This window comes from Nocardia sp. NPDC050378, from assembly GCF_040655675.1.
In the GTDB taxonomy this organism is placed as follows: domain Bacteria; phylum Actinomycetota; class Actinomycetes; order Mycobacteriales; family Mycobacteriaceae; genus Nocardia; species Nocardia coubleae.
In genome coordinates this window covers 55168-168618 of record NZ_JBFAKI010000008.1, presented here as the reverse complement: position 1 = coordinate 168618, position 113451 = coordinate 55168, and the positions used below count along the sequence as shown (strand labels likewise).

113 protein-coding genes and 2 tRNA genes (2 of these 115 cut by a window edge) are annotated in these 113451 nt (G+C 68.2%); 63 read left to right on the top strand and 52 right to left on the bottom strand.

The genetic code is table 11. From position 1 onward, the window contains the following. The 3 genes from AB0I35_RS19720 to AB0I35_RS19710 all read left to right on the top strand — a co-directional run. Positions 1-713, top strand: partial view of a phosphocholine-specific phospholipase C gene (locus AB0I35_RS19720; RefSeq protein WP_357397527.1) — the end only. Its footprint begins 1360 nt before the window's first position; 713 of the gene's 2073 nt are visible here — the last part of the coding sequence; the start codon falls outside the window, past its left edge; the stop codon is at positions 711-713. 95 nt (positions 714-808) lie between these two features. Next, positions 809-1207, top strand: coding sequence for an NUDIX domain-containing protein (locus AB0I35_RS19715; RefSeq protein WP_357397525.1), 399 nt, complete (start codon positions 809-811; stop codon positions 1205-1207). 69 nt (positions 1208-1276) lie between these two features. After that, entirely contained in the window at positions 1277-1468 is a 192-nt protein-coding gene (locus tag AB0I35_RS19710; RefSeq protein ID WP_357397524.1) for a hypothetical protein, read from the top strand. On the opposite strand, the gene AB0I35_RS19705 is transcribed toward AB0I35_RS19710, so the two are convergent. Both AB0I35_RS19705 and mca read right to left on the bottom strand, forming a co-directional pair. Next, complete coding sequence (locus AB0I35_RS19705; RefSeq protein ID WP_357397523.1) at positions 1465-1731, bottom strand: hypothetical protein; 267 nt, start codon at positions 1729-1731, stop codon at positions 1465-1467. The genes AB0I35_RS19710 and AB0I35_RS19705 overlap by 4 nt on opposite strands. Continuing rightward, positions 1728-2594, bottom strand: a complete 867-nt coding sequence (gene mca / locus AB0I35_RS19700) for a mycothiol conjugate amidase Mca (RefSeq protein ID WP_133733926.1) — start codon at positions 2592-2594, stop codon at positions 1728-1730. Before mca ends, AB0I35_RS19705 begins: the two co-directional genes overlap by 4 nt. 120 nt (positions 2595-2714) lie before the next feature. On the opposite strand from mca, the gene AB0I35_RS19695 reads away from it, so the two are divergent. After that, positions 2715-3173 carry a DUF4307 domain-containing protein gene (locus tag AB0I35_RS19695; protein ID WP_357397521.1) on the top strand — a complete coding sequence of 153 codons (459 nt, stop codon included), beginning with the start codon at positions 2715-2717 and terminating at the stop codon, positions 3171-3173. 240 nt (positions 3174-3413) lie between these two features. Continuing rightward, positions 3414-3905, top strand: coding sequence for a transcription elongation factor GreA (gene greA, locus AB0I35_RS19690; RefSeq protein WP_067485978.1), 492 nt, complete (start codon positions 3414-3416; stop codon positions 3903-3905). Positions 3906-4000: 95 nt separating this feature from the next. Here greA and AB0I35_RS19685 read toward each other — a convergent pair whose 3' ends face one another. Further along, positions 4001-5143, bottom strand: coding sequence for a cystathionine gamma-synthase (locus AB0I35_RS19685; protein WP_357397520.1), 1143 nt, complete (start codon positions 5141-5143; stop codon positions 4001-4003). Between the two features lie 99 nt (positions 5144-5242). Between AB0I35_RS19685 and AB0I35_RS19680 the strand changes: the two genes are divergently transcribed. Beyond that, entirely contained in the window at positions 5243-6424 is a 1182-nt protein-coding gene (locus tag AB0I35_RS19680; protein WP_357397518.1) for an acyl-CoA dehydrogenase family protein, read from the top strand. A 102-nt stretch (positions 6425-6526) separates the two neighbouring features. Here the strand turns inward: AB0I35_RS19680 and AB0I35_RS19675 are convergent, their stop codons facing one another. Further along, a complete protein-coding gene (locus AB0I35_RS19675) occupies positions 6527-6838 on the bottom strand; it encodes a hypothetical protein (protein ID WP_357397517.1) in 312 nt (103 codons plus the stop codon). Between the two features lie 161 nt (positions 6839-6999). Between AB0I35_RS19675 and AB0I35_RS19670 the strand changes: the two genes are divergently transcribed. Then, positions 7000-7347, top strand: coding sequence for a DUF6401 family natural product biosynthesis protein (locus tag AB0I35_RS19670; protein ID WP_357397516.1), 348 nt, complete (start codon positions 7000-7002; stop codon positions 7345-7347). A 58-nt stretch (positions 7348-7405) separates the two neighbouring features. Here AB0I35_RS19670 and AB0I35_RS19665 read toward each other — a convergent pair whose 3' ends face one another. Next, complete coding sequence (locus AB0I35_RS19665; RefSeq protein ID WP_357397515.1) at positions 7406-8275, bottom strand: hypothetical protein; 870 nt, start codon at positions 8273-8275, stop codon at positions 7406-7408. 200 nt (positions 8276-8475) lie between these two features. On the opposite strand from AB0I35_RS19665, the gene AB0I35_RS19660 reads away from it, so the two are divergent. The 3 genes from AB0I35_RS19660 (at position 8476) to erm (ending at position 11289) form a co-directional block, all read left to right on the top strand. Further along, positions 8476-9114, top strand: a complete 639-nt coding sequence (locus AB0I35_RS19660) for a helix-turn-helix domain-containing protein (RefSeq protein WP_357397514.1) — start codon at positions 8476-8478, stop codon at positions 9112-9114. Further along, positions 9111-10301, top strand: a complete 1191-nt coding sequence (locus AB0I35_RS19655) for an NAD(P)-binding protein (protein ID WP_357397513.1) — start codon at positions 9111-9113, stop codon at positions 10299-10301. The genes AB0I35_RS19660 and AB0I35_RS19655 overlap by 4 nt, the downstream gene beginning before the upstream one ends. 163 nt (positions 10302-10464) lie before the next feature. Further along, positions 10465-11289, top strand: coding sequence for a 23S ribosomal RNA methyltransferase Erm (gene erm, locus AB0I35_RS19650; protein ID WP_357397512.1), 825 nt, complete (start codon positions 10465-10467; stop codon positions 11287-11289). Positions 11290-11401: 112 nt separating this feature from the next. Here the strand turns inward: erm and AB0I35_RS19645 are convergent, their stop codons facing one another. Together AB0I35_RS19645 and AB0I35_RS19640 are read right to left on the bottom strand one after the other, a co-directional pair. Next, the gene (locus AB0I35_RS19645) at positions 11402-12784 is read right to left on the bottom strand and encodes a cystathionine beta-synthase (RefSeq protein WP_067485967.1); all 1383 of its coding nucleotides are present in this window, start codon (positions 12782-12784) and stop codon (positions 11402-11404) included. Between the two features lie 73 nt (positions 12785-12857). Next, positions 12858-14261, bottom strand: a complete 1404-nt coding sequence (locus AB0I35_RS19640) for an MFS transporter (protein ID WP_357397511.1) — start codon at positions 14259-14261, stop codon at positions 12858-12860. Between the two features lie 206 nt (positions 14262-14467). Here AB0I35_RS19640 and AB0I35_RS19635 point away from each other — a divergent pair, with 206 nt between their 5' ends. The 4 genes from AB0I35_RS19635 to AB0I35_RS19620 all read left to right on the top strand — a co-directional run bounded on the left by AB0I35_RS19635 (position 14468) and on the right by AB0I35_RS19620 (position 17389). Beyond that, a complete protein-coding gene (locus tag AB0I35_RS19635; RefSeq protein WP_357397510.1) occupies positions 14468-15349 on the top strand; it encodes an SGNH/GDSL hydrolase family protein in 882 nt (293 codons plus the stop codon). Between the two features lie 49 nt (positions 15350-15398). Continuing rightward, positions 15399-16619, top strand: a complete 1221-nt coding sequence (locus AB0I35_RS19630; protein ID WP_067485604.1) for an acetyl-CoA C-acetyltransferase — start codon at positions 15399-15401, stop codon at positions 16617-16619. A gap of 90 nt (positions 16620-16709) precedes the next feature. Further along, on the top strand, positions 16710-16967 hold the full coding sequence (locus AB0I35_RS19625) for a hypothetical protein (protein WP_357397509.1): 258 nt from the start codon (positions 16710-16712) through the stop codon (positions 16965-16967). Then, positions 16964-17389, top strand: a complete 426-nt coding sequence (locus AB0I35_RS19620; protein WP_357397508.1) for a TA system VapC family ribonuclease toxin — start codon at positions 16964-16966, stop codon at positions 17387-17389. Before AB0I35_RS19625 ends, AB0I35_RS19620 begins: the two co-directional genes overlap by 4 nt. Positions 17390-17458: 69 nt before the next feature. Here AB0I35_RS19620 and AB0I35_RS19615 read toward each other — a convergent pair whose 3' ends face one another. Both AB0I35_RS19615 and AB0I35_RS19610 read right to left on the bottom strand, forming a co-directional pair. Continuing rightward, positions 17459-18313 carry a Bax inhibitor-1/YccA family protein gene (locus tag AB0I35_RS19615; protein ID WP_181696633.1) on the bottom strand — a complete coding sequence of 285 codons (855 nt, stop codon included), beginning with the start codon at positions 18311-18313 and terminating at the stop codon, positions 17459-17461. 148 nt (positions 18314-18461) lie between these two features. Then, positions 18462-19610 (bottom strand): methyltransferase, encoded by a 1149-nt coding sequence (locus tag AB0I35_RS19610; protein ID WP_357397507.1) that lies wholly within the window; start codon positions 19608-19610, stop codon positions 18462-18464. Positions 19611-19841: 231 nt separating this feature from the next. On the opposite strand from AB0I35_RS19610, the gene AB0I35_RS19605 reads away from it, so the two are divergent. From AB0I35_RS19605 to AB0I35_RS19565, 9 genes are all read left to right on the top strand, one after another. After that, the gene (locus tag AB0I35_RS19605) at positions 19842-20420 is read left to right on the top strand and encodes a hypothetical protein (protein ID WP_357397506.1); all 579 of its coding nucleotides are present in this window, start codon (positions 19842-19844) and stop codon (positions 20418-20420) included. Positions 20421-20482: 62 nt separating this feature from the next. Beyond that, positions 20483-20869, top strand: a complete 387-nt coding sequence (locus AB0I35_RS19600) for a DUF6153 family protein (RefSeq protein ID WP_357397505.1) — start codon at positions 20483-20485, stop codon at positions 20867-20869. Positions 20870-20930: 61 nt separating this feature from the next. Next, entirely contained in the window at positions 20931-21527 is a 597-nt protein-coding gene (locus tag AB0I35_RS19595) for a DUF305 domain-containing protein (protein WP_357397504.1), read from the top strand. Positions 21528-21646: 119 nt separating this feature from the next. Next, positions 21647-22162 carry a hypothetical protein gene (locus AB0I35_RS19590; protein WP_357397503.1) on the top strand — a complete coding sequence of 172 codons (516 nt, stop codon included), beginning with the start codon at positions 21647-21649 and terminating at the stop codon, positions 22160-22162. A gap of 63 nt (positions 22163-22225) precedes the next feature. Further along, a complete protein-coding gene (locus AB0I35_RS19585; RefSeq protein WP_357397502.1) occupies positions 22226-23554 on the top strand; it encodes a serine hydrolase in 1329 nt (442 codons plus the stop codon). A gap of 71 nt (positions 23555-23625) precedes the next feature. Next, complete coding sequence (locus AB0I35_RS19580; RefSeq protein ID WP_357397501.1) at positions 23626-24351, top strand: GntR family transcriptional regulator; 726 nt, start codon at positions 23626-23628, stop codon at positions 24349-24351. Positions 24352-24412: 61 nt separating this feature from the next. Continuing rightward, positions 24413-24685: a hypothetical protein gene (locus tag AB0I35_RS19575; RefSeq protein WP_133733844.1), complete on the top strand. Its 273-nt coding sequence runs from the start codon at positions 24413-24415 to the stop codon at positions 24683-24685. Between the two features lie 175 nt (positions 24686-24860). Further along, the gene (locus AB0I35_RS19570) at positions 24861-25016 is read left to right on the top strand and encodes a DUF6131 family protein (protein ID WP_166655728.1); all 156 of its coding nucleotides are present in this window, start codon (positions 24861-24863) and stop codon (positions 25014-25016) included. 29 nt (positions 25017-25045) lie between these two features. Then, on the top strand, positions 25046-25255 hold the full coding sequence (locus AB0I35_RS19565) for a hypothetical protein (RefSeq protein ID WP_357397500.1): 210 nt from the start codon (positions 25046-25048) through the stop codon (positions 25253-25255). Between the two features lie 18 nt (positions 25256-25273). Here AB0I35_RS19565 and AB0I35_RS19560 read toward each other — a convergent pair whose 3' ends face one another. Then, positions 25274-25714, bottom strand: a complete 441-nt coding sequence (locus tag AB0I35_RS19560) for an SRPBCC family protein (protein WP_357397498.1) — start codon at positions 25712-25714, stop codon at positions 25274-25276. A 124-nt stretch (positions 25715-25838) separates the two neighbouring features. On the opposite strand from AB0I35_RS19560, the gene AB0I35_RS19555 reads away from it, so the two are divergent. The 8 genes from AB0I35_RS19555 (at position 25839) to AB0I35_RS19520 (ending at position 33204) form a co-directional block, all read left to right on the top strand. Continuing rightward, positions 25839-27326, top strand: a complete 1488-nt coding sequence (locus AB0I35_RS19555) for an oligopeptide:H+ symporter (RefSeq protein WP_357397497.1) — start codon at positions 25839-25841, stop codon at positions 27324-27326. 89 nt (positions 27327-27415) lie between these two features. Next, positions 27416-28873: an amino acid permease gene (locus AB0I35_RS19550; RefSeq protein ID WP_357148589.1), complete on the top strand. Its 1458-nt coding sequence runs from the start codon at positions 27416-27418 to the stop codon at positions 28871-28873. Positions 28874-28990: 117 nt separating this feature from the next. Continuing rightward, a tRNA-Leu gene (locus AB0I35_RS19545) sits at positions 28991-29064 on the top strand. A gap of 177 nt (positions 29065-29241) precedes the next feature. Beyond that, positions 29242-29790 (top strand): carboxymuconolactone decarboxylase family protein, encoded by a 549-nt coding sequence (locus tag AB0I35_RS19540; protein ID WP_357397637.1) that lies wholly within the window; start codon positions 29242-29244, stop codon positions 29788-29790. Positions 29791-30853: 1063 nt separating this feature from the next. Continuing rightward, positions 30854-31192, top strand: a complete 339-nt coding sequence (locus AB0I35_RS19535) for a WXG100 family type VII secretion target (RefSeq protein ID WP_357397496.1) — start codon at positions 30854-30856, stop codon at positions 31190-31192. After that, entirely contained in the window at positions 31192-31491 is a 300-nt protein-coding gene (locus tag AB0I35_RS19530) for a WXG100 family type VII secretion target (protein WP_357397494.1), read from the top strand. The genes AB0I35_RS19535 and AB0I35_RS19530 overlap by 1 nt, the downstream gene beginning before the upstream one ends. A gap of 3 nt (positions 31492-31494) precedes the next feature. After that, positions 31495-32787, top strand: coding sequence for a hypothetical protein (locus AB0I35_RS19525; RefSeq protein WP_357397493.1), 1293 nt, complete (start codon positions 31495-31497; stop codon positions 32785-32787). 6 nt (positions 32788-32793) lie between these two features. Continuing rightward, positions 32794-33204 carry a DUF6188 family protein gene (locus AB0I35_RS19520; protein WP_357397492.1) on the top strand — a complete coding sequence of 137 codons (411 nt, stop codon included), beginning with the start codon at positions 32794-32796 and terminating at the stop codon, positions 33202-33204. 213 nt (positions 33205-33417) lie between these two features. Here AB0I35_RS19520 and AB0I35_RS19515 read toward each other — a convergent pair whose 3' ends face one another. Then, positions 33418-34152, bottom strand: a complete 735-nt coding sequence (locus AB0I35_RS19515; RefSeq protein ID WP_357397490.1) for an alpha/beta hydrolase — start codon at positions 34150-34152, stop codon at positions 33418-33420. Between the two features lie 174 nt (positions 34153-34326). Beyond that, positions 34327-34977, bottom strand: a complete 651-nt coding sequence (locus tag AB0I35_RS19510) for a TetR family transcriptional regulator (protein WP_357397489.1) — start codon at positions 34975-34977, stop codon at positions 34327-34329. A 102-nt stretch (positions 34978-35079) separates the two neighbouring features. Between AB0I35_RS19510 and AB0I35_RS19505 the strand changes: the two genes are divergently transcribed. From AB0I35_RS19505 to AB0I35_RS19465, 9 genes are all read left to right on the top strand, one after another. Continuing rightward, positions 35080-35907 carry an SDR family NAD(P)-dependent oxidoreductase gene (locus AB0I35_RS19505; RefSeq protein WP_357397488.1) on the top strand — a complete coding sequence of 276 codons (828 nt, stop codon included), beginning with the start codon at positions 35080-35082 and terminating at the stop codon, positions 35905-35907. A gap of 22 nt (positions 35908-35929) precedes the next feature. Then, positions 35930-36853: a ferritin-like domain-containing protein gene (locus tag AB0I35_RS19500; protein WP_357397487.1), complete on the top strand. Its 924-nt coding sequence runs from the start codon at positions 35930-35932 to the stop codon at positions 36851-36853. Continuing rightward, positions 36850-37428 carry an NAD(P)/FAD-dependent oxidoreductase gene (locus tag AB0I35_RS19495; protein ID WP_357397486.1) on the top strand — a complete coding sequence of 193 codons (579 nt, stop codon included), beginning with the start codon at positions 36850-36852 and terminating at the stop codon, positions 37426-37428. The genes AB0I35_RS19500 and AB0I35_RS19495 overlap by 4 nt, the downstream gene beginning before the upstream one ends. 64 nt (positions 37429-37492) lie before the next feature. Beyond that, entirely contained in the window at positions 37493-38974 is a 1482-nt protein-coding gene (locus AB0I35_RS19490; protein ID WP_357397485.1) for an NAD(P)/FAD-dependent oxidoreductase, read from the top strand. A 34-nt stretch (positions 38975-39008) separates the two neighbouring features. Further along, a complete protein-coding gene (locus AB0I35_RS19485; RefSeq protein ID WP_357397484.1) occupies positions 39009-39275 on the top strand; it encodes a YdeI/OmpD-associated family protein in 267 nt (88 codons plus the stop codon). 110 nt (positions 39276-39385) lie between these two features. Continuing rightward, positions 39386-40000, top strand: a complete 615-nt coding sequence (locus AB0I35_RS19480; protein WP_357397483.1) for a fasciclin domain-containing protein — start codon at positions 39386-39388, stop codon at positions 39998-40000. Between the two features lie 116 nt (positions 40001-40116). Beyond that, positions 40117-40767 carry an ECF RNA polymerase sigma factor SigK gene (sigK, locus tag AB0I35_RS19475; RefSeq protein WP_357397481.1) on the top strand — a complete coding sequence of 217 codons (651 nt, stop codon included), beginning with the start codon at positions 40117-40119 and terminating at the stop codon, positions 40765-40767. Beyond that, positions 40764-41489, top strand: coding sequence for an anti-sigma factor (locus AB0I35_RS19470; protein ID WP_357397479.1), 726 nt, complete (start codon positions 40764-40766; stop codon positions 41487-41489). Before sigK ends, AB0I35_RS19470 begins: the two co-directional genes overlap by 4 nt. A 40-nt stretch (positions 41490-41529) precedes the next feature. Then, complete coding sequence (locus tag AB0I35_RS19465) at positions 41530-43071, top strand: molybdopterin-dependent oxidoreductase (RefSeq protein ID WP_357397478.1); 1542 nt, start codon at positions 41530-41532, stop codon at positions 43069-43071. A 53-nt stretch (positions 43072-43124) separates the two neighbouring features. Here AB0I35_RS19465 and AB0I35_RS19460 read toward each other — a convergent pair whose 3' ends face one another. The 9 genes from AB0I35_RS19460 to AB0I35_RS19420 form a co-directional block, all read right to left on the bottom strand. Continuing rightward, positions 43125-44081: a Ppx/GppA phosphatase family protein gene (locus AB0I35_RS19460; RefSeq protein WP_357397477.1), complete on the bottom strand. Its 957-nt coding sequence runs from the start codon at positions 44079-44081 to the stop codon at positions 43125-43127. A gap of 77 nt (positions 44082-44158) precedes the next feature. Continuing rightward, positions 44159-44680: a DUF501 domain-containing protein gene (locus AB0I35_RS19455; RefSeq protein WP_357397476.1), complete on the bottom strand. Its 522-nt coding sequence runs from the start codon at positions 44678-44680 to the stop codon at positions 44159-44161. Continuing rightward, positions 44681-45253, bottom strand: coding sequence for a septum formation initiator family protein (locus tag AB0I35_RS19450; RefSeq protein WP_067485556.1), 573 nt, complete (start codon positions 45251-45253; stop codon positions 44681-44683). A 44-nt stretch (positions 45254-45297) separates the two neighbouring features. Next, positions 45298-46584 (bottom strand): phosphopyruvate hydratase, encoded by a 1287-nt coding sequence (eno, locus tag AB0I35_RS19445; RefSeq protein ID WP_067485554.1) that lies wholly within the window; start codon positions 46582-46584, stop codon positions 45298-45300. Positions 46585-46699: 115 nt separating this feature from the next. Further along, a complete protein-coding gene (locus tag AB0I35_RS19440; RefSeq protein WP_225279217.1) occupies positions 46700-47392 on the bottom strand; it encodes a lytic murein transglycosylase in 693 nt (230 codons plus the stop codon). A gap of 85 nt (positions 47393-47477) precedes the next feature. After that, the gene (locus AB0I35_RS19435; protein ID WP_357397475.1) at positions 47478-48611 is read right to left on the bottom strand and encodes a hypothetical protein; all 1134 of its coding nucleotides are present in this window, start codon (positions 48609-48611) and stop codon (positions 47478-47480) included. Positions 48612-48677: 66 nt separating this feature from the next. Then, positions 48678-51278: an ATP-binding cassette domain-containing protein gene (locus AB0I35_RS19430; protein WP_357397474.1), complete on the bottom strand. Its 2601-nt coding sequence runs from the start codon at positions 51276-51278 to the stop codon at positions 48678-48680. Positions 51279-51501: 223 nt separating this feature from the next. Then, positions 51502-52440, bottom strand: a complete 939-nt coding sequence (locus AB0I35_RS19425) for an ABC transporter permease (protein WP_357397473.1) — start codon at positions 52438-52440, stop codon at positions 51502-51504. Then, positions 52437-53945 (bottom strand): ABC transporter substrate-binding protein, encoded by a 1509-nt coding sequence (locus AB0I35_RS19420; RefSeq protein ID WP_357397472.1) that lies wholly within the window; start codon positions 53943-53945, stop codon positions 52437-52439. The genes AB0I35_RS19425 and AB0I35_RS19420 overlap by 4 nt, the downstream gene beginning before the upstream one ends. Positions 53946-54247: 302 nt before the next feature. Between AB0I35_RS19420 and AB0I35_RS19415 the strand changes: the two genes are divergently transcribed. The 5 genes from AB0I35_RS19415 to AB0I35_RS19395 are packed head-to-tail and all read left to right on the top strand — an operon-like array spanning position 54248 to position 60209. Then, positions 54248-55363 carry a TauD/TfdA family dioxygenase gene (locus AB0I35_RS19415; RefSeq protein WP_357397471.1) on the top strand — a complete coding sequence of 372 codons (1116 nt, stop codon included), beginning with the start codon at positions 54248-54250 and terminating at the stop codon, positions 55361-55363. After that, complete coding sequence (locus tag AB0I35_RS19410; protein WP_181696663.1) at positions 55335-56345, top strand: ornithine cyclodeaminase family protein; 1011 nt, start codon at positions 55335-55337, stop codon at positions 56343-56345. The genes AB0I35_RS19415 and AB0I35_RS19410 overlap by 29 nt, the downstream gene beginning before the upstream one ends. Further along, entirely contained in the window at positions 56336-57721 is a 1386-nt protein-coding gene (locus AB0I35_RS19405) for an alanine racemase (RefSeq protein ID WP_357397470.1), read from the top strand. The genes AB0I35_RS19410 and AB0I35_RS19405 overlap by 10 nt, the downstream gene beginning before the upstream one ends. Before the next feature lie 24 nt (positions 57722-57745). Beyond that, complete coding sequence (locus AB0I35_RS19400; RefSeq protein WP_357397469.1) at positions 57746-58780, top strand: cysteine synthase family protein; 1035 nt, start codon at positions 57746-57748, stop codon at positions 58778-58780. Positions 58781-58817: 37 nt separating this feature from the next. Next, positions 58818-60209, top strand: coding sequence for an MATE family efflux transporter (locus AB0I35_RS19395; RefSeq protein WP_357397468.1), 1392 nt, complete (start codon positions 58818-58820; stop codon positions 60207-60209). A gap of 46 nt (positions 60210-60255) precedes the next feature. Here AB0I35_RS19395 and AB0I35_RS19390 read toward each other — a convergent pair whose 3' ends face one another. From AB0I35_RS19390 to mfd, 4 genes are all read right to left on the bottom strand, one after another. Continuing rightward, positions 60256-60831, bottom strand: coding sequence for a TerD family protein (locus AB0I35_RS19390; protein WP_067485544.1), 576 nt, complete (start codon positions 60829-60831; stop codon positions 60256-60258). A gap of 24 nt (positions 60832-60855) precedes the next feature. Next, a complete protein-coding gene (locus AB0I35_RS19385) occupies positions 60856-61335 on the bottom strand; it encodes a pyridoxamine 5'-phosphate oxidase family protein (RefSeq protein ID WP_225278688.1) in 480 nt (159 codons plus the stop codon). Between the two features lie 201 nt (positions 61336-61536). Then, complete coding sequence (locus AB0I35_RS19380; RefSeq protein WP_357397467.1) at positions 61537-62238, bottom strand: MazG family protein; 702 nt, start codon at positions 62236-62238, stop codon at positions 61537-61539. Beyond that, positions 62235-65843, bottom strand: coding sequence for a transcription-repair coupling factor (mfd, locus tag AB0I35_RS19375; RefSeq protein WP_357397466.1), 3609 nt, complete (start codon positions 65841-65843; stop codon positions 62235-62237). The genes AB0I35_RS19380 and mfd overlap by 4 nt, the downstream gene beginning before the upstream one ends. Positions 65844-65961: 118 nt before the next feature. Here mfd and AB0I35_RS19370 point away from each other — a divergent pair, with 118 nt between their 5' ends. Further along, positions 65962-66585 carry a TIGR03085 family metal-binding protein gene (locus tag AB0I35_RS19370; RefSeq protein ID WP_357397465.1) on the top strand — a complete coding sequence of 208 codons (624 nt, stop codon included), beginning with the start codon at positions 65962-65964 and terminating at the stop codon, positions 66583-66585. On the opposite strand, the gene AB0I35_RS19365 is transcribed toward AB0I35_RS19370, so the two are convergent. Both AB0I35_RS19365 and AB0I35_RS19360 read right to left on the bottom strand, forming a co-directional pair. Next, a complete protein-coding gene (locus AB0I35_RS19365; RefSeq protein ID WP_357397464.1) occupies positions 66582-67229 on the bottom strand; it encodes a TetR/AcrR family transcriptional regulator in 648 nt (215 codons plus the stop codon). The two genes, AB0I35_RS19370 and AB0I35_RS19365, sit on opposite strands and share 4 nt — an antisense overlap. A 169-nt stretch (positions 67230-67398) precedes the next feature. Beyond that, positions 67399-68025 carry a TetR/AcrR family transcriptional regulator gene (locus tag AB0I35_RS19360; protein WP_181696670.1) on the bottom strand — a complete coding sequence of 209 codons (627 nt, stop codon included), beginning with the start codon at positions 68023-68025 and terminating at the stop codon, positions 67399-67401. Positions 68026-68241: 216 nt separating this feature from the next. Between AB0I35_RS19360 and AB0I35_RS19355 the strand changes: the two genes are divergently transcribed. The 6 genes from AB0I35_RS19355 to AB0I35_RS19330 all read left to right on the top strand — a co-directional run bounded on the left by AB0I35_RS19355 (position 68242) and on the right by AB0I35_RS19330 (position 72435). Further along, a tRNA-Gln gene (locus AB0I35_RS19355) sits at positions 68242-68312 on the top strand. Positions 68313-68410: 98 nt separating this feature from the next. After that, positions 68411-69901, top strand: coding sequence for a bifunctional UDP-N-acetylglucosamine diphosphorylase/glucosamine-1-phosphate N-acetyltransferase GlmU (glmU, locus tag AB0I35_RS19350; RefSeq protein WP_357397463.1), 1491 nt, complete (start codon positions 68411-68413; stop codon positions 69899-69901). Next, entirely contained in the window at positions 69898-70878 is a 981-nt protein-coding gene (locus AB0I35_RS19345) for a ribose-phosphate diphosphokinase (RefSeq protein ID WP_181696672.1), read from the top strand. The genes glmU and AB0I35_RS19345 overlap by 4 nt, the downstream gene beginning before the upstream one ends. 125 nt (positions 70879-71003) lie before the next feature. Beyond that, positions 71004-71288 (top strand): hypothetical protein, encoded by a 285-nt coding sequence (locus tag AB0I35_RS19340; protein ID WP_357397462.1) that lies wholly within the window; start codon positions 71004-71006, stop codon positions 71286-71288. A 120-nt stretch (positions 71289-71408) separates the two neighbouring features. Continuing rightward, positions 71409-72050: a DUF2461 domain-containing protein gene (locus AB0I35_RS19335; RefSeq protein ID WP_357397461.1), complete on the top strand. Its 642-nt coding sequence runs from the start codon at positions 71409-71411 to the stop codon at positions 72048-72050. A gap of 55 nt (positions 72051-72105) precedes the next feature. Continuing rightward, complete coding sequence (locus AB0I35_RS19330; RefSeq protein ID WP_357397460.1) at positions 72106-72435, top strand: hypothetical protein; 330 nt, start codon at positions 72106-72108, stop codon at positions 72433-72435. Positions 72436-72504: 69 nt separating this feature from the next. On the opposite strand, the gene egtD is transcribed toward AB0I35_RS19330, so the two are convergent. The 4 genes from egtD to egtA form a co-directional block, all read right to left on the bottom strand. Then, the gene (egtD, locus tag AB0I35_RS19325) at positions 72505-73476 is read right to left on the bottom strand and encodes an L-histidine N(alpha)-methyltransferase (RefSeq protein ID WP_357397459.1); all 972 of its coding nucleotides are present in this window, start codon (positions 73474-73476) and stop codon (positions 72505-72507) included. After that, positions 73473-74306 (bottom strand): ergothioneine biosynthesis protein EgtC, encoded by an 834-nt coding sequence (egtC, locus tag AB0I35_RS19320; RefSeq protein ID WP_357397458.1) that lies wholly within the window; start codon positions 74304-74306, stop codon positions 73473-73475. Before egtC ends, egtD begins: the two co-directional genes overlap by 4 nt. After that, positions 74306-75640, bottom strand: a complete 1335-nt coding sequence (gene egtB / locus AB0I35_RS19315) for an ergothioneine biosynthesis protein EgtB (RefSeq protein WP_357397456.1) — start codon at positions 75638-75640, stop codon at positions 74306-74308. Before egtB ends, egtC begins: the two co-directional genes overlap by 1 nt. A gap of 82 nt (positions 75641-75722) precedes the next feature. Next, positions 75723-77000, bottom strand: a complete 1278-nt coding sequence (egtA, locus tag AB0I35_RS19310) for an ergothioneine biosynthesis glutamate--cysteine ligase EgtA (RefSeq protein ID WP_357397455.1) — start codon at positions 76998-77000, stop codon at positions 75723-75725. A 123-nt stretch (positions 77001-77123) separates the two neighbouring features. Between egtA and AB0I35_RS19305 the strand changes: the two genes are divergently transcribed. Together AB0I35_RS19305 and AB0I35_RS19300 are read left to right on the top strand one after the other, a co-directional pair. Beyond that, positions 77124-78305 (top strand): aminotransferase class V-fold PLP-dependent enzyme, encoded by a 1182-nt coding sequence (locus AB0I35_RS19305; protein ID WP_357397453.1) that lies wholly within the window; start codon positions 77124-77126, stop codon positions 78303-78305. Between the two features lie 192 nt (positions 78306-78497). After that, the gene (locus tag AB0I35_RS19300; protein ID WP_357397452.1) at positions 78498-80141 is read left to right on the top strand and encodes a fatty acyl-AMP ligase; all 1644 of its coding nucleotides are present in this window, start codon (positions 78498-78500) and stop codon (positions 80139-80141) included. 50 nt (positions 80142-80191) lie between these two features. Here AB0I35_RS19300 and pth read toward each other — a convergent pair whose 3' ends face one another. Together pth and AB0I35_RS19290 are read right to left on the bottom strand one after the other, a co-directional pair. Further along, entirely contained in the window at positions 80192-80770 is a 579-nt protein-coding gene (gene pth / locus AB0I35_RS19295; RefSeq protein WP_067485516.1) for an aminoacyl-tRNA hydrolase, read from the bottom strand. A 20-nt stretch (positions 80771-80790) separates the two neighbouring features. Then, positions 80791-81405 (bottom strand): 50S ribosomal protein L25/general stress protein Ctc, encoded by a 615-nt coding sequence (locus AB0I35_RS19290; RefSeq protein WP_357397450.1) that lies wholly within the window; start codon positions 81403-81405, stop codon positions 80791-80793. 321 nt (positions 81406-81726) lie between these two features. On the opposite strand from AB0I35_RS19290, the gene AB0I35_RS19285 reads away from it, so the two are divergent. Continuing rightward, positions 81727-83367 (top strand): peptide chain release factor 3, encoded by a 1641-nt coding sequence (locus tag AB0I35_RS19285; protein WP_357397449.1) that lies wholly within the window; start codon positions 81727-81729, stop codon positions 83365-83367. Between the two features lie 18 nt (positions 83368-83385). On the opposite strand, the gene AB0I35_RS19280 is transcribed toward AB0I35_RS19285, so the two are convergent. Both AB0I35_RS19280 and AB0I35_RS19275 read right to left on the bottom strand, forming a co-directional pair. Next, the gene (locus tag AB0I35_RS19280; RefSeq protein ID WP_357397636.1) at positions 83386-83946 is read right to left on the bottom strand and encodes a nuclear transport factor 2 family protein; all 561 of its coding nucleotides are present in this window, start codon (positions 83944-83946) and stop codon (positions 83386-83388) included. A gap of 233 nt (positions 83947-84179) precedes the next feature. Further along, on the bottom strand, positions 84180-85052 hold the full coding sequence (locus tag AB0I35_RS19275; RefSeq protein WP_084456787.1) for an Abi-alpha family protein: 873 nt from the start codon (positions 85050-85052) through the stop codon (positions 84180-84182). A gap of 338 nt (positions 85053-85390) precedes the next feature. On the opposite strand from AB0I35_RS19275, the gene AB0I35_RS19270 reads away from it, so the two are divergent. Together AB0I35_RS19270 and AB0I35_RS19265 are read left to right on the top strand one after the other, a co-directional pair. Next, a complete protein-coding gene (locus AB0I35_RS19270; RefSeq protein WP_357397447.1) occupies positions 85391-86713 on the top strand; it encodes a hypothetical protein in 1323 nt (440 codons plus the stop codon). Then, entirely contained in the window at positions 86704-87552 is an 849-nt protein-coding gene (locus AB0I35_RS19265; protein WP_357397446.1) for an Abi-alpha family protein, read from the top strand. The genes AB0I35_RS19270 and AB0I35_RS19265 overlap by 10 nt, the downstream gene beginning before the upstream one ends. Positions 87553-87623: 71 nt before the next feature. Here AB0I35_RS19265 and AB0I35_RS19260 read toward each other — a convergent pair whose 3' ends face one another. Together AB0I35_RS19260 and AB0I35_RS19255 are read right to left on the bottom strand one after the other, a co-directional pair. Continuing rightward, entirely contained in the window at positions 87624-89408 is a 1785-nt protein-coding gene (locus AB0I35_RS19260; RefSeq protein ID WP_357397444.1) for an ABC-F family ATP-binding cassette domain-containing protein, read from the bottom strand. 75 nt (positions 89409-89483) lie between these two features. Then, positions 89484-90410: a 4-(cytidine 5'-diphospho)-2-C-methyl-D-erythritol kinase gene (locus tag AB0I35_RS19255; RefSeq protein WP_357397443.1), complete on the bottom strand. Its 927-nt coding sequence runs from the start codon at positions 90408-90410 to the stop codon at positions 89484-89486. 173 nt (positions 90411-90583) lie between these two features. Between AB0I35_RS19255 and AB0I35_RS19250 the strand changes: the two genes are divergently transcribed. Then, the gene (locus AB0I35_RS19250; RefSeq protein ID WP_067485507.1) at positions 90584-90790 is read left to right on the top strand and encodes a cation transporter; all 207 of its coding nucleotides are present in this window, start codon (positions 90584-90586) and stop codon (positions 90788-90790) included. 42 nt (positions 90791-90832) lie between these two features. On the opposite strand, the gene rsmA is transcribed toward AB0I35_RS19250, so the two are convergent. The 5 genes from rsmA to AB0I35_RS19225 form a co-directional block, all read right to left on the bottom strand. Beyond that, complete coding sequence (gene rsmA, locus AB0I35_RS19245) at positions 90833-91714, bottom strand: 16S rRNA (adenine(1518)-N(6)/adenine(1519)-N(6))-dimethyltransferase RsmA (protein WP_357397442.1); 882 nt, start codon at positions 91712-91714, stop codon at positions 90833-90835. A 34-nt stretch (positions 91715-91748) separates the two neighbouring features. Next, positions 91749-92894, bottom strand: coding sequence for a lipase family protein (locus AB0I35_RS19240; RefSeq protein ID WP_357397440.1), 1146 nt, complete (start codon positions 92892-92894; stop codon positions 91749-91751). A 156-nt stretch (positions 92895-93050) separates the two neighbouring features. Then, entirely contained in the window at positions 93051-94184 is a 1134-nt protein-coding gene (locus tag AB0I35_RS19235; protein WP_357397635.1) for an alpha/beta fold hydrolase, read from the bottom strand. Positions 94185-94300: 116 nt separating this feature from the next. Further along, complete coding sequence (locus AB0I35_RS19230; RefSeq protein ID WP_357397439.1) at positions 94301-95428, bottom strand: transglycosylase family protein; 1128 nt, start codon at positions 95426-95428, stop codon at positions 94301-94303. A gap of 172 nt (positions 95429-95600) precedes the next feature. Then, positions 95601-96455 carry a TatD family hydrolase gene (locus AB0I35_RS19225; protein WP_357397437.1) on the bottom strand — a complete coding sequence of 285 codons (855 nt, stop codon included), beginning with the start codon at positions 96453-96455 and terminating at the stop codon, positions 95601-95603. A gap of 1 nt (position 96456) precedes the next feature. On the opposite strand from AB0I35_RS19225, the gene metG reads away from it, so the two are divergent. Then, the gene (gene metG, locus AB0I35_RS19220) at positions 96457-98022 is read left to right on the top strand and encodes a methionine--tRNA ligase (protein WP_357397436.1); all 1566 of its coding nucleotides are present in this window, start codon (positions 96457-96459) and stop codon (positions 98020-98022) included. A gap of 83 nt (positions 98023-98105) precedes the next feature. On the opposite strand, the gene AB0I35_RS19215 is transcribed toward metG, so the two are convergent. The 3 genes from AB0I35_RS19215 to soxR form a co-directional block, all read right to left on the bottom strand. Next, positions 98106-98414, bottom strand: a complete 309-nt coding sequence (locus tag AB0I35_RS19215) for a helix-turn-helix domain-containing protein (protein ID WP_357397634.1) — start codon at positions 98412-98414, stop codon at positions 98106-98108. Positions 98415-98485: 71 nt separating this feature from the next. Continuing rightward, positions 98486-99238 carry an isocitrate lyase/phosphoenolpyruvate mutase family protein gene (locus AB0I35_RS19210; RefSeq protein ID WP_357397435.1) on the bottom strand — a complete coding sequence of 251 codons (753 nt, stop codon included), beginning with the start codon at positions 99236-99238 and terminating at the stop codon, positions 98486-98488. A 32-nt stretch (positions 99239-99270) separates the two neighbouring features. Beyond that, entirely contained in the window at positions 99271-99756 is a 486-nt protein-coding gene (soxR, locus tag AB0I35_RS19205; RefSeq protein ID WP_067485487.1) for a redox-sensitive transcriptional activator SoxR, read from the bottom strand. A gap of 121 nt (positions 99757-99877) precedes the next feature. Between soxR and arcA the strand changes: the two genes are divergently transcribed. Both arcA and AB0I35_RS19195 read left to right on the top strand, forming a co-directional pair. Next, on the top strand, positions 99878-101113 hold the full coding sequence (gene arcA, locus AB0I35_RS19200; protein WP_357397434.1) for an arginine deiminase: 1236 nt from the start codon (positions 99878-99880) through the stop codon (positions 101111-101113). Then, positions 101113-101469 (top strand): GntR family transcriptional regulator, encoded by a 357-nt coding sequence (locus AB0I35_RS19195; RefSeq protein WP_357397432.1) that lies wholly within the window; start codon positions 101113-101115, stop codon positions 101467-101469. The genes arcA and AB0I35_RS19195 overlap by 1 nt, the downstream gene beginning before the upstream one ends. Before the next feature lie 4 nt (positions 101470-101473). Here AB0I35_RS19195 and AB0I35_RS19190 read toward each other — a convergent pair whose 3' ends face one another. Next, positions 101474-103069 (bottom strand): phospholipid carrier-dependent glycosyltransferase, encoded by a 1596-nt coding sequence (locus tag AB0I35_RS19190; RefSeq protein WP_357397431.1) that lies wholly within the window; start codon positions 103067-103069, stop codon positions 101474-101476. A gap of 150 nt (positions 103070-103219) precedes the next feature. Here AB0I35_RS19190 and rsmI point away from each other — a divergent pair, with 150 nt between their 5' ends. Beyond that, a complete protein-coding gene (gene rsmI, locus AB0I35_RS19185; RefSeq protein ID WP_357397429.1) occupies positions 103220-104047 on the top strand; it encodes a 16S rRNA (cytidine(1402)-2'-O)-methyltransferase in 828 nt (275 codons plus the stop codon). A 12-nt stretch (positions 104048-104059) separates the two neighbouring features. Here the strand turns inward: rsmI and AB0I35_RS19180 are convergent, their stop codons facing one another. The 6 genes from AB0I35_RS19180 to AB0I35_RS19155 all read right to left on the bottom strand — a co-directional run bounded on the left by AB0I35_RS19180 (position 104060) and on the right by AB0I35_RS19155 (position 111458). After that, complete coding sequence (locus AB0I35_RS19180) at positions 104060-105187, bottom strand: glycosyltransferase (protein ID WP_357397428.1); 1128 nt, start codon at positions 105185-105187, stop codon at positions 104060-104062. Between the two features lie 78 nt (positions 105188-105265). Next, a complete protein-coding gene (locus AB0I35_RS19175; RefSeq protein ID WP_357397426.1) occupies positions 105266-106234 on the bottom strand; it encodes a GAF domain-containing protein in 969 nt (322 codons plus the stop codon). Continuing rightward, positions 106235-108052 (bottom strand): EAL domain-containing protein, encoded by a 1818-nt coding sequence (locus AB0I35_RS19170; RefSeq protein WP_067485939.1) that lies wholly within the window; start codon positions 108050-108052, stop codon positions 106235-106237. Between the two features lie 68 nt (positions 108053-108120). Beyond that, entirely contained in the window at positions 108121-110268 is a 2148-nt protein-coding gene (locus tag AB0I35_RS19165) for an Rv1355c family protein (RefSeq protein ID WP_357397425.1), read from the bottom strand. Between the two features lie 309 nt (positions 110269-110577). Further along, positions 110578-111018: an AraC family transcriptional regulator gene (locus tag AB0I35_RS19160; RefSeq protein WP_357397424.1), complete on the bottom strand. Its 441-nt coding sequence runs from the start codon at positions 111016-111018 to the stop codon at positions 110578-110580. Beyond that, the gene (locus tag AB0I35_RS19155) at positions 111015-111458 is read right to left on the bottom strand and encodes a GyrI-like domain-containing protein (protein WP_067485472.1); all 444 of its coding nucleotides are present in this window, start codon (positions 111456-111458) and stop codon (positions 111015-111017) included. The genes AB0I35_RS19160 and AB0I35_RS19155 overlap by 4 nt, the downstream gene beginning before the upstream one ends. 182 nt (positions 111459-111640) lie before the next feature. Between AB0I35_RS19155 and AB0I35_RS19150 the strand changes: the two genes are divergently transcribed. Then, on the top strand, positions 111641-113451 hold the 5' portion of the coding sequence (locus tag AB0I35_RS19150) for a hypothetical protein (protein WP_357397423.1). Its footprint extends 367 nt past the window's final position; the window shows 1811 of its 2178 coding nt (coding positions 1-1811); it begins with the start codon at positions 111641-111643; its stop codon lies off the right edge, out of view.

The following is a 113451-nucleotide window of genomic DNA, read 5'->3' as shown; positions in this document are numbered from 1 at the left end:
CCGCCGCACTCGACACCACGACCGCCAACGCCTACCCGACGTTCGCGCGGCCCACCCCCACCGCCGGTAGCGGGCCGACGAAACCCGCACCACCGCAACCACAAGCGTTGCCCGCGCAGGAATCCGGCACCAAACCCGCACGGCCACTTCCCTATCAGGCCGATGCCGATGCCACCCAGCACAAAGACCTCGGCAAGGTCCGGTTCACGATGCGCAACGGCGGCACGAAGACTACGCACTACGCCGTGTTCGTCAACGCGAAGCGCACCGACGGGCCGTGGCACTTCGATGTCGCCCCTGGGCGGTCGGTGACCGACGACTTCGACGTGATCACCTACGGCGGCGGACAATACGACCTCACCTGCTACGGCCCCAACGGCTTCGCCCGCCGCGCTGCGGGCAACCTCGGCGGTCCCGCCGCCACCGTCGACGTGACCTCCCAGGTAGCGGCCGACGAGGACGGTGTCCTCTGGCTGACGTTCAGCAACAAGGGAACCACCGCGGTCACTTTCACCGTGAAAGCCAATCGCTACCGCACCGACGGTCCGTGGACGTACAAGGTCGACCCGGGCGCGCAGACCCGCGACATCTTCCATGCCGGTTGGTACGGGAAACGCTGGTACGACCTGACCGCCACGGTGAGCAGCGACCCCACCTTCGTGCGGGAATTCCGGGGCCACATCGAAACCGGGAAAGCCGGCGTCACCGGGTGACGGACGGCGTCGCACCCGCGGGCCGGGGCGGGTGCGACGCTCCTCACCGACGGTTCGCTGTGAATCGGACCCGATCGCTCCATAGAGTGAAACCTATGATCCGCACCGCCGCCCTCGCCCATGTTCGCGACCGCAGGCTGATCCAGACGCGCCCGGAAGGCAAGGACGTCTTCTACATGGCGGGCGGCAAGATCGATCCCGGCGAGACCCCTTTACAAGCTCTCCATCGCGAGATCGAGGAGGAGCTCGGCGTGGGTCTGGACGGGGTGTCCGAACTCGGCGTCTTCGAGGCCGAAGCGTTCGGTCACGGCCGCAACACCCCGCTGCACATGACGTGTTTCCTGGCCGATCTCACCGGCGAACCGCAGGCCACCGGGGAAATCGCCGAATTCCGGTACTTCACGGTCAGCGAATACGCAGGCATGACCCAGGTCGCGCCCGGTTCGATGATGGTGTTCCGCCGCCTGCACGAACTCGACCTCATCGACTGGTGATCGCCGCGGCAACGATTGCGTCTCAGGCGAAACGAACCCGCCACCTGCGGCGATCCCTTAGCTGTGACGATGACCCAGCCGACGACTTCCGACATGACACCGTCCGAGCGCCGGGCTGCTCTGCGGCAGCTGATCATCGCGTTCGGATTGATCAACAAGGCCATCGAGCTCAGTGCGAGCGGCGCGCCACGGCAGGTGGCCGAACACGCCGAGGCCGCCCGCGATCTGATCGGTGAACTGGTGGCCGATCTGGCCCGCTAGGGCGCCGGTTTCGGCGGCGCCGCGCCGTCGCCGGTCTCCGGGATCGCGCCCGGGTCGGTGCCGTCGTCGGCCTTCTGATCGGGCTCGGGATGTTCGGGTTCGAACGTCTCCGGCAGGCCCTTGAGGTGTTTGTTCATCGAACGAACCAGCAGGACGGTGCCCGCCAGCAGGATCAACACGATCAGCAGGCCGAGCGGGGAGGCCTTGCCGAACTCCGGGCCGGTCGGGGTGCCGGGGTCTTGTGCGAGGAGAGCCAGAATCACCGGTCGGCGTCCTCGATACCGGCGAACAGGTCGGTCTCCGGGATGGCGGTGGATACTCTGGTCTTGGCCAATTCGAACTCCTCGGTCGGCCACAGCCGCTGCTGCATCTCCAACGGGATCGCGAAGAACGCGCCGTTGGGATCGATCTGGGTCGCGTGCGCGCGCAGGGCGTCGTCACGCTGGGGGAAGTATTTCGAGCACTCGATCTGCGTGGTGACCCGGGCCATGATGTCGCCGCGCGCCGCCGCGTACTGACGCATCCGGTCCAGCCATTCCTGCAGCGGGAACGGCTTGCCCTCACGCTCGAACTCGGCGGCGAAGGTTTCCAGCCGCTTCTGGCTGAAGCCGTGGTCGTAGTACAGCTTCAGCGGGGTCCACGGTTCGCCCGCGTCGGGGAACGCCTCCGGGTCGCCCGCCGCGTCGAACGCGGCCACCGACACCTCGTGGCAGCGGATGTGGTCGGGGTGCGGGTAGCCACCGGTCTCGTCGTAGGTGGTGATCACGTGCGGTTTGAACTCGCGCACCACCTTCACCAATGCCTCGGTGGCCTCCTCGAGCGGGACCAGCGCGAAGCAACCCTCGGGCAGCGGCGGCAGCGGGTCGCCCTCGGGCAGACCGGAGTCGACGAAACCGAGCCACTGCTGGCGCACACCGAGCGCATGGGCGGCCGCGGCCATCTCCTCGCGCCGGATCTCCTCGATCCGGTCGAGGACACCCGGGGTGTCCATGGCCGGGTTCAGGATGCTGCCGCGTTCGCCACCGGTCAGGGTGACGACCAGGACGTCGACGCCCTCGGCCGCGTACCTGGCCGTGGTCGCGGCGCCCTTGCTCGATTCGTCGTCGGGGTGGGCGTGCACCGCCATGAGGCGAAGGCCACTCACGTCTCGTTCACCATCGCTCTCGCTCGCGGGTGTCAGAACTACAGTCCCTATAGTTCCATCCGACCCCACTTTTGTTCCGACCACCCCCGGGAGCGAGAACCGATGACCGAGCCCGCACCGCACTCCGCCGCGAGCTCGGCCGCCTCAGCAGCGCGACACGCCGAACGGTATGGCACAAAACCACCGGTGCGTCGCCCCTGGGTGCTCGCTTTGCTCGGTGTCGGCGTTGTGGTCGCCGGCTTCGTCGTCGCTTATCTCGGTTTCCAGAAGTACGGCCCGAAGCCGATCGAGACCGAGCAGCTCGGTTACGTGGTCGTCGACGACTCGACGCTGGAGATGCGGGTGAAGGTGACCCGCGACGAGCCGCGCAACGCCGTGGTGTGCTTCGTGCGGGCAATGGACCGTGACGGCGCCGAAGTGGGCAGGCGCGAGATCCTCGTGCCCGGCTCGGAGGCGACCAGCGTGCAGGTGAGCACCACGGTCAAGGCGTCCAGCCGCCCCTCGGCGGGCGACATCTACGGCTGCACCGAGGACGTGCCCAGCTATCTCCGGCTGCGCTGACACCGCGCGATCGGCCCTGACCTGCATCTTTGTGAGACATGCTAAAATAGCTGGATACACGGTTCCGGGGCTCGGAGCCGTGTTTGCTGCATTGGCGGCCAGCGATGCTGTTTCCGGGTTACGGGTTCACCCCCAGGATCGCTCCAGCCGTCGGGCTGGTGCATGTCCTCCTACCGGGGGCGTGGCGCCGGTTTCAGGGAATCCCGGTGCGCCGGGAACAACTACTAGGGAGTGATCGAGATGACCGAGAATGTGACCTGGCTTACCCAGGAGTCGCACGACAGGCTCAAGAGTGAGCTGGACTCGCTCATTGCCAATCGTCCGGTCATTGCCGCCGAGATCAACGAGCGTCGCGAAGAAGGCGACCTCAAGGAGAACGGTGGCTACCACGCCGCGCGTGAGGAGCAGGGTCAGCAGGAGGCGCGTATCCGCCAGCTGCAGGAACTGCTCAACAACGCCAAGGTCGGCGTGGCACCCACCAAGTCCGGTGTGGCACTGCCCGGTTCGGTCGTCACCGTCTACTACGACGGCGACGAGAGCGACACCGAGACCTTCCTGATCGCCACCCGCGAAGAGGGCCTCGGCGCCACCGATCTCGAGACCTACTCGCCGAACTCCCCGCTCGGCGGCGCGCTGATCGACGCCAAGGTGGGCGAGACCCGCGAATACACGCTGCCCAACGGCAACACCATGAAGGTGACCCTGGTCAGCGCGGAGCCCTACCACGGCTGAACACGGCCGCCTCGAGCCCCGTGAAATAGAACCCGAACGCAAGCGGCCGCACCCGGATACCGGATGCGGCCGCTTCGTCATTTCTGGTTCCCCGCTCAGCTCAACGCTTGTTCGATGTCGGCGAGCAGGTCGCTGATGTCCTCGATACCCACCGACAGCCGGACCAGGTCCGCGGGCACCTCCAGGGCCGAGCCCTCGGTGCTGGCGTGGGTCATGGCCCCCGGGTGCTCGATGAGCGACTCGATGCCACCCAGGGATTCGGCGAGGGTGAAGATCGTGGTGCGCGAGCAGAACTTCAGTGCCGCCTCCCGGCCACCGGCCAGGCGAACCGAGATCATGCCGCCGCTGCGGCGCATCTGCTTCTGCGCGACCTCGTAGCCGGGGTGCGTCGGCATGCCCGGGTAGATCACCTTGGAGATGGCCGGATGGTTCGACAGGAACTCCGCGATCACCTCGGCGTTGTCGCAGTGCTTCTCCATGCGGACGGCGAGGGTCTTGATGCCGCGCAGGGTGAGGAAGGCGTCGAACGGGCCGGGCACCGCGCCCGCGCCGTTCTGCAGGAACGCGAACGCCTTGTCGAGTTCCTCGTCGTTCGTAATGAGCGCGCCGCCGACCACATCGGAGTGACCGCCGAGGTACTTGGTGGTCGAGTGCACGACGATGTCGGCGCCGAGCAGCAGCGGCTGCTGCAGGTACGGGGTGGCGAAGGTGTTGTCGACGACGAGCTTGGCACCCGCCGCGTGCGCGATGTCGGCGAGGGCGGGAATGTCACCGATGCTGAGCAGCGGGTTGGTCGGCGTCTCGATCCACACCAGTTTGGTGTTCGGGCGGATGGCCGCGCGCACCTCGTCGAGGTTCGCGATGTGGGCGGGCGAGTGCTCGATCCCCCACTGGCTGAACACCTTGTCGATGAGCCGGAAGGTGCCGCCGTAGGCGTCGTCGGGGATGACGATGTGGTCACCGGGGCGCAGCACCGCGCGCAACGCGCAGTCGGTCGCGGCCATACCCGAGGCGAAGGCGCGACCGTAGCTGCCCGATTCGAGGGCGGCGAGGTTGGCTTCCAGTGCCGTGCGGGTCGGATTGCCGGTGCGCGCGTACTCGTAACCACCACGCATGCCGCCGACGCCGTCCTGGGCGAAGGTGGAGCTCGCGTAGATGGGGACGTTCACCGCACCGGTCTGAGGATCGGGTTCATATCCGGCGTGCACGGCCCTGGTCGAGAATCCCAGCTCACTCATGGGCTCAGACTAGTTGCCCGGATCCGGCTGGTCGCGCACGGGTATCACGCCTGCACGAAGTGCCCGATTCGGCGGCGGCGCCGCGGTTAAGCTGACGCCATGGTGACCGTGGAAGAGTTGTTCGCGATCGATGCGTTGCTGTCCCCGGAGGAGCGTGAGATCCGGGATACCGTCGTCCGATTCGGCGAGAAACGCCTGCGTCCGCACATCGCGGAGTGGTTCGAGGCTGGCACCTTCCCGGCGCGCGAGATCGCTCCCGAGCTCGGCAAGCTCGGGCTGCTCGGCATGCACCTCGAGGGGTACGGCTGTGCGGGTGCGTCGGCCACCGCCTACGGGCTGGCCTGTCAGGAACTCGAGGCGGTGGACTCCGGGGTGCGCAGCATGGTGTCGGTGCAGGGCTCGCTCGCCATGGCGGCCATCCACTTCTTCGGGTCCGAGGAGCAGAAGCAGCAGTACCTGCCCGCCATGGCGGCCGGTGAACTGATCGGTTGCTTCGGGCTCACCGAACCCGACTACGGCTCCAACCCCGGCGGCATGCGCACCCGCGCGCGCCGCGACGGTGACGACTGGGTGCTCAACGGGTCGAAGATGTGGATCACCAACGGCTCGGTCGCCGACATCGCCGTGGTGTGGGCCTATGCCGAGGAGCCCGGCGACGACAAGCCACGGGTGCGTGGGTTCCTCGTACCGGCAGGCACCCCCGGATTCACCGCCCGGGAGATCCACCGGAAATTGTCGCTGCGCGCATCCCTCACCGCCGCACTGGATTTCGATGACGTACGCCTGCCCGCCGACGCGGTACTTCCCGGGTCACGCGGGTTGAGTTCGCCGCTGGCGTGCTTGAGCGAGGCGCGGTTCGGCATCGTCTTCGGTGCGCTGGGCGCCGCCCGCGACTGCCTGGCCGCCGCCGTCGACTACGCCCGCACCCGCGAGGTGTTCGACAAGCCGCTGGCCGGCTACCAGCTCACCCAGGCCAAGCTGGCCGATATGGCGCTCGAGCTCGGCAAGGGCCAGCTGTTGGCCCTGCACCTGGGCCGGTTGAAGGACCGGCACGAGATCACGAGCGAACAGATCAGCGCGGGCAAGCTCAACAGCACGCGTGAGGCGATCCGCATCGCCCGCGAATGCCGCACGATTCTCGGCGCCAACGGGATCACCCTCGACTACCCGGTGCTGCGGCACGCGAACAACCTGGAGTCGGTGCTGACCTACGAGGGCACGGCCGAGGTGCATCAACTGGTGCTCGGCAAGGCGCTCACCGACGCGAACGCCTTCCGGTAGGTCGCGCGCGGGCGGTTTCGAGGTTCAGCGGCGGGGCCGGCGGCCGTCCGCTGCGAGGGCTGCGGGCCAGATCAGTCCATCGATCGACGGCCGCGAGCGGGATCAGTCCGTCGAATCGACGACAGCCGCGGGGCGAATCATCCCACCGGCGAAGACCAGGGTCAGGGTGAGGGCGACGACGGTGAGGACCGTGAGGGCGATCGGCAGGGTGACCTCGAGCGGGACGCCCAGGGCGGTGAGCGCGGCGACGCCACCGCTACCCCAGACGAAGGCCGCCACGAACCGGCCGAGCACCCGGGCGTAGGGGCGGTGACGCAGCAACCCCGTGACACCGGAGCGCGCCGAGTAACCCGCACCCGCCGCGACGACAGGGTTCGCCCACAGCAGCTGAACCGCCGAATCGGTGACGTGCACCGTAGATCCTTTCGCTCGCCGAGCTGGTTTGCCGAAAGTTCTCCCGAATCGGTTATACCCGCCCAGAATCCATCGGGGCGGTGCTTCCCGCAAGTCTGTGCACAGGATCGTAAAGTTGCGCCGCGTTCGCCGGTCGATGACGGGTTCGCTACCATCTGGTGGTGTTTTCGCTCGGCCCCGCACTGCTCGAAATTTCGGCACGGCGACATCTGCGACAGTTGAACATCGAATACGGCGTCCCCGCGGCCGCCGCCGCGGCGCGGCACCCAGGGGTGCTCGCGCAGCTGGACCAGCACGCCGCCGCCGTCCGCGACATTCTCGAGTACGGGGTCGAGGAGTCGGCGCGGCTCCCGCTCGCCATCCTGCTGGCCGGCTACGTGCGCGGCCTGCTCGATCAGGTCGTCGCCGAGCGGGCCGGCGTGTTCGCCGGGGTGGCACCGCAGACCTGGCACGACGCCGACTGGTTGCAGTACCGGCTGGCCGCCGTCTGCCACCACGCCGGCGCCTGAAACCGGAATCGGCGCCCCGCCACCGATGCGGTGACGGAACGCCGGCGCCGGTTGGTTCCTACCTCGCGGTTTCCCCGCCCCAGCCGGGCTGCTGGCCCGTCTGCGGGTAGCCACCGGCCTGCGGGCTGCCGCCCGCACCGGGAGTCGCCCATTCCTGCTGGGTCTGCTGGGTGTGCGAACCCGGCACCCGCTGACCCTCGCGCGACACGTCCTCACGACCGCGCTGGTAGGCCTGCGCCTCACCCTTGAGCGCGGGCATCTCCGATTCGATGTTGCCGAGCCAGCTGCTCCAGCGCTGCTCCATGGGACGAACCAGGCCACCGCCCACGCCGACGACGAGGATGCCGCCGATCGTGGCGAGCACGGCGATCAGGATCGGGGTGGTCACCGTGGTGGCGACACCGATCTGGTTCAGGGCGGCGATGATGCCGATCGCCCAGATGAACACCGAGGCGATCTTTCCGAGCAGCGAACCGTAGGACAGCCCGCCGAGCGCGTTGGTGACCAGTTCGCCGACCGCGTGCGCGACCGCACCCGCGATCACCACGATCACGATCGCCACCGCCGCCTTGGGCAGCCAGGCCACGATGCCGGTGAGCAGGTCACTGACCGGGTTGGGGCCGAACACACCGAAACCGATCTGCAGCGCGATCAGCAGGATCGCGTAGTAGGCCAGTTTGGCCAGCAGATCAGAGGCGTCGTACTTGCTCTTGGCCATCATCTTCTTGATCTGGCCGCGCTCGACCAGCCGGTCGAAACCGACCCGTTCGAGCACCGCGTTCACCACCTTCGCCACTACTTTCGCGATGATCCAGCCGATCAGCAGGATGGCGATGAAGGCAACCAATTTCGGCACGAATTGCGCTACCGAACTCCAAGCGTCATTGAAGCCTTGCTGGAAGTCGATCGCGACGACGGAGTTGTCCACAGCACTTCCTTTCGCTCTTCCCGCCCGATTTGCCGAGAGTGTCATCGGAGGCTTACCCCCCTTGATCGGTCCGAACCAGCCGGTTGCGAGAAAGTTGCCTACTTTCTCGCACGTGGGACGAGCCACACGATCCGCCTCTTGCGCGCGGCGCGATCGCCGCTCACTCTGTAAGTAAGTGGTTACTTACAGCAGGAGGTGCGGTGACGCCGTCGACGCGCGAGCGGATCATGACCGAGGCGCTGCGGTTGTTCGGTGAGCAGGGGTTCGCCAAGACCTCGGTAGCTCAGATCGAGCGGGCCGCGGGATTGTCCAGCGGGGCCGGCGGGCTGTACCGGCATTTCCGGTCCAAGGACGAACTGCTGGTCGAGGCGGTGTCGTCGCGGCTGTCCGAACGCGGTGCGTTGGAGCTGCTCATGGCGCCGGACTTCTCGATCACCGCCGCGCTCGCCCCCGCCGGTTCACTGGTCGACAAGCTGACGGCGCTGTGCCGGATCGGCCTGGACCGGATCGACCACGACCGCGATGTGAACCGGATTCTGATGCGCGACAACTCGGTTCCCGCCGACATGCTCGAGGTCTTCCGGCAGCAGGAGTACGGCGTCGTCATGCCGGTGGTCACCCGAGGACTCGCCGAGCTGGCCGGAACCCCTGAGCGCGACCAGGACTGGGAGGCCACCGCCGCCGTACTCGTCGGCGCTATCGCGCACTTCTGGCTGATCCGCGACATCTTCGACGGCGACCATCCGGCGAATGTCGAGGCCGAAGGCTATCTGAGAGCAACCGCGGAAATGATCGCCGCCCGGCTCGAATGGGTGGGCAACGAGGAGGAGCAACAATGAACACACCTGTCACGGTGATCGGCGGTGGCCTGGCCGGGCTCACGGCAGCCATCGCGGTCGCGGAAACCGGTGCGACCGTGCGGCTGTACGAGGCGCACAGCACGCTCGGTGGTCGTGGGCGCGCCACCGAGCCGCCGCATGTGGCCCACGAAGGCGCGCACGTGTTCTACGCCGACGGACCGCATTACACCTGGTTGAAGAAGCGTGGCTTCGTCGACGGCCTCGGCTGGCCCGCCCCCGTCGACGCGGCGAAGATCGCCTTTCGCGTGGGCGGGAAGCTGCGACGGGTGCCCCCACTCGGCATGCTGCGCGCGCAAGCGAGCGGGTGGTTGCACGCCCCGGTCGACCTCGACTTCCACAGCTGGGCAGCGCGACGCTGGGACGATCGCACGGCTATCCGGCTGGCCAACGCGATCAGCGTGGTCACCTACGACGCCGACACCGGCCGCCTCTCGGCTGCCTTCGTCTGGGACCTCTTCCAGCGCGCGCTCGGCGCGAAGATTCCGGCGGTGCGCTGGGTGCGCGGCGGCTGGCAGCGCACGATCGACCGGATGGTCACGCGCGCAACCGACCTCGGCGTGACGATCGAAACCGGTGCGCGGGTGGTCGAACTGCCCACCGGTGGGCCGGTCATCGTCGCCACCGATCTGGACTCCGCGCGCCGTCTGCTCGGCGACGAAACCCTGCACGGCACCGGCGGTTTCGCCGCTCTACTCGACATCGCCGTGACGAAGGGGCGGCACGACCGCACCATCGTCTTCGATCTGGACGAAGCCGGTTTCCACGAGTGCTACACCATGCAGGACGACACCATCGCTCCCGCGGGCGAATCTCTCTACCAGCTCCAGATGCCCATCCGCGCAGGCGAATCCCGTGACGCCGCCCACCACCGCCTCGAGGCCTTGGCCGATGCCACCATCCCGGACTGGCGTTCCCGCAAGACCTTTCACCGCAAGTCGACCGCCAAGAACCGCACCGGCGCCCTCGATCTCCCCGGCACCACCTGGCGCGATCGCCCCGCCATCGACCGGGGCGACGGGGTCTACCTGGCCGGTGACATGGTCGCCGCCCCCGGCATGCGTGGCGAGATCTCCATCAACAGCGCGTTGATCGCCGCCGAGTCCGCGGTGGCCGCCCTGCGCACACGAACGATCAGCGGGGCCGAAATTCGGTTGCGCACCGAATAGCCGAGTTCTAGCGTGATCCGCATGTCGTGCACCGTATTCATCCGTATCCGCCACGCCCGGGCTCTGGCCCGCTAGCGGACGCGGATCTCCTCTCTCGCGTCCACCGGCGCGCCCAGGGCCCATCGAGACTCTTCCGACTCGATGACCCGAAGGGGCAACTGCCGTGGCGCAGGACCATTCACACAAGAACTATTCACACACCCAGCGCAAGATCACCGCGCGTGGGGGACACCGTACGACGCGTGACTCGAACAGAAGGACGCTGTCACAGAACTTTCTGGTCGATCCACACGCGGTCGAACTGCTGATGACCGTCGCCGATCCCGCCGGTACAGTGCTCGAACCCGGGGCGGGCGATGGCGTGCTCACCCGAGCACTCGCCCGGCGCGGGGCCGAAGTCACCGCCTACGAAATCGATCCGCTGCTGGCGGCCAAACTCTCGGCCCAGATCAGAGGCGAGCACGGAATCCAGGTGATCCGAGGTGATTTCACCAACGCCAAGGCGCCACGCACCGAGTTCGCGGTGGTCGGCAACATCCCGTTCTCGGCCACCGCACGGATCGTGGACTGGTGCCTGCGCACACCGGCCCTCACCTCGGCGACCCTGCTCACCCAACGCGAGTACGCCCGCAAACACACCGGCGACTACGGAAGATGGAGTCTGACAACCGTCCTGACCTGGCCATGGTTCGACTGGCAACTACGCGGCCACATCCCCCGCACGAGTTTCCGCCCGATTCCTTCGGTCGACGCCGCCATCCTGCGCATCGCCCGCCGCCGGGTACCCCTGGTAGACACGCGGGCCAGCTACACCGCACTCGTCCGCGCCGGATTCACCGGTATCGGCGGCACGCTGCGCGCCTCCCTCCACACCCGCTACCCGGGCGTCGACAGGGCACTGCGCGCGGCGGACATCGCCGACGACACCGTGGTCGCCGATGTCCACCCCCACCAATGGGTGGCTCTGCACTCGGCCCTCATCGGGTAGCCGAAGTTCCCGGTGCCGCTCACCGAGCGACACCGGGGACGGCCGTGCACCCTGTGCTATCGCTAGGCAAGCGGTTCGAGGCCGCCCTGACGAAGACGACGGCGCTGGACGCTCAGATCGAGCCGGTGCTCAGGAAGCCGAGCAGGTCGTGGCGGGTGATGACGCCGACGGGCTTGCCGTCTTCGACGACCATCAGCGCATCGGTGTCGGACAGGGCCTTGGTCGCGGTCGAGAGGGGTTCGCCCGAGCCGATCAGGGGGAAGGACGGGCTCATGTGCTGGGCCACCGAGTCGGTGAGCTGGGCGCGGCCCTCGAAGACGGCCGAGAGCAGATCGCGTTCGGTGACACTGCCCGCCACCTCGCCCGCCATCACCGGCGGTTCCGCGCCGACGACCGGCATCTGCGAGACACCGTATTCGCGCAGGATCTCGATGGCGTCGCGCAGGGTCTCCGACGGGTGGGTGTGCACCAGGTCGGGCAGCTCGCCCGACTTGCCGCGCAGCACGTCACCGACCAGCGGTTCCGGGCCCGACTCGAGCGGGGTGGTGAGGAAGCCGTAGGAGCTCATCCACTTGTCGTTGAAGATCTTCGACAGGTAGCCGCGGCCACCGTCGGGCAGCAGCACCACGACGACGGCGTCGGGGTCGCGCCGGGCCACCTCGATCGCGGCGACGACGGCCATGCCGCACGAGCCGCCGACGAGCAGGCCCTCTTCCCGGGCCAGGCGACGGGTCATCTCGAAGGAATCGGCGTCGGAGACGGCGATGATCTCGTCGGGCACGGCCGGGTCGTAGGCGGTGGGCCAGAAGTCCTCACCGACGCCCTCGACGAGGTAGGGGCGGCCGGTGCCGCCGGAGTACACCGAGCCCTCGGGGTCGGCGCCGATGATCTTCACCTTCCCGCCCGAAACCTCCTTGAGGTAGCGGCCGGTGCCGGTGATGGTGCCGCCGGTGCCGACGCCCGCGACGAAGTGGGTGACCTTGCCTTCGGTGTCGGCCCAGATCTCGGGGCCGGTCGTCTCGTAGTGGCTTTCCGGACCGCCCGGGTTCGAGTACTGGTTGGGCTTCCAGGCGCCGTCGATCTCGCGGACCAGGCGATCGGAGACGTTGTAGTAGCTGTCGGGGTGCTCCGGGGGCACGGCGGTCGGGCAGACCACGACCTCGGCGCCGTAGGCGCGCAGCACGTTGCGCTTGTCCTCGCTCACCTTGTCGGGGCAGACGAACACGCACTTGTACCCGCGCTGCTGGGCGACCAGGGCCAGACCGACACCGGTGTTGCCCGAGGTGGGCTCGACGATCGTGCCGCCCGGCTTCAGCAGGCCCTCTTCCTCGGCGGCATCGATCATCTTGACCGCGATGCGGTCCTTGGAGCTGCCGCCCGGGTTGAGGTATTCGATCTTCGCGGCGACCAGGCCCGCGTTCGGGCCGACCACCGAGTTCAGCCGAACCAGTGGGGTGTTGCCGATGAGGTCGACGACATGATCCGCGATGCGCATGAGCTCCATAGTTGCAGAACCCCGCGCGCAGGTCGCGACCTGGTCCGACAGTGTGTGCCGGCACACCGGTCCATCACCCGGCGGCGCGACGCCCCGACAGGCCGACAGCGGTGACGGCTGCCCCGGCGAGCACCAAGCCCACGCACCACCACAGCGCGCCGCGATAGGCCGCGGTGACGGCGTCCGCGTCGGCGTAGGCGTGCCCGGAAAGCCCGACCAGCAGCGGCAGCGCGGCGACCGCGAGCAATCCGGCCGTGCGCGAGACCGCGTTGTTGATGCCGCTGGCGACCCCCGCCCGGCCGGCCGGTGCGGCGGCGAGGACGGTGCCGGTCAGCGGGGCGACGAGCATCGAGAGACCGAGCCCCATGGCGAGCATGCCGGGCAGGATGTCGGTGGCGAAGTCCGGCTCGCGCGGCGCGCCCGCCAGCAGCGCCAGCCCGCCGGCCAGGATCAACGCGCCGATCACCATCGGCCTGCGCGGTCCGAACCGGGTGGCGACCGCGCCGAAACGTGCCGCGAGCAGGAACATCAGCAAGCTGATCGGCACGCTCGCCGCCCCGGCCGCCAACGGCGACCAGCCTGCGCCGATCTGGAGGAACAGGGCGATGAACACCATCGACCCGGACAGCGCGGCGTAGACGAGCAGCGTCACCACGTTGATGAGGGTGAAGACACGGTCGGCGAACATCTCGGGCGGCACCATCGGATACCGAGCGCGCCGCTCGACGACGACGAAGGCCGCGGCGGCCACCACTCCCGTCGCCGCGGCACCGACCGTGGCGGGAGTGGCGCCGGTGTCGGGCCACTCGGTCAGCGCCCACGTGACCCCGGCCAGCGCCACCGGGGCGAGCACGATGCCGGGCAGGTCGAAGTGCTTGCCGTCGGCGCGTTCGTCGCGGGACTCGGGCGCACCACGCAACAGCACCAGAGTGAGTACGGCCAGCGGCAGATTGATCGCGAAGGCCCACCGCCACGACAGCCCGACCAGCCAGCCTCCGAGCACCGGACCGCCTGCCGTGGCTACGCCGAGCATGCCGGTCCAGGCGCCGATGGCCCGCATCCGGTCGCCGTGGACGAACGACGACTCGACCAGCGCCAGACTGCCGGGGGTCAACAGGGCCGCGGCGACGCCCTGCAACAGTCGCGCCGCGATCAGCGTCTCGATCGTCGGCGCCAGCGCGCACAGCGCGGAGGTGACGGCGAACGCGCCGACACCCCAGGCGAACATCCGTTTGCGACCGAACCGGTCACCCAGCGCGCCGCCGACGAGGATCAGCGCGGCGAGCGCCAGGGTGTAGCCGTTGATCACCCATTGCAGCGCGGCGAGGTCGGCGTGCAGCTCGGATCCGATGCGGGGGAGCGCGACATTGACGATGGTGCCGTCGAGAAAACCCATCCCCGAGCCGAGCACGGTGGCGGCGAGCAGCCGTCGCCCGGCCGGTTCGCCGAGTCGCAACAGCTCGGGCGCCTTACCCACTCCCGCACCATAGTCCAGCGCCGCGCGGTCAGCGCATCGGCGAGCGGTTTCGACGCGCAACAACTGATCTCGCCAGGACATGGGTAACTCACCGGGAACCGGCTAACTCACCCCGCTCACAAGAGCTTGCCGCGCCCCGAACTCGCTCCGCACCTGAGTCCGGCCAAAAGACGCGGGGAGGCGGATCCGCCGTAGAATTTTCGGATGTGAGCGCACCTCGAATCAGCTGGCGCACGGCCGCGGTCACCGGCGCCACGACCGTCCTCGCCGGGTCGGGCGCGGGCACCGTCTCCTGGGCCACCTACCGGTTGCTGATGACCCAGGCAGGCGCCGCGCGTGCGGTGATCGGCCGCGATACTTCCAAGCCGCCCGAGGCCGACGGCGTGTACGCCCCCGGTGCCACCCTGCCCGAGCCGTGGCGCAAGAACGTTCCGTTCGACCTGCACCTGATGATCTTCGGCGACTCCACCGCCGCCGGTCTCGGCTGCCTCGGCGCCGCCGACGTGCCGGGTGTGCGCCTGGCCCGCGGCCTGGCCGAGGCCACCGGTATGCGGATCCGGTTGAGTACCAAGGCGATCTCCGGCGCCACCTCCAAGGGCCTGGCCGGACAGGTCGACGCGATGTTCATCGCCGGACCGCCGCCGGACGCCGCGGTGATCCTCGTCGGTGCCAACGACATCACCAAGAAGCATTCGATCCGTGCCTCGGCCCGCAGGCTCGCGCAGGCGGTATCGCGGTTGCGCGAGGCCGACGCGCTGGTCGTCGTCGGCACGTGTCCCAACCTCGGTACCGTCACCGCCATCCCGCAGCCGTTGCGCACGGTGGTGGCGAACTGGAGTGTGCGGCTCGGCAAGGCACAGACGGTGGCGACCACGCTGGCCGGGGGAATCGCGGTGCCGATGGGCTCGCCACTGGTGGCCTCGGAGTTCCGGGCGGCTCCCGAGATCCTCTTCGCGACCGACGGCTTCCATCCTTCCGCAGCCGGTTACGAACTCGCGGCCGCCCAGTTGTTGCCGGTGCTCGTCTCCGCGGTGCGTGGCCGCCCTGGTCTTCCTGTCGCTCAGAGCGAGACGTACATTCACGAATGAGCGGTATGTACAACAGCCGTTCGCGCCAGCCTTCCGAAAAGGAGTCCTCATGCCCGAGGCCGTCATCGTTTCCATCGCCCGCTCCCCGATCGGCCGTGCCGTCAAGGGGTCCCTGGCCGGGATGCGCCCGGACGACCTGACCGCGCAGATGGTCCAGGCCGCGCTGGCCAAGGTCCCTGCCCTCGACCCCACCCAGGTCGACGACATCATCCTCGGCACCGGCTCCCCCGCCGGTGAGGGTGGCTTCAATCAGGGGCGCATCGTCGCGGTGAAGCTCGGCCTCGACGTGGTCCCCGGCACCACCGTGCACCGCTACTGCGCCTCGTCGCTGCAGACCACCCGGATGGCCTTCCACGCGATCAAGGCAGGCGAGGGCGACGTGTTCATCTCCGCCGGTGTGGAGACCGTGTCCCGCTATGCCAAGGGCTCGGCCGACAGCTCGCCCGACACCAAGAACCCCGAGTTCGCCGAGGCCGAGGCCCGCACCGCCAAGACCGCAGAGGGCGGCGCGGGCGCGTGGCACGACCCGCGCGAGGACGGCCTGCTGCCCGACGCCTACATCGCGATGGGCCAGACCGCCGAGAACGTCGCCTCCCTCACCGGCATCAGCCGCGAGGACCAGGACCACTGGGGCGTGCGCTCGCAGAACCGCGCCGAGGAAGCCATCAAGAACGGCTTCTTCGAACGGGAGATCACCCCGGTGACCCTGCCCGACGGCACCGTCGTCAGCAAGGACGACGGCCCGCGCGCCGGCGTCACCTACGAGGCCGTCAGCCAGCTCAAGCCGGTGTTCCGCCCCGACGGCACCGTCACCGCGGGCAACTGTTGTCCGCTCAACGACGGCGCGGCGGCGCTGGTGATCATGAGCGACACCAAGGCCAAGGAGCTCGGTCTCACCCCGCTGGCGCGCATCGTGTCCACCGGTGTCTCGGGCCTGTCCCCGGAGATCATGGGCCTCGGCCCGATCGAGGCCGTCAAGAAGGCGCTCGCCCTGGCGGGCAAGTCGGTCGCCGACATCGACCTGTTCGAGATCAACGAGGCCTTCGCCGTGCAGGTGCTCGGCTCGGCGCGTGAGCTGAAGATCGACGAGGACAAGCTCAACGTCTCCGGCGGCGCCATCGCCCTCGGACACCCGTTCGGCATGACCGGCGCCCGCATCACCGCCACCCTGCTGAACAACCTGCAGACCTACGACAAGCAGTTCGGCGTGGAAACGATGTGCGTCGGCGGCGGCCAGGGCATGGCCATGGTCATCGAACGCCTCAGCTGATCCCCTCCACGAGGCGGCGGCCCGGAGCACCAGCCCCGGGCCGTCGCCGATTCAGGACCATTGACGACCCCACCGTGCTAATATGCTTTTATGCGCACAACGGTTGACCTTTCTCCCGGCCTCATGCAGGCCGCGAAGCTGGCAGCTGCCGCACGTGGGATCAGCCTCAAGGAGCTGTTCACCAAGGCACTCGCGCGCGAGGTGGGTGCGTCCGCCTCGCCACAAGTCGGCCGGGTCGCGTTCCCGCTGGTCGGGGCCGCAGATGACAGTCGCCCACCGCGTGAGATCACCAACGCCGACATAGCCGATATTTTCGCCGCTGAGGATGCCGACCGGTACGGGCGATGACGCTCGTCGATGTCGGCCTGTGGCTGGCAGCCGTCTATGGCAGGCATGTCCATCACGGCGCAGCGGTGAAGTGGTTCGAAGGCCAGAGCGGCGGCTTGGTCTTGTGCCGGATGACCCAGACAGGTCTCCTTCGGTTGCTGTCCAACCCGGCGGTGATGGATACCGAGGTGCTGTCGCGTAGCGAAGCCTGGCGCGTCCTCGATCAGTTGGCGGCCGACGAACGAGTGCAGTGGGCAGACGAACCGGCCGCCCTGGAACCAGTGTTTCGCGCGTTGTCGGCACGCAACGACCACAGTCACAAACTTTGGACCGATGACTACCTGGCCGCCTTCGCGCAAGCGAGCAACGCCTCAGTAGCGACCCTCGACCGCAAGTTCGCCGCTCGCTATCCCTCTGTCGATGTCGTTACCGTTTTCGCGTAGATGGAGATGCGACAAGCGCTGCGGCCCCACACCTATGGTATGGGGCCGCAGCAATAGTTACCGACTGTCTCAGTCCCGCTGGAAGTAGCTCAGCAGGCGGAGGATCTCCACGTAGAGCCAGACCAGGGTGACGGTCAGGCCGAGGGCGACACCCCAGGCGGCCTTCTCGGGGGCCTGGGCGCGGATCAGCTGGTCGGCGGAGTCGAAGTCCAGCAGGAAGCTGAACGCGGCGATGGCGATGCAGACCAGGCTGAACACGATGGCCAGCGGGCCACCGTCGCGCAGACCGAAGCCGCCGTCGGTGAAGAAGCTGGCGATCAGGTTGCCGAGCATCAGGACCAGCACACCGACCATGGCGCCGAGCAGCATGCGGGTGAATCGCGGGGTGACCCGGATCGCGCCGGTCTTGTAGACCACGAGCATGCCGAAGAACACGCCGAACGTGCCGAGCACCGCCTGGCCGATCAGGGCGCTACCGCCCACACCGCCGAAGGTGACATCGGTGAACATCAGCGACAGCGCGCCGAGGAACAGACCCTCGAACGCCGCGTACGACAGCACGAGCGCCGGGTTGTCCATCTTGTTGCCGAAGCTGGCGATCATGACCAGCACGAAGCCGATCAGGCCGCCGCCGATGACGAACAGCGGCGCCAGCGACGGGTTCGCCGAGGACAGCGCGAAGGAGATGATCGCCGAGACGGTGAGCACCGCGAGGGTGATGCCGGTCTTGGTGACCACGTCGTCGATGGTCATGGCACGGGTGGCGGGTGCCTGCTGGTACTGCTGCCCGTACTGCTGACCGTATTCGCCGTACTGGTTGCCCAGCTGGCCCGCGCCGGTCACGCCCGAACCGAAGTTCGCGTAACCGCCGACTCCCTCTTGGCGAGGTAAGTTCTTGAACACCGGATTCGATGAGGTACGCACCGTGCGCCTTTCCTGGAGTGATGAAACGTCGTACAGCTCCAACTGCCCTGTTCAACGTGTCGCGAACGAACAAAGTTCCCGGCGGCTCGATCATTGATCGCACCACCGTCCGTTCGGACAAATCGGACTCTACCCCGTCGGAGCGCCCCTATCGTTGTACGTCGCGCAGGCCACGGACAGACCGCGTCACCGTGAATTTCTGGTTCCGGTCGATCACGTCGGTCCGCCCGACCATCCGTTCCACCACGCCCCGATAGTTCAGGTGCGAGTTGTACACCGTCCACAGCTCGCCGCCGGGACGGAGCACCCGGCCGGTCTCGGCGAACATCTTGATGGCCGAACCGGTGTGCACGGCCGCGCCCACATGGAACGGCGGATTGCACAGCACCAGGTCGGCGCTGTTGTCGGCGGCCGAGGACATGGCGTCGTCGCGCACCACCGTGACGCGGTCGTCGACACCGTTGACGGCGGCGGTGGCCCGGGCCGAGGCGACGGCGGCACAGGACTGATCGGTGCCGACCACCCGGATACGCGGACGCGACTTGGCCAGGGCCACCGCGAGAATGCCGGTGCCGCAACCGAGGTCGATGGCCTCGCGGGCGTCGGGCTTCATCCGGTCCAGATGTTCGAGCAGGAACCGGGTGCCGATGTCGAGGCGTGGGCCGGAGAACGCGGCACCGTAGGCGACCACGTCACCGTCGATCTCGATGATGTTCTCGCGCACCGGGAATCGTGGTTCGCCGACGGGTAGCGGTTCGCTGACGACGAGCACCCGCGACTTCTGCCTGCCCCGGCCCGCCCGCACCTGGCGGAACGTTTCGGCGAACACCTCGTTCATGGTCGGGGTGAGGTATTTGTCGCGGCCACCGGCGTAGACGACCACGTCGTCGGCGGCGTAACGGGCGATGGCCTCGGCGATCTCGGCGAGCCCGGCGAGCATTCTCGGCAACCGCATCACGACCACGCGGGCGCCGGTGAGCAGGTCCGCGTCGAGCCCGTGCACGGTGAAGCGGTCGGCGAGACCGAGGTTCTTGGCATTACCCGCCAGGGCGAGTTCGCCGGTGAGCAGGTCCTGGTGCACCCGGATCCCGGTGTGCCCGTGCCGTACCGCGACCCCGAGGGTCAGCGCGCCGTAGGCGTCGCCGATCACCGCCACCTCGCCGCTGCCCGCGCCCGCGAGCGCGTCGGCGGCGGTATCGAGAATCAACCGATCCGCGGCGTCGACGGCATAGAGGTTCGGCGCCTCCACGTCCGGATACCGGCGCAGCCGGGTGAATACGTCCTCGACACTGTCCACGCGACAAGTGTGCTAGATCGTTGCCCCATCGTCACATCCGCCCCTGCGGCACAGCGGAACCGAGGCCCACATATGCGTACCGAGCATGGAAAAGACTGACGGCGAACGGGTTACAGCGATGCGTGCCGACCGCGCTGATCCCACGGTGCACGCGCCCAGCAAACTCACAGCCTGGACACGCGCCCGGCTGATTCCCGCAACCCCCGAGTTCACCTGAGTACCATCGGTCACATGCGCAACGCCCCCGTGTTCGTGCTGATCGCCACCGCGGCTCTGGTCCTGCCGAGCTGCGGTTCCGACGACGCGCCCGCCGCGACTCCCTCGACGACGACAACGAGCACCGCGAGCACGTTCGCCGACGCCACCGGTCCGCGCGACAACGACGCGAAGTCGGGCGAGGCGAGCGACGGCGCCGCCCTCACCGTCACCGATGTCCGCCTCGGCCACCACCCCGGCTACGACCGGGTCGTCTACACCCTCGGCGGCACCGGCACCCCCGGCTGGCAGGTGGCCTACACCGACAACGCCGTGCAGGACGCCAGCGGCAAGGCCGTGAACGTGGCGGGCAGCTCGATCCTGGAAGTGCGCATCCTCGGGTCGGCCTACCCGTTCGACTCCCCCGTTCCCCCGTTCGCCGGGCCCGATCCGGTCACCGATCCCAGTACGCCGCGCATCACCGGCGTCTACAAGTCGGTGGTCTACGAAGGCGTCACCCAGTCGTTCATCGGGCTCGACGCCGACCGTCCAGGTTTCACCGTGAGCACCCTCGCCGACCCACCGCGCCTCGTCGTGGACATCGCGAACGACTAGTTCTACCCCTACCACGTGCGGGTATTGCGTAGCGTCGCTGAGCACTGGTTAGACTCGTCGCCGTGACCGTCCAGCCTTCGCCTGCGCGCTTCGTCAGGGCTCTCGCCGTGATGCTGCTGCTGGCCGGGATCGTAGCGATGCACTCGGCGGTTTTCATCACCCCCGCTCATGCCCATGCGGGTGAACACATCGAAGCGGTCGCGCCCCAGGACGTCCCCGAGCCGGATCACGGCTGCGGCAGCGACGGTTGCGGCCAGCACGCGGCCGTCCACGGATGCGTGTTCGTCCTCGTCGCCCTGTCCGTGCTGCTCGGCTGGATGCTGCTGTCGCGGCTCACCGAGGACGGCGACGCCATCCGCCGGGCGACGAGAACCTGGCGTGGCCGCCGCGAACGACCACCTCCCTGGACCGTCCTCTCCCTTTCCCAACTGGCGATTCTGCGGATCTGACAGGTCGGCCCACGCGGCCACTGTCCGACACCCCACACCCGAATCCCCAGGAGGATCACCCATGTCCATCACCCGTACCGTTCTCGCCCTCGCCGCTGTCGCCGTGGTCGCCGCCGGGTGCGGCGACGACTCGACCACGCACACCACCGAGCACTCCTCGACGAGCACGGCGAGCACGACGAGCGCCACGGCCCGCACCGACTTCGACGACGCCGACGTGACCTTCCTGCAGATGATGTACCCGCATCACGCGCAGGCGGTCGAGATGTCGAAGATGGTGCCGAGCCGGACCCAGAACCAGCAGCTCATCGCACTGGCCGCCCAGATCGAGCAGGCGCAGGCACCGGAGATGCGCCAGATCACCGACCTGCTGACCAGCTTCGGCAAGCCCGCACCGAGCGCCGAGGGCCACGGCGGCCACGGCATGGCGGGGATGATGACCGAGGAACAGATGAGCGCGCTGGCAGCGGCGAACGGCGCCGAGTTCGACCGGCAGTGGCTGCAGATGATGATCGAGCACCACCAGGGCGCGGTCGCCATGGCCAAGACCGAACTGGCGGAGGGAACCAACCCGGAGGCCAAGCAGCTCGCCACCAAGATCGTCGCCGATCAGGAGGGTGAGATCGCGACCATGCGCGGCCTGCTCGGACAGGGCTGACCCGGGGTGGCGCCGCGCCGGACCCGGCGTGGCGCCACCTGATCGTCCCGAAGCCAGTACGGTCGATGTGTTCGGCCACCGCGACGGTGACCGACGCTCCGGCGAGGGAGGAGAGACAGATGCTGGTACGGGAACGAATGGGGCTCGGCACCGCGCTGGTTGTCGTAGCGGGCGCGCTCACGCTGGCCGCCTGCACCAATCAGGTACCCGGTACCGCCGAGGCCAACCTCACCGATCTCGCCTCCTACACCTCCGAAGTCGCGGCCTCCTCGACCGCGAAGGTGAAGGCGGCCAACGACTCGGCCTGCGACGGGCTGCGCGCGGCCAACAAGAGCTCGGTCGCCTCGTTCAACGCCTATATCGAGGCGAGCAACAACCGCGCCCCCGATACCGACGCCAAGGCCAACGAGGCGGTTCCGGTGCTGCGCAACAACGCCAAGGACCTCGATCGCAAGGTCACCACCGATGTCATCGGAGAGCTGGCCGAACCGCTGCGCACCTACCGGGACAAGACCAACCTGCTCGCCGACACCCTCGAGCGCCGTGCGCCCACCGACGAACTCAACGGTGTGATCGATCAGTTCAACGCGTCCAAGGACGCGGCGATCGAGGTCTGCAAGCCCTACGGCCGCTAGGCACGTAACAGGAACATCACCGTTCGCGATTGCCCCTCCGAGACCAGTCATCGGAGGGGTTGCGTGCGTGGGTTCCTGAAATATGGTGCGGCGATCGCGGTTACCGCATTGTCGCTGACCTCGGCGGCACTGCTGCCCGTCGCGGCGGCCGACCCGCCGATCGCGCGGCACTGCGAGGTCAGCTCCGGACGCACACCGCAGGCGGCGTCCCCCGCCGAGGTAGCCCTCGACCCCGATCGAGTCGCCGAGGCCATGCGCCTGGCCGTCGACCCCACCCGCTTCAACATCCAGCTCTACCGCAACAACTGCCTGGTGGCGGCGGGCCCACGCAACGCCGAATCCGGTGGGGTGCCGTGGAATCTGTGGAGCGGGACCAAGAGCGTCGTCGCGCTGGTCGCGGGTGCGGCGGTCGACGAGGGCCGCCTCGACGTCGACGCGCCGATCGGCCGCTACCTGCCCGAGGGGCTCGGCGACGAGGGGCACCGCGCGATCACCGTGCGCAACCTGCTCACCGAATCCTCCGGAATGGAGGTGGCCATCGCCGCCGAGGGCGCGACCGGATTGGCCCAGCTGGACCCGAACGTCGTCGCCCAGGCACTCGCGATGCCGATCGAACGCCCGCAGGGCACCCAGTTCCGCTACAGCCAGCGCGCGGTCGACCTGCTCGTCTACGTCATCGCGCAGGCCGTCGGCGCGGACTTTCAGGACTTCGCCCAGCGAAAGCTGTTCGACCCGTTGGGCATCGAACGCACGGACTACTACTGGGCCCGCGATCGGGCCGGAAACACCTACGGCCACGCGCATCTGCTGCTCCCGCCGGACGACTTCGCGAAACTCGGTCTGCTCGTGGGCAATCGGGGCCGATGGAACGAGCAGCAGGTGATCTCGGACGCCTACCTGCGCGAGGCGTTGTCACCGTCGCGGGCCATGCCGTGTTACGGCTTCCTCTTCGTCATCAACGGCGCGCCCTGCCGCCTCGAATTCCCCGGCCTGCCCGACGATGCCGTGAAGATGTCGGGAATGCTGCGCAACGACAGCTATATCGTGCCGAGCCTCGGCCTGGTACTGAACTGGACCGGCGTCGCCACCCCTGGAATCTCGACGACCTACACCCATGATGTGATGCGCAAGCTGGTCTCGTCGTTCCGCGATGTGGCGGTTCCGGATCCGGGACCGTACCGGGAGAAGCCGGACGTGAGCGTCACCGATCCGATGATCGCCCGGCCCGACCCGGTGTTCGGCACCTTCGGCCTCGGCCCCTACGCCTATCCGGGCTGCGGTTTCGTCGAATGTCTCGGCGAGACACCGAAAGCCCCGTTCGCCGACACCCCGCCGGGGTGCGTGGTGCTCGGCTGCATCGGCCCCGACCCGCGCACCCCCGGCATCCGCTGAGGGCTGGCGTATCCTCGACAACGACCGGACAGGACCAGTAGGGACCGGTTCGCCCGAGAGGAGCCAGCCCCATGCCAGCACCGCTGCGAGACAGCGCAGTGCCCAAGCATGAACAGTTGCGCGCGATCCTGCTGCAGAAATGCACGCGCGAACTCCAACCCGGCGATCTGCTCACCAGCGAGCGAAACCTGATGCAGGACTACGGCGTCAGCCGGATCACCGTGCGTGAGGCGGTCGGTCAGCTGGTGAACGAAGGCTATCTGGTGCGGGTGCGTGGCAAGGGCACGTTCGTCGCCCACCGGCCGGTGCAGTCGCGGTTGCATCTGGCCTCCTTCACCGAGGAGATGCGCGCTCTCGGCCATCAGCCGAGCACCCTGGTGCTGGTCGCCGAGGAGGCCACCGCGCCCGAGCCGACGGCCCGCGCGCTGCGGCTACCGCAGGGCGCGCGTGCCTACCACGTGCGCCGGTTGCGCCTGGCCGACGACGACGCGGTGAGCGTCGATGACGCGTGGTTCAACCCGGAACTCGTGCCCGATCTCATCGCCCACGACCTCACCGGTTCGCTGTATCGCCTCGCCGCCGACCGCTACGGCAGGCCGATCGAACGTGCCGAGCAGACGGTCGACGCCCAAGCCGCCGACACGGGGATCGCCGCGCTGCTCGGCGTCCGCAAGGGCGCACCCGTTCTGCATTTCGACCGGGTGTCCTTCAGCGCCGACATGCCGATCGAGCACACCCACAGCTGGTATCGCTCCGATCGGTACCGGGTGCAGATGGAAGTCGGAAGAAGCTCCTGAAACACTCGTATTTCAGATACCGTATGGGCGCCATCACAGTGAAGTGCTCGGAGGTATCACCGTGTCCCTGTCCCCCACCCTCACCCGCGCGGGCGTTCTGACCGCGCTGGCCGCCACCGCCTTGCTCACCGCGGGCGGCACCGCCAACGCCGTCGGCAGCGCCGATTGGGATCTGCTCCCATCCGGCTCGGTGGTGATCGGCCCGCCGACCGGCAGCGCGGGCTCGGTCGACATCGGCCTGCCGACCGGTTCGGTCGACGCCGACTTCGGCTCGAGCGCGCCCACCCCGCCCCCGCCCTCGGGCTCGGCCGTAATGCCGGGCTCCGCAGGCTGATTCGCGCGGCGCGTCATCTCGAAAAGGTGACGCGCCGCACTCGGAACGGCACCGATCGCGCCGCGAATCCATTCCGGCGCAACCGAACCTGTTTCCTCTGCACCGAACCGGGCATACGCCCCACGAGACGCGCCACCCGGTGCGTCCGATCGTTACCCGAACAGGTGAGCTCCACATGATTCTTCTCGGTGCAATTCTTCTCATCGCCGGCCTCGTCTTCGGCATCCCGATTCTCAACACCGTTGGTGTGATCGTGCTCGTCATCGGCCTCGCGCTACTCATCGCGGGCAGCATCGGGCGTCCGGTCGCCGGTCGCAGGCATTACTACTGAGCTGGGCCTGCCATCGGAAAGGACACGTCATGGCGAATACACCGCGCATCGCTTCGATCGTTGTGCTGGTCTGGTTACTGATCGGTGTCCTTGCCGCAGGTCAACGCGGCTACTACACCGAGCGCGACCAGAACTGCGCTTCGCTGGGCACCATCGTGGTCACCATGATCGCGGGCCCGCTCAACTACATGGGCGTCAACCCGAAGGTCGACGACTGCGAACTCCCGCAACCCAGCTAGCCCGAATCCGCGCGCGAGCTACCGTGCTCGCGCGCGGATCAAGGCTGCCAACCGCTCCAGAGATTCCTGATTGCGCGCGGCGAAGGCCACGTCCTGGGCGAGTCCGGGGATCAAGCTCGCCGGGCCGCGCGCGGCACGTTCGGTCATCCGGATCGTGGTGCGCCCCGGCTCGGCCTCGGCGAGGGTGATTCGGATCCAGGCCGACCCGATCGACCACAGTCGCGCCTCCAATTCCAGACAGTGTGGCGGCTCGACCGTTCGCACTTCGGTGGTGTCGCCGATCAGTACCGGCCACAGGCCGAAGCGGTAGTGGATACGGCTGCCGACGGCGGGCCACTCGGGGTCGACTTCGCGGATGTTCGAGGCACCGACCACCCAGCTGGCGTAGAGCCAGCCGTCGGACAGCGTCGCGAACGCGACCTCGCACGCCACCGGCACGGTCACCTGGGCAGTCAGCACCAGACCAGCGTAATTCCCGCCCGCCCGGTCGGCGCGGCAACGCGGGCTTCGGCCCGCGGCACGCCGAAGCAAGACAGATGCGGGAAAATTGCTGTACATCGTTTCGACGTGGGATCGTTCCCTTATGTCCACGCAACACACCCGGCTCGGCGACCAGCCCGGGCCCGCCGACCCGGCGCTCGAACACACCCTGTTCGGGCACCCGATCGGACTGACGAATCTGTTCGGCGTCGAGCTGTGGGAGCGTTTCTCCTTCTACGGCATGCTGACGATCCTCGGCTACTACCTGTACTACACCGCCGCGGACGGCGGACTCGGGATCGCGCAGAGCACGGCGCTCGGCATCGTCGGCGCCTACGGCGGACTGGTATACCTCTCCACGGTCCTCGGCGGATGGATTGCCGACCGGGTGCTGGGCATGGAACGCACCGTGTTCTACGGCGGTGTCGTGGTGATGGCGGGCCATCTCGCGCTGGCTGTGTTGCCCGGATTGGCCGGTGTCGGTGTGGGTTTGGTGCTCGTGGCCCTGGGCAGCGGCGCGTTGAAGGCCAATGCCTCCTCGCTGCTCGGCACCCTCTACGCACCCTCGGACGCGCGTGTGGACGGCGGCTTCACCCTCTTCTATCTCGGCATCAACATCGGTGCCTTCACCGGTCCGCTGCTCACGGGGCTGCTGCAGCGCGAATGGGGATTCCACGTCGGCTTCGGTGCGGCCGCGGTCGGTATGGCGCTGGGCCTGACCCAGTACGTGATCTTCCGGCGCAACCTCGGTACGCACGGGCGTGAGGTCCCCAACCCGGTGACCCGCGCCGACCTGCGGCCGGTGCTGACCGGCGTGGCCGTCGCCGCCGTGGTAGCGGGCCTGGCGATCTGGGCCGGGTGGATCACCCTCGACAATCTCTCCGATGTCACCACCGGCGTCATCGTCATCGCGTCCATCGCCTATTTCACAGTGATGCTCACGAGCGCGAAGGTGGAGCCGGTCGAACGCACCCGGGTGGTGGCGTTCATCCCGCTGTTCCTGGCCAACGCGGTGTTCTGGTCGCTGTTCCAGCAGATGTTCACCATGCTCGCGGTGTACTCCGACGAGCGCGTCGACTGGCGCATCTTCGGCTGGGAGGCACCGGCCAGCTGGATCGGCTCGGTGGAACCGGTGTGGATCATCGCGCTCTCGCCGCTGTTCGCGCTGCTGTGGACCAAGCTCGGCAACCGGGCTCCGAGTACACCGATCAAATTCGCGTTCGGCGTCATCGGCATGGGTATCGCGTTCTGGTTGTTCGCGCTGCTGTCGGGATTCGAGGGCAAAACCGTTCCGGTGCTCGCCGTGTTCGCCATCCTCGGCGGTTTCGCCGTCTCGGAACTGCTGCTCTCTCCGATCGGCCTCGCGGTCACCACGCACCTCGCGCCTGCCGCGTTCCGCTCCCAGATGATGGCGCTGTACTTCTTCTCGGTCGGCATCGGCACGTCGATGGCGGGCACGCTGGCCCGTTACTACAGCCCCGACAGCGAAGGCATGTACTTCGGGATCAGCGGTGCGGCCGCCATCGCGGCCGGACTCGTCGTCGTGGCCTGCGCGCCGTGGATCAAACGGCACATGCAGGGTGTGCACTGACCCGCCGGGGTAACTCTTCTCACAACGTTCGCATGCAGAAGGAGAACAACGTGCCGACACCGGCAGAGACACCGAGCCGATGGGGCGGCATGTTCCGCACCAAATCGGTCGAGCAGTCGATCCTCGACACCGACGAACCCGACTCCAAACTCCGCAAGGACCTGACGGCCTGGGATCTCACGATCTTCGGTGTCGCCGTCGTCGTCGGCGCGGGCATCTTCACCCTCACCGCCCGCACCGCGGGCAATGTCGCCGGACCGTCGGTGTCGCTGGCGTTCGTGTTCGCCGCCATCGCCTGCGGCCTCACCGCGGTCTGCTACGCCGAGTTCGCCTCCACCGTCCCGGTGGCGGGCAGCGCCTACACCTACTCCTATGCCACCTTCGGTGAACTGGTCGCCTGGATCATCGGCTGGGACCTGATTCTCGAGTTCGCGCTCGCCGCGTCGGTGGTGGCCAAGGGGTGGTCGCAATACCTCGGCACCGTCTTCGGATTCGAGTCGGCCACGGTGAAATTGGGGTCGATCACCTTCGACTGGGGCGCGGTGACGCTGCTGATCGTGCTCGGCGTGCTGCTCGCGGTGGGCACCAAGGTGTCCTCGCGGGTGTCCGCGATCGCGGTGGCCATCAAGCTCGGTGTGATCGCCCTTGTTCTCGTCCTCGGCATCACCTACTTCAAGGCCTCGAACCTCAGCCCCTACATCCCGCCGTCACAGCCCGCCGACGACGGTGCGAGCGGCCTGCATCAGTCGCTGTTCTCGTTCGTCACCGGCGCCGGCGACAGCAGCTTCGGCTGGTACGGCCTGCTCGCCGCGGCCAGCCTGGTGTTCTTCGCGTTCATCGGTTTCGACGTCGTCGCCACCGCCGCCGAGGAGACCAAGAACCCGCAGAAGGCGGTGCCGCGCGGCATCCTCGGTTCGCTGCTCATCGTCACCGTGCTCTATGTCGCCGTCACCCTGGTGCTCACCGGCATGGTGCCCTACACCGAGCTCGCCGGTGAGAACGCCACGCTGGCAACGGCATTCGCCATCCACGGCGTCGACTGGGCCAAGACCGTCATCTCCATCGGCGCCCTGGCCGGCCTCACCACCGTGGTGATGGTGCTGTTCCTCGGCCAGACCCGCGTGCTGTTCGCCATGGCCCGCGACGGCCTGCTGCCCCGCTGGCTGGCCCACACCGGCAAGCGCGGCACCCCCGTGCGTCTGACCGTCATCGTCGGCATCGTCTGCTGCGTGCTCGCCGGTTTCGTCGAATTCGGCACGCTGGAGGAAATGGTCAACATCGGCACCCTGTTCGCCTTCGTGCTGGTGTCGGTCGGCGTGCTCATCCTGCGCCGCACCCGCCCCGACCTGCCCCGCGGCTTCCGCGTCCCCCTCGTCCCCCTCATCCCGATCCTGGCCGTGGCGGCCTGCCTGTGGCTGATGGTGAACCTGTCGGTGGAAACCTGGCTGCGCTTCCTGGTCTGGATGCTGCTCGGCTTCGTGATCTACTTCGCCTACAGCCGTCACCACTCCCTGCTCGGCAAGAAGGAGGCGTTGGCCAAAGACTGACCAGCGACGATAGCTCCCCGGACCGGATCGGCGCGCTCCCCCGCGACACGCCGATCCGACCGGGTCTACCGCCAAAATTCCGGTACACCCGTACGAGTCGCTAGGCTGTCGGCGGACGCCCCTATAGCCCAATTGGCAGAGGCAGCGGACTTAAAATCCGTCGAGTCTGGGTTCGAGTCCCAGTGGGGGCACTTCGGTGCTGGTTCAGAGCGGACCTGCGCCGCCTCGATCCAGGAAGCAGTCGTCGGACGTGTCGCTGGCACCGCGCTCTGAGAGGGAAGGGGTGCTGGGGATCACGCTGGGATTCGGTGGGTCTGCGGCGTAGCTTCGTGCGTAGGCGAATCGCGGGGCACGAAGGGGTGTTGACGATGCGGGTGGTCGGGCGGATTCGGGGGTATGCCACGGTGGTTCGGCGCGCTCGCCGGCACCGGGGGGATCTGGTGGGGTGGCTGGGGCGGCGACCGCAGATCGGGGTGGCGACCGCGGGATACGAGACGGCGTTGTTGTTCAGCAACAAGCTCGATCCTCGGCTCAAAGAGCTCGCCGAGCTCAAGACGGCGGGGCTGGTGGCCTGTCAGTTCTGTCTCGATATCGGGTCGGCGCTGGCACATACGAGTGGGCTGAGCGAGCGGCAGATCACGGATCTGCCTCGCTATCGCACGAGTGACGCCTACAGCGAGTTGGAGAAGCTGGTGATCGCGTTCGCCGAGGCGATGACGGTGACGCCCGCGGTGGATATCGACGAACTTCGCGTCGCCCTGCTCGCTCATCTGACGAAAGCACAGCTGACCGAACTCGCGGCGACCATCGCGTGGGAGAACCAGCGGGCCCGCCTCAATCAAGGTCTCGGGGTGCAGCCGACCGGGATGGCAGACGGCCTGGCGTGCGCGATGCCGGAGCGTCCACACGCTCCGTGATCGCAGCGCTTCCCCTAGGCTCCGGCCGCCCTGGTCCAGCTGGCTACGACGAATCCCCGGTCGTGGAAGCGGAATCGGATAGCACATGACCTGCGAGTTCTCGGTGTTCGGCCGCGCAGGCGAGAACTTGCCACGCTGCTCGTCCGCGCCGCCGTCCTCTTCTGGGATCCAGTCGCGTAGGTGTTAAGGGAGGACGAGCGTACTGCCCTAGCCACTGGGCATCTGCATGAAATGTGTACCGGCCATCAGCTGCATCACCGCGAAGGCATGCCGCAGGTCGTGCAGACGTACGCCGCGCGTGGCCGGTACAGGCGTGGTGGCGGGCAGCAAGGGCTTTGAAAATCGTGTCGTAGAAGGTGCCCATTGCCATCGGCTGCGACCAGTCGAACGGTACCGCGTATCGCTCGTCCGCTACGCGGTAGCCTCCACCCTTCACCCGCGACAGCCACCACGGTGCGGTGGGCTCCGCAGAGCGCGGGTACATGGCGTATTCACCGAACAGGTAGGCGTGCATCCGTGCCGCAGTCAGGGCGGGGTGGCACAGAACGCTTGCTACGCTCGGGCTTTGGTTGGCTGGACACCACTTGCCACCCTCGCGTTCCTTGGTGCGGCGGACGTGCACTACGGACCGGATCGGCACACTCGGAGCCGTATGGAACTCCATGTAGCGTATTTCCAGCCCGGCGATTTCACGATCGTCGACCCACGACCGCGAAACATTCATCGAGGCAACGCCGTCTCGAATCAAGACTAGTCGCACACCCTCCGCGGCCCTCGATGCCCGGCGGTGATGGGCTCACCCTTTCAGTGACCTCGCTCACTGCCTAACGTGACTGAGCTGACGTTCAACAAGTCTGTCCGGACAGTATCAAGGTGCTTCGCGAGCGAAGGCGGGAGACCATCTGACACATCGACGTGCTCACCGCCCCAGCGAGATCGGTCTGCGAACAGGTCGGTATCGCCGTCGACGTCAGTAGCAAACACCGTGTAGGCGGCCGCGCCCAACTGGTTCTGACCAACGACAACGCCAGCAAAGGCCCGAACCTGTACTAGCATCGCGACCATGAGCACCCTCGGGGGGGACGGCCAGTCGCTGACGGTTGTTCCCGAAAAAGTCCGCGACGTAGGAAACTTCGTGTATGGCCTCGCTGATGTACTACGCCAGGCGCTCGACACTGCATCTCGCGAGGTAGATGCTTGCGCCGGAGGCAGCTGGACCGGCGACTACGCTGAGTCTTTTGCAACCGCTTGGTCCGAGACTCGTTCGGGTGGCGTCGCCATCATCAGCGCTCTTACAGAAATGGCTGAAAAGCTAGGCGTATCCGCCGATACGTATAGTCAGGCGGATCAATCGTTCAGCGCAGGCCTCGGCACATTCAGTCTAGATCTGCCCGGTCTGTGATGGGGTCGGAATTCACGGTCGACCTCGACCATCTCGAAGACATCGTCGCCAAGGTGGCTGGACTCGCCAGCTTTGTCGCAGACCACCTCGATGAGATCGACGACCGAGTTGCCACACTCGCCGGCACCGGGTGGGAAGGCGTCGCCGCGGATGCATATCAAGTCGCACACCAGCAATGGGCAACTGGTGCACGTGAATTCGCGGACGGGATTCGCGTTATGAGTATGGCAGCTAAATCTGCCCATACTCAATATTCTGCAGCGATCGATGCCAACCGTCGCATGCTTTCAGGTGAGTGAGCGATGTACGTCGATTGGGTATCCTATTACGCAGCCGGCAAGGAGTGCCACGACTTAGCGACAGCGTTGCGGGTAGCTGATAAACCAGTTCACGATTGCATGCAATCCAAGGGCGCTGGCATGGCGGGAGACGCGCCCGGTTGCGCGGAATGGGCAAGGGCATATGACGACCGCGCCCGTAATAGTTTGCAAGCGTGCACAAACCTGGCCGATGCGCTGACGAACTTCGGAAATATCCTGTTTGCATCCGGCTATAACTATGGGATCAGCAACAACAGCAACCCTGCACCACCACGTCCGACGATCGTTTCGATGACCGAGTACAAGGTCAATCTCCCGTCGGCTACGACGGAAATTTCTGGAAACGGCGTCCAGCGTGACGATGACGGCGGAGAATTCTTCGACCGGTTCATGGAGAATATTACTAACGAATTCAAGAAGCTTCCCAACGCCGATGTTGACGCACTTGGTGAGGTTTCCTCGACATGGAGCGCGTTCGCGAACAGCGAGGCGTTAGCGGGCCTGAAATCCCGGATTGAAGCGATCTCACAGCGATTCGACAACCTCGATGCCGTCGAGAACCGAGCCCTGATACAGCAGCACCTCAACACGATCGGGACGTCGGCCGATACGATCACGTTGGCCGCCAGCAACATCGCAGCACCATTAGGAGAATTCAAGACTAGCATCGTCGATGCCAACCAAGCTGTGCGTAGCGCTATCGTATCGTTTGAGTGGGCAGTTGCGCTCTCTGTCGGCGTCGCCGTTGTTGGAGCGCTCTTCTCCCTGGGTGGATCTGTCGCAGTCGGCGCCGACACCGCCGCTCTGGCCGCCACTCAGGCGACATCGGCGATTCGGACTGCGTTGAACGCCCAGAAGCTTCTGAGGATTCTCGGATTCTCGGCCGCGTTCGGTAGCACGGTCGGCGTAATTACCGCTTTTGACGGGGTGCCAGACACTGGCACAGTAATTACTTCACTGGCGACTATCATCACAACAAAGGTATTTCTACTCGAAGTCTCCGATGATATCAATGGCGGCGCGGGGGCCTTCACGGTTGGCTCGATGACAACCAGCGTTGGGAAGTTGGCAAAGGAATACGATGTAACCGAACGTGAAATTAGAGAAGCAATTCACAAGGTGAAAGCAGGGGCGGCGTGGCGCGGCAACGGTGCCGCTAAGAATCCCGACGTGGTGATCGACACCAAGACCGGTGAGGCGTATCCGAAAAATGCCGATGGTACGGTATCAGAGGATAGCATCGGAAATATCACAGACTTCCTACCCGAAGAATAATTGGCCATGCGTTCCAATATCGAAGAGGATTCCATATTGACCGAACTCGAGGACCGCTGGATACTGCCACTTCGCGACCAGGCGGTTATGTCGACCACATGGCGGAACAATGCCATTGAATTGGCTACCAACGAAGGTAGCGTGATTACCGTGGGTACGGCAGCACTGCTTTCACCCGGGCACGCAACCAAGAGCGACCCTGACCGTAGGCCATTGATCACATGGGATGCCTCTGTGGTCGAGGAAGTGGTCTGCGCTCGCATTATTTCCTCGGTCGGATTCAAGTCCGGGACGCTCCGTGTCAAATTCGCGAATGGCTGGACGTTGCTCGCCCGCAAGGATGACGCAGTTGCCACCGTCCGGTTCAGCGATGGCCGGTCGTGGCGTCAAACGCCTTCTGGGGCGGTGCTGGATTAATCTGTCGACAGCGCACCGTGCGCCCCTCAGCAGCGTCGCCAACTAACTGTTCGCACCACTGTCCCGCTCGCCGCTTGGATACGACCACTGTGGCACGGCGGGCGGCACCGAGCTCGCGCTCGTGTCTCCGCCGACACCAGATCGGCGGAGACACTTCCCCACGGACGGGCTACTCGAGCACCCTCATGCCGCGCATGCCCTTGACAGCCGACCTCACTTCAAATGCCGGGTGAAGAACCGGCCTGCCTCCGCCCCGGCGTACGGCGGGACGCCGGTGTGCCCGCCCATATTGGCGTGCAGCGTCTTCTCTTCCGAGCCGAAGGCGTCGAACAAGTCGAGGGCCATCTGCCGGTCGTTTCCTTCGTCGTCCCATTGCAGCAGGACGTGCACCGGAATGGTGACGTGGCGGGCTTCCTCGATAATGGCGCGGGGGACGAAACTTCCGGCGAACAGGACGGCGGCGGTGATGCGTGGGTCGACCGCCGCCAGCCGTGTGCCGATGGAGATCACCCCGCCCGAATAACCGACCGGGCCGCCGATCTCGGGCAGGGCGAGGAGGTCGTCCAGGGCTGCCCGCCACTCCGGGACCGCCTGGTCGACCAGCGGGAGGATGAGCTTGTCGACGATTTCGTCGGCGACCGGCCCGCCCGCCGCCAGCGCCCGCCGCAGGTCGGCGAGGGCCTGATCGGCGCCGGCCGAACGGGGCCGCTCTCCGCTGCCGGGCAGCTCGATGGTTGCCACCGCGTAGCCCTCGGTGACGCAAGGCCGGACCCGGTCCAACAGTCGCGGGTACGCCCTGTGGAGCCCGAGCGGAGGGGGTCCGGCCAGGATCAGCGGCATCGGTTCGGAAACAGATACGGGCGTCCACAGAATTCCGGGGATGTCGCCGAGGAGGAATTCGCGTTCGAGGATGTCGTCGTCGAGGCGTTGTTCGGTGATGAATCGCACGGTCGTGCCTTTCGGGAGTGCTGTTGATCGGCGCTCCCGGACGACCTATCGCCCGACCGTGACTCCAGCGGAGAGCACCCATGTCGATACTGCGTTCACGGGTATCACCTCCTCGTCCACTGTCACGGAATTCGTGAAAGGTAGCAGTGGGCGCCGTCGTTCGCCAACGGATTTTCAACCGCCGATGATGTCCGCGGGCAGGAACATCGCGCCGAGTTGGGTGGCGATCGCGTAGGTGTGTTCGACGAGGCGGGCGGCGTCGACGTCGATGGTGCCGGTGCGCCAGGCGGTGAGTAGTTCGATGAAGCCGCCGATGCCTGCCAGGGTGCTCATGCGCACGGCTGTTTCGTCGGCGTCGGGGCGCAGGTGAGGCCAGGCGGCGGCGATCAGGAGGTCGGTGGCGTCGGTGAGCATGGCTTTGCGGCGTTGCTCGAGGACGGCGCTGCCCGCGTGGTCGGCGAGCAGGATGCGGGCCCGGCCACGCAGGTCGGTCTGCAGTTCGACGGCGCGGGCGATGGCGGCGCGCAGGATTTCCAGGGGGGCGCGGTCGGCGTTGGCGGCCAGGATGGTGGCCAGATCGGCGAAGACCTCCGCGCACACCTCGTCCCAGACCACGGCGAGCAGGTCGTCGCGGTCGGTGAAGTTCTCGTAGAAGTACCGGTCGTTGAGCGCGGCCCGCTGGCAGACACCGCGCATCGTCACCGCGGCCCATCCGCTGTCGAGCCAGATCTCGAGCGCCGCCGCGATCAGGTCGGCGCGGCGCTGCGCCCTGCGCTCTTCGGCGGTGCGGCCGCCCCAGGTCCGGGCCGGTGCGCGCACATCCATGGTTGACAAAGTACTCCGTCACGCGCCTAATTGGTGTCAGGTGCGGCCAATGGTGGCAGACGACACCAGTTCGGACCGGACCGGTTGAACCAGGGAGTCGCCATGCGCCTGTTTCGTCGTCGTCGAACCGAGCACGCCGATGCGGTGGTCACCGGTGCGGGCAGCGGCATCGGCCGCGCCTTCGCCGTGGAACTGGGCAGGCGCGGCGGGCGGGTGGTGTGCTCCGATATCGACGCCGAGCGGGCCGCCGAGACCGCCGTGCTGGTCGAGAACGCGGGCGGCAAGGCCGTCGGCGCCCGCTGCGACGTCACCGCGATCGACGAGGTCACCGCACTGGCCACACTGGCGCAGGACTGGTTCGGTGACGCGCCGAGTCTGGTGGTCAACAATGCCGGGATCGGCGCGGGCGGGCCGCCGGTCGGCGAGTTCACCCTCGACGACTGGGAACGCACCCTCGCGGTGAACCTGTGGGGAGTCATCAACGGCTGTCACGTCTTCACACCGATCCTGCGCGCGGCGGGGCGGGGAACGGTGGTCAATGTCGCCTCCGCCGCCGCCTTCGGCGCGGCACCACGGATGGCTGCCTACAACGTGAGCAAGGCGGGAGTGCTCGCGCTGTCGGAGACCATGGCGGCCGAGCTGGCCGGGACCGGCGTCGGCGTGACGGTGCTGTGTCCCACGGCCGTGAAAACCGGGATCCTGCGGTCGGATTCGCCACTGGACGACACCGCCGAACGCCTCGGCGGCTCGCTTCTGCGATGGACCGGCCGCTCACCCGCGAGCATCGCGAAAACCACCCTCGACGCCGTCGACCGCGGCGATCTCTACGTGGTCCCACAACTGGAAGCCAAAGTGCTGTGGCAGGCCAAACGCTGGATGCCCGCCACCTACACCCGTTCGGCGGGCCTGCTCGAGCGGGTCGTGCGCTGAACCGACCGAGAGGAGACGGACAATGACGTTCGCCTATCCCGACATGCTCGCCACCGTGCGGGCCAAGCAATGGGCCCTGGCCGATATCGACTGGGACGCACCGGGTGCCGAGCTGGTCACCGACGAGCAGCGGCCACGACTCGCCGCGTTCATGTCGGATCTGGTGTGGATCGAACACGTCGGCGCCCGTGGCTTCGCCGCGCTGGTCCAGCAGGCGCCACCGGGCGCGCTGCGCGAGATCTACCGGCACTTCCACGCCGAGGAACAGAAGCACGCCAATGCCGAGCTGGCGCTGATGCGCCGCTGGGGCATGCTCGACGACGACGCGATGCCGGTGCCCAACAAGAACATTCGCCTCGTGATCAGCTGGCTCGATCGCTATGCCGAACACATGACCCTGCCCGTACTCGGCACCGTCATCCCGTCCTTGGAGACAGCGTTGGACGGCGCGCTGGTGAAGTTCCTGCTCGACGAGGTCGACGACCCGGTGTGCCACGAGGTGTTCCGGCACATCAACAGCGACGAATCCCGGCACCTGGCCGTCGGCTTCCAGGTACTCGAGCAGCTCGGCGCGGGACCGCTGCGCAAGATCGCCATCGAGACAGCGGGTTTCGCGGCGCGCCCGTCGTTCGTGCTCGGCGCACTGCTCTACGCGCCACTGTTGTCGCGGATGGCAGCCAATATCGTGGCGCTCGGTCTGGACGAGGAAAAGCTGTGGAACGCGGTGCGGCGCTACGAGACCGTCGGCGAGCGCAGCCCGCGGATCCGGCGACTGCCGCTCTATCACGTGGTGCGCTTGCACGCGAAGGCGACGATCGACCACCGTCAGCCTTTCCAGTTGCTCGCCGATGTGTCCAGTGCCTGTATCGACAGGTTCCCGGTCCGGGTGCTCGGTCATCGTCCGTCGTGGGTCCGCGAGCTCACCTACGATCCGGTCGCGAAATGACCGGGATCCCCGGCAGTTTCGACGGCCGGATCGTGCACCACCGCGAATTCCGCCCGCGCGGGGAGTTCACCGGCGAGCGGGTGGCGATCATCGGTTCCGGCGCGGCGGCGGCACGACTACTGCCCGGCATCGCGGCCGAGGCGGCGCGGGTGACGGTGTTCCAGACCGAGGCCGTCTGGATCGTGCCACGCGCACCCCTGCCGTCCGGTGCCCTCCGGCACGCGCCTGATCGTCTGGTGCGGCTCGTCGCGCGCGCCAATCTTGCTTGGCAAGTGCGTGATTCGTGGCTGCGGTACCGGCTCACGCCCGACGACGACGCGGGCGTCGCGGTACACGACAGCTACTACCGCACGCTGCGGCAACCGCACTGCCGGTTGGTCACCTGGCCGATCGCACGGCTCGCTCCGCTCGGCGTGCGCACCGTCGACGGGATCGAACACCGGGTCGACACCATCGTCTTCGCCGACGACTCCCACCACGTCGTGCGCACCATCGGTCGCGGCTCCCATCTGCCCGCGACAGCCGTCAGGGTCGGCACGGCCGACAAAGCGGCCGACAGAAAGGAATCAGCGTGAGCGAGCGAATCACCTGTCCCCGTACCGTACGGACGGCGCGGCCGAATCTCGGTGAGGCAGCGGCATGAACACCATCGATCACGAGATCATCATCGTCGGCGCGGGCTTCTCCGGCATCGGGGCCGCGATCGCGCTGCGCGAGGCCGGTTTCGAGGACTTCCTGATGGTCGACGACGCCGACGGGGTCGGGGGCACCTGGCACTGGAACACCTATCCCGGTGTGGCCGTGGATATCCCGTCGTTCAGCTACCAGTTCTCCTTCGACCAGCGGACCGAGTGGTCGCGCGTGTACGCGCCGGGTCGCGAACTCAAGGCCTATGCCGAATCCTGCGTGGACAAGTACGGTCTGCGCCCGCGCATCCGGTTCGGTACCACCGTGGTCGCCGCCGACTTCGACGCCGACGCCGACCGCTGGGTGTTGCGCACCGCCGACGGCGCCGAGCTCACCGCCCGGTTCGTACTCAGCGCGACCGGTGTGCTCACCCGCCCGAAACTGCCCGACATCCCCGGGATCGAGACCTTCGCCGGGACCACCGTGCACACCGCGCGCTGGGATCACGGCCTGGACCTGCGCGGCAAGCGGGTCGCGATCATCGGGACCGGGGCGTCGGCGGTGCAGGTGATCCCGGAGATCGCGCCGCTGGTCGAGCACCTCACGGTCTTCCAGCGCACCCCGATCTGGTGCCTGCCCCGGCCCGACCTGCCCGTGCCGCCACCCGCGCGCTGGGCGCTTCGCCTGCCCGGCGGCCGCACACTCACCCGGCTGATCAGCCAGACCTACGTCGAGGTGACCTTCCCGCTGGCCGCCCACTACCACCGCTCGCTGCCCACCGCCGCGATCGGCGAGCGCGCCGGGCTGGCCCACCTGCGCCGCCAGGTGAAGGACCCGGTCGTGCGCGCGAAACTGACCCCCGACTACGCCCTCGGCTGCAAACGGCCGAGCTTCTCCAACGACTACCTGGCCACCTACAACCGCGCGAATGTCACGCTGGAAACCGCACCCATCACCGAGATCACCGCGACCGGCGTGCGCACCTCGGGCACCGAACATCCGGCCGACGTGCTGATTCTCGCGACCGGCTTCAAGGTGATGGAGTCGGGCAATATGCCGACCTACGACCTGCACGGCGTCGACGGCCTCGACCTGGAGAAATGGTGGGACGAGAACCGGCTGCAGGCCTACGAGGGCGTCAGCGTGCCGGGCTTCCCCAACTATTTCTCCATCATGGGCCCCTACGGCTACAACGGCGCCTCGTATTTCACGCTCATCGAGAATCAGACCCGCCATATCCTGCGCTGCCTGCGCCGGGCCCGCAGGACCGGCGCCACCAGGGTGGAGGTCCGCCGCGAGGCCAACGACCGGTTCTTCCGCGAAGTACTCGCGCGGCGCGGTGGGCAGGTGTTCTGGCAGGACAGCTGCGCCGAGGCCAACAGCTACTACTTCGACAAACACGGTGATGTGCCGCTGCGACCGTCGTCCACACTGGAAGCGGCTTGGCGCAGCGGTCATTTCGACCTGTCCGATTACGTCTTCACCACGGCGTAGCGAACGCCCCCGAGACAGCGGTTAACCTGGGGTTATGAGTGAGCGGACGGTGCCAGGGGGTGTGCTGCACGAGTTGCCCGCCGATCTGCGGGCCGCGTTGAGTGCGAACGCGGTGGCGCTCGCGGCGTGGCGGGACATCACCCCGCTGGCACGCAACGAATTCATCTGCTGGGTCGAGGACGCCAAGCAGGCGGCGACGCGGGAGCGGCGGATTCGGCGGACCCAAGAGGAACTGGAAGAGGGTCAGCGGCGGCCGTGCTGCTGGCCGGGCTGTCGGCATCGGGAACGCACCGGCAGATAGCGCCCATCCGGGCAGGGTGGCTGGCCGAAATCCTTCCGTCAAAAGCTTGTGCGGCAGCGACCGCCTGGACGGAAGTGATGAAGACGATGCGATCTGTACGAAATTCCTTGATGGCGGCCCTGTTGCTCGGCTCGGTGGTCGGCATGACGGCCTGTTCCCAGGACGACAACGCGGATTCCTCCGCGGCTTCGAGCACCTCGGCCACGTCGGCGGCGATGGGTACCCCGGCGGCCTCGGGCCCGGTCGGGCCAGGATGCGCCGAGTACGCGGCCCAGGTTCCCGCCGGACCGGGGTCGGTGGCGGGGATGGCCCAGGACCCGGTCGCCGTTGCCGCGTCCAACAACCCGATGTTGACCACGCTGGTGTCGGCGGTGTCGGGCAAACTCAACCCGAATGTGAACCTCGTCGACACGCTCAACGGCGGTCAGTTCACCGTGTTCGCGCCGGTCGACTCCGCGTTCGGCAAGATCGATCCCGCCACCGTCGAGTCGTTGAAGACCGACTCGGCCACCCTGACCAGCATCCTGACCTACCACGTGGTGCCCGGCCGGATCGAGCCCGCGCAGATCCCCGGCACGCATGCGACGGTGCAGGGCGCCGAGGTGAAGGTCGGCGGTTCCGGCGACAACCTGACGGTCAACGACGCGAAGGTGCTGTGCGGCGGGGTGCAGACCGCCAACGCCACGGTGTACATGATCGACACCGTGCTCATGCCACCGGCGTGAACGCACCGGCACTGGCGCGGACTGCTCGCTGGGGTGAAGAATTTCGTCATGACACCCATCCGGCGGCACGGGTGAGCCGAAATCCCTCCCATGCGCATGGAAACAGGGGTCCGACGATGACGAATGGCCCGGGATCCTCGCCGATCCGCCTGCGATCGGTGCCGACCGACCCACCGCCCGCCTGCCCTGCGGACCGCGGGGCGGAGCGGGCCGTCCAGGCTCGGCTGGTCAGCTTGCTCTACGACGTGGCCGCGGGCAGCAGACCAGCGTTCACCGAGTTCTATCGCACCACCAGTCCGCGGGTCTTCGGGCTGGCGTTGCGGGTCGTGCGCAGTCACGCCCTCGCCGAGGAGATCGCGCAGGAAGTATTTCTGCAGGTGTGGTCGTTGGCCGCGGAGTACGACCCGGACAGGGCGAGCCCGATCGGCTGGCTGATGATGCTCACGCATCGGCGCGCGGTCGACCGGGTGCGCGCCGAGCAGTCGGCCACCAGCCGCGACCTCGTGTTCGGCCATTGCCATCTGGGCCGCGATCACGACGTGGTGTCCGAGGAGGTCACCCAGCGACTCGACGAGCAGTCGGTGCTGGATTGCCTGGAGACGATGACCACGCTGCAACGCGAGGCGGTCGCGCTCGCCTACTACAGCGGACGCACCTATGTCGAGGTCTCCGAGACCTTGGCGGTGCCGTTGCCGACGGTGAAGAGCCGGATTCGGGACGGTTTGAAAAGGCTCGAGAATTGTTTGACCGGAGGGACTTCCCGATGAACGAGACAGATCGGCGGACCCCCTGGTCGTGGTTCGAGGACGCCTATCCCTACGCACTGGACGCCCTCGACGCCCGGGAGCGCACCGAGATCGACGAGCGGCTACACGCCGCGGGCCCGACGGTGACAGCCGACTTCCACACGAATGTCCGGCGCATCCAGGAGACCCTCGCGGCGCTGACCAGTATGGACGTGGTCGCACCGCCTGCCCGGCTCGAGGCCGCGTTGATGGAAGCGCTCGACCGGCGCGAGACGCGTGGGCTGCGTACGGTTTCGCGGGCGCGGCGACGCCCCGCACGGTGGCTCGCGGCCGCGGCGGCGGCAGTGGTGGTCGCCGGAGCCGCGGTGGGCATCACGGTCGTGGTCGAGCGGGCGAACGACGCACCGGGCACGATCACCGCCCAGCAGGTGCTCGACCAACCCGACAGCCGGGAAAGTTCGGCGCGGGTCGCCGGCGGCGGCGAGATGACGGTGCACCTGTCGAAGGAACTCGGCGCGGCGGCGGTGGCATTCCACGATCTGCCCACCCTGCCCGCGGATCGTTCCTATCAGCTGTGGCGGGTACCGCCCGCGGGGGAACCGGAATCGGTGGCCGTGCTGGCCGGGCAACCCATGATCGTGACCACGGTCCAGGCGGCCGACACTCTCGCCGTGACGGTCGAGCCGGCCGGTGGGTCACCGACGCCGACGCCACCGGTGATCGCCGGTGTGAAAGTCGGCTGATCGACCGGGGTACCGGCGGTCATATCCTCAGGAGGTCAGCATGATTCACCGCGCACCCCGGCGGCTGGGGCATCTCGCGGCCGCGGCGGCCGCCACGGCTGCCGCGGCCACCGTGCTCGCCGTCGGTCATCTCGTCGCGGTGCTCCTGGCTCCTGCGGCCTCACCGTTCTTCGTGCTCGGCGCCACCGTGGTCGACAACACCCCGAAGTGGTTGAAAGAGAGTGCGATTCGGTGGTTCGGCGCCAACGACAAGCTGGCGCTGGCTGTCTCGATGCTCGCGGTGATGGTGATCGCGGCGAGCCTGCTCGGTGAGCTCGCCCGCCGCCGCCTCGTCCTCGCGGCGGCCCTGCTCACCGCGCTCGGCTCGATCGTCGCCTTGCTGGCGCTGCGGCGACCGTCCGCCACGTTCTGGTTCGCGGTGCCCGCACTCGTCGGCACCCTCGCCGGTGTGGCCGCGCTGGCCGTGTTGTTCGTGAGTTTCTCGGGTTCGGAGCCGTCGCCGGGCACGGCCGGGGCGAGCCGTCGCGGTTTCGTGCTGGCTCTGGCCGGGGTCACCGCGGGCGTCCTCGCGGCGGGCGTGGCCGGGCGCTACCTCGCCACCCGTTTGCGCGATATCGCCGCCGACCGGGCCGCGTTCCTGCTGCCGAGGGTCGCGAAACCCGCACCGCCGGTGTCGGCGGAGATGGATCTGCCGGTGCGGGGGATCACCCCGTTCGTCACCGACGCCGACGAGTTCTACCGGGTCGACACCGCGCTGCAATTGCCGTCCCTGACCCGCGCCGAATGGCGCTTGCGCATTCACGGCATGGTCGAGCGCGAGATCCGGCTGGACTACGACGAGCTCACCGCACGCGAAGCCGTGGAATCGGTCATCACGCTCACCTGTGTCTCGAACGAGGTCGGCGGTGACCTGCTCGGCACGGCCCGCTGGACGGGCTACCGGCTGGCCGACCTGCTCGCCGAGGCCGGCCCCTCCCCCGACGCCGACATGGTGCTGTCCCGCAGTATCGACGGTTTCACCGCCAGCACACCACTGGCCACGCTCACCGGTAACCAGGACGCCCTGCTCGCGGTGGCGATGAACGGCGAGGCGTTGCCGGTACGGCACGGCTATCCCGCGCGAATGATCGTCCCCGGCCTCTACGGGTACGTCTCGGCCACCAAGTGGGTCGTCGACCTCGAAGTCACCCGCTTCGATCGGGCCGAGGCCTACTGGACGCGGCGCGGATGGGCACCGCGGGCACCGATCAAAACGGCCTCCCGGATCGACGTCCCCGCGGCGTTCGCGACCCTGCCCGCGGGCCAGGTCGTGGTCGCGGGCGTCGCCTGGGCACAGGGTCGCGGCATCGCCGCCGTCGAAGTCCAGGTCGACGACGGCGACTGGCAGCGGGCCACGCTGGCCGAGGCGTACTCCCTCGATACCTGGCGGCAATGGACGTGGCGCTGGGACGCCTCACCCGGTACCCACTCCCTGCGCGTGCGCGCCACCGACGCCACCGGCTACGTCCAGACCGACGAGCGGACGACACCGTTCCCCGACGGCGCAACCGGACAACACAGCCGGGTGATCACCATTCGCTGAGTCGCCGCGCCGGTTCGGCCACCTCCGTGGCCGCCCACCGCGCGATCGGGGGTTCAGCCTCGATCGAGGATCGACATGGCGATGCCGTCGAGGATGTCGTGTTCGCTGACGATCAGTTCGGTGACCCCGGCTCGGGCGGCGAGTTCGTCGGCCAGGACCTCGGTGATCACCGCGCCGCCGCCGATCACATCGACGCGGCCGGGATGCATGGGGCCGAGGGCGGCGCGCTCGTCGTGGTTCATGGCGACGAGGCGGTCACACACCTGGTGCACCTCGTCGAGGGTCAGGCGGGTGAGATGTACCCGCTCCGAATCGTATTCGGGCAGGTCGAGGGCGACGGCGGTGATCGTGGTCATGGTGCCCGCGACACCGACCCAGGTGTTGACCTTGTCGACAGGGACCTTCGCGAACGCTTCGTCGAGCCTTTCCTGCGCGAATTCTTTTGCCGCCGCGACCTGTTCACCCGTGGGCGGATTGCCGGGCAGGCAACGTTCGGTGATGCGCACGCAGCCGATATCGGCGGAATAGGCGGCTTGCACACCCTTCTCGTCACCGACGACGAGTTCGGTGGAGCCGCCACCGAGGTCGACCACGACGAAAGGCCCGGCGTCGGCGGACAATTCACCGACCGCGCCGGCGAAGGACAGGCGAGCTTCCTCGTCACCGGTGATGACTTCGGCGACGGCACCCTCGACCACGCGGCCCAACTCGGTGCGGGTCATGGAGAAGAAGTCGTCCCGGTTGGCGGCGTCGCGGGTGGCCGAGGTGGCTACCATCCGCACGCGCGAAACACCTTGCGCCAGCATCACATCGACGTAATCGGCCAGCGCGGCGCGGGTCCGTTCGATCGCCTCGGGGGCGAGCCGTCCGGTCGCGTCGACACCTTGGCCGAGTCGCACGATGCGCATCTCGCGGTGCACATCGGTCAGCACCTTGTCGGCGCCGACTTCGGAGATCAGCAGTCGGATCGAGTTGGTTCCGCAGTCCACTGCGGCGATGCGCTCACTCATGAGTGTTCCTCCAGGTCTCGACCGGTTGCTGTCCGCGATTATGCCTGTTCGCCCATGCGCGCGCCCCGATCGAGGGATCAAGCGGATTCGTCGGACTCGCGGGCAGCGGGCCAGTCGGCCGGAATGGCGGTCCCGCGCAGCCCGGCGTCAGCGGCCAAGGCCACGGACTCGTCACCGAGCGGGTTCACGCCCGGCCCCTTGGCCAGGGAATGCGCGATCAGCACGTGCAGGCACTTGACCCGGTCGGGCATGCCGCCGCCGGTGAAATCCGTTCCGAGCGACTCGATCTCGTTGCGCTCGGCCAGGTAGCTCTCGTGCGCGGCGCGGTAGGCGGCGGCCAGCTCGGGGTCGTGGGCGAGGCGTTCGGTCATCTCGCGCATCACCCCGGCCGATTCCTGCCTGCTCGCCTCCGCGGTCAAGCGCGGGTCGGTGAGGTAGTAGAGGGTGGGGAACGGGGTGCCGTCGGGCAGGCGCGGCGCGGTCTTCACCACGGCGGGCAGACCGTCCGGGGTGCGGTAGGCGATCGCGAGGACTCCGCGCGGCTCGCGGCCCAGTTGCCGGGCGATGATCTCGAGGTCGCGGTCGTTCGGTGCGGTCACCTACGGTCCTTCCGGTGCTGGTTCGGAGATGCTGCGCCACAGGTCGGTGTACCAGGGGTCGGGCTCCGCTGTTCGGGTACTCATCGGCGGCGGTGCGGGCGCCTCGATGCCGGGAACCTGCACGATGTAAGGGGTTTCGCCCGGCATCACCAGCCGCAGCCGTTCCCGGGCCTCGGTGCGGATGTAGGCCGGGTCCTGTTGCTGCGCACGACGATCGCGCAGGGCGGCCAGGTCGGCGTCGAGTTCCGCGCGTTCCTCGGCCAGCGCGGCCGCCTCGGCACGCTGACTGAAGTACGTGCGCGTCGGCACGGCCAGGGTGAGCGCCAGCCCGCACAACACGGCCGCCAGGATCACCGCCTTGCCGGTGGACAGGCCCAGGATGGTGTGCTCGGTGCGTTCCAGCTTGCCGCTCGGCTTGCGGGTGGCCGTTTCCGGCCGCCGCCGGGTGGTGCGTTTGGCGGCGGTCGGACGGCCGGGTGTGTCGAGCGGACTGGGGCGTGAGCGCGCGGCCCGCGACGTGCGCCGGTCGCCTCGTCCACCCGGACTGGTCCCCCGCGCACGTCGCTCGGTCATTGGCGCTCTACCCCATCATCTCCAGGTCCCGCGGTACTTCTTGTTCAGAACTCGCCGGTGAAACGCGGGAAGGCCACGTCGCCGGCGTAGCGTGCCGAATCACCGAGGGCGTCCTCGATACGCAGCAGCTGGTTGTACTTGGCGACCCGCTCCGAACGCGCGGGCGCGCCGGTCTTGATCTGGCCGGAACCGACGGCGACCGCGAGGTCGGCGATGGTGGTGTCCTCGGTCTCGCCCGAACGGTGCGACATCATGGTCTTGTAGCCGTTGCGGTGGGCCAGGTCGACCGCGTCGAGGGTCTCGGTGAGGGTGCCGATCTGGTTGACCTTCACCAGCAGCGCGTTGGCCGCGCCCTTGGCGATGCCCTCTTCCAGGCGCTCCGGGTTGGTGACGAACAGGTCGTCGCCGACGAGCTGCACCTTGTCGCCGATGGCGTCGGTGAGCGCGACCCAGCCGTCCCAGTCGTCCTCCGACAGCGGGTCCTCGATGGAGACCAGCGGGTACTGGGTGAGCAGCTCCTCGTAGAACTGGCCCATCTCCTCGGCCGAGCGGACCTTGCCCTCGAACTTGTAACCCTCACCGGGGGTGTAGAACTCGGTGGCGGCCACGTCGAGCGCGAGCGCGACATCGGTGCCGAGCTTGTAGCCCGCCTTCTGGATGGCCAGGCTGATCAGGTCGAGCGCTTCCTTGGTGCCCGCGACATCGGGGGCGAAGCCACCCTCGTCACCCAGGCCGGTGGACAGGCCCTTCTCCTTGAGCACGGCCTTGAGCGAGTGGTACACCTCGGTGCCCCAGCGCAGCGCCTCGCGGAAGGTGGGCGCGCCGATCGGGGCGACCATGAATTCCTGCACGTCCACGCCGGTGTCGGCGTGCGCGCCACCGTTGAGGATGTTCATCATCGGCACGGGCAGCACGTGGGCGTTCGGGCCGCCAAGGTAGCGGAACAGCTCGAGCCCCGAGGACTCGGCGGCACCGCGGGCCACGGCCAGCGAGACGCCGAGCAGGGCGTTGGCGCCGAGGCGGGACTTGTCGGGGGTGCCGTCCAGATCCAGCAGGACCTGGTCGACGGTGCGCTGCTCGACGGCGTCGAGGCCGATGATGGCGGGCGCGATCTCGTCGAGGACACCCTCGACGGCCTTGGTGACGCCCTTGCCGTTGTAGCGGTCGCCACCGTCGCGCAGCTCAACGGCCTCGTGCTCACCGGTGGACGCGCCGGACGGCACGTCTGCCCTGGTCAGGGTGCCGTCGTCGAGGGCGATCTCGACCTCGACAGTGGGATTGCCGCGCGAATCCAGAATCTCGCGAGCTCCGACCTGTTCGATGATGGCCACGAAAACGACTCCTTACGACGGAAAGGCACGGTAGGTCTCACGGGATGGTCCGTGCGCAGCCGAGCCTATCGTCTCGCGGTGGCGGGCAGTAACCGGCGCTCCGGGCAGGTGGCGACTAGGCGCGGCGCCCGATGCTGTAGGCGGCGGCCCGATCCCGCACGACCAGCATGTACTTGTTCGACTGGTTGTAGGCGAACAGGGCACGCTGCCAGCCGTCGGCCGAGGTCAGGTTGCCGCCGCGGGTGCAGAGGTAGCGGGCGGCGGTGAGGGCGGCGTCGTCGATGTTCTGGGGATCGAGGACGCCGTCGCCGTTGGCGTCGACGGCCCAGCGCTGCCATGTCTCGGGGATGAACTGCAGCGGCCCGACCGCCCGGTCGTAGGTGGTGTCGCCGTCGAGGCGGCCGCCGTCGGTGTCGCGGATGACGGCATTGCCCTTGGTTCCGTCGAGGGCGACGCCGATGATCGGCGGGCGAACGGTTCCGTCGGCGTCCACGTCGGCGCCGCGGTGGGTGCCGTGCCCGCTCTCCACGCTGGCGATGCCCGCGATCGTCGTCCAGGCGATGCCGCACTCGGGCGCCGACCTGGCGAGCACGGCAGCGGCGTAGCCGTAGGCCTCGAGTGCCACCGGTGCGATGCCGAGCGCGTCGGACTGCTCGTCGGCCCAGCCGCGCAATTGCGTGGCGGCGCGACCCGGCGCATCGATATCGATGACGGGTAAGGCCACGCCGGGGCCTGGAGGCATGTCACCGGGAATCGACGCGAGCGAACTACACCCCGTGAGCAACGCGGCCACCGCCACGGCGACGATGACGCCGGCTTTCTGCACAGACACTCAACCAATCATCCAGATCAGCGGGCCGCCATGCACATCTCACAGTGACTTCTCAGAGTTCTCAGGTCGCGACGAGGCAGATGGTCGAGCCGTGGGAAACGCCCGCCTCGCGTGACATTCGCGCCTCGCCGGCCGAACAACCGATGTTCGCTTCGTCGTACACGGACGTGACGCGACCGTCGGCACTGCTGTCGTCACAGCTCACCAGCCTCGGCAGGCCCGCGGTGCCTGCGTAACCGGTGACGCAGTCGCCGGGCCGGGCGTAGCCGAGGTGGTTCTGGTCGATCGGGCCGAGGCAGACGACGACGCGCAGGTCGGTGTTGGCGTTGAGCGAGACCGATGCCGCGTTGGCGTTGGTGACCTCCGCGCATTTCGGGTCGGCCGGTTCGGTGTACTGGGTGCGCACCGAGAGCACCCGGTGCGTGGCGGACCGGTGCGCGCACGCGATCGTCTTCATCGACACATTCGAGGCGCATTCGCCCACAAAGGCGCCCGCCATCGAGTCGGAGTCCTCGGCGGGCCTCGTGCAGACCACCACGGCACGGCCACCCAGGGACGATTGGGCGTAGGCTTCGCGGGTTTCCGGGTGGGATTCGCAGGCCCGATCGGTGACCGGGACCTTGACGTGCAGCTCGGTGGCGATCACCACGTGGGGTCCGCCGGTGAAACCGCATGTGCTGCGTTCGATTTCGCCCCCGGACTTGCGCACATCGATGCAGTCGCCGGGGCGAAGGCCGCCCGCGTCGGTCGCGTTCTTCGCGGTCGGTTCGAGGCACAGCACGGTTTCGCCGTCGGTGGGGCTCGGGTCGGCCACCGCGCGGGTCGCCTTCTCGAATTTCATGCAGGCCAGGGCGAACGGGTGCTGCATCGGTTCCCTGGCGAGCACCCGGTATACGGCGAGGTCGTCGGCGCAGGCGTATTCGACGGGCAGTTCGTCTCGGCTCACGCAATCACCGACGGCCATGCGTGGTTCGCCGGGCCGGGTGAGGAGGTAGCCCGTGACTGCCCCGGCGGCGGTGAGCAATACGACGATGGCGACGATCGCGAGCATCACCAGGGATCTACGGCGCGCTGGGGTCGGTTCCGGCGCGGGGTTCGGAGACGATTCGCCCCACGGCCGCACCACCGGAATGTCGGTCGACGGCGGCGGGTTCGGCGGCACAGCGCCCTCAGGCGGAGGGGCAGGGTGGATCATCGGGGTTCGTCTCCTTGAAAACGCTTGGGGGACAACCCGATGAGATCGACTCCTGTCGCCGCGCCGTTACACCAGCAGCTCCGCGGTGGCGCGGTGCGCCGGAGCGGCGAGAACGATTGCGGGATCACCTCTTTCGACGACCTCGCCGTGGTCTAGGACCAACAGGTCGGTGCAGTGCCTGGCAACCAGGGCCATGTCGTGGCTGATGAGCAGGACGGCGGTGCCGTGCTCGGTGCGCAGGCGGTCGAGCAGGGTCATGACGCCCGCCGCCGTGTGCTGGTCGAGGGCCGTGGTGATCTCGTCGCAGATCAGGACGGCCGGATCGGCGGCGAGAGCTCGGGCCAGCGCCACGCGCTGACGTTGTCCGCCCGACAGTTCGTGCGGTCGTCTGCCCGCGAGGTCGGCAGGCAGATCCACATCGGCGAGCAGGGCCTCGACCCGCTCACGCACATCCGGTTTCGGCACGCGTGCGATCCGGCGCAGCGGCCGGGCCAGCGTCTGTTCGACAGTTCGGCGAGGATTCAACGCGGCCAACGGGTTCTGCGTCACGAGCTGAATACCGTTGGCCCCCACCTTGATCCGTCGCCGTTTCTCGACCGGCGCCCGCATCCCGCCTGCCTCGACAACCCCTGCCTCCGCGATCTGCAACCCCGCGATCACCCGCGCCAACGTGGTCTTGCCTGCCCCCGAAGGCCCGACGACCGCCAAGGCCGCCCCCGCCCGCACCTCCAGATCGATCGCACGGAGAATTCGGTGGTTGTCGACGGTGGCGCTGATTCCCCTGGCGGACAGCGCGATACCTGGTACACCGGTCCCGATTGTTGTGGCATCCGCAGGTGCGGTGAAGCCCTCGGCAACCGTGATCTCGCCTCGAAGCACCTCGTCACCGGACGCAGCGGCACCATTCGTCGGCCCAGCGGTGCCGCGACCAGCCGCCGAGGGACCACCGCCTCCAGCATGCACCTCTTCGGGCATCGCGCTCGACCGGTCGGCCGTGGGTACGGCGCTGGGTGGGTGGACTTCGATCACCGTGTCGGCGATGGCGTGGACGGTGGTGGTGTCGTGGCCGGAAAGCAGGACGGCGGTGGAATCGGTGACGGCGAGATCAGCTATGAGCCGGGCTATTTCCGTACGCAGGGCACCGTGCAGGCCGGCAAGGGGTTCGTCGAGGATGAGGACGGTAGGGCGGCGGAGGAGGGCACGGGCCAGGGCAACCCGGCGTTGCTGGCCGCCGGACAGGCGACCGACGCGGCGCCGCAGGAACGTCTCGTCCAGTCCGACACGATCGAGCATGGCTTGCCGTTCGGCCTCGGAGTTGGTGGGTGCGGCTTCGGCGAGGAGCGCACGGACCCGCAGCAGGGGGTTCAGCTCGGACCCGGGATCCTGGCCGACATAGGCGATGCGCTCTCGCCGGAACATCCGCAGCGCACGGGGATCGAGCCCGAAGACATCCTGCCCGGCCACCAGCACCGTCCCCGCACACCGCATCCCGACGGGCACGTGCCCGAGCAGAGCACGCATCGCCGTCGACTTCCCCGCCCCGGAGGCCCCCGTCAGCGCCGTCACGGTCCCTGCCGTCAACCGGAAGGACAACGGCGCGAGCAGCACCGCCCCGGTCTCGCTCGCCACCGTCAGCCCCTCGACCACCGCCACATCTTCCGCGTCGGGCACCGGATGAGACCCCCGGCCAGTGGCCACGGCCGAAGCCGGGCGTCGCTCCGAGGAACGCGGTCCTGACGCGCGCCCATCCGCCGCTTCGGCGCCCATCAGTGCGGGTCGTCCGTTCGGCCGCCCTGCGGACACCGGCCCGTCGGCCGCCGCCTTCGGCGCCACGACATACCCCGCACCGGTGGGAGATGCCGACTCATCAGGAGTCCGCGGGCGTCGGGTTCTACGCGCGGCCCCGGCGGTGACCACCAGGTTCACGCCGACGGCGACAACCGCGATGGCGGCGCTGGGTGCCAGCACCGCCCAGGGGTTGAGGAGGATGCCGGAGGCGTTGTCGCGGACCATGACCGCCCAGTTGTCGGCCCCGAGCGCGGGCACACCGAGGAAGGAGACGGTACTCACCAGGTAGATCGCCACGACGAAGCGCAGGCCGAGCTGGGTGGTGAAGACCGAGCGGAGGTTGGGCAGGATCTCACGGAAGGCCAAGTAGGCCAGCGATTCTCCGCTGGCGACGGCTGCCTCGACATAGCCGGTTGCGGCGATGCTCGCGGCCGAGGCGGCGAAGATCCGCGCGCAGTACGGCACACCGAACACCAGCGACACCACGATCAACGCCGCTACGCCACCCTGCGGCCAGGCGGTGAGCACGAGCAGGATGCCGAGCACGGCGGGCAGGAGAATGACGAGATCACCCGCGAGTTCGATCACCGAGCCCGCCCGCGGCCGCACCGCGGCGACCGCCCCGAGCACCGCCGACAGCACGGTCACCGCCACCGCGATCACCGCCGAGACCACGAGCAGCTGCGTTCCTCCGGTCAGCAAGTGACTGAACACATCGCGTCCGAGCCGGTCGGTGCCGAGCACCGCGCCCCCACCCGGCTCCGCGAACGGAATCCCCACCGCCTCTTGGGCCCCGTGCGGCGCGAACAACGGCCCGACCAGCGCACACAACACCACCAGCCCCACCCCGAAACCCGCACCCCACCGCCACGAACGCACAGCTCCCCCGAAGCCCCACGCCGCGCGCGATGAACGCCGGCCGCGCCCCCACTTTTCCGCACCCATCACGCCACCTCCGCGGATTTCCCGAAACTCCGGCTCGTGCACCGAACCAACCCGTCCACACCTGACCCGCAGGACATGGACACCCGAGCACCACGATCGGGCGTGAGCAACGACCGAGCCGCCACCGCCACCAACGCGTAGTGATCTTGATCGCCGGTCATCGGGCGCCCCGGGTGGACCAGGTGCGGACGAAGTCCGCGCACGCGAGGAGGACCATGATGACGATGGCGGTGAGGGCGACCACGGCGGCGACGGTCGCGGTGTCGCGGTCGGCCACCGAGCCCGCGAGCATGGCACCCACGCCGGGGTAGTTGAAGAGGGTTTCGACGACCAGGGCGCCACCGAAGAGCATGCCGACGGAGGTCGCGTACCCGGCGACGATCGTGGGAGCGGCGAAGGGCAGCATGTGCCGGAGCAGAATGGTGTGGCGCGGAATGCCGTCCAGGACAGCGCTTTCCACATGAGGTGCGGCGGCGACGTCGAGGAGCGCCGACCGCACCACCCGCGTGTTCCAGCCGATCTGGGGAATCGCGAGCGCAAGCACCGGAAGCACCAGCATCTCGGGGCCCGCCGGGAATCCGGAGCGGTCGGTGATCGTCACGGCGGGCAACCAGCCGGTGGCCAGGGAGAACACCAGGATCAGCACGGTGCCGCAGACGAATTCGGGGACGGCGACGGCAATGGTGGTGGTCGGCTGCAGGATTCGCGAACCCAGAGCTTTCGGCCGCATCGCCCACCAGCAGCCGAGGGCGAGCGAGCACACCACCGTGAGCAGCAGGGCGATCCCGCCGAGCAGCAGCGTCTGCGGGAACTTGTCGGCGAGCATGGCGCCGATCGGGTTACCGCGTGCGGTCCGGCCGAAATCACCGGTCAGCACACCGGTGATCCAGTGCCAGAACTGCACCGGCAGGGCGCGATCCAGACCCAGCTCGTGTTCCTTGGCCGCGAGTTCGGCCGCACCGGCCTCCCTGCCCAGCACCGAGCGGGCCGCGCTGCCCGGCAGCAGATCCACCGCGACGAACACGATGGCCAGCAGGGTCACCAGCAGCACGACCCGGCGCAGCGCGGGCAGGGCGAACGCTTTCACGGCACTCACGCCAACCAGGCACGTTCCAGCTGGACGCGGGCGAAACCGCCGAGGGTCGGCAGCCCGCGCACCGACGCGGCGGCGATGTCGACACCGTCGGCCATGCCCCACACCAGGTAGCCACCGCGCTCGAACTGGATGCGCTGCAACTCACGCACCGCACGGCCGTACTCGTCGCCCGTCGCGGCGAGCGCCTTGGCGTTGGCGGCGTCGAATTCCGGGTCGCGGAAGGCGGTTTCGTTGCGGTTGGAGCCGGAGGTCATCAGCTTGTCGGCCAGGAAAAGCACCGAATCGTTGGTGCCCCAGGACACGGTGTAGAGCGGGGCGTTCAACCAGGTCTGGTCGTAGAACGCGGCCGACTCGACCACCTGCACGTCGAGGCGGACTCCGATTTCGGCGAGCTGGGACGCGATCACCTTCGCCGACTCGACCTCACCGGGCACCTCGGCCTTGGTGACGAACGGGTAGCTGCGTCCGGTGTCGAAATTCGCCTCGCGCAGCAGGGTCTTCGCCCGCTCGATATCGCGCCCGCGGCGCAGCGAGGTGTCGTAGAGCGGGTCGGCGGTGCCGAGCACATCGGCGGCGACCGTGCCGAACCCGGAGTGCACCTGGTTGACCAGCGCCTCCCGGTCCACGCCGAGCCGCAACGCGGTGCGCACCCGCGCGTCGGCGAACGGCCCGTCGGCGGCGCGCATCGCGACACCGAGCATGGTGTCGTCCGGGCGGCGGATCACCTGCAGGTCGCCGCGACCGGCGGCGGTGCGGCCCGCGATGGCGCCCACATTGGAGGCCAGGTCGATCTGTCCACCGAGCACCGCGTTGCCCAGCGCGGTGACGCTGTCGAACATGGTCACCTCGATGGCATCCAGCGACGGCGGGGTGCCGTGCCAGTTCTCGTTGCGCACCAGGCGGGCGTTGCCGTTCTGGTAGGACTCGAGCCGGAACGGACCGGAGCCGACGGCGGCGGCGAAGTCGGTGGTGCCCTGCGGGACGGTGAAGGTCATCAGCCGGAGCAGCAGCGGCAGTTGGGTATTGGGTGCGGGCACGGTGAACACCACACGGTTCGGTCCGTCGGCGACGATGTCGTTCTCGGCGACCGGCATCTTCGACGCCCCGCCCACCGACCGCAGCCGCCGCATCGACCACACCACGTCCTCTGCGGTGACCGGCGCGCCGTTGTGGAACTTGGCGCCCTCGGCGATGGTGAAGGTCCAGCGGCGGTTCTCGGCGTCGGCCTCCCAGCGCGAGGCCAGGCGCCCGACGACATTCGGGTTGTCGCCGGGCACGGTCAGTGCGTCGTAGACGAGCGAGGCGATCAGGAAGTCGCTCTCGTTGCTGAGATTGGCGTGCGGATCGCGTTCACTGCGCGCGGCGGTGCCGAGCGCGCCGACGCGCAGCGTGCCGCCCGGCTTGACGGTTCCGTTCGACTCCTCGCCGCTGGCGCACGCCGCGGCCAGCAGCACTGCGGTGAGACCGATGCCGGATTGCAGCAACTGCCTGCGTGTGAAACCCATGGTGTTCCTCCTCGAGCGGCGGGCGCCGAACCCCTTCACCGGGCGCCGCAAACTAGGCGAGGCTAGCCTAAAACAGTGGCCCGGTGGTGGTCTTCCTTTCGACCGAGACCGTTCCGCCACGCCGCCCACGGCCCCCGATTCGGCGACTGCCAGCGACTTCGGGTAGAAATCAGGCTCATACCCATAAGCTATTTGCCATGAGAGCATGTTAGGTAAGTCTTGCCTAATCCATTGCCAGGCACTACCTTCGCTCATCGAGTCTCCACCACCCGCGTTCGACCGATGCGAAGAAGGGAAGGCCGGTGAAAAGCGTTCTCTCCGAACGTAAAACGATTCACCTGCACGACATCGAGTACCGCGAGTTCGAGCCGGACGCCGCCCAGGCCGTTCGCCACCTCGCCGCCGAGATCCGACATCAACTGAGTGACCTACCGCATACCGAGACCCTGCACGACCCCGCCCTGCTGGCCGAGATCGATCGGCGTGCCGGCGAACTCCCGGCATCCGTGCGACACGCCGTCCGCCCACCCGCCACCGCGGCGGGCGCGACCGTGGTGCGGGGACTGCGGGTGAGCGACGCCGAATTCGGTCCGACGCCTGCCGATTGGCAGCGTGCGGCCGTCTCGGCGGGCGATTCGACCCACCTCGGTTCGCTGGAACTCGACATCGTCCTGCTGCTGCTCGCCCGGTGTGCGGGTGACCTGTTCGGCTGGCTCGGTCAGCAGAACGGGCGGCTGGTCAACAACATCGTGCCCGCCGCCGGACACGAACACGAACAGTCCGGTGCCAGCAGCGCGACACTGCTGAGCCCGCACTCCGAGGACGCCTTCCACGCCGAACGCGCCAATCTGCTGATGCTGGCGTGCGTGCGCAACCCGGATCGCGTGGCTACCACCGTGTCCTCGATCCGCGAGGTCGAACTCGGCGACGAGGATCGCCGCATCCTGGCCACCCCGACGGTGCCGATCCTGCCCGACGTCTCCTACGGCACCGACTTCGGATCGTTCGCACCACCGCTGCCTACCGTCTGGGTGGACGAAAACGGTTGCGACACCATCAGATACGACCCGGCCTATACCCCGCTCGACGACGCCGACCCGGCGTTCCGCGCGGCCTACGCCCGGCTCACCGCCGAACTCGCGCGAGTCTGTCACGCTCCGGCGCTTGCCCCCGGCGAGCTCCTGCTCGTCGACAACGATGTGGCCGTGCACGGCCGGGTACCGTTCCGCGCCCGCTACGACGGCACCGATCGGTGGCTCAAGCGCGTCAATATCCGCCTGCCGGAACGTCGTCGGCGGGGCGAGGAAGCGTCCGAGAATGGGTACGGGCAAGAGGTGATCGCGCCGTATCGGGCGCGCACCGATCGGACGGCAGGGCAGGACAGTGCAGATGAACGAGGATCCGTTGAACAACCGTGACCGCAGCGTCGGGCTCCGAGTGCTCTCGCGCAGCGATCTGGCCGATGTGCCGATCACGCCCGCCGAGGTGGTACGGGCCGTCGAGGAGGCCTATCTCGCCTTCGCCGCGGGCGAATCCGACAACCCGCGCAAGCTGAGCGTCGCCGATCCGGGTGGCTCGTCGGTGTCCTACGCGATGCTCGGCCGCGACGGCCGCCGCCGCGTGGTGGCGATGAAGACCTCCTACAAGTTCGACCCGGGACACGACCGCAGCACCAAGCGGTACTACACCACCATCACCCTCTACGACGACACCACCGGCGCCCCTATCGCGATGATGGACTGCGCCCGGGTGGGCGCGTTGCGCACTCCGGCGGTGTCGGCACTGCTGGTGCGCGAGACGGTTCGCCGTGGTGCGGAGAGCGCGTTGCTCATCGGTACCGGGACCCAGGGGCGCAACGCGCTGCCACACCTGCTCGCGGCGAATCCGCAGCTACGCAAGCTGATGGTGTACGGCACGCACGCCGAGGGTCTGGCGGCGGTGCACGCGCAGCTGGCCGCCGAGGTGCCGCACGCGGTACTGGAACAGGTGGACGATCCGTACGCGGCGGCACCCACCGCCGATGTGGTGCTGGCGACCGCCGGTCCAGGCACCGAGGTCGCGCTCGAATCCGCGCACCTGGCACCGGGTTCCGTCGCGGTGCTCGTGGGATACGGGCTGGCACCGTCGACGCTGGTCGACGCCGATCGGGTGGTGGCGACCAGTGCCGCACAGATGGCCCTGACCGGCACCGACATGGCGGGCCCCGACGGCACGCTGCGCTCGGTCGACGCCGAACTCCCCCAGATCCTCACCCGCGCGGCCACGGCTCGTCGCTCCGACGACGAGAAGATCTTCGTCTACAACAGCGGGCTGGTGCTCACCGATATCGCGGTCGCGCATGCGCTGGCGGCGCGTGCGATCGCCGAGGGGCGAGGCACGGAGGTGCCGCTGTGGGATTAGCCGGAGCCGACTCCGCCCAGGTCGTCGACGAATTCCGGTCCAGCACAGCCGATGACCTGTCCCACTGCGCACCGCCGATGCCCGCCTACATCGATGCGGTGGAGCAACGTCTGCTCGATGATCCACTGCTGCTCGGCGACATCGCCGAAGCGATCGGCGGACCGTTCCACGTGCTGTTTCCGGAGCGGGTCGCGGTGAACGTCGAGGCTTTCCGGTCGGCGTTCACCGACGCGGGGGTCGACGGGTTCGTCTACTTCGGGAAGAAGGCGAACAAGGCGGCCTGTGTGGTCCGCGCGTGCGCGGAATCCGGCGCCGGAGTGGATGTGGCCAGTACCGGCGAGCTCGTGGCTGCGCTGGCCCAGGGCGTGCGTGGCGAGGATCTGATGATCACCGGGCCCGCCAAGTCCGACGATCTGCTGTGGCTGGCCGCACGTCATGGCGCGCTCATCGCGATCGATGCCGTGGACGAACTCGACCGGCTCGCCGCGCTCGGCCTGCCTGCCCGGATCGTGCTTCGTGTGCTGCCGGAGGGCTCGACGAGCCGGTTCGGTCTGGATCCCCGGGAACTCGAACAGGCGATCGGAGCGATGACCCTCGGCGGGCCGATCAGCTTGGCCGGCTTCAGTTTCCACCTGTCGGGCTACGACGCCACCGCCCGCGCCGAACAAGCCACGGCCCTGGTCGACCACTGCCTGCGGGCACGTTCCGAGGGTCATCCCGCCGACATCATCTCGATCGGCGGCGGCTTCGGCGTGGGCTACCTCGATGCCGATTCGTGGTCTCGTTTCCAGGAAACGCTCAGCGACAACTGGTTTCACGGCAGCGCGCCTGCGGGGGATTACTACCCCTATCATTTCCCGTCACCGGGTGCCGACATGCTCAGCGCCGTCCTCACGCACAACGGTCTCGCGAAAAGGCTGCGTGACAACAGCATACGACTGGCTGTCGAGCCGGGACGGGCTCTGCTCGATCGCGCGGGCAGTTCCGTCTTCCGCGTGCAAGGCGTGAAAACCCGGGCGACACAGGGTCACCAGTACGACATCCTCACCGTCGACGGTACCAGCCTGAGCTTGTCCGAACAGTGGTTCGCCAGCGAATACCTGCCCGACCCGGTGCTGTGGCCGCAGCGACCCGGCGCCACCACCCCCGCCTGCGTCGGCGCGACCACCTGCCTGGAATCCGACCTCCTCAGCAGGCGGCGAATCCCGCTGCCCCGCCGCGCTCGCGTCGGCGACCTGCTGATCTACCCGAACACCGCCGGGTATCAGATGGATTCCAACGAGTCACCGTTCCACGAACTCCCCCTGCCGCCCAAGGTCGTGCTGCGTGAGCGCGCCGGCCGGCTGCGCTGGAGCCTCGACACCACTTCCCGCTGATCCACTCCCGATGGAGGAAACCCCATGGCTCTCGTCACGCGCGTGACGGATCTGATCGGCCGCACTCCCCTGTTCGAGCTGGCCGTCACCGACAGCGGCACCCGCCTGCTGCTCAAGCTCGAACAGTTCAACCCCACCGGCGCCGCCAAGATCCGCATGGCCCGCTCGATGGTCGACGATGCCGAGCGGCGCGGTTTGCTGCGCGATGGCGGGCATATCATCGAATCTACGTCCGGCAATACCGGGCTCGGCTTGGCGGTGGTCGCGGCCGAACGTGGCTATCGATTCACCGCCGTGGTCGACAACCACGCCTGTAAGGACAAACTGCGCGCGATGAAGGCCATGGGCACCGACCTGGTGTTCGTCGCCGACGACGGTGACGACGAACTGGCCACCTCGGCACGGGAAGACCTCGCCGAGGCGATGGCCGCCGCCCGCGACGACGCCTACTTCACCGAACAGCACAACAACGACGCCAACGCCGTCGGTTACTACGCGGTCGCCGAGGAATTGCTGGCCGAGGTGGAACGGGTCGACATCCTGCTGTCGGCGGTCGGCACCGGCGGGTCGCTGTTCGGCACCGCCACCCGTCTGCGCGAACTCGGCTGCGTGCCGAAGGTGATCGGGGTGGAGCCGGTCGGGTCCATCGCCTTCGGCGGCGAGGGCGGCCCGTACTGGCAGTCGGGCACCGGCACCCCGCCGGGCGCGACCATCGGCACCGCGGTCGACTACAGCCTGCTCGACGAGGGTGTGAAGGTGAGCGATGTCGACGCGTTCGCCACCGCCCGCGCCGTCGCCAGGACACACGGTCTGCTGATCGGTGGTTCCGCGGGCGGTTCGGTGCACAATGCTCTGGCCCGGCTCGAGGAATTTCCGGCCGGTTCCACCGTGGTCACCATCGTGTGCGACGGTGGCGAGAAGTATTTGGACACCGTGTTCGACGACGACTGGATGAGCGCGCGCGAGCTGCTCGACCCAGCCGCCGAATGCGAGGTCACCACACTGCTGCGCCGGTACTCACCGCTGCGGCGCCACGACGAACTGATGGAGGTCAGGTGAGCGCGATCGCGCGCGAAACGGAGACCGGGGAGCGCTGGTGAGCGGCAAGAACACCGACACCAGCGCACTGGCCAAGCTGGCGACGCCGATCGCGTTGACCCAGCTGGCCCAGATCGCGGTGTCGACCACCAATCTCGTGCTGATGGGCACGCTCGGTGTCGCGGAGGTCGCGGCGGGCGGTCTGGCGCTGGTGTTGTTCAACCAGATCCGGACCATGTGTGTCGGCCTGATCACCGGGACCGGTAATCAGATCGCGGGTGCGCTCGGCGCGGCGGGCAAGCGTGGCGAGTCGGCCGACGGCGAGGTGCGCGCGGTGGTCCGGGCGGCATTCGTCATCGCCACGATCGCGGGCCTGCTCGGTGGCGCGTTGCTGATCGGTCTCGGCTGGGCACTGTCGTGGCTCGGGCAGGACGCCGCCGTTCTCGACCTGGCCCGCCCGATGATGATCGCGCTGGCCCCCGGCCTGCTGCCGTGTCTGTGGTTCCAGGTGTTGCGCCAGTACACCGTGGGCATGCAGCGTCCCCAGGCGCTGTTGATGGTGACGCTCGGTTCGGTCGTGCTGAACCTGGTGCTCGCGCTCGCCTTCATCCACGGCTGGGCGGGCATCCCCGCCTCCGGTCTGACCGGCGTCGGCATCGCCACCTCACTGGTCTTCCTGATCACCTTCGGGGTGTTCTGGGCGATGGTGCGCCGGGACGAACAGCTCGGCGCCACCCTGCCGCGGACACCGTGGCCGGTGCGCTGGGCGACCGTGCGCGAGGAACTTCGCCTCGGCACCCCCATCGCGCTGACCTACGGTTCCGAGGCGGGCATGTTCTCGGTGCTCGCGCTGGTGATGGGAAGTTTCGGGCCGGCCGCCCTGGCCGCGCACAACGTGGTGTACCAGATCATCTACATCGTCTTCCAGGTCGCGATCGGCCTGTCGCACGGTGCGTCGATCCTGGTCAGCCATGCCGTGGGCCGCGACGAGTACAGCCACGCCAAGTCGCTGGCCTGGCTCGCCCTGCGCCATGCGGGCGTGCTCGCCGTCGTCACGGGGGCGGTCTATGTCCTTGCTCCCGACGTGGTGCTCGCGCCGTTCCTCGACACCTCCGACACCGCGACCGTGGACATCGCCCACACGCTGTTGCTCATCGGCATCGTGCTGCAGTTCTTCGACGCCGCCCAGAACATCGGGACGGGTCTGCTGCGCGGGCTGAAGGAAACCTCGGCGGGCTTCCGGCTCTCGCTCGTCGGCTACTGGGGTGTCGGAATCCCGGCCGCCCTGCTGTTCGCGTTCCCGCTGCATCTCGGGGCGGCGGGCGTCTGGTGGGGCCTCACGGCGGGCCTGGCCACCACGGCCGCCCTGATGCTCCGCAAGTACTTCAGCCTGCTCGACCAGGCGAGTACGACTCCACTCCCACGCATCCCCGCGACCCAGGCAGGATGACGGGCGGCGGTCACCAGGACCGCCGCCCGTTTCCTCGCGCGGTTCGTCAGATGTTGACGCCGTAGTCGCGGGCGATCCCCGCGAGACCGGACGCGTATCCCTGGCCGATGGCGCGGAACTTCCACTCGTTGTTGTGCCGGTACAGCTCACCGAACACCATCGCGGTCTCGGTCGACGCGTCCTCGGACAGGTCGTAGCGAGCCAGCTCCACACCGGTGTTCGCATCGGTCACCCGGATGTAGGCATTGCGGATCTGTCCGAAGGACTGCCCCCGCGCCTGCGCGTCGTGGATCGACACGGGGAAGAAGATGTTGGTGATCGACGGCGGCGTGGCGGCCAGGTCGACATTGATCACCTCGTCGTCACCGTCGCCCTCACCGGTCAGGTTGTCGCCGGTGTGCTCGATGGTTCCCTCGGGCGAACGCAGGTTGTTGTAGAACACGAAATGCTGGTCCGACAGCACCTTCAGGTTGGCACCCGTAGCCAGCGCACTGGCGTCGAGATCGTGATCGGCGCCGGTGGTGGTGCGGACATCCCAGCCGAGGCCGACGGCCACCTTGGTGAGATTGTCGGTCTGCTTCGACAGCGAGACATTGCCGCCCTTGGCGAGTGAGACGCTCATGAAACCCTTCTGTCCTGATCGTGTTCAGTGCTGCTGCTCGGCCCAGGTGCGCAGGGTCTCGACCCGGCCTTCCAGGGCGCGCAGTTCGGTGTCGTCGAGAACCGTTCGCTGGATACCCCGGTCCACCGCGAAAGCCGACTGACGGTGGTCGTCGATCACATCGACGTCGATCCGCACGGCGGCGTAGTCCTCGGCCTCGGGCATCTGCTCGGCGATCACGGTCGCCCGGCCACGGGCCGACAGCGCCACATTGCCGCCACCAAGGATCAGCAACGCCACCTCGGGCCGCTCCCGCAACCGGGCGAGCGACCCACGATTGGTGCGCAGGCTGATGAGGATGCGCCGGTCGCCCGCGCGCACCGGCCAGGAAACAGGAATGGCGTGCGGGGCGGGATCGGTGGTGACCAGTACCGCGATGGTTTCCTGTGGCCACACCGGCAACACGTCGAGTTCGGGATGATCTGTCAACTCGCCGTGCTCTACCGGATCGACTTCTGTTGCCATCTACCTCACCTCGACGATCGTCGGACACCCCAGCCCGCCGCGAACAGCGAGCTCGCCACCGAGTCTAAAGCGCTGTGCCACTTGCCGCTAACGTCTCGGCAGCGATCGCCGGGCATTCACCCGACCAAGATCGTTAGCCGTCGGGTAGCTGTGTACCGCACTCGCGTTCGACCGGAACCGATCTCGCGGTATCGCGCGTGGTCAGCGCGGCCAGTAGGCGCGCCAGTCCTTGGCGGTGAGCGGTAACCGCTCCCCGCGCGCCGATTCCGCCGCGTCCTCGGCCGCACGGATGGCCGAGGCGAAATCGAGAGTGGCCTTGCGCAGGCGCTCCTCGGCGGAGTCCGGGCCACCCAGCTCGACCGTGCGCAGGGCGGCGGGGACCAGATCGTCGGGCAGGCCGGCGCGGGCGCTGCGGGACCGGACCTTTTCGGCGAGCGCGAGCGCGGGCTGGGCCATGGCGATGCCGTCGAGGCAGGAGCGGCGGGCCTTCTCGGCCGACTTGCGCTCCTCCCAGGCCTCTTCCTGCGCGGCGATCTTCTCGGCCACCGAGATGCCGGGCGGCAAGTCGGCCTCGATCAGGTGCGGGCTGCGGTGGACGAGCTTGCCGACCAGTGCCGCCGCCACATCGTCGACGGTGAATTCGCCTGCGGCCTCGGCGATCCGGGAGTGGAACAGCACCTGCAGCAGCAGGTCGCCGAGTTCCTCCTTGATGGTCGCGTAGTCGCCGGAGCCGATGGCGTCGAGCAGTTCGTAGGTTTCCTCGAGCAGGTAGGGGCGCAGCGAATCGTGGGTCTGGGTGGTTTCCCAGCCGCCGAAATGCCACAGCCGGTCCATCACCCGCACGGCGTCGGCCAGGCCCGCCGCGACGACGGCGGTATCGGCCGCCTCCTGCGCCTCGCTCATACGCTCGCCTCGGCGGGCACCGAAAGATCGACCATCCTTTGCGGTTTGCCGTCGAGCACCAGCAGCAGGTCGGCGACGAATTGCAGCACCGCGACATCGCGGACCCGATCGGCGCCGACACTGTCGGTGACGCGCGGCAGCGGCAACTGCACCATTCCGCTGGCCGCCCGGTAGGTGGCGCTGGGGTAGATCCGCTTGAGCCGCAGCTGTTTCGAGTCGGGCAGGTTCAGCGGGGCGATCTTCAACGTCGAGCCGGTGACCACGATCTCGGACACGTCGTACTCGCGCGCCAGCAGTCGCAGCTTCGCCACCGACACCAGCCTGCCGACCTCCACCGGCACCGGGCCGTACCGGTCGACGAGCTCCTCGACGACAGCGGCCAGCGCCGAATCGTCCTGCGCGGAGGCGAGTTTGCGGTACGCCTCGAGCCGCAGCCGGTCGCTGGCGATGTAATCGGGCGGGATGTGCGCGTCGACAGGCAGGTCGATCCGCACCTCCTTGATCTCCTCGGTGACGATCGGTTTGCCGTCGGCGGCGGCCCGGTAGGCCTCCACCGCCTCACCGACCAGCCGCACGTACAGGTCGAAACCCACGCCCGCCACGTGCCCGGACTGTTCGGCGCCGAGCACATTGCCCGCGCCACGGATCTCGAGGTCCTTCATCGCGACCGCCATACCGGCGCCGAGGTCGGAGTTCTGGGCGATGGTCGCCAAGCGGTCGTAGGCCGTTTCGGTGAGCGGCTTCTCCGGCGGGTACAGGAAGTAGGCGTAGCCGCGCTCGCGCGAACGACCGACCCGGCCGCGCAACTGGTGCAGCTGTGAGAGGCCGAGGGAGTCGGCGCGTTCCACGATCAGGGTGTTGGCATTGGAGATGTCGAGGCCGGTCTCGATGATCGTGGTGCACACCAGCACGTCGTATTCGCGCTCCCAGAAGCCCTGTACCGTGCGCTCGAGCTGGTCCTCGTTCATCTGCCCGTGCGCCACCACCACCCGCGCCTCGGGCACCAGGTCGCGAATCTTCTTGGCGGCCTTGTCGATCGAGGACACCCGGTTGTGCACGTAGAACACCTGACCGTCGCGCATCAGCTCGCGGCGGATGGCGGCGGTGACCTGTTTGTCGTTGTAGGCGCCCACATAGGTGAGCACCGGATGACGTTCCTCGGGCGGGGTGAGGATGGTCGACATCTCGCGGATGCCCGCCAGGCTCATCTCCAGGGTGCGCGGGATCGGGGTGGCCGACATGGTGAGCACGTCGACGTGGGTGCGCAGCGCCTTGATGTGCTCCTTGTGTTCCACACCGAAGCGCTGTTCCTCGTCGACGATCACCAGACCGAGGTCCTTCCAGCGGACCCCGGTCTGCAGCAACCGGTGGGTGCCGACCACGATGTCGACGGATCCGTCGGCCATCCCGGCCAGGATCTCCTTGGAATCGGAGGCGTCGGTGAAGCGCGACAGGCCCTTCACCGTCACCGGGAAGCCCGCCACCCGCTCGGTGAAGGTCTGCAGGTGCTGCTGGGCCAGCAGTGTGGTCGGGACGAGCACCACCACCTGCTTGCCGTCCTGCACCGCCTTGAACGCCGCGCGCACGGCGATCTCGGTCTTGCCGTAGCCGACGTCGCCGCAGACCACCCGGTCCATCGGGACCGGCTTCTCCATATCGGCCTTCACGTCGGTGATGGCGGTCATCTGGTCGACGGTCTCGGTGAACGCGAACGCGTCTTCCATCTCCTGCTGCCACGGGGTGTCCGGCCCGAAGGCGTGTCCCGGCGCGGCCTGGCGGGCGGCGTAGAGCTGCACCAGCTCGCCGGCGATCTCGCGAACGGCCTTGCGCGCCTTGCGTTTGGTGTTCGCCCAGTCCGAACCGCCCAGCTTGGACAGACTCGGCAGCTCACCGCCGACGTAGCGGGAGAGCTGATCGAGCGACTCCATCGGCACGAACAACCGGTCGCCGGGCTGGCCGCGCTTACTCGGGGCGTACTCGATCACCAGGTATTCGCGGCGCGCCCCGCCGACGGTGCGTTCGATCATCTCGACGAAGCGGCCGATGCCGTGCTGGTCGTGGACCACCATGTCGCCTGCCGACAGGGCGAGTGGATCCACCTGGTTGCGGCGCTTGGCGGGCAGCCGCTTGCCCTCGCTCGGCGCGGTGACCCGGTTGCCGGTGAGATCGGATTCGGCGACGACGACCAGGCCCGCGTCGTCGAAGATCAGCCCGTCGTGCAACGAACCGCACAGCACACCGACCACGCCCGGCTCCGGAACCGCCCCCGCCGGGAGCAGTGCGGCGGGCACCTCGGCCTCACCGAGCCGTTCCAGCACGCGCTGGGCGGTGCCGTGCCCGGTGACCACGACGACGGCGCGCCCGCCGGTCGCCACGTGCGCGCGCAGCGAGGCGAAGATGGTCGCGACCAACTCCTCGGACCCGCGGGCGGTCGGGCCCGCGAGCACCGGCAGGTTCACCTCGACCGGATCGCCGGAACTCAGCGGGCTCAACGTCCACCAAGGCAGGCCGAGTTGGTCTGCGCTGCCGTGCAATTCGGGCAGCGAACGGTAACCGGAGGCGGCCAGGTCGAGACCGTGCGCGCCCAGCGGGGCATCGCTGCCGAACGAGGCGGCCGTCCAGGAGGCCTCGAGGAATTCCTCCCCGGTACGTACCAGGTCGGCCGCGCGGGTACGGATCTTCTCCGGGTCGCACAGCAGCAGGTGGGTGCCCTCGGGCAGCGCCTCGGTGAGCAGGCTCAGCTTGCCGGGCGCCAGGACGGGAAGCAGCGCCTCCATGCCGTCGACCGGGATGCCCTCGGCGATCTTGTCGAGCATTTCGACGAGCGCGGCGTCGGCGGCGTTGTCGGCCGCCACGGCGGCGGCGCGTTCGCGCACCGGCTCGGTGAGCAACAGCTCGCGGCACGGCTGGGCCACGACCACCTCGACGCTCAGATCGTCGATGGAGCGCTGATCGGCCACCGCGAACGGGCGGAGCTCGGTGACCTCGTCACCCCAGAACTCCACGCGCACAGGGTGGTCCGCCGTCGGCGGAAAGAGGTCGAGAATGCCGCCGCGCACCGCGAACTCGCCACGCTTGCCGACCATGTCGACGCGGGTGTAGGCGAATTCGACCAGGCGCGCGAGCAGGGCGTCGAAGTCGTGGTCCTCGCCGACGCGCAACACGATGGGCTCGATATCGCCGAGCCCGGCCGTCATCGGCTGCATCAGCGACCGCACCGTGGTGACCACCACACGCAGCGGTTCCGGGTACACCGGGTCGTCGGGGTGCGCGAGCCTGCGCAGCACCTCGAGCCTGCGCCCGACCGTGTCGGCGCCGGGTGAGAGGCGTTCGTGCGGCAGCGTCTCCCAGGACGGGAACATCGCCACCGAGTCGCCGAGCATCTCGGCCAGCTCGACGGTCAGGTCGTCGGCCTCGCGGCCGGTGGCCGTGACGACGACCAGCGGACGCTGAGCGGCCACGGTGCTCGCGACGAACGCGCGCACCGCCGAGGGGGCGACCAGCTCCACCCCGGACTTGCCGACCAGATCGGCCACCGTCCGCAGCGCGGCATCACCCCCAGCCGCCTCGGCCAGACCGGCGAGCGGGGGACGAAGGGAGGACATGAACGCTCCTGAATACGCAGACGGGATGGTCGAGGAGGACTTGGTAAAGTCTAGTCACCGCCTCCGACACCTCCCCGGGCTGGGCGAGGCACGGGCCACGCGGCGTATGGTCGCAAGCGTGAGTCTGGCTCAACGTGAACGCCACGCCCTTGTTCAGTCGGCGCTCTCGGCGGGTGCCCAAGCACCGACGCTGTGCGGCACCTGGACCGTCTACGACCTCGCCGCCCACCTGGTGGTCCGGGAACGCAGGCCCGACGCCGCGCTCGGCATCCTGCTGAAGCCCCTGTCCGGCTATCTCGACAAGCAGCAGGCCAAGATCCGGCAGCGCCCGTTTCCGGTACTCGCCGAGCAGATCCGCACCGGGCCACCGCTGTGGTCACCGCTGCGCCCGGTCGACGCGGTGGTGAACCTGACCGAGATGTTCATCCACCACGAAGATATCCGCCGCGGCGAACCAGGATGGGAGCCAAGGCAATTGGCCGATGCCGACGAGCAGCGGCTGTGGCGGGCGCTGCGGGCGATCGCCCGGGCGAACTACCGCAAGTCACCCGCGCCGCTGGTGCTGGCCACCCCGGGCGGGGAACGGATCACCGCCCACGCGGGCACCGGCGACGCGGTGGTGCTCACCGGCCCGCCGTCGGAACTGCTGCTGCACGCCTTCGGCCGCGACGAGGTGCGGATCGAGGCGAGCGGACCCGACGCGGACGTGCGGGCCGTGCTCGCCACCGACCGCAGCGTCTAGACCACGTAGCGACGCAACCGGCGCGCCGCGAACTCCCGGAAATACGACAGCTTCTCGGGCGGAACGAGCGAGGGCAGCAGGAAATACCAGGCCCGTTCCATCCGGGTGGCCATCTGGTCCATCGACTCGGTACCCACCGCGACGATGTGCACGCCGGCGGTGAGTTCCTGCAGGAGCAGCCCCACCACCTCGGCGTCGAGATCGGCGAGCAGGTCGCCCTGGGAGATCGCGCGCTCCGACAGCACCCGGTACGTCTCACCCCAGGTCTTGGCGATGTTGTCGCCCTGGGCGCCGCGATAGTCACCGATCTGGTGAGTGAGCTTGAGCATCGCACCGACCATCGGATCGTTCATCGACAGATCGGCGACCACATAGGTGATGCCGATGCACGCCTCGAGCGCGGGCACCCGGGAATCGAAGAAACCCTGACACGACCCGATGAGCCGTTCGTTGCCCTGATCGACCACCGCCCGTGCCAGCTCCTCCTTGGAGCCGAAGTGAAAGTACAAGGCGCCCTTGGTCACATTGGACTGCGCGATGATTTCGCTGAGGCTCGCGTTGGCGTAGCCCAAACGGAGAAAGACATCGGCAGCGCCAGCAAGGACGGAGTCGCGGGTGATCTCCGCGCGCGCTTGCCTAGCCATCAGATCCGCCTGTCATCCAATAATCCAGCCATCCTGAAGTAGACCGACATCCCGAAGTTGATCGACATACCGCCCGGCAGCACCCAAAAGGATGGGTGAACCGTACCACCAGACGTTCCCGGGGCACCCGGATCCTGGATTCGCTTCCGGCACGGGCGCTATCGACCGGTTACCCCGGCTTGGGCCCCGCGATGTTCGTATTCCATTCGGAGCTGAGACCCGGCTCGGCTTCCAAGTGGCTCAAACCGTTCCAGCACAGGTTCACCAGATGCGCCGCGACCACTTCCTTCGGCGGTGTGCGCTCGTCGAGCCACCAGGTGGCCGCCGTCGACACCATGCCGACGAGCGCCTGGGCGTAGAGCGGGGCCAGACTGGTGTCGAGATCGCGACGGGCGAAGTCGCCCGCCAGAATGTGCGCCACCTGGTTGACAGCCTCGTTGAGCAGGCTCGAGTACCGGCCGTCGGCGTTGGGAGCCGGCTGGTCGCGCACCAGGATGCGGAACCCGTCGGTGCGTTCCTCGATGTAGGTGAGCAGCGCCAGCGCCACCTGCTCGAGCCGCAACCGCGACCGGTTCTGGGTGAGCGAAGAGGTGACCATGTCCAGCAGCATCGACATCTCGCGGTCGACGACCACCGCGTAGAGCCCTTCCTTACCCCCGAAATGCTCGTAGACCACCGGCTTGGACACCTGCGCACGCTGCGCGATCTCCTCGATCGATGTGGCGTCGTACCCCCGCTCGGCGAACAACGCGCGACCGATCTCGATCAACTGCTGGCGCCGCTGCGTACCGGTCATCCTCGGCCTGGACACCCGACCCGGATCACTAGAAGACAACTTCCCTGCCTCTCCACCACCTGCCGGACCCACCGCGTCAACTGTCTCAGACCCCATGATGGTCAAAATTGTCGGGGATGTGGGCGAGCCAAGATTTTCCGCGAGGCGCGATCTATGCGAGGATCATGGCCGTGCCGTAGCACAGTGGTGGGCTCTGACAGCCCACTGGTGTGGCGATCCGCCGTAGTGTAATGGCAGCACCTCTGATTTTGGTTCAGATAGTTCAGGTTCGAGTCCTGGCGGCGGAGCACACACGGGCACAGTGACGTATCGTCGGCCCGCACCCCATCACCGACCGACCGAACCCGCCACAGCACACTCGCTGACCGGCAGCCGAGGGAGATCCATGCCACCGCAGACCGCCGTCGTCGTTCTCGCAGCCGGGGCTGGGACGCGAATGCGGTCGAAGACTCCGAAGGTGCTGCATCCGCTCGCGGGACGCTCGATGCTCTCGCACGCGCTGCACGCCGCGGCGGAGATCGACCCCACCCATCTGATCACCGTCGTCGGGCACGACCGCGACAAGGTCGGCGCCGCCGTCGCCGAGGTCGGCAAGGAGCTCGGACGCGAAATCGTCTGTGCGGTACAGGAACAGCAGCTCGGCACCGGCCACGCCGTGCAGTGCGCGCTCGAGGCCGTGCCCGCCGATTTCACCGGTGACCTGCTCGTCACCTCCGCCGATGTGCCGCTGCTCGACGGGCACACTCTCGGCGCCCTGCTCGACGAGCACCGCAGCTACGCCGAACGACCGGCCGTCACCGTGCTCACCTTCGTCCCCGACGATCCCAACGGTTACGGCCGGATCGTGCGCGACGACGACGGTCAGGTCGCCGAGATCGTGGAGCACGCCGACGCGACGCCGGCCCAGGCCAAGATCAAAGAGGTCAATTCCGGCGTCTACGCCTTCGACGCCGCCGTGCTGCGCACCATGATCGGGCGGCTGTCCACGGCCAATGCCCAGCACGAGCTCTACCTCACCGACGTGCTGCGTCTCGCCCGCGAGGCCGGGCATCCCGTACACGGCGCGCGACTGGTCGACTCGAACAAGGTCACCGGGGTCAACGACCGGGTGCAGTTGTCGCAGGCCGGTGCCACACTCAACCGGTACATCCTCGAGCGGCACATGCGCGCGGGCGTCACCGTCATCGATCCGGCCACCACCTGGGTGGACGCGAGTGTGCGGATCGGGCGCGACGCGGTCCTTCGCCCCGGCACCCAGCTGTTCGGCGAGACCCACATCGGGGAGGACGCCGAGATCGGGCCCGACACCACCCTCACCGATGTGATCGTCGGCGCGGGCGCCAAGGTGGTGCGCACCCACGGTGAACAGGCCGAGATCGGCGAGAACGCCAACGTCGGACCGTTCAGCTACCTGCGCCCCGGCACCGTGCTCGGTGAGCACGGCAAGCTCGGCGCGTTCGTCGAGACCAAGAACGCGACGGTCGGCGCGCACTCCAAGGTTCCGCACCTCACCTACGTCGGCGACGCGACGATCGGCGAGCACAGCAACATCGGCGCGTCCAGTGTTTTCGTGAACTACGACGGGGTGAACAAGCACCACACTGTGGTCGGTTCCCATGTGCGCACCGGCAGCGACACCATGTTCATCGCTCCGGTAACCGTGGGTGACGGCGCCTATACGGGTGCGGGTACTGTACTGCGCAGGAGCGTTCCACCCGGGGCACTTGCCGTGTCGGGTGGGCCACAACGCACCATTGAGAACTGGGTGCAGCGCTACCGTCCCGGAACCGCTGCGGCACGCGCGGCGGCGGAAGCCATCGCGGCAGACGAGACGTCGAACAAGGCAATCGAGCAAAAGGATGGCAACCAGCAGTGACCGCGTTCTCGATCGACAATCAGAAGAACTTGATGCTCTTCGCCGGCCGGTCACATCCTGAGCTTGCCGAGCAGGTCGCCAAGGAACTCGATGTCGACATCACCCCGCAGACCGCGCGTGAGTTCGCCAACGGTGAGATCTTCGTCCGGTTCGAGGAGTCGGTGCGCGGTTCCGACGCCTTCGTGCTGCAGAGCTTCCCCGCCCCGCTGAACCAGTGGCTGATGGAACAGCTCATCATGATCGACGCGCTCAAGCGCGGTTCGGCCAAGCGGATCACCGCCGTGCTGCCGTTCTACCCCTACGCCCGCCAGGACAAGAAGCACCGCGGCCGTGAGCCCATCTCCGCCCGCCTGGTCGCCGACCTGCTCAAGACCGCCGGTGCCGACCGCATCATCAGCGTCGACCTGCACACCGACCAGATCCAGGGCTTCTTCGACGGCCCCGTCGATCACATGCACGCGCTGGTGCAGCTGTCGGACTACATCCGCACCAACTACTCCACCGACAACCTGGCCGTGGTCTCCCCCGATGCCGGTCGCGTGAAGGTCGCCGAGAAGTGGGCCGACGCGCTCGGTGGCACCCCGCTGTCGTTCATCCACAAGACCCGCGACCCGCTGGTCCCCAACCAGGTGAAGTCCAACCGCGTCGTCGGTGACGTCGAAGGCCGCACCTGCGTGCTGATCGACGACATGATCGACACCGGTGGCACCATCGCCGGCGCGGTGAAGGTACTCAAGGAAGCGGGCGCGGGCGATGTCATCATCGCGGCCACCCACGGTGTGCTCAGCGACCCGGCGGCCGAGCGGCTGGCGAACTGTGGTGCCAAGGAAGTGGTCATCACGAACACCCTGCCGATCAGCGAGGAGAAGAAGTTCCCGACGCTGACGGTGCTGTCTATCGCGCCGCTGCTGGCCCGCACCATCCGCGAGGTCTTCGAGAACGGCTCGGTAACGGGCCTCTTCAACGGCAACGCCTGAGTTTGCTCACCGACGGCCCTCGGCATCGCGCCGAGGGCCGTTCGTGTGTCGGCCGCGTGGTGCCGAGGGTCCGTGGGGCGATACTGGAGACGGTAGCCCCGCGATAGCCCGACCTGGGAGTCTCGATGAGCACACCGCAGGAATCCGGATCCGGGGAGGGCGAGTACCGGCCGCGGCATGCCAAGCCGGAGCGGCCCGAGGCGTCGTATTCGCTGTCGGACGAGGCGGTCGAGCCATCCCATGGCGCGCACGAGGCCAAGTATCCCGGCAGGCCCGAGGTGTCTTACGGTGGGTTGCCCGTCGACGACTCCGATGGTGATGTCGAGGCGCCCGCGGGTAAGACCTGGTCGACAGTGGCGTTCGTGTTCGCTCGGGATCGCGGCGGGGCTGTACGGGAGCGAGAAGGGTGAACCGCTCGGCAACTGGTCGGCCGTGGCGGCGCTGTTCGCGTTGCTCGCGGGGCCGGCGATCCGGATGTTCTTCTTCGACGCCGACATCATCCCGTCACAGAACTGAGAACCGCACGCACGATGAACGCTTTCACCGGTTTCCCCCTGGCCGGCCTGGACTTCTACGAGGACCTCGAGGCCGACAACTCCAAGGCCTTCTGGACCGCGCACAAACACACCTACGACGAGGCGGTGCGGGCGCCGATGGTCGCGCTCACCGCCGAACTCTCGGCGGAATTCGGGGACGCCAGGGTTTTCCGGCCCTACCGTGACGTGCGATTCTCCGCCGACAAGACGCCCTACAAGACTCACCAGGGCGCGGTGGTCCACCTCGCCCCCGGTGTGGGCTGGTATGTGCAGATCAGCGCGGCCGGGTTGGCCGTCGGTGGCGGCTGTTTCCGGCCCGCGCCGAGTGCCCTGGCTGTCCTGCGCGCCACCATCGACGACGACGTGCGCGGCCGCGAGCTGGAGGGCATCCTGGCCGCGATCACGGCCGCCGGTTTCGAACTCGGCGGCGAACAGCTCAAGACCCGCCCCAAGGGCTACCCCGCCGACCATCCGCGCATCGGACTGCTCCGCCACAAGTCGCTGATCGTTCGCCGCGACTACGGCGCACCCGACTGGCTCGAGACCCCCGCAGGCGTCACCGAGGTCCGCCGGGCCTGGAACGAGCTACGTCCGCTCATCGAATGGCTGGCCGCCGTCCTCGAAGGCGTCGACTGATCCGCGCGGGCGTGCCTTCCTGGCACCGGTCGGCGCACAGGCCGATACTGGCACCATGAGCCGTGAACCGCTGGACATGGACATGGGCGACGACGATCAGGCCGACGACATCATCGAATACGAACGCACCATCGAAGACCCGCCGGCGGACTACGTGATCCGCAACCGCGAAGCCGAGGCCGACGGGTTCCTCGGTATCGGCGAGGAACTGTCGGAGGAGTGGACCGAGAGCGGCGAGCGCCACGAGGAGATGGAAGAAGACGAGCGCCCCGCCGAAGAGGTCGCCGTCCGCGCTTTCGACGAGGACTCCCTCGACAACGCCGACCTCGACGGGGACGAGAACCTGATCAGCGGCGAAGGGGTCGCCGACGAACTCGACCTCTAGAGCCGCCATGCCTTGACGACCTGCTCGGGCGACATCCCGCCGACCGCGGCAGTTCCGTCGTAGCTGCGGTCAACGACGCTCGGCCAGGACGAGGGTGAAACGGTTCTCCGGGTCGGTCCAGGTGTGGGTGGGTGCGAAGCCCGCGGTGTCCAGTTCGGCGCTGAGGGCTTCGGGGCGGAACTTGGCCGAGATCTCGGTGCGCATCTCCTCGCCCGCCGCGAAGTCGACGGTGAGGCCCAGATCGGTGACGGTCGCGGTCATGGCTTCGGTGGCGCGCAGGCGCATCTCGATCCACTCGTTCGTGGGATCCCAGAGCGCGATGTGCTCGAACTTGTCCGGCTCGAAATCGGCGGACAGCCGGTTGTTGAGGACGTGCAGGACATTGCGGTTGAACTCGGCGGTGACACCCGCGGCGTCGTCGTAGGCGGGAACGACGATCTCGGGGGCGACCACGAGGCCCGCGCCGAGCAGCAGCAGTTCCCCGGGTTCGAGAACCTCGTTGATGCCGGCCAGGAATTCGGCGCGCTCGGCGGGCACCAGGTTACCGATGGTTCCGCCGAGGAAGGCGATCATCCGGCGCCCTCCCCTCGGCAGGTTGTGCAGGGTATCGGTGAAATCGCTGACCACACCGTGCACGGACAGATTCGGATACTCGGCGGCCAATTCGGTGGCCGCACCACGTAGGGCGGACGCGGATACATCCTGTGGCACATAGGTTTTCAGCGAACCCACGGCCGTGAGCGCGTCGAGGAGCAGCCGGGTCTTGGCCGCCGAACCGGCGCCGAGTTCCACCAGTACGTCGGCGCGAGCGGCGGCCGCGATCTCGTCGACCACATCGCGCAGCAGCGCTCGTTCGGTGCGGGTGGGGTAGTACTCGGGCAGCTCGGTGATCGCCTCGAACAATTCACTGCCGCGCGCATCGTAGAACCACTTGGGCGGCAGCGACTTCGGGTCGGCGGTGAGTCCGGCGCGGGCATCGGCTCGCAGGGCCTCGGTGAGATCGGCGTCGGTGAGGTGGATGTCCAGCAGCGGCGCGGTCATGAACGGACCCTTTCGGTGGCGGGGAATTCCAGAGCGGTGATGGTGCAGTGGCCGGGCGAGGCGGTTACCAGCTGACGATCCGCGATCGGTCGCCACCGTGGATCGTCGTCGTACGGTTCCGAGGACAGCACGGCGTAGTCGTCGGTGACCAGCACCGACAAGGCATGCCAGCAGGTGGTGGCCCAGAGTTCGGAACCGTTGCCGAGCAACAGATTCACCCGGGCGTTGGGCTGATGACGCAGCACGGTGCTCACCAGTAGTCGCAGCGCGTCGGCAGGCGACGCGACCGGTCCGTCGGGATCGATGGCGGCGAGCAGGGCGCGCAGCACGACCCACAGTGCCGCCGCGTCGGTGAGTGCCTCGGCGTGCAGGAACATCGAGGCCGAGGCGGACGGGTCGAGAAGAGGCGCCAAGTCGGTGAGGACGGCGGGCAGGGTGGTTCGCCACTCCTGCACGACACCGTTGTGGCTGAAGGCCCAGTGGTCGTCGGTGAAGGGGGCGCAGGCGGAGCGTTCGATCGGCATGCCGACGGTGGCCGAGCGGACGGCCGCGAGCACCGCTCGGGACTCGAGTTGCCCGAGGACCTCGGCGACGGCCGGATCGGTCCAGATGGGGGCGGGGTTGCGGTAGCGGGTCACCGCGTCGCGGGCACCGTCCATGCCGACCTCCGCGCGGCGCCACCAGGCGACGCCGAAACCGTCGGCGTTGATCGTGCCTCCCGCACGCATATCGAGCGGCGCCCAGGACTGGGCGTAGAGCGAATGCGAGCCGCGCGACACCAATTCACCGACCGCGACCGGTGGGCCGACATAGCCGAGGTGTCTGCACATCAGCGTTCGTCCTCACGCAGGTCGCGGGCCAGCCGGAACCCGGCGAAGATCTGCCTGCGGATGGGGTGGTCCCAATTGCGGAAGGTGCCGCGGCAGGCCACCTCGTCGGTGCCGAACGAACCGCCGCGCAGGATTCGGTAGTCCCCACCGAAGAAGACCTCCGAGTACTCCCGGTACGGGAACGCACGGAACCCTGGGTAGGCCTCGAAGCCGGAGGAACACCACTCCCAGACGTCACCGATCAACTGGTGCACCCCGGTTGCCGACGCACCGGCCGGATACGCGCCGACCTCGGCCGGTTCCAGATGACGCTGGCCCAGGTTGGCGGTGCGCTCACTCGGCTCGTCCGCACCCCACGGATAGCGCCGCGACGCTCCGGTGGCCGGGTCGAACCGTGCCGCCTTCTCCCACTCCGCCTCGGTGGGCAACCGCTTACCCGCCCACCGCGCATAGGCCTCCGCCTCGAACCAGCACACGTGCACCACCGGCTGACGCGGCCGCAGCGCGGTACGCACCCCGAAAACCCTTCGATACCACTGATTCCCCTCGCGCTCCCAGAACTGCGGCGCGACCAGCCCCGCCTCCTGCCGGTGCGCCCACCCGCGCTCCGACCACAGCTCACGGCGCTCGTATCCGCCGTCGTCGATGAACGCCAGGTACTGCTCGTTGGTCAACGGGGCGACATCGATGGCGAAACCCTCGACAGACACCGGATGCGCAGGCCGTTCATTGTCCAGCGCCCAGGGATCGGCTGACGTACCCATCATGAACTCGCCTGCGGGAACAACCACTTCACCGCCAACGGGGACCCGCGCGGACGGCGCGGGTGGCGCCGACAGCACCGGTGCGCCCAGGCGCAACTGGTGAGTGGCCAGCATGGTCTCGTCGTGTTGCTGTTCGTGCTGAGCGATCATCCCGAACGCGAAACCATTGTCCACCAGTGGGTTTCCCAGCAACGGACTGGATTCGAGGACGTCGAAGACCTTCTCGCGCACGGTGCCCACATAGTCACGCGCCTGCTCCGGATTCAGCAGCGGCAGCGCGGGCCGGTTCGCCCTGGCGTGCTTGAAAGCGTCGTACAGTTCGTCGATATCGCTGCGCACCGGCTCGCGGCCGCCGACATCGCGCACCAGCCAGAGTTCCTCCTGGTTGCCGATGTGGGCGAGATCCCAGACCAGCGGTGACATCAGCGGTGAATGCTGCGCGACGAGATCGGCCTCGTCGACACTGTCGGTGAGCAGTGCGGTGCGACGCCGTGCCCGGGCGAGCACGTCGGCGATCCTGGCCCGCGCCCGCTCACGATCGGCATGGTCGGCAGATACGGAAAGAGTCACGAGAAGTTCTCCGAAAACGTCTGGGTCCAGGTGATCGGCGCGAATCCGAGCGGAACCGGACCATCGGGGCGGGGACTGAGATTCATGACGCCCCGCTCGAGCCGTTCAGGTGATCGAGAGGACTCCGGGCGTGGCGACATCGACGCGCCGCATCGGCCAGTTCTCCTGCGGCGGCGGGTGTTCGGGCATGGGCGGCGGCCAGCTCGAGAACGTCGACCGCTACCCGGCGGAACTGCGAATCGAGTAGTCCGCAGCGCGCGGCCGTGGTCCACTCCCCCGCGGCCGGTGCGGCGAGAGCTGTTGCCTCGGCGACCACTTCGGGTGTCGAGAGCAGGGCGTCGAACAGGTGGATCGGGGTGGTCCAGGTATCGCCGGGCTGGGTGTCGAGGTAGCGCACCTCGAGGTGTCCGGAGGCGCGGACCGGCGGGAACAGGGTGGTGAGGTGGTAGTCGAGGTCGGCGCGGGTGGGGCGGCGGCCGACCTCGTCGTCGAGTGCGCCCGAGAGCCAGTCGGCGAAGGTCGCACCCGGTGGGGGCGACCAGTCGGCGTCGGGTTCGGTGCAGCGCACGCACAGCAGCGGAACGTCGAGCGCCCAGCGCGCGTAGGCGGCGATCGGGTCGGCCCAGTCGGATACCGGTGGCCTGGTGCGAGCCGGGTCGAGGCGCAACCAGGTGCGCATACGCTGGGAAACCCAATCCCCGCACGGTATTCCGTGCAGGGTCGGCGAGCAGGCGAATGCCGCGATCAGTGCGGGCCCGAGCACGTAGAGCGCGGTCCAGCGGGCGCGCACCTCGGCCGGGTCGGCACCGGCGTCGACGCTGACCTGGGTGGCGGCGGTATTGCACATCATCAGGCCGCCGAAGGGGCCGATGCCGGCGAACGCGCGTTCCATCGCCGCGTATCGGGGCAACCGGAGCAGCCGCTCGGCCGGGCGGTGCGCGTCGGCGGACGCGGCGGTGACGGTGATTTCCCTGGTGGCGAGCAAGTCCCGCAAACGGGCCGCATCTGCCCGCAGATGCCGCGTGAGCTCCGCCGGATCGGCGAAAGGCGCGCTGGAGAGTTCGATCTGACCACCGGGTTCGATGGTCACCGCGCTGCCACCGGGCAGGGGAAGCGCGCGTGAGGCAGGGGCGAGGGAGGTCGGAGCATGTGGCCCGAGGGCCGAGGAGAGCTGGTCGAGCGAGGGTCGGGCGCCGGTGGGTCCGGCGGTGAGCCATTCGAGTTCGGCACCGATCAGCGTGGGTGGCCCGAGCTTGAAACAGACCCCGCCCACATAGGCCTCAGCCGCCGCCCGCGACGACAATTCGCCCTGGTCGCAGGCGGAATCCGGCCATGAGGAGCGTTCCAGGGTGACCGCCATGCCAACCTCCACGTGGTGAGCGCCGCCGGGGCTCGGCGCATGTCGTTCATTCCAGGGTAGCGAGCGGCACCGACAGAAAAAGTGTCGAGAAGCCGAACACCGATCGGCGCTAGGGTCGTCGCCATGCTGGATTTCGCCACCATTACCGCCGCCACGCCGGGCCTTGCCGACGGCAAGGTCTTCCTCGACAGCGCGGGCTCGTCCCTGCCCCCGCGTATCGTCACCGACACCGTGATCGCCCACCTTCGTCGCGAAGCCGACATCGGTGGCTACCGCGCGGCAAACGAACGACTCGACGACCTCGCCGCCGTGAAGACCTCCATCGCCACCCTGATCGGCGCCACCACCGACACCATCGCGCTCAGCGACAGTGCCACCAGGTCATGGGCCGATTTCGCCTACTCGGTGCCGCTGCGCCCCGGCGACCGCGTGCTGATCTCCGGCGCCGACTACGCCAGCAATGCCATCGCCGCGCTGCAGCGCGCCGCCGCCACCGGCGCGGTGGTCGAGCGCATTCCCAGCGACGACACCGGCCGCCTCGACACCGCCGCCCTGGCGAACATGCTCGACGAGCGCGTCCGCCTGGTCTCGCTGCAGCACGCGCCGACCAACGGCGGCCTGGTGAACCCGGTCGCCGAGGCCACCCGCATCGCGAAACAAGCCGGTGCGATCGTGCTGCTCGATGCCTGCCAATCGATCGGTCAACTGCCGATCGATGTGATCGAACTCGGCGTCGACGCCCTGTCCGCCACCGGGCGTAAGTGGCTGCGTGGCCCGCGCGGCACCGGATTCCTTTACGTGCGTGACGAACTGGCGCACACGATGGAGCCCGCCCGCCTCGACCTGCACAGCGCCACCTGGACCGGCCCCACCGACTACCGCCTCGCCGACGGCGCCCAGCGCTTCGAGTTCTGGGAGTGCGATGTGGCCGCCCGCCTCGGCCTCGGCGCCGCCGTGGACTACCTGCTCGAACTCGGCCCCGACGAGGCCTACGCGGCGGTGGCCGCCGGCGCGGCATACCTGCGCGAAGCCATGGCCGACCTGCCCGGTGTGACCGTGCGCGATCTGGGGACCGAGCACAGCGGCATCGTCTCGTTCACCGTCGACGGCCACGATCCGGACCAGCTGCGTGACCGGCTCGCCGAACACGCCGTCACCGTCACCGTCAGTCGCGCCACCTCGGCGCTGCTGGACATGACCGAACGCGCGCTGCCCGCCATCCTGCGCGCCTCACCGCACTACTTCGTCAGCCGCTCCGATCTCGACCGTTTCGTCGCGACCTTGGCAACCCTGACACAGCGCTGACCGGCGGATCACGCGTTCGGTCCGCTGCCTCCGGCAGGCAATTGCCCCGGTGTGGCCAGAGCAGTCGGAGGCAGCGGCTATCGTGTTCACACAGGGGTGCCCGGGGGCAATTGGGGTTAACACCGGAATCACGGGGCGGGATCTGTTGGGAGCACGGCCGTAACCGATCGTTGGCGTAAAGGGAGTCCGACGTTGAGCAGGTTCACCGACGAAATGTTTGCCACAGCGCTGTCCAGCCCGCGTGGGCTGGTCACCGGAGAACCCGAGGCATCGCTTCGGCAGACCTGGGGGGAAATCCATCGCCAGGCGCGGCGGATGGCGGGCGGTCTCGCGGCCGCCGGGATCGGGCACGGCGATGCCGTGGGTGTGCTCGCCGGGCTACCGGTCGACATCGCCCCTGTGTGCCAAGGGATCTGGATGCGTGGCGCCTCGATCACGATGCTGCACCAGCCGACACCGCGCACCGACCTCGCGGTCTGGGTACGCGACACCGAGACCGTCCTGAACATGATCGAAGCGAAGGCCGTCGTGCTCGGTGAGCCGTTCGCCGCCGCCGAACCGGTGCTGCGGGAGCGCGGGATCACCGTGGTCCGGGTGGCGGAGCTGGCCGAGGGCGCCGACTCCGACCCGGTACCGACCACCGAGGCCGATATCGCCCTGCAGCAGTTGACCTCCGGGTCGACGGGCTCGCCGAAGGCCGTGCGCATCACCCACGGAAACTTCTACGTCAACGCCTACGCGATGTTCAATCGCGTCAAGTTCCAGACCGACGACGACGTGATGGTCAGCTGGCTGCCGCTGTTCCACGACATGGGCATGGTCGGATTCCTCAGTGTGCCCATGCAGTTCGGCGCCGAAGTGGTGTGCGTGACCCCGCTCGACTTCCTGGCCAGGCCGCTGCTGTGGGCCGAACTCATCGCCAAGTATCGCGGGACCGTCACGGCCGCACCGAACTTCGCGTATTCGCTGCTGGCGCGCCGGCTGCGGCAGGCCGAGCCGGGCAGCATGGACCTGTCGAGCGTGCGCTACATGTGGAACGGCGCCGAACCGGTCGACCCCGACACCATGACGGCCCTGGCCGAGGCCGGAAAACAGTTCGGCCTCAACCCGTCCGCCCTCACCCCCGTCTACGGCATGGCCGAAACCACCCTCGCCGTGTCGATTCCCGATCCCGGTCACGGCATGGTGCTCGATGTCGTCGACGCGGATCTGCTCGAGGCCGTCGGCAAGGCGGTGCCGGTCGCAGAGGACGGCCATCACGGCACGCCGCGCAAACTGCCGACCCTCGGCCACCTGGTCGACGATCTCGAGGGCCGGGTGGTCGACGACGAACGTCAGCCGCTGCCGGTGCGCTCGGTGGGCGTCATCGAATTGCGTGGCCCCGCCGTCACTTCGGGCTACGTCACCGTCGACGGGTTCCGCCCCGCCCAGGACGCCGACGGTTGGCTCGACACCGGCGACATCGGCTACTTCACCGACGACGGCCTCATCGTGGTGTGCGGCCGCATGAAGGACGTCATCATCATGGGCGGCCGCAACATCTACCCCACCGACATCGAACGCGCCGCCCTGCGCGTGCAGGGAGTTCGCCCCGGCAACGCCGTGGCTGTACGTCTCGACGCGGGCGAGAAGCGCGAAAGCTTCGCCGTGGTAGTCGAATCCAACGACTATCAGGTCCCCGACGAGGTGAAACGCATCGAACGCGAGATCGTCCACGAGGTCTTCGCCGAGGTAGGCGCCCGCCCCCGCACCGTAGCCATTCTCGGCCCCGGTGCCCTCCCGAAGACCTCTTCGGGAAAGCTCCGCCGCACAGCCACGGCGGCCCACCTCCGCTGAGAGCAACGAGCCCTTCCCGAAACCGGGGAGGGCTCGTTGCCGGAAGTTCGCTAGTGCAGCTGGTTCTGGGCTGTTTCCAAACCGGCCTTCAGCAACAGCTCCACCGCATCGGCAGCCTGCTCCACGATCACCGGCACCTCTTTACGCTCGGGGGCCGAGAACGGCTTGAGCACATAGTCAGCCGGATCCTGACGACCGGGCGGTCGGCTGATGCCGATCCGGGTGCGCAGGTAGTCCTTGGTGGTGAGGGCCTGGGAAATGGAGCGCAGGCCGTTGTGGCCGCCTTCGCCGCCGCCCTGCTTGAGCCGGATCGTCCCGAACGGCAGATCCAATTCGTCGTGCACCACGATCACCTGATCGACGGGCACCGAGAAGAACTTCGCCAGCGCCGCCACCGGACGCCCGGACAGATTCATATAGGTGCGCGGTTTGGCGATGAGGACCTGGCGACCGTCGAGGCGGGCCTGTAGCAGATCGGCACCGGATTTCTTGTGCACGGCAAAACGGCCGCCGACGCGCTCGGCGAGCACGTCGGCGACCAGGAAGCCCACATTGTGGCGGGTGCGCTCGTATTCGGGGCCGGGGTTACCCAGCCCCACCACGAGTGCGGGCCCGGAGGATTCGGTCATCGGCCGAACCGTGGAGCGTCTTACTCGGTCTCTTCGGGGGTGTCGCCCGCCTCGGCGGCGCCTTCACCCTCGTCGTCGAGCTGAGCGGCCGACGGCGCCGGGATCACGTTGACGACCAGGATCTCCGGCTCACCGGCCAGGGTGACGCCCTTGGGCAGCGTGATGTCGGCGGCCTGGATCTGGGTGCCCGCCTCGACGCCCTCGACCGAGACCTCGATGCTCTCGGGCAGGTTCATCGCGTCGGCCTCGATCGACAGGCTGTTGAGTTCCTGGGTGACCAGGGTGCCCGCGGCGGCATCGCCGGTGACGACGACCGGGACGTCGGCGACGACGCGCTCGCCACGCTTGACGATCAGCAGGTCGGCGTGCTCGATGTAGCGGCGGATCGGGTGGACGACGACCGACTTGGTCATCGCCAGCTGCTCCTTGCCGTCGATCTTCAGGCTCAGGATGGCGTTGGTGCCGTGCAGACGCAGGATGGCGGCGAAGGCCTTGGCGTCCAGCGACAGGTGCTGCGGCTCGGACTGGTGGCCGTACAGCACGGCGGGCACGTTGCCGTCGCGACGGGTACGGCGAGCGGCGCCCTTACCGAATTCGGTACGGACGGCGGCTTCGATCTGGTTCACGTCGGACATGACTGATGCGCTCCTACGGCTCTTCCGGGCTGGTCAAGGGCGACCCATCTACCGGGGTCGGGTGGTCTGCTCGTCGGACGAAGAACGAACGAGGACGACCGGGAAGGCCGAGCCGCGTCGATCACGGTGAGCACACGGGGTGCGACTCACCCTCGCCGAGACAACCCGACCACCATACCGCACCCGATCGGCCGACCTGAAACCGCTCCGGCTTCGAACTCCCAGCCCCCACGCCCCGACCTCGAGGAGGGGCCGCGACCTCTAGCGCGTAGACGCTCCAATAAACTCGATTGGTTGCCGACCACTGCGAGAGGTTCTGTGTTGACCGAGTCCGGAGAGAGCGCCGTCCCCACTCCGCGCGGATTGCCCGCCGAGGTGGCCCGTCGCCGCACGTTCGCCGTGATCTCGCACCCCGACGCGGGTAAGTCGACGCTCACCGAGGCGCTGGCGCTGCACGCGAAGATGATTTCCGAGGCGGGCGCCATCCACGGCAAGGCCGGTCGCAAGTCGACCGTGTCGGACTGGATGGAAATGGAGAAGGCGCGCGGCATCTCCGTGAGTTCGACCGCGCTGCAGTTCAATTACCGCGCGGCCGGTTCGGATGTCGACAGTGTCGTCAATCTCGTCGATACGCCGGGTCACTCCGATTTCTCCGAGGACACCTACCGGGTGCTCACCGCCGTCGACGCCGCGGTGATGCTGATCGACGCCGCCAAGGGCCTCGAGCCGCAGACGCTCAAGCTGTTCCAGGTGTGCCGGCACCGTGGCATCCCGGTGATCACGGTGATCAACAAATGGGACCGTCCGGGCCAGGCACCGCTGGAACTGCTCGACGAGATCAGCGAGCGTATCGGCCTCACCCCGACTCCCCTGTTCCTCCCGGTGGGTATCGCGGGCGACTTCCGCGGGCTGCTGCGCCGCGGGCCCGAGGGCGAGGCGACCGAATACATCCACTTCACCCGCACCGCCGGTGGCGCGACGATCGCCCCCGAGGAATCGCTGACGCCCGCCGAGGCCGAGGCGCGCGAGGGCGAGGCGTGGACCACCGCCGCCGAGGAGAGCGAACTGCTCTCGGCCACCGGACAGGACCACGATCAGGAACTGTTCCTCGCCGGGCAGACCTCGCCGGTCATCTACGCCTCGGCGATGCTGAATTTCGGTGTGCGCCAGCTGCTCGAGACCCTCGTCGCGCTGGCGCCGGCACCCGGTCCGCGCGCCGATGTGAACGGCAAACCCCGCGAGACCGGTGACCCGTTCAGCGCGGTGGTGTTCAAGGTCCAGGCCGGCATGGACACCGCCCACCGCGACCGGTTGGCCTTCATGCGCATCGTCTCGGGTGAGTTCGAACGCGGCATGGTCGTGACGCACGCCCAGACCGGTCGCCCCTTCGCGACCAAGTACGCGCTCACGGTGTTCGGCCGCGAACGCACCACCGTCGACACCGCCTACCCCGGCGATGTGGTCGGCCTGGTGAACGCGACCGCGCTGGCACCGGGACACACCCTGTTCGTGGACAAGAAGGTCGAATTCCCGCCGATCCCCAGCTTCGCGCCCGAGCACTTCGCGACGCTGCGCGCCCAGAGCGCGGGCAAGTACAAGCAGTTCCGCAAGGCCATCGACCAGCTCGATTCCGAGGGCGTCGTCCAGGTGCTGCGCAACGACGCGCGCGGCGACGCCTCGCCCGTGCTCGCCGCCGTCGGGCCCATGCAGTTCGAGGTGGTCACCGCCCGTATGCAGGCCGAGTTCAATGTCGAGACCCAGCTCGACTTCCTCGCCTACACCCTGGCCAGGCGCACCGATGCCGAGTCGGCGCCGGAGCTGGACCGCCAGCGCGGGGTCGAGGTGTTCACCCGCACCGACGGCGCGATCCTGGCCCTGTTCAGCGACAAGTGGCGGCTGCAGTACATCGAGAAGGAACACCCGGATCTCACCCTCGAGCCGCTGGTGGCCACCGCCGACTAGCTGTCTGGGTCGGGAGGTCTACTCCTCCGGTTCGCGTTCCACCCGGGAAACGTCCTGGGAGATCATGCCCCAGCGGCTCGCGGTGAGCCGCAGGCTCGGCAGGTCGCTGAGCGAGAGGACCACCTCGTAGGTGCGTTGGTAACCGGTGTGCGCGATGCGCCAGTAACCGTCGTCGCAGCGCACATAGCGGTCGGTGTAGAACGCGGCGCCGTGCAGACACATGTTGTGTTCGGGGATGAGTACGGTGTCGGCGAGATACCAGGTGCCGGTGGCGGTGTCGCCGTCGACGTCGATCTCCGGGTGGTCGCACCGGTGCTCGGTGATGACGTGCGGGCCGAGGGTGTTGCGCAGGAAGGCGAGGAAGGCCTCGCGCGACTCGAACTGCAGGTATTCGCTGTAGGTCGCCGTGGCCTCGGGCACGAGGGTGTCGGCGAACTCGTCCCAGGACTTGGTGTCCAGCGTGCGCAGGTAGCGGAATTTGAGTCTGCTGATCGCGGTGACGTCGTCGGGGTGCTCGGGTGGGCGTGGCTTCGGTTGCTCGGGGGGCGCGGCGGCGGGCTGTTCGTCGTCGGCGATCACACTGTCCATTCCGTGCCCGGCGACCAACGGCTCCTCCGCCCCGGGTAACAGCGGCCCCGAGCGTTCACGACGCACATCGACCTCCTCGACGCGCGCGTTCACAGACCCGGGCCCTTGCTCCATGCCTCCACGATCCCACCGGATGGCCCACACGAGGCGGATCTGTACCCGATCGCTACCCCTGTCGAAACCGGAGTGTGACCTGCGGCCGCTCGGGCAGGAGACTGTCTGGGCTAGCCGATGGTGAAGCAGGTGCGGCAGAAGTCCTCACCGAACTCCGAGAGGCGAAGGCTCTTGCGCACGATCTTCGGCGCGCGCCCGGCCTTCTTGAGCGCCTCCTCGACCACCGGCTGCACCTCGAGCACCATGTAGCGGCTCAGCACCACCGGGTCGTCGGAGGTGAGGGTGAGGCCGAGGCGGTTGAGGTTGATGAGGTAGGAGCGGGCCCGGTCGGGATAGCGCACGCCTGCCTGTTCGGGCACGGAGGTGAGGTCGCCCTGCACCAGTTCCGAGCCGATGCCGAGCGGGCGGTTGGTCCGCACGTCGACGGCGGGCTGGGGTCCGTTGAGGGCCATGAACCGCAGGATGCGGGCCTCGTCGGGGGCGATCTCGTCGAGGATGCGGTCGTAGGCGGGGTGCACGTCCTCGGTGAAGTACACGTCGGCCGAGCGGGCCAGCAGCGCATCGCCGCGGCGGCGCAGTTCCTCGGTGGTGGTGGAGCGCAGGTACGGGCCGACCGCGAGGGACTGCTGGCCCGAACCGTTGGTGGTCGGCACATAGCTGACGATCTCGCGCACCGAACCCTCGGTGACGCCGAGGGCACTGCGGGCGATCGAGCGCAGCGCGTTGCCGGTGCGCTCGGCGATATCGGCGGACGACTCACCGTCGAGCGCGGCCTGCGCCAGCTCCTTGGTGACCTCGTAGGTGGTGCCGACGGCCCACTGGCTGCCGCGCACGGCGGTGCCCGCGGCCAGTCCGGCCGCCCGGAACACGCCGCGGATCAGGCGGGCTTCGTTACTGATCTGTCGCTGCTCGACATCCGAGCTGCGCTCGACGGCGCGGGTACCGGCACGGGCCAGGTCCTGTCCGGTCCTGTCGTCTGTCAACGTCCTACTCCGAAGTCTCGCCGTGGACAACGATCGCCCACCAGATTATTGCCCGACCATGCTCCAGGCACAGTGCGATCTACCGCGCGCCCCTGTCCGCGCCTCGATTGTGGCCTGTCACGAAATGTGGTGATGGTCATTGTTCCGACTCGGTGGGCCGAGTGCGGCATCCGCGACAGGTTCTGTGACTGATGTCTCAGACACTACCCTGTGGCCTGGAGCACGGCGAATGGACCCGGTTCCGTACCTCACAGTAGGGTCACCTCGCTGCGGGGGTGCTAGTTTTTGAACGCCGGTGAAGGCGGTGGTCACCGGGTATCGGCAGGAGGGTGTCGTCAGTGTTGGAAAGTGTGTTCGGTATACATCCGACGCTCCTGCTCGAAATTCTGACCATCCCGTTGTTCACAGGCGTCATCGGTTACATCACCAACTGGACCGGCATTCTCATGCTGTTCCGGCCGCTCGAGTTCCACGGCGTCAAGCTGCCCGGCCTGCGCACGGTGTTTCCCTACCTGCCCAAGCGAATTCAGGTGCTGCCGCTGCTGAGTTACGACGGCCGCATCGGCTGGCAGGGCATCGTCCCCTCGCGGGCCGACAAAATGGCGAGCATCGCGGTCGACAAGGGGCTGTCGAAACTGGGCAGCGTCTCCGACTTCTACCGCGAACTCGAGCCGGACAAACTCGCCGAGCACCTGGCCGAGGTGGCCGACGCGCAGATTCGCGACATCGTCGAGGTGATCTTGCGCCGTGAGCATCCGCAGCTCTGGTACAACCTGCCCACTCAGGTCAGGGAGATGATCCACCAGCGGGTGCGGTCGCAACTGCCGGAGATCCTGCGCGAACTCACCATGGAACTCGGCACCAATATCGATCAGCTGCTCGATGTGAAGCAGATGGTGATCCGCTATTTCCAGGCACGCCCGCAATTGCTCAACCAGTTGTTCCAGGTGCTCGGCGCCAAAGAACTCCGGTTCATGCAGAATTTCGGTTTCTATTTCGGCGCGCCCTGCGGTCTGCTGCTCGTGCTGGCACTGCACACCACTTCGCTCTCGCCCCTGATCGTGCTGCCGATCGGCGGCATCGTGATCGGCTGGGTGGTGAACTGGGTGGGTCTGAACATGATCTTCGCGCCCGCCGAACCCAAGTGGTGGTGCCCGTGGCGGCAGGGCCTGCTCATCAAGCGTCAGCCCGAAATCACTTCCGGCTACGCGGCTTTGGTGTCGACCGAGGTGCTCACCGTCGCCAACATCGGTGACGAACTGCTCAACGGCCCGCGCTCGGACCGCACGCTGCAGATGCTCGAGGACACGCTGCGCCCGGCCGCCGATCGCGCCCTCGGCCCGGCCAGGCCCGCGGTGAAGTTCATGCTCGGCAGCCGCGAATACGACTCGCTGCAGTCCACCCTCACCGCCGAGGCCATGACGATCGCGCCCATGGCCTTCGCCGACCCCGCGTTCAATGTCCAGCAGGGCCGCCAGGTCAACGAATTCATCGCCCGGCAAATGTCCGCGCTTTCGCCGCACGACTTCGTGGACATGCTGCGTTCGGCGATCAAACAGGACGAATGGTTGCTTTTCGTCCATGGCGGCGCGCTCGGGCTCATTGCCGGATACGCTCACATCCTGGTCTTCGGAACAGGAGTAGCGACGACATGGATGTAGACGACGGACCTCCGTCCACCGAACTGGTGCGACGGTCGGTGCCGTCGCCCGATGCCCGCCGCGGCGTGCTCCCGGTATCACCGGTGCGCACCGCCCGCGCGGCGACCGGTGTTGCGCGCGTGGCGATCACCGCCGCGTCGGGGATGACGATGTGGACCCTCGACACCGCCCTCGGTGTCACGGTCACGGTGCTGCGCGGCAGTATCGCGGGTACGCCGCCCGCCGAGGTGCTCGCCGACGCGCAGACCGAAGTACGCGACCGGCTGCGCAACGCCCTCGGCCTTCCCCAGAGCGGGGAACAGCACGGTGGTCCCGGCATGCCGACGCTGCGCGAACAGGGCGCCGAACTGCTCCGCCTGTCGGCGAGTACCCATGCGGTGGCACCGGATTCGCATCCGGCCTACCCGGGGATCCTCGCCGAGATCACCCCCGACGAGGCGCGCATCCTGCGGTTTCTGCACGTGGACGGACCGCAGCCGTCGATCGACGTGCGCACCGGGCGTCAGCGGGCGTTCGGCGGCGAACGCCTCATCAGCGGGCTCACCATGCTCGGTGAGCATGCGGGTCTGCGCTTTCCGAACCGGGTGCCGCAGTACCTGCCGAACCTGCGCAGGCTCGGACTCATCGAGTCCACCCGTGAGCCGGTGGGCAACCCGAGCCGCTACCAGCTCATCGAGGCGCAGGAACAGGTGCGCGAGGCGTTGAAGCGCGCCAGTTTCGGCACCAAGGTGAGCTACCGCAGCATCGTGCTCACCGAGTTCGGCGCCGACTTCGTGCAGACCTGTCTGCTGTCCCGCCTCTCCGAGATTTCAGGCCAGCCTCAGGCGCGCGACCGGTAGAAGACGCGGCAAGACTCATCGAGTTCGGTGGGTTAGCCCGTACCCGGTGAGTTACCCATGTTCTCGCGAAATCAGTGGTCTTCGGCGAGCTCGAGCCAACGCTCTTCCGCCGCTTCCTTCTCCGCGACGACCTCTTTGAGCTCGGTGTTGAGCTTGACGAGTTTGTCCGGGTCGGTGGCGGCGTCGGCGAGAGCGGCGTGGAGTTTCTGCTCGCGCTCGTCGAGCTTGCCGATGGAACGTTCCAGACGCGAGAGTTCCTTGCGCGCGGCACGGCGGTCGGCCGAATCCGTCGACGTGGCGGTCGACTTGGTGTTGATCGGCTTGGCGGCGTCGGTCTGCGCGGCGCGGCGCGTGAGGTACTGGTCGATACCGCCGGGCAGATTGGTGAGTTTGCCGTCGCCGAACAGGGCCCAAGTGGAGTCACAGATGCGTTCGACCAGGTAGCGGTCGTGACTGATGACCACGAGGGTGCCCGCCCAGTTGTCGAGCAGGTCTTCGAGCTGCTGCAGGGTGTCGATATCGAGGTCGTTGGTCGGCTCGTCGAGCAGCAGCACGTTCGGTTCGGCCATCAGGATGCGGGTGAGCTGCAGGCGGCGGCGTTCACCACCGGAGAGGTCACCGACCGGGGTGCGCTGCCGGGCGGGCGTGAACCCCAGCCGCTCGGCGAGCTGCCCGGCCGAGATCTCCTTGTCGCCCAGCATGATTCGCTGCGCGATCTGCTGCACGGCCTCCAGCACACGCATATCGGTCGGCAGGTCGTCGAGTTCCTGACGCAGCCAGCCGATCTGCACGGTCTGACCCTGGATCCGCTTGCCCGCGGCCGGTTCCGCGTCGCCGGCCAGGGCGCGCAGCAGCGTCGTCTTGCCCGAACCGTTCACACCGACGAGACCGACCCGTTCGCCGGGTGCGAGCCGCCAGGTGAGGTCACTGACCAGCTCGCGGCCGTCGGGGGTGGTGAGGGTGGCGTCTTCGAGCTCGATCACCACGCGTCCGAGGCGTTTGCGGGCGAAGGCGGCCAGCGAGACGGAGTCGCGCGGCGGCGGCACATCGGCGATCAGCGCCTCGGCGGCCTCGACGCGGTAGCGCGGCTTGGAGGTGCGCGCCTTGGCACCCCGGCGCAGCCAGGCCAGTTCCTTGCGGGCCAGGTTGGCGCGGCGCGCCTCGGAGGCGTCGGCCTGGCGGGCGCGTTCGGCGCGGGCGTAGATCCAGTCGCCGTAGCCGCCCTCGTAGGTCTCCACCTTGCCGCCGACGACCTCCCAGGTGCGGGTGGCGACGGTGTCGAGGAACCAGCGATCGTGGGTGACGACCACCAGCGCGGTACGACGGGCGATCAGGTGCTGGGCCAGCCACTGCACACCCTCGATGTCGAGGTGGTTGGTCGGCTCGTCGAGCACCAGCAGGTCGAGGTCGCGCACGAGGGCGGCGGCCAGCGCGACGCGGCGGCGTTCGCCACCGGACAGGTTGGTCACCGGGGTGTCGAGGCCGAGGTCGGCGATGCCGATGCCCTCGAGCACCGTGCGGATGCGCGCGTCGGCGGCCCACTCGTGTTCGGCGATGTCGACGGTCGACAGGTCGTCGGACAGCCCCGCGAGCACGACCGACCCGATCGTCGCCCCCTCGGGCAGCACACCGCGCTGGGTGACCACGGCCATCCGCAGCCCACCGACCCGGCTCACCCGGCCGCTGTCGGGCGGTTCGAGACCCGTCAGCACCTCGAGCAGCGTGGTCTTCCCGCCACCGTTGAGACCGACCACCCCGATTCGTTCCCCGGCGTGGATGCCGAGGGAGACGTCGTCCAACAGCGGCTTGATGCCGAAGCTCTTGGAGACTTGTTCGAGGTTGATCAGGTTGGACATAGGTGTTCTTCGCCCGCCTTCCGCGTGACTATCCGGCTGGGCCGAGCCTACTCACCCACTCATGGCCCGCCGCGTTCAGTGCGCCTCGTGGTCGAGCACCCGCGCGCCCGGTACCGGACCACTCGCCGTGCGCACGCTGCGGCACACCCCCGCACCGGCCAGCTCGGCGGCCACCGCGATGGCCGCTTCCTCCGTCTCGCACAGGAACGCGCAGGTCGGCCCGGACCCTGACACCAGCCCGGCCAGCGCACCGGCTCCGATCCCGGCGCGCAAGGTGCGGCGCAGTTCCGGTTTCAGGGAGAGGGCGGCTGCCTGCAGGTCGTTGCCGAGTAGCGGGGCGAGGGCGTGTGGGTCGCCTGCGGCCAGGGCCTGCAGCAGTTTCTGCGGGTCGCCGAGGCGTGGGGGGTCGCCTTCCGCGCGCAGACGGTCGAGTTCACGGAAGACCGACGGGGTGGACAGCCCGTCCTTGGCGAGGGCGAGTACCCAGTGAAAGGTGTTGCGCGACAGCACCGGCAGCAGCTGTTCACCGCGGCCGGTGCCCAGTGCGGTGCCACCGTGCAGGGCGAACGGCACGTCGCTGCCGAGTTCGGCGGCGACCGAGGCCAGTTCGTCGCGGCCGAGGCCGAGGTCCCACAGCTCGTTGAGCCCGACGAGCGCGGCGGCCGCGTCGGCGCTGCCGCCTGCCATGCCACCGGCCACCGGGATGCCTTTGGCGATGGCGATCTCCACCAGTGGCGCGCGCCCGGCCAGGTGGGCCAGCGCGACGGCGGCCTGCCAGACGAGGTTGGTCCGGTCGGTGGGGACCTGTGCCGCACCCTCGCCCGTCACCCGGACGGTGAGCGAGGCGGCGGGGGCCAACCGTAGGTCGTCGGACAGGGATAAGGCCTGGAAGACCGTGGTCAGGTCGTGATACCCGTCGGCGCGCAGATCACCGACTCCGAGATGCAGATTCACCTTCGAAGGAGCGCGCACGACGACCGGGCTGGGCACAACTGACAGCACGATCACCAAGCGTAACCGGTAGTACCGACGAGTATGTGTGCCGAAACGGCCGACCGGTCGGTGGGTATCCGCGATGGACGAACCGAGGGCTTGCGCCCAGTACCCTTGGGGGGTATGTTCGTTCGTGTCGGGGGCATACCCCGGGACCGTATATTCGAGCGAAGGAGTCGGCCATGGCCACCACCACTTACACCGTCACGGGGATGACCTGCGGACACTGCGTGAGCTCGGTCAAGCAGGAGATCGGCAAGATCGACGGCGTCACCAGCGTCGACGTCGACCTGGCCAGCGGGCTCGTGCGCGTCGACAGCGCGAACGAGGTGTCCGAGGCCGAGGTGGCCGCCGCTGTCGACGAGGCGGGCTACGAACTCGCCCGCTGATCCTGCTGTGGCCCGCACCGACGGGGTGCGGGCCACAAGGGCTCAGCCCTGAGCAGCCAGTTTCACGAACGCGGCGGTCTCGAGAGTCTCGCCACGCGCCGTCGGATCGATACCCGCGGCGACCAGCCTGCGCTCGGCCTCGGCGGGCGAACCCGCCCAGCCGGACAGCGCCGCCCGCAAGGTCTTTCGCCGCTGAGCGAAGGCCGAGTCGATCACCTCGAACACCCGCCTGCGATGCGCGTCGTCCATCGGCCACGGCGGCTCGGCATACCGATCGATGCGGACCAGGCCCGATTCCACCCGCGGCACCGGCCAGAACACCTGCGTACCCACATGACCGGCGCGCCGGACCTTGCCGAAGAAACCCGCCTTGACGCTCGGCACCCCGTACACCCGGTTGCCCGGTTCGGCGGCGAGCCGGTCGGCCACCTCGGCCTGCACCATCACCAGCGAAACCTTGATGCTCGGCAACTCGGCGAGCAGGTGCAGCAGCACCGGCACGGCCACGTTGTACGGCAGGTTCGCCACCAGCGCGGTCGGTTCGGCGGGCAGCTGGTCGGCGCGCACACGCAGCGCGTCGGCCTCGACCACCCGCAGGTTCGCGACCAGGCCGGGAGCGCGATCGGTGACGGTTTCGGGCAGGTAGTTCGCGAGCACCGGGTCGATCTCCACGGCGACCACCTGGTCGACCACATCGAGCAGGGCAAGCGTCAGCGAGCCGAGACCGGGGCCCACCTCGAGCACCGTGTCGCCGCGTCCGACACCCGCCGCGGACACGATGCGCCGCACCGTGTTCGCGTCGTGGACGAAGTTCTGCCCGAGCTGTTTGGTCGGTCGCACGCCGAAGCGTTCGGCCAGCGTACGCACCTCGGCGGGGCCGAGCAGCGCGGCGGGACCACGAGCGGAATTATCGGGTTCGGGCACTGCTAGAACTTACCAACCTCGCCGGTCGGGCAGCTCAGCGCTGTGGCGGGGCGGCGTTGACACGGGCGAGGAAGGCGTCGATGGCATCGAGCTGGGCCGGTGTGACCGAGCCGTGCGGGCCGGTACCGGGGAGCACCTCGTAGTCGACACCGTTGGCGGCGAACTGGGCGACCAGCGCGGCGTGCAACGGCGACGGGACGATGGTGTCGGTGACGTTCATCGTCAGCAGGATCGGGGCGTCGTAGCCACTGGTCGGCAGGGCCATGTAGGCCGCGAGCGGCCCGCGCAGCGGCTCGAGCGGGCGGGCGAGCATGTCGGTGGCCGTGATGCCCTTGGTCGCGGCGACGATCTCGTCGATGCACTGGGTGGCGCCCGCGTCGACGAGCTCCTTGCCGCGCGGAGTGAGGTAGGAGTCCACGTCGAGTTCCGGGTGGGCGCCGCGCAGCCCGGCGAGGATGCTCACCAGGAAGATCGTGCTGCCCGCGGGGCCCGACACCTGCGGGCCGATGAACGGCAGCACCTTCTCGACATCGGAGGCTGCGTCGATGGCTACGGTGCCACGGAAGTCGAGTTCGGGGGCGTAGGAGGCCTGCACGTGCGCCGAACTCAGGGCCGCGTGCCCGCCCTGCGAGGTGCCGACGACACTCCACGTCCGGGACAGTGCAGGGTCGGCGGCGCGGGCGGCACGGATCAGGTCGATGGTGGCGGTCGCCTCGGTGCGCACCTCGAGGTACGGGTGCGGACCGGTGTCGAAGCGGCCAAGGCCGAGATAGTCGGGGGCGACGACGGCGAAGCCCTGGTCGACAAACCGCTTGATCAGCCGGTCCTCGGCCGCGCGGTTCGCCGGTATCGGCGCGAGATCCGGGTCGGCCTGGCCACCGCAGCTCACGCCGGAACCGGAGGTGCCGTGGTCGTAGGCCACGATCGGCCAGCCGGTAGCGGGCGCGTCACCGCTGGGCAGGAACAGCGCGCCGCTGGCGGGGCGCTCCACACCTGCCGAATCCAGCGTCGTGTACTCCACGACCGAGCCGCCGTTTGCCATGCCGTGCCAGCCCGACGGCCTGGTCTCGGTGGCGATCACCTCACCGGGATCCGCGCCCGCGGGTGCGTACGTGGCGGCCACCAGGGCGGCTGCGGTGACAGCGGCTGCGATCGCAGCGCGGCTCAGAGTCTTCGGCATCTTCGGGAACTACCTTTCGGACCGATCGGCGGAGTACTGGACAAACGTACAGTAGGTAGATCACCCGACAGGTATCCGCGACTTGTCAGCAATCGCGCCGATAATGCCTAACACCTGGAGTAACACATCATGTCCAGAAGGTTGTGAGTCTTTCAGCTATTCGGTGGCACGCTGGAGAAACGCGTCGATCGCGGTCCACATCGCCGGATTCAGCTGCGTGTGGCTGCCGGCGCCGACCACCGTCTCGAACGCGACTCCACCGGCGGCGAATTGCGCCGCGAGCGCCGCGTGCAGCGGGGACGGCACCGTCCGGTCGGTGGCGTTCACCAGCAGCAGGATCGGCGCGTCGTAACCGCTGGTCGGCACGGCCATGTAATCGGTCATCACCGAGCGCAGCGGTTCCTCGCCGAGCGAGCGCGAGAGCAAGTCGCCGAGATAGAGATCGGCGACGCGGTCGTCGATGGCGTCCTGGCACAGTGTGCCGATCTCGTCGAGCACCTGCCGACCGAGCGGGCTGAGGTAGCTGTCGACCTGCGCCTCCGGCCGGGCGGCACGCAAGCCGGCGAGAATGCTCGCCGAGAAGCCGAGGGTGCCGCCGCTCACGCGGTCCGGGTTACCCGGGCCGAGCAGCGGGGCGACCTTCTCCACATCCGAGGCCGGATCGACGGCGATGGTGCCACGGAAATCCAGCTCCGGTGCGTAGCTCGCCTGCCGGTGGGCGGTGGCGAGCGCGGCATGCCCACCCTGCGACATCCCCGATGCCAGCCACACCGGCGAGAGTTCCGGATGCACCGACCGGGCGGCGCGCAGCAGATCGAGCGTGGCGGTCGCCTCGGTATCGATGTCGAGGTACGGATGCGGCCCGGTGTCGAACCGCCCGAGTCCCAGATAATCCGGCGCAACCACCGCGAACCCACGCGACACCACGTGCCGAATGAATTGGTCTTGCCCCACTTGCGATTCCGGCCACGGCGCCCCCGCCGGATCCGATTGCCCACCGCAACCGGAACCGAGCCCGGTGGTGCCGTGGTCGTAGGCGACGATCGGCCAGCCACCCTCGGGCGCGGCGCCGTCGGGCAGATACAGCACGCCGCTGGCCGGCTGGGTCGCCCCGCCGACTCCCCTGGTCGAGTAGTCGATGATCTCGGCGTCCAGCCCGCGCAGCACCGCGGGCATCACCGCGAGCACTTCCCCGGGCGACTCCGCGCGCGCACCCGGCGCACAGATTCCGAGTCCCACCGCAACAGCCACCGCCGCAGCCGCGCATCGCAACGCCGAATCACCGCGCATCTCAACCACCCGTCGACTCGTCCGAAGCCGACCCCACCGCACGAGCACAGCAGACCCGGCGAAACGAGAGCACGCTACCCCACGGCAATCCCCCGCCGTGACAGCGACTTACCTGATCAGCTGAGGCCGAGGCGGCCGGTGCAGGCGGGCCAGGCGCCCCAGCCCTGGCGGGCGCGGGTCACTTCGGCGATGGCGATCTGTTCCTCGCGGGTGGCCAGGTCGGCGCGGGGTGCGTACTTGAGGCCGCCCTGGCGTTCCCAGGTGCTCTGGTCGAACTGGATGCCGCCGTAGTAGCCGTTGCCGGTGTTGATCGACCAGTTGCCGGTCGACTCGCACTTGGCCAGCGCATCCCAGATGTCGCCGTCGCGAACCGGCGGCACCTCGGTGCCCGGCTTGGCGCCCTTACGGATGGTCTTGGGCTGGGCGGGGGTGATGACCTTCGAATTGGTCTGCACGCGATGGGCTTCCACACCGTTGATCATGGTCACCGCGAAGGTCGCCTCGTGCAGACCGGGCGCACCGGGGTTCTCCACGACGGTGCGGCTCATGTTCATCGTGACGTCCTCGATCACCTGCTCGGTGGGTTCCAGCGGCAGGGTCTCGGTGCGCTCCTCGATGCGCTGACGGGTGACGGTGACCTTCATATCGCCGGTGAGCGGGGTGCTCGCGGCGGGCTCGGCGAAGTCCTGGTCTTTGAGCGGGATGCCCGCGGCGGTGAGGAAATCGCCGACGGTCGGGGCGGCCAGGCGCACGTCGACCGGTTCGCCACCACCGTCGACGACGGTGACGGTGCGCGGGGTGTACACGCTCAGCGCGGCACCGGCCAGCGGCAGCTTCTCGGTGCGGGTGGGCACCACGTGGGTGTCGGCCGGGATCTGCATCTGCGCGAGCGCCTCACCGGCGGTGATGCCGGTGGTCCACACCTTGCGTTCGGCGCCGTCGACGATCACCGTGATCTCACGGCCGCGGTTGAGGGTGATGGTCGCGCCGTCGGACACCTTCGTGCCCGCCGCCGGTCGGACGTCGTCGTGTTCGGTGAGTTCGTAACCCGCGTCGTCGAGGATCGCGCGCACATCGCGCGACATCGTGGTGAGCTCGACGCGTTCTCCGTCAACCACGATCGCCACGGTCTTGTGGTTGACGATGGCCATCGAGGCGCCGACGAGCAACACCAGCAACAGGGCCGCCGCCGCCGCGTACAGCAGCGGCGAGCGGGACGAGTTGATCCGTGCGAAAGCCGACATGGTTACGGAACGATAACGAGCATGTCGACATGGGACAACAGGGTGCCGCCCGATCAGCGGGACCACACATCACGATTCGATATAGACATCGCAGGTAGATAACGGCTTCGACACGGAAATGTGAGCCGAAACACGTTTATCGTCCAGCCCCCTGACAACAGGGTGAACGGACTCAGCGGATGCGATAGAGCCTTCGGGCGTTGGCCGTGGTGGTCTCCGCCAATTCGACCGGGTCCTGTTCGCGGATCTCGGCCAGCGCGCGCACCGTGTACGGCAGGCAGTACGACTCGTTCGGCGCCCCGCGATACGGATGCGGCGTCAGATACGGCGCGTCGGTTTCGACCAGGATCTGATCGTCGGGCACCAGCGCGGCCGCCTCACGCAATTCGTGCGCGTTCTTGAAACTCACCGTGCCCGAGAAACTGAGCACATACCCCTCGGCCACACACGCCTGCGCCATGTTCGCGTCCGAGGAGAAGCAGTGGAAGATCACGGTGTCGGGGGCGCCTTCGTCGAGCAGCACCGTGAGCAGGTCGTGGTCGGCCTCGCGGTTGTGGATCATCAGCGGCTTGCGCACCCGCTTGGCCAGGTCGATGTGCCAGCGGAAGCCCTCGATCTGGGTCTCGATGTCGGCGCAGCCGTCGAGTTTGCCCGGCCAGTAGTAGTCGAGGCCGGTCTCACCGATCGCGACGACGCGGGGATCGGTGGCGAGGTTCTCCAACTCGGCCATAGCCTTGTCGTCGAGGGCGTTGGCGCGGGTGGGGTGCAGCGCGACGGCCGCGTACACGCGCGGGTCCCAGTGCGCGGCCCGGACCGCCCACTGCGCGGCGGCGAGGTCGTCGGCGACCGTCACCACATGGCCCACACCGACGGCGGCGGCCCGGTCGACGATCGCGGTGGTCGAGGCGGCATCGGTCGCACCGCAGGCGTCGAGGTGGGTGTGCGCGTCGATCAGCGGCGCGAGCGGTGCCGGAGGAGGCGGAGCCGGACGATTCTGGTTTGCCACGCGGATTACAGTAGTTGCCATCATGAGCGAGCGAAGCGAGCAGCAGCCGGCCTTCTACATCACCACGGCCATCGCCTACCCGAACGGTGCACCGCATATGGGGCACGCGTACGAGTACATCTCCACCGACGCGCTTGCCCGCTTCAAGCGTCTCGACGGCTACGACGTGTTCTTCATGACCGGCACCGACGTGCACGGCCAGAAGATGCAGCAGACCGCCACCGCCGAAGGCGTTCCGGTACAGGAACTCGCCGCACGCAACTCCGACGTGTTCGAGGCCATGGACAAGGCCCTCGACGTCTCCTTCGACCGCTTCATCCGCACCACCGACGAGGACCACAAGGCCGCGAGCGTCGCCATCTGGGAGCGCATGCTCGCCAACGGCGACATCTACCTCGACAACTACTCCGGCTGGTACTCGGTGCGCGACGAGGCGTTCTACACCGAGGAGGAGACCACCCTCCTCGACGACGGCACCCGCGTGTCCACCGAGACGCAGACCCCGGTGACCTGGACCGAGGAGTCGAACTACTTCTTCAAGCTCTCGCAGTACCAGGACAAACTGCTCGAGCTCTACGAGACGCGCCCCGAATTCATCGCCCCGGCCACCCGGCGCAACGAGATCGTGAGCTACGTCAAGGCCGGGCTGAAGGATCTGTCGATCTCGCGCACCACCTTCGACTGGGGTGTTCCGGTGCCCGGTCATCCCGATCACGTGATGTACGTGTGGGTCGACGCGCTCACCAATTACCTGACCGGTGTCGGCTTCCCGGATACCGAGTCCGAGCGGTTCCGCAAGTTCTGGCCGGCGAACGTGCACATCATCGGCAAGGACATCACCCGCTTCCACACGGTGTACTGGCCCGCGTTCCTGATGTCGGCGGGCATCGAACTGCCGGAACGCGTGTTCGTGCACGGGTTCCTGTACAACAAGGGCGAGAAGATGTCGAAGTCGACAGGCAATATCGTCGACCCGCTCGAACTGGTCGCCACCTACGGTCTCGACCAGGTGCGCTTCTTCCTGCTGCGCGAGATCTCCTACGGCCAGGACGGCAGCTACAGCAACGAGGCCATCGCGGGCCGCATCAACAGCGACCTGGCCAACGAATTCGGCAACCTGGTGCAGCGCAGCCTGACCATGGTCAACAAGAACTGCGACGCCAAGGTCCCCACGCCGGGCGAATTCACCGCCGAGGACCGCGCCCTGCTCGACCGCGCGGCGGGCCTGCTCGACAAGTGCCGCACCGAATTCGACGCCCAGCAGATGCACCTGGCCCTGGAAGCCGTCTGGCTCACCCTCGGCGAGACCAACCGCTACTTCTCCGCCAATGCCCCCTGGGCGCTGCGCAAGTCGGGCACCGAGGAAGACCTGGCCCGCATGGCGACGGTCCTCTACGTCACCCTCGAGGTGGTCCGCATCGTCGCGATCCTGGTCCAGCCGGTGATGCCCGGCTCCGCCGCGAAGATCCTCGACCTCCTCGGCCAAGAGGCCCGCACCTTCGCCGACATCCCCACCCCCCTCGTCCCCGGCACCGACCTCCCGGCCCCGGAACCGGTGTTCCCCCGGTACGTGGAGCCGAAGGAGTAGATGAAACCTGAGGGCAGAACGTCAGATGCCCTCGTCGAGGATCGAGCGGATCTCGCGGACGAATCGAGGAGCGTTCGCGAGGTCTAGCGCCCAAGTGCTTGATAGTCCTCCGGAGGCGGATGGTAGAGGCCGTCGTCCTCGGCGTCGCTGACCAACTGGTCGAGCACACCGCTGCGTTCGGCTCGCCCTTGCTGGTACTCGAGCACATCGCTGAGCAGCAGTCGCCGGTGTCGCCTGCCGGACGGCTTGTCGCAAGGCAGCTTTCCCGCTTCCAGCAACTTGATCAGCGTCGGGCGGCTGATCCCGAGCAGATCCGCGGCCTGCTGAGTGGTCAGGCGCTGCTCTACCGGCGCGATGGTGACGGCCCGGCGTTTCCGCATGGCGCCGACCACTTTACCCAAGACCTCGTACACCTCGGCGGGCAGCGGAATCTGTTCTGACGGTGATTCGAAGAATTCGCAACCTACTTCCAGGTCTCGAGCAGGCGGGTCGCTTCAGTCGCGAGCGCCGCCTGGAGGAAGGGTCCGAAGCTGATCCGGGCTACCCCGAGGTCGGCGAAATAGGACTTGGCGGGAGTGCCGGGCTGGCCGATCGCGTTGACCGGGCGCGGCAGTTCGCTGGTCAGGCGGCGCAGGGTTTCGTCGCTGTGGCGGCCGACGGGGTAGAGCACATCGGCGCCCGCTTCGGCGGCGAGGGTCAGGCGGGCGACGGCGCGGTCGACGCGGTCGGCTTCCTCGCCGTCCTGACGCAGGAACAGGTCGGTGCGGGCATTGACGACCACGTGCACGCCGGTGGCGTCGGCGGCCTCGCGCAGGCCGCGCACCAGGTCGGCGTGCTCCTGGGCCTCGCGCAGCCGCTTGCCCTCACTGTGCACGGTGTCCTCGATGTTGAGGCCGACCGCACCCGCCGCGAGCAGGCCGTCGATGAGCTGCAACGGTTCGAGGCCGTACCCGGATTCGATGTCGACCGACACCGGCACCTCCACCGAGGCGGTCACCTGCGCGACACGCGCGAGCAGTTCGTCGAAGCTCATCCCCTCACCGTCGGGGCGCCCGATCGAGTCCGCGACCGGATGACTGCCCATCGTGAGTCCCGAAAAACCCACACTCACAGCGACATTCGCCGACCAGGCGTCCCACACCGTCGGCAGGACGACCGGGTCGCCGGGACGGTGCAGGGCGAGCAGGGACTTGGCGCGGGTCTCGAGTGAAGTCATACCGCGATGATGCCCCAGCCACGCGACAGTGGCTAGGCGCAGCCACTTTTCGGTGGGCAGTTCAGGTGTACGTCGAGCACGCGCGCGCCCGGCCCCTCCGCGCCGAGCCGGTCGTGTTCGTTGACGAGCTTGCACGAACCAAGCGACAGGCAGCCGCAGCCGATGCAACCGGTGAGATTGTCGCGCAGGCGGGTGAGCTGGGTGATTCGTTCGTCGAGGTCCGCACGCCAGGTGGTCGACACGGCCTCCCAATCGCGTCGGGTCGGGGTGCGGCCCTCGGGCAGCCGGTCGAGCGCGGAGCGGATGTCGCTGAGCGGGATGCCGACGCGCTGGGAGATGCGGATGAACGCGACCCGTCGCAGCGTCTCGCGTGCGTAGCGGCGTTGATTGCCACTGGTTCGACGACTCGTTATGAGACCTTCGCGTTCGTAGAAGTGCAACGCGGACACTGCAACTCCACTACGCTCGGAGAGCTGCCCGGGGGTCAGCTCCTTCGTTTGCCAATCGGCCGTCGTCATTTCCTGTCTCCTCCCGCTTTCACCTCAACCATACTTGAGGTACTTGTGTGGTGTACGAAAACGGGGTGACTCGGTGCGGGTCTTCCTGGCAGGCGCGCTCCGCTCGCATTACGGTTTCGGCATGGGAACGGACTCGCGCCTGGCTGTCACCTCCGAGGTCGGCACATTGCGCACGGTGCTGCTGCACCGGCCCGGCGATGAGCTGCGCAGGCTCACCCCGAGCAACAACGATCAGCTGCTCTTCGACGGCATCCCCTGGGTGGAACGCGCTCAGGAGGAACACGACGCCTTCGCCGCCGTCCTGCGCGGGCGCGGCGTGGAGGTGCTGCTGCTCGCCGACCTGCTCACCGAAACCCTCGCGACCAGCGGCGCCGCCCGCATCCAGGGCATCTCCGCCGCCGTCGACGCACGCAGACTCGGCCACGATCTCGCCGACCAGCTCGCCGCCGAACTCCGCAAGGTGGAGGCACCCGAACTGGCCGACATCCTCATGGCCGGAATGACTTTCGACGAACTGCCGTTCGGTCCCGACTCCACGTCGCTGGTGCGGCGGATGCATCACGGTGCCGATTTCGTCATCGACCCGCTGCCCAACCTGCTGTTCACCCGCGACTCGTCGTTCTGGGTCGGTCCCAAGGTGGCGATCACCTCCCTCGCCCTGCCCGCGCGCGGTCGCGAAACCTCCATCACCGACCTCGTCTACGCCTTCCACCCTCGTTTCCTCGGCGTGCGCCGGGCCTACGAATCGCACACGGCCCCTATCGAAGGCGGTGATGTGCTGTTGCTCGCGCCCGGCGTCGTCGCGGTGGGCGTGGGCGAGCGAACCACCCCGGCCGGGGCGGAAGCGTTGGCGCGCAGCCTTTTCGACGACGATCTCGCCCACACCGTGCTGGTGGTACCGATCGCCCAGAACCGCGCGACCATGCACCTGGACACCGTGTGCACGATGGTCGACACCGATGCGGTGGTGATGTACCCCGGTGTCCGGGAGACCTTGCAGGCGTTCACTATTCGCCGCGAGGACGGTTTCGCCGGGCGTGGTGACACCGAACGCATCAGCATCAGCGGCCCCGAACCGTTCCTGCCCGCCGCTGCCGCCGCGATGGGTATCCCGACCCTGCGGGTGATCGACACCGGCCGCGACGGACCCGCCGCCGAACGCGAGCAGTGGGACGACGGCAACAACACGCTCGCGCTCGCCCCCGGCGTCGTGGTGGCCTACGAACGCAACGAGATGACCAACTCCCGCCTGACCGACGCGGGGATCGAGGTGCTCACCATCCAGGGTTCGGAGCTGGGGTCCGGGCGCGGCGGACCCCGATGCATGTCCTGCCCGCTGTCCCGAGACGAGGTGTGATGTTCCACGTCGAGCTGTCCGCCGATTCCACCCAGCCGCCCTACGAACAGTTGCGCATGGCGGTGATCGAACAGGTCCGCGCGGGCACGCTCACGGCGGGCACCAAGATCCCCACCGTGCGGGCGCTGGCCGCCGACCTCGGTATCGCACCGAACACCGTCGCCCGCGCCTACCGCGAACTCGAGGCCGAGGGTGTACTCGAAACCCGTGGTCGCCAGGGCTCTTTCATCGCCTCGTCGGGCGACCCGACCCGCGATATCGCCGGCCGCGCCGCCGTCGAATACGTGACGACCATCCGCAGGCTCGGCCTCACCGACAGCGACGCCATCGACTTCGTCCACCGTGCGCTCGGCTGAGGTGTCAGCGCCAGCTCGGTAACCAGAGGTGGTCCTGCCAGGTGGCGGGGCTGATCGGCATCCCGGTGAGAATGGGCCACAGCCAGACGAAATTCGCGACAACCAGGCCCAGGTAGATGGAGACGATCAGCAGCCCGAGGGCGTAGCGCTCGTCGACCGGGGCGGGCAGGTAGGTGCCCGTCGGGCTGCGCGGTATGCCCACCGGCCGCGACGAACCGAGGATGTCGCCGAGGACCAGCGCGACACCCATCACGAGGAACGGGGCGAGCACGACGGCGTAGAAGAAGTACATCTGCCGGTCGAGGGTGAGAAACCAGGGCAGCAGACCGGCACCGTAGCCGACGAGCACCGCCGCATAGCGCCAGTCCCGCCGGGTGACGCTGCGCCAGATCATCCAGCCCAGCGCAGGCAGCGCGAGCCACCACAGTGCGGGGGTGCCGATGGCCATCACGGCCTTCACGCACTGCGCCTCGCCGCAGCCGGTGACGGTGCCGTCGGCGTAGTAGTAGAGCATCGGGCGCAGACCCATCGGCCAGGTCCACGGCTTGGATTCCCACGGGTGGTGATTGCCCGCCGAATTGGTGAGAGTCGAATGGAAGTCCAGGGTTTCGCCCTGGTAGTACCAGAGCGAGCGCAGGGCGTCGGGCAGGAACGCGAACGCCCCACCGGTGCCGATCTGATTGCCGACCGCGTGCCGGTAGGTCCCGGTCTCGCTGGCGAACCACGCCCAATACGACGACAGGTACACCACGAGCGGAATGACGACCAGTGCGTACAGCGCGGGCCCCACATCGCGCACCAGCGCGCCGACCCACGGCTTGCGCACCCCGTACGCGCGCCGGGCGCTCACGTCGAACGCCACGCTCATCAGCCCGAAGAACATGATGAAGTAGATGCCCGACCATTTGGTTCCACAGGCCAGACCGAGCAGCACACCGGCGCCGAAACGCCACCAGCGCACCCCTAGCCGGGGTCCCCAGTCGGTGAGTCCGACGCGACCGGCCAGGTCGGCGGCGGCCATTCGCTCGCGCACCTCGTCGCGATCGACGATCAGGCAGCCGAACGCGGCGGTGACCAGCAACGCCATGAAGATGTCGAGCATGCCGATGCGCGAGGACACGAAGGTCAGGCCGTCGGCGATGAGCAGGATGCCGGCGAACGCGCCGATCAGTGTGGAGCGCGACATCCGGCGCACGATGCGGATCACCAGCAGCACCAGCACGGTGCCCGCCAGGGCGGCGGTGCCGCGCCAGCCCCAGGCGTTGTAACCGAACAGGGCCTCGCTGACGGCGATGAACTGTTTGCCGACCGGGGGGTGCACGACCAGGCCGTAGGCGGGATTGTCCTCGACTCCGCCGCCGGTGACCATCTGCCAGGCCTGCGGGGCGTAATGCTTCTCGTCGAAAACCGGTGTGCGCGCGTCGGTCGGATAGTTCAGGTTCAGGAAGCGGGTGATGCCCGCGATCACCGTGAGCACCAGGGTGACCGCCCAGCCACGCGCGGTGTCGAGCGGCCCGAAATCGGGGGCGGGTCGCAGCGGCACCGGGCTCACCACGGCCGACACCGGGCGCGTCGAACGGGCTTCGGTCACCGGGATCACGCCCCGATCGTAGGCGGTGCCACCGACTCGGGCCGAGCCGACACCGGTCGGGACCGGGTCACCTGACAGAATGGACGTCGCGCCATCCACTGGCACCGCGCGCCGCACGCACCGCCTGCGGCCGAACTCCCGGAGAGGCGGAACCCCACCGTGTTGGTCCTAGCGGCAACCCCGATGGGCGATATCGGCGATGCGTCGCAGCGTCTGCGCGACGCGCTCGGCACGGCCGATGTGGTCGCCGCCGAGGACACCCGACGCACCAAATCGCTCGCCAAGGCGCTCGGGGTGGAGATCACCGGCCGCGTCGTGAGCTTCTACGACCATGTCGAGACCGCCCGCATCCCCGCCCTGCTCGACGACATCGCGAGCGGGCTCACCGTGCTCCTGGTGACCGACGCGGGCATGCCGTCGGTGAGCGACCCCGGCTATCGGCTGGTGGCCGCCGCCGTGGAACGCGACCTGCCCGTCACCTGCCTGCCCGGCCCGTCGGCCGTCACCACCGCGCTCGCCCTGTCGGGTCTGCCGGTCGAACGTTTCTGCTTCGACGGTTTCGCACCGCGCAAAGGCGGTCAGCGCCGGGAGTGGTTGCGCACCTTGGCTTCCGAACAACGCGCGTGCGTCTTCTTCGAAGCACCCCACCGCCTCGCCGACTGCCTCGCCGACGCCGTCACCGTCCTGGGCCCCGACCGCCGCGCCGCCGTCTGCCGCGAACTCACCAAAACCTACGAAGAGGTCGTCCGCGGCACCCTCGGCGAACTCGCCGAATGGGCGGTAGACGGCGCGCGCGGCGAGATCACCGTGGTTCTCCAAGGCGCCCAACCGGTTTCGGCCGAACCGGCCCAACTCGTCGACGAAGTCGAAACCCTCGTCGCGAGCGGCATGCGCCTCAAAGACGCCTGCGCGGAAGTATCGGCAGGCCGAGGCGCCTCCCGCCGCGAACTCTACGACGCCGTGCTCGCCGCCCGCTCGGCCGAGTGAGGACGAAAGCGGTCAGCGGTTCAGGACCGCGAGCATGCCTGCCACCGCACGGGGCCAGGTGAATTGTTCGGCGCGATGGCGGGCGGCTTGGCGACGGTCGGTGGTCGGCATGGCGAGGACGTCGGTGACGGCTCGGGCGAAGGCTCGGGGGCGGTCGGCGGCCACGGCGCCGCATTCGGTGGTGATGATGTCGGCCAGGGCCGAGGAGCGGCTGGCCACCACGGGGGTGCCCGCGGCGAGGGCCTCGAGCGCTGCCAGACCGAAGGTTTCGTGAGGGCCGGGGGCCAGGGAGACATCGGCGGTGGCGAGCAGGGTCGCCACCTCGGTGCGGTCGCTGATGAAACCGGTGAAGTGCACGGCTGGTTCGCCGCCGGGTAAGGGCGGCAGGGTGCGGGCGCGGCGTTCGAGGGATTCGCGGCGGGGGCCGTCGCCCGCGACGACCAGGCGGGTCGGCATGCCCGCACGGTGCAGGGCGCCGATCGCCTCGATGCTGCGGTCCACCCGTTTCTCCACCGACAGCCGCCCGCAGTGCACGAGCAGCGGATAGCCGTCCACACCGAGGTCGGCACGGAGCTGCCGGTCGCGCCTGCGCGGGCTGAACAGGTCGAGGTCGACACCGAGCGGGACGAGTTCGACATTGGGGGCACCGATCCGCAGGAACTCCTCGCGGGCGAAATCGGTGGTGCACACGACCATGTCGTAGTCGTCGGCGGTGCGCCGGTTGGCGACGTCGGCGCAACGCCGGGCGGCGGGCCCCGGGAGCACCTGGCCGAGCAGCCGGTCGAGCCGTTCGTGCGAGATCATCACACTGGTCACGCCGCGCCGCCCGGCCCACCGTCCGAAACCGCGCAGGGTGAGCCGGTCGGACACCTCGAGCACATCGGGCCGCAGCCCGGCGAGTACGTCGGCCACCGCCCGCGGGTCGGCCGCGCGGTACCCGCCGGTGAACGGAATGCCGAATGCGGGCAATGTGATTCGCAAAGCCCCGGTGGACAGCACTTCCTCGCTGCGGCGCGGACCCGGCACGATCAGCACCACCTCGTGCCCGGCGGCCACATACCCTTCCCCCAGGTGGTGCAGCGCGGTGCGCAACCCACCGGATCGTGGGCCGTAGAAATTCGCTAGCTGCACGATGCGCACATGCCGATGGTCCAGCCGCCCGGGTTACTCGCGGCTCCTGCCCGTGGAATGGCAAGTGAACACCCGTGAAAGAGCCGCTTAACCAGGTTCGCCGGCGGCGGAGGGCCGGACCCGGAGCAATCCGTGCCCGGTGGCGGCCGTGGTGACCGTCGCCAGCTCGGCGTGCGCGCGGATCCACTCGCCCTCGGCGAAGCGCACCCGCAGCGTGAGCCGCCGCGTCGTGTCCGGAGCGTGCACCAGCTCGGCACAGGCGGCACGCAACGCGGTCAGATCGGCGGGCTCGATGGTCGGTCGTTCGACGGCCCAGCGATCCAGCGGCGGCGGTGGATCAGCCACCCATTCATAGATGACGCCGCTGGCGAGCAGGATCAGCCCGGCGCCGACATCCACTCCCTTGGAGACCGCGCGCAGCATCGCGACCTCGAGGTCGACCGTTTCGCCGCCGAGTTCGGGGACAGCGTGCATCAATCCGCTCACCCGGCGCAGCTCCGGCCGGGCCCGCGCCACCATCTGGAACCGGCGGACCTGTTCGTCGTCGCCGAGCACGTCGACCACTCCCTGCCAGCGCCCACCGGGCTCGAGGGTGCTCGCCATCGCGAAATAGTCGACCCGGCCGTCGAAACGGACCATGCGTCCGAACGCCTCGGGCGGTGTGCGCACTACCCGCACGGCGCCGGGCTCGCGCGCGAAGATCAGTTCCTCCAGGCCCGGCCCGTGATGGGCGAGTTCGGTGCGGGCGTCCCAATCCCAGGCGGCGACGTGACGGCGTGGCGGCACGGGCGCGTCGGCGGGCCCGATCCAGACCTGGACGCCGTGTGTCCCGCCCAGTGCGCACCGCACGGGTTCGACGACAACGACGGTGTCGCCCAGCCGCGCGGATTCCCCGCCGCGTACCGCGTCGCGCAACAGTTTCGCCTTCGCGGGACCGATCGCGCGTGACCAGCGTTGGGGGGAGATCCATTCCCTGATCCGCGCGTCGTCGGCGACAAGAGCCGGTTCGAGATCCTCGGTGAGGGTCTCGACCAGTAACCACCCGCCGGCGGTCATTCAGCTGGGTGCCACGCCGCGTCCGGCACGTGGGAGATCGAGATCGAGCGGAATACGCCCCTCCCGAAGCTGAACCTCGACCTCCTCGGCGGGCATCGGTCGTGCGATCAGGAATCCCTGGGCGCGGTAGCAGCCGAGACCGACGAGGGTCCGGGCCGCCATGGGGGTCTCCACACCCTCGCCGACCACGCCGAGCCCGAACGAACCGGCCAGGCCGATAATGGATTTCACGATGGCCAGGTCGTCGTTGCTGTCGCCGAGGCGCTGCACGAAACCCCGGTCGATCTTCACCGCGTCCACCGGCAGGGCCTTCAGATGTGACAGCGAGCTGTAGCCGGTGCCGAAGTCGTCGATGGCGATCTGCACACCCATCCGCTTCAGCCCGCGCAGGGTCACCCGGGTGCGCACGAGGTCTTGCACGACAACGTGTTCGGTGATCTCGAGGCACACCGAGCTGCCGTCGATCTCGAACAGGCGGAGGATGTCCTCGATCCGCTCGACGAAATCGGCGCTCACCAGCTGCACCGGCGACACATTGATCCGGATGACGACATTGGCCGCCAAGCCACGCCGCCGCCAGTCGGCGAATTGGGAACAGGCCGAACGGATCACCCAGCGGCCGAGCTCGCCCGCCAGGTTGGTCGCCTCGGCCACCGACACGAACGCGCCGGGCGGTAACAGGCCACGGGTGGGATGCTGCCAGCGCACCAGCGCCTCGAGCGCGACGATCCGGCCGGTGCGCAGGTCGACCTCGGGCTGGTAGTGCAGGATCAGCGACCCGTCGGAGACCGCGCTGCGCAGGTTCAGCTCCACGTCGTCCTGGAGTTCGAACTGCGCGCGCATGGCGTCGGTGAACACCGCGACGCCGTTGCCCCCACCGGATTTGGCGGACAGGAGGGCGTGATCCGCTCGACGCAGGACGTCCGATACCGAAGTCTCGCCGGGAATACCCAGTGCCACACCGACGCTCACACCACGGCTCACCGACTCCTGGCCCACCGAGACCCGGCGTCCGATGAGTTGCTGAATGCGCGCGGCCTCGAGTTCGGCGGCGACCGCGTCCATCGGTTCGGCGGGCACGATCACGAATTCGTCGCCACCGAGGCGGGCGATCATGTCGTCGGGCCCGAGGTTCTGTTTCAGTCTGCGGGCGAGAGTTCGGATGAAATTGTCACCCGCGCTGTGGCCGAGGAAATCGTTGAGCGCCTTGAGCCGGTCGAGATCCAGAAAGAAGGTGGCGACGGGGCCCGGGTTTTCGGGGGCCAGTCTGCGTTCCATGTATTCGAGCAGGGCGCGCCGGTTGGCCAGCCCGGTGAGATCGTCGTGCAGGGCGATATAGCGCAGCTTCTCCTCGGCGACCACGCGCGCCTGCAGTTGCGCGAACAGGGCGGCGATCGCCTTGAGAACATTGAGTTCGCGCTTGGTCCAGGTGCGGTCGCCCATCTTCACGAAGCCGAGCACACCGGTGGACTCACCCCGCGAAACCAGCGGCACACAGGCCATGGCGACCTGCGGGATGCCGGAGGATTTGCGGATCGTTTCCTGGTAGTCCTCGCTGTCGTTACCGGGTCGAACGATCAGCGGTTCGGTGGCGAATTCGAGAGCGCGGAATACCGAGTCGGCTTTGTCGAACTCCACCACCCGTAACGGATCGGGCACCGGGGTATCCGCGCGCTGCGGCCATTCGGCGACGAGCACGGTGGCGCGGCGGGTGCGGTCGGTGTGGCGCAGATAGCTGAAATCGACGTCGAAATGTTCGACGAGTGCGGCGAGCACCCGCTCGCTCGCCGCCACCATGGTCGTGGCGTCGACACCCATCAACTCGGAGGCGACCTCGGTCACCAGTGAGTCGAGCGATTGCCGATGCACGCTGTCTCCGATCCGCGCTATCCGTCGTTCCTACTGCCAGGCACCGGCAACCGTCGACTGCGAACGCTCGCAGCGGCGGCGTAGCTCAGACGAAGAACCAATGCCACGTTCTCATCCTCAGAGATCCCCATGATGTCCAGGAAACGCCTCTGAATGCTGGCAAGTGTATCTGTGAACTCGGGAGAAACGCGGCGCAAATCCTCGGCCCGGTTCGCGTACAAGAACACCGGAGACACCGGCTGCACCGCCAGCCCCAGCAGTTGCGCCCGCAACCAGACCTTTTCGACCGCGACACCGGCCCGCGCGTAGTCCGCCAGATCCGGTGCACCGCCGCCGCGTTTGCGGAACCCGACGGCGACGAGTGCGGAACTCGACCGCACCCGATCGACCGTGAATTCGCCGAGTGCCGTGCCCGCCGACCACTCACGCAACCGGTCCATCACATCGCTGCGGCTGCCGACTTGGAGTTTCGCCAGTTCGTCCGGTGCCGGGTCGAGGGTCCGCACATCGATCCCGGTGCGGATATCCTCGCCCGGCCAGCGCAATTCGGCGTAGAGCTGCTGGTGCAGCTGCGGAGTGAGATAGCGGACGCGATCGCTGGCACCGAGCAGATCCGCGGCCTCAACGAGGCGTTCGCGTCCGGTGATCGCATGCACGATCGCCTGGTCGCCCGCTGCTTGCGCGAGGGCGGGCAGCACCGAATCCGGGAGGTCGGCGGCGTTGCCGAGGCGCCGGTTGGTGTGGCGTGCGCAGGCGTGCGGGTAGTCGGCGGCGAGCTCGTCGTCGGTGCCGGGACGCAGTCGAAGGCGGGCGATCAGGGGCGCCGACGGCTCGTCGACGAGCAGTTGCGTGTCGCTGAGCAAACCGTGCGCGGCGGCCGCCGCCGTGGCGTTGTACAGCGCGGCACCGACCGCGACCGCGCTGCCGCGCAGGTCGACGTCCATCGCCGTCGTGTCCGTCGGATCGAGGGCGATCTCGATGAGCTCGTCGTCGCCACGCAGGATCCACGGCTGCACATTGCCGCCCGAGGGCGCGCGCTGCGCGCAGGCGAGGATCGCGCCGATGGTGTCGGCGGGCGGTGGTTCGTCGTCGAGTTCGGTGGCGTGGTCGTCGGCATCGTCGTCGAGGTAGCCGGGTTCGGCGAGCGAATCGAGGGCGGCCTCGAGGTCGATGCGTGTTCGGCCCGACGACAGCTTCACCCCGAGCCCGATCCGGCGGACCGCCGCGCTGACGATCGCGGCGCCCAGCTGCACCTCACCACCCAATTGCGGCCAGGTGGTGATGGTTTCGCCGACCTCGGCCAGGCTGGCGGCCATGCGCGCGGACAGCTGGGCCGGGTCGAGGATGCGCAGCACGTGTGGCGCCTTGGACCTGGTGTCCAGACCGGCGAGCTGGGCGCCGGTGGTCGCACCGAGCAGACCGTGGAAGGGTTCGCGGCCGGGTTCGAGGTCGTAGCGTTCGACGTCGAACAGGCCGCGGTCGTTGGTGTCCATCAGCAGCGGGATGCGCTTGCGGCGGGCGGCTTCGCGAACCGCGAATTTGATGTCGAGCGAATCGCATTCCTCGACCACGAGGGAGAGCCCGTCGAGGAATTCGTCGGCGGTCTCGGTGAGCACACCGGTCTGCCAGATCTCCACCGGCAGGTAGGGGTCGAGTTCGGCGATGCGGCGGGCGGTGACCACCGCTTTGTTCACGCCGACGTCGAACAGCCCGCCCGGGACCCGGTTGAGGTTCGACAGCTCGATGGTGTCGAAGTCGGCCAGGCGCAGCAGCCCGCAGGTGCCCTCGAGCGCCAGCGTGTAGGCCACCGAATGGCCGACGCTCTGCCCGACGACGCCCACGCGCAGTTCCCGCAGCCGCCGCTGTTCGTCGCGGGTGAGCTTGTTGCGGTTGCGGTCCGAGCGGATCGCTGCGAAGGCGTCGGGCCCGAGGACGGCGACGAGCGCGTTGCGCCACGGGTAGTGCACCCACCGTTCCTCGCCGGGGTCGAGCCCCGGCGGTGGGCTGGTGAGCTGATCGAGTTCGGCGCGTAGTCCGGCGCGCAGGTCGACGGTCTGGATACCGGGGGTCTCGGCGAGCTGCCGCAAGGTTGCCCGGTGGGTGGGGTCGCGCGGATCGAGCAGACGTGGCCGGTAGTCCGCCGTCTGTGGTGCAAATTCGTTCATCTATCGATCGACCCCACGAAAACGTGCCGTCGCGACCGCGGTGGTGTGACGGTGAATCCGCCGCAACCGCGTTTCGCCGCATGCTGCATCGACAGCCATCGGGTTCCTACTCCATGCTTCACGCCCGCAAGGGGTCGGCGTCCCATAGATGCCGACTGGTGCAGTATCCGTCATCGGTTACGAATCCACCAGACAAGTGGCTAATTTCCCGGAAACCTTCTGAGCCAGTTGAAATAACCGCAGGTCAGAAGCGGTTAGGGTGCACTGAGTAAATTTTCGCAGACCGTACGGTCCGAATGCAGCTATCCGTCAGTTATCAACTTGGATCGAGACGAACAGTTCCACGTCGGTCGGCCCGTGCCAGACCTCGATCTCCTCGCGGTAGGCGCGTGAGATCTCGGCGGAGGCGGTGGCGTCGTCGACCTGGGCCCACACGTCCTCGACCGGGTCGTGGTAATCGCCGTTGGGCGCGAAGCGGGCGTAGATGCCCTTGGGCACGCTCACCATGAGGTCACCGACGGGAACCTCGTCGGGCGCGGCGAATTCGCGGGCGACCAGGGCGTTCCAGTTGCCCGCCGGGTCCGGCACGTAGACGGTGTGCAGCGGTTCGCGCCCGCCGGGGCGGTCACGCAGCCGGTCCTTGAGGAACTCGATCAGATCGCTGTTGGAGACCTTGAAACTGGGATGCACGCGCGGTACGGCGAGGCCGCCGTAGAGCGCCCCGCCGCGGACCACGATCGTGTAGGTCATCGCGGATCGACCGCCAGGTACAGGTCGATCTTGTACGCGTGCGGGTAGCACTCGAAATCGCCGGTGAAGGTGCGTTTGATCTGGTTGTGTTCTTCGGCGTAGGCGATCTGGGTCCACAGATCCGTCATCACCTGGGGAAAGTTACCGACCGAGGAGAAGCGGGCGTAGGCGCCGCGCGGAAGCCGGGCGGCGAGATGGCCACGGGTGACCTGGTCGAGCGAATCGCACTGATAGCCGACGATCTGGGTGTTGTAGGTGCCCAGCTCACCGCTGAAATCGGTGTAGGCGCTGGCCAGAGGCCCGCCGAGATCCTGGTGCAGGACCGCCGACCAGGCGGCTTCGAGGTCGTGGTCGCGCAGCTTACCGAGTGCGCGTTTGGGACTGCGGACCGGCAAACCGGCCACCCAGGTCTCGTCCCGCTCGACGATTTCGAACTGCATTGATGACTCTCTCGAAGGTCGGCACGGTTGCGCCATGCTATCAACATCGGTCGACCCCACCTAACCACAGCTGAGCTGGTCAAACGTCCATCACCGCGCGGGGCATTGTCCGATTCACCTCCATGCCCTAAGCTCCCGCGCTCGTGTGGGTACGCGCGGCGCTCGAACCGCGAAAACAAGTGATGCGGTGGGCAGGACTTGTCGCTGTCGCGGTCCTGGCGGGGTACATCGCGGTGTTGCTCGGCGACGCGCGGCATTTCTACACCGACGATACCGAGGCGCAGTACGTGCCGATGTGGCAGCTGCTCGGCACCGAGCTCCGGGCCGGCCGGTTCCCGGCGATGGTCCCGTGGGAATGGATGGCGGGCAACTACAGCCTCGAGGAGGCCGGGCTCTACAACCCGGCCCAGCTGCTGGTGTATCTGCTCGCGCCCTCGTTCGACAATCTGGCCGGCTACGCGACGGCCGTGAAGTTCGTCTTCTCCGCGATCGCGGCGCTCGGTGTGTTCCGCATCTGCCTGGCCTACGGCGCGCGGGCGCCGTGGGCGGCGCTGGCCGGTGTGGCGTTCCCCTTCAGCGGCTGGTTCCTGTTCTTCGACGAGGCGAGCTGGTTCACCTCGCAGACCGGCACCGCGTGGCTCGTGCACGCCTGGGCCTCGGCGGTGCTCTACGCACGCAAACGATCCGGCCCGATCCCGCTGTTCGTGTTCCTGTACCTGGCGCTGACGATCCAATACGTCTTCCCGGCGGTCGAAGCCGCGCTGATGATCGTGGCCGTGGCCGCCGGGGAGTACCTGCATCAGCGCAAGTGGGTGCCGGTGCTGCGGATGCTCACCGCCGCCGGTCTCGCCGCGCTCGCCTCGCTGATCGCGAATCTGCCGCTGCTGCTGTCGTCACAGGCCACCTGGCGCGGCGACGTCTCGACGATCCACAACGATCCGTTCCTCACGGTGCCGTGGTCGGAATCGCTCAATGCCAGTCTGCCGAGCACGGTTCCGGCGTTCACCGCGTGGTGGGGGCATGTGCAACCACTGCCGATGGTCTACATCGCGTGGTTCGTGATTCCGGCGCTCGCCTTCATCGATTGGAAGGCGGCGGCGAAGTCGGCGAGCGAGTGGAGCGGCATCGCCCTGTTCGGAGTGGCGACACTGATGTGGACGGCGGGACCGGGCGCGATCGGGCCGCTGCGCTGGCCCGCGCGGGTGTTGCCGATGCTCGCCATCTCCGTGCTCGTGCTCGTCTGTGTCCTGCTCAGCAGGTACGGGGTGTTCGCGTCGTCGCGGCGGCGGTACGCGGCGGCGGGCGCGTTGATCGGGCTGCTGTTCATCCGGTCCTTCTCGGCCGCACCGGAACTCCTCGTGCGGCATGTGCTCGCGGTCGTCGTGGTCGTGGCGATGGGCGCCGGCGCGCTGTGGCTCGCGCGTCACCGTGGCGTGGCAGCGGCGGCGACGGCGATGATCGCCGCGACCATGCCCATCGCGTTCGCACAGGTCGCGGCCGCCCCCGAAACCCCACTGTCCTACGGGTTCCCGGAGCGGCGCTCGGAGATGCTCGCCGCCTTCCCCGATTTCGGCGGGCGCACACTGCAATTGGCGGACCGCATCGCGGTGCGCGACGAGGAACGCACGCTCGCGGGCACTTACGGATCGATCGCGCTCGGCAGCTACGCCAAGAACATGGGCCTGCAGTACGTGAACGGGTACACCCCCGTCGGGCACGCCGCCTTCGCGGGACTGCTGTGCATGGCGTGGGACGGTGGCACCTGCCCGGACGCCTATCGCCGGGTCTTCGCCGTCGAACCGTCGACCGACACGCCGATCGTCGACCTGATGCGACTGGATCGCGTTGTGCTGCAACGCGCGCAGTACCCGGACGCGGGCGAGAAGCCCGCACCGCCGGGCTGGGCGTTCGTCCGCTACCCCGGCCACGAGCACCAGATCTGGGTGCTGGAACGGGTGAATCCGCTGCCCTCCCCCGGCGACATGATCGCGCA

What these genes read in the sequence shown, in the direction of transcription:
- AB0I35_RS19420 (WP_357397472.1), bottom strand. Translation starts at nt 53,945, where the DNA reads ATGGGTTTCACACGCAGGCAGTTGCTGCAATCCGGCATCGGTCTCACC.
- AB0I35_RS19525 (WP_357397493.1), top strand. Translation starts at nt 31,495, where the DNA reads ATGTACGTCGATTGGGTATCCTATTACGCAGCCGGCAAGGAGTGCCAC.
- AB0I35_RS19360 (WP_181696670.1), bottom strand. Translation starts at nt 68,025, where the DNA reads ATGACCGGTACGCAGCGGCGCCAGCAGTTGATCGAGATCGGTCGCGCG.
- AB0I35_RS19155 (WP_067485472.1), bottom strand. Translation starts at nt 111,458, where the DNA reads ATGCAGTTCGAAATCGTCGAGCGGGACGAGACCTGGGTGGCCGGTTTG.
- AB0I35_RS19715 (WP_357397525.1), top strand. Translation starts at nt 809, where the DNA reads ATGATCCGCACCGCCGCCCTCGCCCATGTTCGCGACCGCAGGCTGATC.
- AB0I35_RS19250 (WP_067485507.1), top strand. Translation starts at nt 90,584, where the DNA reads ATGGCCACCACCACTTACACCGTCACGGGGATGACCTGCGGACACTGC.
- AB0I35_RS19590 (WP_357397503.1), top strand. Translation starts at nt 21,647, where the DNA reads ATGCTGGTACGGGAACGAATGGGGCTCGGCACCGCGCTGGTTGTCGTA.
- AB0I35_RS19655 (WP_357397513.1), top strand. Translation starts at nt 9,111, where the DNA reads ATGAACACACCTGTCACGGTGATCGGCGGTGGCCTGGCCGGGCTCACG.
- AB0I35_RS19305 (WP_357397453.1), top strand. Translation starts at nt 77,124, where the DNA reads ATGCTGGATTTCGCCACCATTACCGCCGCCACGCCGGGCCTTGCCGAC.
- sigK (WP_357397481.1), top strand. Translation starts at nt 40,117, where the DNA reads ATGACGAATGGCCCGGGATCCTCGCCGATCCGCCTGCGATCGGTGCCG.
- AB0I35_RS19505 (WP_357397488.1), top strand. Translation starts at nt 35,080, where the DNA reads ATGCGCCTGTTTCGTCGTCGTCGAACCGAGCACGCCGATGCGGTGGTC.
- AB0I35_RS19680 (WP_357397518.1), top strand. Translation starts at nt 5,243, where the DNA reads ATGGTGACCGTGGAAGAGTTGTTCGCGATCGATGCGTTGCTGTCCCCG.
- AB0I35_RS19390 (WP_067485544.1), bottom strand. Translation starts at nt 60,831, where the DNA reads ATGAGCGTCTCACTCGCCAAGGGCGGCAATGTCTCGCTGTCGAAGCAG.
- AB0I35_RS19555 (WP_357397497.1), top strand. Translation starts at nt 25,839, where the DNA reads ATGTCCACGCAACACACCCGGCTCGGCGACCAGCCCGGGCCCGCCGAC.
- pth (WP_067485516.1), bottom strand. Translation starts at nt 80,770, where the DNA reads ATGACCGAATCCTCCGGGCCCGCACTCGTGGTGGGGCTGGGTAACCCC.
- AB0I35_RS19410 (WP_181696663.1), top strand. Translation starts at nt 55,335, where the DNA reads ATGAACGAGGATCCGTTGAACAACCGTGACCGCAGCGTCGGGCTCCGA.
- AB0I35_RS19330 (WP_357397460.1), top strand. Translation starts at nt 72,106, where the DNA reads ATGAGCCGTGAACCGCTGGACATGGACATGGGCGACGACGATCAGGCC.
- AB0I35_RS19550 (WP_357148589.1), top strand. Translation starts at nt 27,416, where the DNA reads ATGTTCCGCACCAAATCGGTCGAGCAGTCGATCCTCGACACCGACGAA.
- AB0I35_RS19400 (WP_357397469.1), top strand. Translation starts at nt 57,746, where the DNA reads ATGGCTCTCGTCACGCGCGTGACGGATCTGATCGGCCGCACTCCCCTG.
- AB0I35_RS19645 (WP_067485967.1), bottom strand. Translation starts at nt 12,784, where the DNA reads ATGCGCATCGCGGATCATGTCGTCGACCTCATCGGCAACACCCCACTG.
- AB0I35_RS19225 (WP_357397437.1), bottom strand. Translation starts at nt 96,455, where the DNA reads ATGGCAACTACTGTAATCCGCGTGGCAAACCAGAATCGTCCGGCTCCG.
- AB0I35_RS19435 (WP_357397475.1), bottom strand. Translation starts at nt 48,611, where the DNA reads ATGATCCACCCTGCCCCTCCGCCTGAGGGCGCTGTGCCGCCGAACCCG.
- AB0I35_RS19630 (WP_067485604.1), top strand. Translation starts at nt 15,399, where the DNA reads ATGCCCGAGGCCGTCATCGTTTCCATCGCCCGCTCCCCGATCGGCCGT.
- AB0I35_RS19290 (WP_357397450.1), bottom strand. Translation starts at nt 81,405, where the DNA reads ATGTCCGACGTGAACCAGATCGAAGCCGCCGTCCGTACCGAATTCGGT.
- egtD (WP_357397459.1), bottom strand. Translation starts at nt 73,476, where the DNA reads ATGACCGCGCCGCTGCTGGACATCCACCTCACCGACGCCGATCTCACC.
- AB0I35_RS19495 (WP_357397486.1), top strand. Translation starts at nt 36,850, where the DNA reads ATGACCGGGATCCCCGGCAGTTTCGACGGCCGGATCGTGCACCACCGC.
- AB0I35_RS19485 (WP_357397484.1), top strand. Translation starts at nt 39,009, where the DNA reads ATGAGTGAGCGGACGGTGCCAGGGGGTGTGCTGCACGAGTTGCCCGCC.
- glmU (WP_357397463.1), top strand. Translation starts at nt 68,411, where the DNA reads ATGCCACCGCAGACCGCCGTCGTCGTTCTCGCAGCCGGGGCTGGGACG.
- AB0I35_RS19380 (WP_357397467.1), bottom strand. Translation starts at nt 62,238, where the DNA reads ATGAGCGAGGCGCAGGAGGCGGCCGATACCGCCGTCGTCGCGGCGGGC.
- metG (WP_357397436.1), top strand. Translation starts at nt 96,457, where the DNA reads ATGAGCGAGCGAAGCGAGCAGCAGCCGGCCTTCTACATCACCACGGCC.
- AB0I35_RS19165 (WP_357397425.1), bottom strand. Translation starts at nt 110,268, where the DNA reads ATGAACGAATTTGCACCACAGACGGCGGACTACCGGCCACGTCTGCTC.
- mca (WP_133733926.1), bottom strand. Translation starts at nt 2,594, where the DNA reads ATGGCGGTGCACGCCCACCCCGACGACGAATCGAGCAAGGGCGCCGCG.
- AB0I35_RS19605 (WP_357397506.1), top strand. Translation starts at nt 19,842, where the DNA reads ATGCGCAACGCCCCCGTGTTCGTGCTGATCGCCACCGCGGCTCTGGTC.
- AB0I35_RS19685 (WP_357397520.1), bottom strand. Translation starts at nt 5,143, where the DNA reads ATGAGTGAGCTGGGATTCTCGACCAGGGCCGTGCACGCCGGATATGAA.
- AB0I35_RS19265 (WP_357397446.1), top strand. Translation starts at nt 86,704, where the DNA reads ATGGATGTAGACGACGGACCTCCGTCCACCGAACTGGTGCGACGGTCG.
- AB0I35_RS19490 (WP_357397485.1), top strand. Translation starts at nt 37,493, where the DNA reads ATGAACACCATCGATCACGAGATCATCATCGTCGGCGCGGGCTTCTCC.
- AB0I35_RS19230 (WP_357397439.1), bottom strand. Translation starts at nt 95,428, where the DNA reads ATGTCGGCTTTCGCACGGATCAACTCGTCCCGCTCGCCGCTGCTGTAC.
- AB0I35_RS19170 (WP_067485939.1), bottom strand. Translation starts at nt 108,052, where the DNA reads ATGGGTGTCGACGCCACGACCATGGTGGCGGCGAGCGAGCGGGTGCTC.
- AB0I35_RS19470 (WP_357397479.1), top strand. Translation starts at nt 40,764, where the DNA reads ATGAACGAGACAGATCGGCGGACCCCCTGGTCGTGGTTCGAGGACGCC.
- AB0I35_RS19695 (WP_357397521.1), top strand. Translation starts at nt 2,715, where the DNA reads ATGACCGAGCCCGCACCGCACTCCGCCGCGAGCTCGGCCGCCTCAGCA.
- AB0I35_RS19260 (WP_357397444.1), bottom strand. Translation starts at nt 89,408, where the DNA reads ATGTCCAACCTGATCAACCTCGAACAAGTCTCCAAGAGCTTCGGCATC.
- AB0I35_RS19580 (WP_357397501.1), top strand. Translation starts at nt 23,626, where the DNA reads ATGCCAGCACCGCTGCGAGACAGCGCAGTGCCCAAGCATGAACAGTTG.
- AB0I35_RS19625 (WP_357397509.1), top strand. Translation starts at nt 16,710, where the DNA reads ATGCGCACAACGGTTGACCTTTCTCCCGGCCTCATGCAGGCCGCGAAG.
- AB0I35_RS19540 (WP_357397637.1), top strand. Translation starts at nt 29,242, where the DNA reads ATGCGGGTGGTCGGGCGGATTCGGGGGTATGCCACGGTGGTTCGGCGC.
- AB0I35_RS19175 (WP_357397426.1), bottom strand. Translation starts at nt 106,234, where the DNA reads ATGACCGCCGGCGGGTGGTTACTGGTCGAGACCCTCACCGAGGATCTC.
- AB0I35_RS19520 (WP_357397492.1), top strand. Translation starts at nt 32,794, where the DNA reads ATGCGTTCCAATATCGAAGAGGATTCCATATTGACCGAACTCGAGGAC.
- AB0I35_RS19510 (WP_357397489.1), bottom strand. Translation starts at nt 34,977, where the DNA reads ATGGATGTGCGCGCACCGGCCCGGACCTGGGGCGGCCGCACCGCCGAA.
- greA (WP_067485978.1), top strand. Translation starts at nt 3,414, where the DNA reads ATGACCGAGAATGTGACCTGGCTTACCCAGGAGTCGCACGACAGGCTC.
- AB0I35_RS19365 (WP_357397464.1), bottom strand. Translation starts at nt 67,229, where the DNA reads ATGGCTAGGCAAGCGCGCGCGGAGATCACCCGCGACTCCGTCCTTGCT.
- AB0I35_RS19460 (WP_357397477.1), bottom strand. Translation starts at nt 44,081, where the DNA reads ATGAGTGAGCGCATCGCCGCAGTGGACTGCGGAACCAACTCGATCCGA.
- AB0I35_RS19160 (WP_357397424.1), bottom strand. Translation starts at nt 111,018, where the DNA reads ATGACCTACACGATCGTGGTCCGCGGCGGGGCGCTCTACGGCGGCCTC.
- AB0I35_RS19195 (WP_357397432.1), top strand. Translation starts at nt 101,113, where the DNA reads ATGTTCCACGTCGAGCTGTCCGCCGATTCCACCCAGCCGCCCTACGAA.
- AB0I35_RS19240 (WP_357397440.1), bottom strand. Translation starts at nt 92,894, where the DNA reads ATGCCGAAGACTCTGAGCCGCGCTGCGATCGCAGCCGCTGTCACCGCA.
- AB0I35_RS19710 (WP_357397524.1), top strand. Translation starts at nt 1,277, where the DNA reads ATGACCCAGCCGACGACTTCCGACATGACACCGTCCGAGCGCCGGGCT.
- AB0I35_RS19595 (WP_357397504.1), top strand. Translation starts at nt 20,931, where the DNA reads ATGTCCATCACCCGTACCGTTCTCGCCCTCGCCGCTGTCGCCGTGGTC.
- egtC (WP_357397458.1), bottom strand. Translation starts at nt 74,306, where the DNA reads ATGTGCAGACACCTCGGCTATGTCGGCCCACCGGTCGCGGTCGGTGAA.
- AB0I35_RS19340 (WP_357397462.1), top strand. Translation starts at nt 71,004, where the DNA reads ATGAGCACACCGCAGGAATCCGGATCCGGGGAGGGCGAGTACCGGCCG.
- AB0I35_RS19235 (WP_357397635.1), bottom strand. Translation starts at nt 94,184, where the DNA reads ATGCGCGGTGATTCGGCGTTGCGATGCGCGGCTGCGGCGGTGGCTGTT.
- AB0I35_RS19480 (WP_357397483.1), top strand. Translation starts at nt 39,386, where the DNA reads ATGGCGGCCCTGTTGCTCGGCTCGGTGGTCGGCATGACGGCCTGTTCC.
- AB0I35_RS19500 (WP_357397487.1), top strand. Translation starts at nt 35,930, where the DNA reads ATGACGTTCGCCTATCCCGACATGCTCGCCACCGTGCGGGCCAAGCAA.
- arcA (WP_357397434.1), top strand. Translation starts at nt 99,878, where the DNA reads ATGGGAACGGACTCGCGCCTGGCTGTCACCTCCGAGGTCGGCACATTG.
- AB0I35_RS19570 (WP_166655728.1), top strand. Translation starts at nt 24,861, where the DNA reads ATGATTCTTCTCGGTGCAATTCTTCTCATCGCCGGCCTCGTCTTCGGC.
- AB0I35_RS19535 (WP_357397496.1), top strand. Translation starts at nt 30,854, where the DNA reads ATGAGCACCCTCGGGGGGGACGGCCAGTCGCTGACGGTTGTTCCCGAA.
- AB0I35_RS19210 (WP_357397435.1), bottom strand. Translation starts at nt 99,238, where the DNA reads ATGACTTCACTCGAGACCCGCGCCAAGTCCCTGCTCGCCCTGCACCGT.
- AB0I35_RS19565 (WP_357397500.1), top strand. Translation starts at nt 25,046, where the DNA reads ATGGCGAATACACCGCGCATCGCTTCGATCGTTGTGCTGGTCTGGTTA.
- AB0I35_RS19335 (WP_357397461.1), top strand. Translation starts at nt 71,409, where the DNA reads ATGAACGCTTTCACCGGTTTCCCCCTGGCCGGCCTGGACTTCTACGAG.
- AB0I35_RS19530 (WP_357397494.1), top strand. Translation starts at nt 31,192, where the DNA reads ATGGGGTCGGAATTCACGGTCGACCTCGACCATCTCGAAGACATCGTC.
- egtA (WP_357397455.1), bottom strand. Translation starts at nt 77,000, where the DNA reads ATGGCGGTCACCCTGGAACGCTCCTCATGGCCGGATTCCGCCTGCGAC.
- AB0I35_RS19385 (WP_225278688.1), bottom strand. Translation starts at nt 61,335, where the DNA reads ATGGCAACAGAAGTCGATCCGGTAGAGCACGGCGAGTTGACAGATCAT.
- AB0I35_RS19620 (WP_357397508.1), top strand. Translation starts at nt 16,964, where the DNA reads ATGACGCTCGTCGATGTCGGCCTGTGGCTGGCAGCCGTCTATGGCAGG.
- soxR (WP_067485487.1), bottom strand. Translation starts at nt 99,756, where the DNA reads ATGACGACGGCCGATTGGCAAACGAAGGAGCTGACCCCCGGGCAGCTC.
- AB0I35_RS19450 (WP_067485556.1), bottom strand. Translation starts at nt 45,253, where the DNA reads ATGACCGAGCGACGTGCGCGGGGGACCAGTCCGGGTGGACGAGGCGAC.
- AB0I35_RS19465 (WP_357397478.1), top strand. Translation starts at nt 41,530, where the DNA reads ATGATTCACCGCGCACCCCGGCGGCTGGGGCATCTCGCGGCCGCGGCG.
- mfd (WP_357397466.1), bottom strand. Translation starts at nt 65,843, where the DNA reads ATGTCCTCCCTTCGTCCCCCGCTCGCCGGTCTGGCCGAGGCGGCTGGG.